At 64.1% G+C, this 113401-nt stretch carries 112 protein-coding genes, 2 tRNA genes and 1 pseudogene (1 of these 115 only partly in view); 44 read left to right on the forward strand and 71 right to left on the reverse strand.

Annotated elements, in window-relative coordinates:
• Window positions 1-53, reverse strand: partial view of an NAD(P)/FAD-dependent oxidoreductase gene (locus DT069_RS01155; protein WP_119458428.1) — the beginning only. The gene continues 1126 nt to the left of window position 1, outside the view; only the first 53 of its 1179 coding nucleotides appear in the window; its start codon is at window positions 51-53; its stop codon lies off the left edge, out of view.
• Between the two features lie 168 nt (window positions 54-221).
• Here DT069_RS01155 and DT069_RS01160 point away from each other — a divergent pair, with 168 nt between their 5' ends.
• The 3 genes from DT069_RS01160 to DT069_RS01170 all read left to right on the forward strand — a co-directional run bounded on the left by DT069_RS01160 (window position 222) and on the right by DT069_RS01170 (window position 4631).
• On the forward strand, window positions 222-740 hold the full coding sequence (locus DT069_RS01160; protein WP_119458429.1) for a GreA/GreB family elongation factor: 519 nt from the start codon (window positions 222-224) through the stop codon (window positions 738-740).
• A 77-nt stretch (window positions 741-817) separates the two neighbouring features.
• Window positions 818-3169: a trimethylamine N-oxide demethylase gene (locus tag DT069_RS01165; RefSeq protein ID WP_119458430.1), complete on the forward strand. Its 2352-nt coding sequence runs from the start codon at window positions 818-820 to the stop codon at window positions 3167-3169.
• A gap of 94 nt (window positions 3170-3263) precedes the next feature.
• Window positions 3264-4631, forward strand: a complete 1368-nt coding sequence (locus DT069_RS01170) for an NAD(P)-binding domain-containing protein (protein WP_119458431.1) — start codon at window positions 3264-3266, stop codon at window positions 4629-4631.
• Between the two features lie 167 nt (window positions 4632-4798).
• On the opposite strand, the gene DT069_RS01175 is transcribed toward DT069_RS01170, so the two are convergent.
• The 4 genes from DT069_RS01175 to DT069_RS01190 all read right to left on the reverse strand — a co-directional run bounded on the left by DT069_RS01175 (window position 4799) and on the right by DT069_RS01190 (window position 8808).
• The gene (locus tag DT069_RS01175; protein ID WP_162912903.1) at window positions 4799-5968 is read right to left on the reverse strand and encodes a M10 family metallopeptidase; all 1170 of its coding nucleotides are present in this window, start codon (window positions 5966-5968) and stop codon (window positions 4799-4801) included.
• Between the two features lie 183 nt (window positions 5969-6151).
• On the reverse strand, window positions 6152-7555 hold the full coding sequence (locus DT069_RS01180; RefSeq protein ID WP_119458433.1) for an acyl-CoA dehydrogenase family protein: 1404 nt from the start codon (window positions 7553-7555) through the stop codon (window positions 6152-6154).
• Window positions 7556-7708: 153 nt separating this feature from the next.
• On the reverse strand, window positions 7709-8185 hold the full coding sequence (locus DT069_RS01185) for a flavin reductase family protein (protein WP_119458434.1): 477 nt from the start codon (window positions 8183-8185) through the stop codon (window positions 7709-7711).
• Between the two features lie 302 nt (window positions 8186-8487).
• Window positions 8488-8808: a cold-shock protein gene (locus DT069_RS01190; protein ID WP_119458435.1), complete on the reverse strand. Its 321-nt coding sequence runs from the start codon at window positions 8806-8808 to the stop codon at window positions 8488-8490.
• Between the two features lie 457 nt (window positions 8809-9265).
• Between DT069_RS01190 and DT069_RS01195 the strand changes: the two genes are divergently transcribed.
• The gene (locus tag DT069_RS01195; RefSeq protein WP_119458436.1) at window positions 9266-10705 is read left to right on the forward strand and encodes an aromatic amino acid lyase; all 1440 of its coding nucleotides are present in this window, start codon (window positions 9266-9268) and stop codon (window positions 10703-10705) included.
• Here DT069_RS01195 and DT069_RS01200 read toward each other — a convergent pair.
• The 3 genes from DT069_RS01200 to DT069_RS01210 all read right to left on the reverse strand — a co-directional run bounded on the left by DT069_RS01200 (window position 10678) and on the right by DT069_RS01210 (window position 13764).
• Window positions 10678-11610, reverse strand: coding sequence for a fatty acid desaturase family protein (locus tag DT069_RS01200; RefSeq protein ID WP_119458437.1), 933 nt, complete (start codon window positions 11608-11610; stop codon window positions 10678-10680). The two genes, DT069_RS01195 and DT069_RS01200, sit on opposite strands and share 28 nt — an antisense overlap.
• A gap of 44 nt (window positions 11611-11654) precedes the next feature.
• The gene (gene fghA, locus DT069_RS01205; RefSeq protein WP_119458862.1) at window positions 11655-12500 is read right to left on the reverse strand and encodes an S-formylglutathione hydrolase; all 846 of its coding nucleotides are present in this window, start codon (window positions 12498-12500) and stop codon (window positions 11655-11657) included.
• Window positions 12501-12654: 154 nt separating this feature from the next.
• A complete protein-coding gene (locus DT069_RS01210; RefSeq protein WP_119458438.1) occupies window positions 12655-13764 on the reverse strand; it encodes an S-(hydroxymethyl)glutathione dehydrogenase/class III alcohol dehydrogenase in 1110 nt (369 codons plus the stop codon).
• A 110-nt stretch (window positions 13765-13874) separates the two neighbouring features.
• Here DT069_RS01210 and DT069_RS01215 point away from each other — a divergent pair, with 110 nt between their 5' ends.
• Genes DT069_RS01215 through DT069_RS01225 form a run of 3 tightly spaced genes read left to right on the forward strand, consistent with a single transcriptional unit; the run spans window position 13875 to window position 16084 of the window.
• On the forward strand, window positions 13875-14588 hold the full coding sequence (locus tag DT069_RS01215; protein ID WP_119458439.1) for a GntR family transcriptional regulator: 714 nt from the start codon (window positions 13875-13877) through the stop codon (window positions 14586-14588).
• Window positions 14589-14611: 23 nt separating this feature from the next.
• Window positions 14612-15304, forward strand: coding sequence for a haloacid dehalogenase type II (locus DT069_RS01220; RefSeq protein WP_119458440.1), 693 nt, complete (start codon window positions 14612-14614; stop codon window positions 15302-15304).
• Window positions 15305-15337: 33 nt separating this feature from the next.
• Complete coding sequence (locus DT069_RS01225) at window positions 15338-16084, forward strand: aldolase (protein ID WP_425449971.1); 747 nt, start codon at window positions 15338-15340, stop codon at window positions 16082-16084.
• Here the strand turns inward: DT069_RS01225 and DT069_RS01230 are convergent.
• Window positions 16081-16803 carry a metallophosphoesterase family protein gene (locus DT069_RS01230; protein ID WP_119458442.1) on the reverse strand — a complete coding sequence of 241 codons (723 nt, stop codon included), beginning with the start codon at window positions 16801-16803 and terminating at the stop codon, window positions 16081-16083. The two genes, DT069_RS01225 and DT069_RS01230, sit on opposite strands and share 4 nt — an antisense overlap.
• Window positions 16787-17563, reverse strand: a complete 777-nt coding sequence (locus tag DT069_RS01235; protein ID WP_119458443.1) for a nucleotidyltransferase family protein — start codon at window positions 17561-17563, stop codon at window positions 16787-16789. The genes DT069_RS01230 and DT069_RS01235 overlap by 17 nt, the downstream gene beginning before the upstream one ends.
• Window positions 17564-18063: 500 nt before the next feature.
• Here DT069_RS01235 and DT069_RS01240 point away from each other — a divergent pair, with 500 nt between their 5' ends.
• A complete protein-coding gene (locus DT069_RS01240; RefSeq protein ID WP_119458444.1) occupies window positions 18064-19320 on the forward strand; it encodes a DEAD/DEAH box helicase in 1257 nt (418 codons plus the stop codon).
• 78 nt (window positions 19321-19398) lie between these two features.
• Window positions 19399-20202, forward strand: a complete 804-nt coding sequence (locus DT069_RS01245; protein WP_119458445.1) for an alpha/beta hydrolase — start codon at window positions 19399-19401, stop codon at window positions 20200-20202.
• 12 nt (window positions 20203-20214) lie between these two features.
• On the opposite strand, the gene DT069_RS01250 is transcribed toward DT069_RS01245, so the two are convergent.
• From DT069_RS01250 to DT069_RS01310, 13 genes are all read right to left on the reverse strand, one after another.
• On the reverse strand, window positions 20215-21858 hold the full coding sequence (locus tag DT069_RS01250) for an NTP transferase domain-containing protein (protein ID WP_119458446.1): 1644 nt from the start codon (window positions 21856-21858) through the stop codon (window positions 20215-20217).
• Window positions 21855-22574 (reverse strand): XdhC family protein, encoded by a 720-nt coding sequence (locus DT069_RS01255; protein WP_119458447.1) that lies wholly within the window; start codon window positions 22572-22574, stop codon window positions 21855-21857. Before DT069_RS01255 ends, DT069_RS01250 begins: the two co-directional genes overlap by 4 nt.
• Window positions 22571-22894, reverse strand: coding sequence for an XdhC family protein (locus DT069_RS01260; protein WP_425449916.1), 324 nt, complete (start codon window positions 22892-22894; stop codon window positions 22571-22573). The genes DT069_RS01255 and DT069_RS01260 overlap by 4 nt, the downstream gene beginning before the upstream one ends.
• Complete coding sequence (locus tag DT069_RS01265) at window positions 22891-24138, reverse strand: vWA domain-containing protein (protein WP_119458449.1); 1248 nt, start codon at window positions 24136-24138, stop codon at window positions 22891-22893. Before DT069_RS01265 ends, DT069_RS01260 begins: the two co-directional genes overlap by 4 nt.
• Window positions 24139-24142: 4 nt before the next feature.
• Window positions 24143-25069 (reverse strand): AAA family ATPase, encoded by a 927-nt coding sequence (locus DT069_RS01270; RefSeq protein WP_119458450.1) that lies wholly within the window; start codon window positions 25067-25069, stop codon window positions 24143-24145.
• A 7-nt stretch (window positions 25070-25076) separates the two neighbouring features.
• Window positions 25077-25457 carry a YdbL family probable chaperone protein gene (locus DT069_RS01275; RefSeq protein WP_425449917.1) on the reverse strand — a complete coding sequence of 127 codons (381 nt, stop codon included), beginning with the start codon at window positions 25455-25457 and terminating at the stop codon, window positions 25077-25079.
• Window positions 25454-25678 (reverse strand): YnbE family lipoprotein, encoded by a 225-nt coding sequence (locus DT069_RS01280; RefSeq protein WP_425449918.1) that lies wholly within the window; start codon window positions 25676-25678, stop codon window positions 25454-25456. The genes DT069_RS01275 and DT069_RS01280 overlap by 4 nt, the downstream gene beginning before the upstream one ends.
• 37 nt (window positions 25679-25715) lie before the next feature.
• On the reverse strand, window positions 25716-28331 hold the full coding sequence (locus DT069_RS01285; RefSeq protein WP_162912904.1) for an intermembrane phospholipid transport YdbH family protein: 2616 nt from the start codon (window positions 28329-28331) through the stop codon (window positions 25716-25718).
• A 151-nt stretch (window positions 28332-28482) separates the two neighbouring features.
• Window positions 28483-29277 (reverse strand): FAD binding domain-containing protein, encoded by a 795-nt coding sequence (locus DT069_RS01290; protein ID WP_119458453.1) that lies wholly within the window; start codon window positions 29275-29277, stop codon window positions 28483-28485.
• A 12-nt stretch (window positions 29278-29289) separates the two neighbouring features.
• On the reverse strand, window positions 29290-31662 hold the full coding sequence (locus tag DT069_RS01295; protein WP_119458454.1) for a xanthine dehydrogenase family protein molybdopterin-binding subunit: 2373 nt from the start codon (window positions 31660-31662) through the stop codon (window positions 29290-29292).
• Window positions 31663-31666: 4 nt separating this feature from the next.
• Window positions 31667-32131, reverse strand: coding sequence for a (2Fe-2S)-binding protein (locus DT069_RS01300; RefSeq protein ID WP_119458455.1), 465 nt, complete (start codon window positions 32129-32131; stop codon window positions 31667-31669).
• A 186-nt stretch (window positions 32132-32317) separates the two neighbouring features.
• Window positions 32318-33496: a sensor histidine kinase gene (locus tag DT069_RS01305; RefSeq protein WP_162912905.1), complete on the reverse strand. Its 1179-nt coding sequence runs from the start codon at window positions 33494-33496 to the stop codon at window positions 32318-32320.
• Between the two features lie 156 nt (window positions 33497-33652).
• Window positions 33653-34276 carry an SRPBCC family protein gene (locus tag DT069_RS01310; RefSeq protein WP_119458457.1) on the reverse strand — a complete coding sequence of 208 codons (624 nt, stop codon included), beginning with the start codon at window positions 34274-34276 and terminating at the stop codon, window positions 33653-33655.
• 589 nt (window positions 34277-34865) lie between these two features.
• Here DT069_RS01310 and DT069_RS01315 point away from each other — a divergent pair.
• The 3 genes from DT069_RS01315 to DT069_RS01325 are packed head-to-tail and all read left to right on the forward strand — an operon-like array spanning window position 34866 to window position 38362.
• Window positions 34866-35843 (forward strand): TAXI family TRAP transporter solute-binding subunit, encoded by a 978-nt coding sequence (locus tag DT069_RS01315; RefSeq protein ID WP_119458458.1) that lies wholly within the window; start codon window positions 34866-34868, stop codon window positions 35841-35843.
• 6 nt (window positions 35844-35849) lie between these two features.
• On the forward strand, window positions 35850-36362 hold the full coding sequence (locus DT069_RS01320; RefSeq protein WP_119458459.1) for a hypothetical protein: 513 nt from the start codon (window positions 35850-35852) through the stop codon (window positions 36360-36362).
• A complete protein-coding gene (locus tag DT069_RS01325) occupies window positions 36359-38362 on the forward strand; it encodes a TRAP transporter permease (protein ID WP_119458460.1) in 2004 nt (667 codons plus the stop codon). The genes DT069_RS01320 and DT069_RS01325 overlap by 4 nt, the downstream gene beginning before the upstream one ends.
• Before the next feature lie 351 nt (window positions 38363-38713).
• Here the strand turns inward: DT069_RS01325 and DT069_RS01330 are convergent, their stop codons facing one another.
• Genes DT069_RS01330 through DT069_RS01375 form a run of 10 tightly spaced genes read right to left on the reverse strand, consistent with a single transcriptional unit; the run spans window position 38714 to window position 46054 of the window.
• Complete coding sequence (locus DT069_RS01330; RefSeq protein WP_425449919.1) at window positions 38714-40423, reverse strand: Na(+)/H(+) antiporter subunit D; 1710 nt, start codon at window positions 40421-40423, stop codon at window positions 38714-38716.
• The gene (locus DT069_RS01335) at window positions 40404-40655 is read right to left on the reverse strand and encodes a hypothetical protein (protein WP_119458461.1); all 252 of its coding nucleotides are present in this window, start codon (window positions 40653-40655) and stop codon (window positions 40404-40406) included. Before DT069_RS01335 ends, DT069_RS01330 begins: the two co-directional genes overlap by 20 nt.
• Window positions 40652-42136 carry a monovalent cation/H+ antiporter subunit D family protein gene (locus DT069_RS01340; RefSeq protein WP_119458462.1) on the reverse strand — a complete coding sequence of 495 codons (1485 nt, stop codon included), beginning with the start codon at window positions 42134-42136 and terminating at the stop codon, window positions 40652-40654. Before DT069_RS01340 ends, DT069_RS01335 begins: the two co-directional genes overlap by 4 nt.
• A complete protein-coding gene (locus DT069_RS01345; protein WP_425449920.1) occupies window positions 42133-43647 on the reverse strand; it encodes a monovalent cation/H+ antiporter subunit D family protein in 1515 nt (504 codons plus the stop codon). The genes DT069_RS01340 and DT069_RS01345 overlap by 4 nt, the downstream gene beginning before the upstream one ends.
• Window positions 43644-43997, reverse strand: coding sequence for a cation:proton antiporter subunit C (locus tag DT069_RS01350; protein ID WP_119458463.1), 354 nt, complete (start codon window positions 43995-43997; stop codon window positions 43644-43646). The genes DT069_RS01345 and DT069_RS01350 overlap by 4 nt, the downstream gene beginning before the upstream one ends.
• 3 nt (window positions 43998-44000) lie before the next feature.
• Complete coding sequence (locus DT069_RS01355) at window positions 44001-44417, reverse strand: Na(+)/H(+) antiporter subunit B (protein WP_119458464.1); 417 nt, start codon at window positions 44415-44417, stop codon at window positions 44001-44003.
• A complete protein-coding gene (locus tag DT069_RS01360) occupies window positions 44414-44944 on the reverse strand; it encodes a DUF4040 domain-containing protein (RefSeq protein WP_425449921.1) in 531 nt (176 codons plus the stop codon). Before DT069_RS01360 ends, DT069_RS01355 begins: the two co-directional genes overlap by 4 nt.
• Window positions 44945-44970: 26 nt before the next feature.
• Window positions 44971-45297, reverse strand: a complete 327-nt coding sequence (gene mnhG, locus DT069_RS01365) for a monovalent cation/H(+) antiporter subunit G (RefSeq protein WP_119458466.1) — start codon at window positions 45295-45297, stop codon at window positions 44971-44973.
• The gene (locus tag DT069_RS01370) at window positions 45297-45581 is read right to left on the reverse strand and encodes an MrpF/PhaF family protein (protein ID WP_425449922.1); all 285 of its coding nucleotides are present in this window, start codon (window positions 45579-45581) and stop codon (window positions 45297-45299) included. Before DT069_RS01370 ends, mnhG begins: the two co-directional genes overlap by 1 nt.
• Complete coding sequence (locus tag DT069_RS01375) at window positions 45578-46054, reverse strand: Na+/H+ antiporter subunit E (RefSeq protein WP_119458467.1); 477 nt, start codon at window positions 46052-46054, stop codon at window positions 45578-45580. The genes DT069_RS01370 and DT069_RS01375 overlap by 4 nt, the downstream gene beginning before the upstream one ends.
• A 192-nt stretch (window positions 46055-46246) precedes the next feature.
• Between DT069_RS01375 and DT069_RS01380 the strand changes: the two genes are divergently transcribed.
• On the forward strand, window positions 46247-47356 hold the full coding sequence (locus DT069_RS01380; RefSeq protein ID WP_119458468.1) for an acetoin utilization protein AcuC: 1110 nt from the start codon (window positions 46247-46249) through the stop codon (window positions 47354-47356).
• Window positions 47357-47420: 64 nt separating this feature from the next.
• The gene (locus DT069_RS01385) at window positions 47421-47897 is read left to right on the forward strand and encodes a DUF192 domain-containing protein (RefSeq protein WP_425449923.1); all 477 of its coding nucleotides are present in this window, start codon (window positions 47421-47423) and stop codon (window positions 47895-47897) included.
• 15 nt (window positions 47898-47912) lie between these two features.
• Here the strand turns inward: DT069_RS01385 and DT069_RS01390 are convergent, their stop codons facing one another.
• The 3 genes from DT069_RS01390 to DT069_RS01400 all read right to left on the reverse strand — a co-directional run bounded on the left by DT069_RS01390 (window position 47913) and on the right by DT069_RS01400 (window position 49470).
• Window positions 47913-48209 carry a hypothetical protein gene (locus tag DT069_RS01390; RefSeq protein ID WP_119458470.1) on the reverse strand — a complete coding sequence of 99 codons (297 nt, stop codon included), beginning with the start codon at window positions 48207-48209 and terminating at the stop codon, window positions 47913-47915.
• Window positions 48210-48340: 131 nt separating this feature from the next.
• Window positions 48341-49006, reverse strand: a complete 666-nt coding sequence (locus DT069_RS01395) for a class I SAM-dependent methyltransferase (RefSeq protein WP_119458471.1) — start codon at window positions 49004-49006, stop codon at window positions 48341-48343.
• Between the two features lie 233 nt (window positions 49007-49239).
• Entirely contained in the window at window positions 49240-49470 is a 231-nt protein-coding gene (locus tag DT069_RS01400; protein ID WP_119458472.1) for a hypothetical protein, read from the reverse strand.
• Window positions 49471-49741: 271 nt separating this feature from the next.
• Between DT069_RS01400 and DT069_RS01405 the strand changes: the two genes are divergently transcribed.
• From DT069_RS01405 to DT069_RS01445, 9 genes are all read left to right on the forward strand, one after another.
• Window positions 49742-49818, forward strand: a tRNA-Pro gene (locus tag DT069_RS01405).
• A 55-nt stretch (window positions 49819-49873) separates the two neighbouring features.
• Window positions 49874-50179: an ETC complex I subunit gene (locus DT069_RS01410; protein ID WP_119458473.1), complete on the forward strand. Its 306-nt coding sequence runs from the start codon at window positions 49874-49876 to the stop codon at window positions 50177-50179.
• 33 nt (window positions 50180-50212) lie between these two features.
• Window positions 50213-50289, forward strand: a tRNA-Arg gene (locus DT069_RS01415).
• A 57-nt stretch (window positions 50290-50346) separates the two neighbouring features.
• Window positions 50347-51201 (forward strand): fumarylacetoacetate hydrolase family protein, encoded by an 855-nt coding sequence (locus tag DT069_RS01420; RefSeq protein ID WP_119458474.1) that lies wholly within the window; start codon window positions 50347-50349, stop codon window positions 51199-51201.
• A 102-nt stretch (window positions 51202-51303) separates the two neighbouring features.
• On the forward strand, window positions 51304-52410 hold the full coding sequence (gene hppD, locus DT069_RS01425) for a 4-hydroxyphenylpyruvate dioxygenase (RefSeq protein ID WP_119458475.1): 1107 nt from the start codon (window positions 51304-51306) through the stop codon (window positions 52408-52410).
• 13 nt (window positions 52411-52423) lie between these two features.
• Window positions 52424-53317, forward strand: coding sequence for a phenylalanine 4-monooxygenase (gene phhA, locus DT069_RS01430; RefSeq protein WP_119458476.1), 894 nt, complete (start codon window positions 52424-52426; stop codon window positions 53315-53317).
• Window positions 53286-54455 (forward strand): homogentisate 1,2-dioxygenase, encoded by a 1170-nt coding sequence (locus DT069_RS01435; protein WP_119458477.1) that lies wholly within the window; start codon window positions 53286-53288, stop codon window positions 54453-54455. The genes phhA and DT069_RS01435 overlap by 32 nt, the downstream gene beginning before the upstream one ends.
• An 11-nt stretch (window positions 54456-54466) precedes the next feature.
• Window positions 54467-55465 carry a fumarylacetoacetate hydrolase family protein gene (locus DT069_RS01440; RefSeq protein WP_119458478.1) on the forward strand — a complete coding sequence of 333 codons (999 nt, stop codon included), beginning with the start codon at window positions 54467-54469 and terminating at the stop codon, window positions 55463-55465.
• 179 nt (window positions 55466-55644) lie between these two features.
• On the forward strand, window positions 55645-56880 hold the full coding sequence (locus DT069_RS01445; RefSeq protein ID WP_119458479.1) for a TIGR04063 family PEP-CTERM/XrtA system glycosyltransferase: 1236 nt from the start codon (window positions 55645-55647) through the stop codon (window positions 56878-56880).
• Window positions 56881-56917: 37 nt separating this feature from the next.
• Here DT069_RS01445 and DT069_RS01450 read toward each other — a convergent pair whose 3' ends face one another.
• From DT069_RS01450 to metC, 9 genes are all read right to left on the reverse strand, one after another.
• A complete protein-coding gene (locus tag DT069_RS01450) occupies window positions 56918-57523 on the reverse strand; it encodes a TadE/TadG family type IV pilus assembly protein (RefSeq protein WP_119458480.1) in 606 nt (201 codons plus the stop codon).
• A 95-nt stretch (window positions 57524-57618) separates the two neighbouring features.
• A complete protein-coding gene (locus DT069_RS01455; protein WP_162912906.1) occupies window positions 57619-58161 on the reverse strand; it encodes an A24 family peptidase in 543 nt (180 codons plus the stop codon).
• Between the two features lie 310 nt (window positions 58162-58471).
• Complete coding sequence (gene modC, locus DT069_RS01460; protein WP_119458482.1) at window positions 58472-59590, reverse strand: molybdenum ABC transporter ATP-binding protein; 1119 nt, start codon at window positions 59588-59590, stop codon at window positions 58472-58474.
• A 3-nt stretch (window positions 59591-59593) separates the two neighbouring features.
• A complete protein-coding gene (gene modB, locus DT069_RS01465) occupies window positions 59594-60286 on the reverse strand; it encodes a molybdate ABC transporter permease subunit (RefSeq protein ID WP_119458867.1) in 693 nt (230 codons plus the stop codon).
• Window positions 60287-60319: 33 nt separating this feature from the next.
• Window positions 60320-61201 carry a xanthine dehydrogenase gene (locus tag DT069_RS01470; protein ID WP_425449924.1) on the reverse strand — a complete coding sequence of 294 codons (882 nt, stop codon included), beginning with the start codon at window positions 61199-61201 and terminating at the stop codon, window positions 60320-60322.
• Complete coding sequence (modA, locus tag DT069_RS01475) at window positions 61185-61988, reverse strand: molybdate ABC transporter substrate-binding protein (RefSeq protein ID WP_119458483.1); 804 nt, start codon at window positions 61986-61988, stop codon at window positions 61185-61187. Before modA ends, DT069_RS01470 begins: the two co-directional genes overlap by 17 nt.
• 91 nt (window positions 61989-62079) lie before the next feature.
• Window positions 62080-62442, reverse strand: coding sequence for a winged helix-turn-helix domain-containing protein (locus tag DT069_RS01480; protein WP_119458484.1), 363 nt, complete (start codon window positions 62440-62442; stop codon window positions 62080-62082).
• 19 nt (window positions 62443-62461) lie between these two features.
• Complete coding sequence (gene hisI / locus DT069_RS01485; protein ID WP_119458485.1) at window positions 62462-62866, reverse strand: phosphoribosyl-AMP cyclohydrolase; 405 nt, start codon at window positions 62864-62866, stop codon at window positions 62462-62464.
• Between the two features lie 16 nt (window positions 62867-62882).
• Window positions 62883-64061: a cystathionine beta-lyase gene (gene metC, locus DT069_RS01490; RefSeq protein ID WP_119458486.1), complete on the reverse strand. Its 1179-nt coding sequence runs from the start codon at window positions 64059-64061 to the stop codon at window positions 62883-62885.
• A 195-nt stretch (window positions 64062-64256) separates the two neighbouring features.
• On the opposite strand from metC, the gene DT069_RS01495 reads away from it, so the two are divergent.
• From DT069_RS01495 to DT069_RS01510, 4 genes are all read left to right on the forward strand, one after another.
• A complete protein-coding gene (locus tag DT069_RS01495) occupies window positions 64257-65279 on the forward strand; it encodes an amino acid ABC transporter substrate-binding protein (RefSeq protein WP_119458487.1) in 1023 nt (340 codons plus the stop codon).
• Between the two features lie 125 nt (window positions 65280-65404).
• Complete coding sequence (locus tag DT069_RS01500) at window positions 65405-66571, forward strand: amino acid ABC transporter permease (RefSeq protein ID WP_119458488.1); 1167 nt, start codon at window positions 65405-65407, stop codon at window positions 66569-66571.
• Between the two features lie 3 nt (window positions 66572-66574).
• Window positions 66575-67690, forward strand: a complete 1116-nt coding sequence (locus DT069_RS01505) for an amino acid ABC transporter permease (RefSeq protein ID WP_425449925.1) — start codon at window positions 66575-66577, stop codon at window positions 67688-67690.
• Between the two features lie 66 nt (window positions 67691-67756).
• Complete coding sequence (locus DT069_RS01510; RefSeq protein ID WP_162912956.1) at window positions 67757-68482, forward strand: amino acid ABC transporter ATP-binding protein; 726 nt, start codon at window positions 67757-67759, stop codon at window positions 68480-68482.
• A gap of 60 nt (window positions 68483-68542) precedes the next feature.
• Here DT069_RS01510 and DT069_RS24855 read toward each other — a convergent pair whose 3' ends face one another.
• The 8 genes and pseudogenes from DT069_RS24855 to DT069_RS01555 form a co-directional block, all read right to left on the reverse strand.
• The gene (locus tag DT069_RS24855; RefSeq protein ID WP_425449926.1) at window positions 68543-69541 is read right to left on the reverse strand and encodes a GNAT family acetyltransferase; all 999 of its coding nucleotides are present in this window, start codon (window positions 69539-69541) and stop codon (window positions 68543-68545) included.
• A gap of 10 nt (window positions 69542-69551) precedes the next feature.
• Window positions 69552-70403, reverse strand: a complete 852-nt coding sequence (sseA, locus tag DT069_RS01525) for a 3-mercaptopyruvate sulfurtransferase (protein ID WP_119458489.1) — start codon at window positions 70401-70403, stop codon at window positions 69552-69554.
• A gap of 177 nt (window positions 70404-70580) precedes the next feature.
• Complete coding sequence (locus DT069_RS01530; RefSeq protein WP_162912957.1) at window positions 70581-71297, reverse strand: alanyl-tRNA editing protein; 717 nt, start codon at window positions 71295-71297, stop codon at window positions 70581-70583.
• Between the two features lie 12 nt (window positions 71298-71309).
• Window positions 71310-72311, reverse strand: a complete 1002-nt coding sequence (locus DT069_RS01535; RefSeq protein WP_119458491.1) for a cysteine synthase A — start codon at window positions 72309-72311, stop codon at window positions 71310-71312.
• 203 nt (window positions 72312-72514) lie between these two features.
• Window positions 72515-73579: a S1C family serine protease gene (locus DT069_RS01540; protein ID WP_119458492.1), complete on the reverse strand. Its 1065-nt coding sequence runs from the start codon at window positions 73577-73579 to the stop codon at window positions 72515-72517.
• Window positions 73580-73668: 89 nt separating this feature from the next.
• The gene (locus DT069_RS01545) at window positions 73669-73836 is read right to left on the reverse strand and encodes an MlrC C-terminal domain-containing protein (RefSeq protein WP_425449927.1); all 168 of its coding nucleotides are present in this window, start codon (window positions 73834-73836) and stop codon (window positions 73669-73671) included.
• A gap of 107 nt (window positions 73837-73943) precedes the next feature.
• Window positions 73944-74108 (reverse strand): annotated as a pseudogene (locus tag DT069_RS01550) (hypothetical protein); the annotation flags it as partial.
• Window positions 74056-74676 (reverse strand): NUDIX domain-containing protein, encoded by a 621-nt coding sequence (locus DT069_RS01555; RefSeq protein ID WP_119458494.1) that lies wholly within the window; start codon window positions 74674-74676, stop codon window positions 74056-74058. The gene DT069_RS01555 and the pseudogene DT069_RS01550, both read right to left, overlap by 53 nt.
• Window positions 74677-75119: 443 nt before the next feature.
• Here DT069_RS01555 and DT069_RS01560 point away from each other — a divergent pair, with 443 nt between their 5' ends.
• The 4 genes from DT069_RS01560 (at window position 75120) to DT069_RS01575 (ending at window position 80776) form a co-directional block, all read left to right on the forward strand.
• Complete coding sequence (locus DT069_RS01560) at window positions 75120-76766, forward strand: ABC transporter substrate-binding protein (RefSeq protein ID WP_119458495.1); 1647 nt, start codon at window positions 75120-75122, stop codon at window positions 76764-76766.
• A gap of 90 nt (window positions 76767-76856) precedes the next feature.
• Window positions 76857-77798 carry an ABC transporter permease gene (locus DT069_RS01565; protein ID WP_119458496.1) on the forward strand — a complete coding sequence of 314 codons (942 nt, stop codon included), beginning with the start codon at window positions 76857-76859 and terminating at the stop codon, window positions 77796-77798.
• An 11-nt stretch (window positions 77799-77809) separates the two neighbouring features.
• Entirely contained in the window at window positions 77810-78694 is an 885-nt protein-coding gene (locus DT069_RS01570; protein WP_119458497.1) for an ABC transporter permease, read from the forward strand.
• 9 nt (window positions 78695-78703) lie between these two features.
• Window positions 78704-80776 (forward strand): dipeptide ABC transporter ATP-binding protein, encoded by a 2073-nt coding sequence (locus DT069_RS01575; protein WP_119458498.1) that lies wholly within the window; start codon window positions 78704-78706, stop codon window positions 80774-80776.
• Between the two features lie 53 nt (window positions 80777-80829).
• Here DT069_RS01575 and DT069_RS01580 read toward each other — a convergent pair whose 3' ends face one another.
• Window positions 80830-81966 carry an aromatic ring-hydroxylating oxygenase subunit alpha gene (locus DT069_RS01580; RefSeq protein ID WP_119458499.1) on the reverse strand — a complete coding sequence of 379 codons (1137 nt, stop codon included), beginning with the start codon at window positions 81964-81966 and terminating at the stop codon, window positions 80830-80832.
• Window positions 81967-82140: 174 nt separating this feature from the next.
• On the opposite strand from DT069_RS01580, the gene DT069_RS01585 reads away from it, so the two are divergent.
• Entirely contained in the window at window positions 82141-84195 is a 2055-nt protein-coding gene (locus DT069_RS01585) for an oxidoreductase (protein WP_119458500.1), read from the forward strand.
• An 8-nt stretch (window positions 84196-84203) separates the two neighbouring features.
• Here the strand turns inward: DT069_RS01585 and DT069_RS01590 are convergent, their stop codons facing one another.
• The 5 genes from DT069_RS01590 to DT069_RS01610 all read right to left on the reverse strand — a co-directional run bounded on the left by DT069_RS01590 (window position 84204) and on the right by DT069_RS01610 (window position 89956).
• Entirely contained in the window at window positions 84204-85478 is a 1275-nt protein-coding gene (locus tag DT069_RS01590) for an NAD(P)/FAD-dependent oxidoreductase (protein WP_119458501.1), read from the reverse strand.
• Between the two features lie 139 nt (window positions 85479-85617).
• Window positions 85618-86793, reverse strand: coding sequence for an acyl-CoA dehydrogenase family protein (locus tag DT069_RS01595; RefSeq protein WP_119458502.1), 1176 nt, complete (start codon window positions 86791-86793; stop codon window positions 85618-85620).
• Window positions 86794-86797: 4 nt separating this feature from the next.
• The gene (locus DT069_RS01600; protein ID WP_119458503.1) at window positions 86798-88000 is read right to left on the reverse strand and encodes an aromatic ring-hydroxylating oxygenase subunit alpha; all 1203 of its coding nucleotides are present in this window, start codon (window positions 87998-88000) and stop codon (window positions 86798-86800) included.
• A gap of 28 nt (window positions 88001-88028) precedes the next feature.
• Window positions 88029-88661, reverse strand: a complete 633-nt coding sequence (gene betI / locus DT069_RS01605) for a transcriptional regulator BetI (RefSeq protein WP_119458504.1) — start codon at window positions 88659-88661, stop codon at window positions 88029-88031.
• 182 nt (window positions 88662-88843) lie between these two features.
• Window positions 88844-89956 carry an ABC transporter substrate-binding protein gene (locus tag DT069_RS01610; RefSeq protein WP_162912907.1) on the reverse strand — a complete coding sequence of 371 codons (1113 nt, stop codon included), beginning with the start codon at window positions 89954-89956 and terminating at the stop codon, window positions 88844-88846.
• A gap of 422 nt (window positions 89957-90378) precedes the next feature.
• Here DT069_RS01610 and DT069_RS01615 point away from each other — a divergent pair, with 422 nt between their 5' ends.
• From DT069_RS01615 to DT069_RS01645, 7 genes are all read left to right on the forward strand, one after another.
• The gene (locus DT069_RS01615) at window positions 90379-91152 is read left to right on the forward strand and encodes an enoyl-CoA hydratase/isomerase family protein (RefSeq protein ID WP_425449928.1); all 774 of its coding nucleotides are present in this window, start codon (window positions 90379-90381) and stop codon (window positions 91150-91152) included.
• 2 nt (window positions 91153-91154) lie between these two features.
• Window positions 91155-92333 (forward strand): acyl-CoA dehydrogenase family protein, encoded by a 1179-nt coding sequence (locus DT069_RS01620; protein ID WP_425449929.1) that lies wholly within the window; start codon window positions 91155-91157, stop codon window positions 92331-92333.
• A gap of 49 nt (window positions 92334-92382) precedes the next feature.
• Window positions 92383-93225 (forward strand): SDR family oxidoreductase, encoded by an 843-nt coding sequence (locus DT069_RS01625; RefSeq protein WP_119458507.1) that lies wholly within the window; start codon window positions 92383-92385, stop codon window positions 93223-93225.
• A gap of 251 nt (window positions 93226-93476) precedes the next feature.
• Window positions 93477-94022, forward strand: a complete 546-nt coding sequence (locus DT069_RS01630) for a hypothetical protein (protein WP_119458508.1) — start codon at window positions 93477-93479, stop codon at window positions 94020-94022.
• On the forward strand, window positions 94012-94770 hold the full coding sequence (locus DT069_RS01635; protein ID WP_119458509.1) for a response regulator transcription factor: 759 nt from the start codon (window positions 94012-94014) through the stop codon (window positions 94768-94770). Before DT069_RS01630 ends, DT069_RS01635 begins: the two co-directional genes overlap by 11 nt.
• Window positions 94757-96295, forward strand: coding sequence for a sensor histidine kinase (locus DT069_RS01640; protein ID WP_162912908.1), 1539 nt, complete (start codon window positions 94757-94759; stop codon window positions 96293-96295). The genes DT069_RS01635 and DT069_RS01640 overlap by 14 nt, the downstream gene beginning before the upstream one ends.
• A 401-nt stretch (window positions 96296-96696) precedes the next feature.
• Entirely contained in the window at window positions 96697-96963 is a 267-nt protein-coding gene (locus DT069_RS01645; RefSeq protein WP_119458511.1) for a hypothetical protein, read from the forward strand.
• Between the two features lie 119 nt (window positions 96964-97082).
• On the opposite strand, the gene DT069_RS01650 is transcribed toward DT069_RS01645, so the two are convergent.
• Complete coding sequence (locus tag DT069_RS01650; RefSeq protein ID WP_425449930.1) at window positions 97083-98300, reverse strand: MFS transporter; 1218 nt, start codon at window positions 98298-98300, stop codon at window positions 97083-97085.
• Between the two features lie 153 nt (window positions 98301-98453).
• Here DT069_RS01650 and DT069_RS01655 point away from each other — a divergent pair, with 153 nt between their 5' ends.
• Window positions 98454-98987, forward strand: coding sequence for a TetR/AcrR family transcriptional regulator (locus DT069_RS01655; RefSeq protein WP_425449972.1), 534 nt, complete (start codon window positions 98454-98456; stop codon window positions 98985-98987).
• A gap of 262 nt (window positions 98988-99249) precedes the next feature.
• Here DT069_RS01655 and DT069_RS01660 read toward each other — a convergent pair whose 3' ends face one another.
• The 7 genes from DT069_RS01660 to coxB form a co-directional block, all read right to left on the reverse strand.
• Window positions 99250-99690, reverse strand: a complete 441-nt coding sequence (locus tag DT069_RS01660) for a hypothetical protein (RefSeq protein WP_162912909.1) — start codon at window positions 99688-99690, stop codon at window positions 99250-99252.
• Window positions 99691-99951: 261 nt separating this feature from the next.
• Entirely contained in the window at window positions 99952-100770 is an 819-nt protein-coding gene (locus DT069_RS01665) for a THxN family PEP-CTERM protein (protein WP_119458514.1), read from the reverse strand.
• A 429-nt stretch (window positions 100771-101199) separates the two neighbouring features.
• Window positions 101200-101994 carry a class II aldolase/adducin family protein gene (locus DT069_RS01670; protein ID WP_119458515.1) on the reverse strand — a complete coding sequence of 265 codons (795 nt, stop codon included), beginning with the start codon at window positions 101992-101994 and terminating at the stop codon, window positions 101200-101202.
• Between the two features lie 240 nt (window positions 101995-102234).
• Window positions 102235-102753 carry a PRC-barrel domain-containing protein gene (locus DT069_RS01675; protein ID WP_162912910.1) on the reverse strand — a complete coding sequence of 173 codons (519 nt, stop codon included), beginning with the start codon at window positions 102751-102753 and terminating at the stop codon, window positions 102235-102237.
• Between the two features lie 161 nt (window positions 102754-102914).
• On the reverse strand, window positions 102915-103775 hold the full coding sequence (locus tag DT069_RS01680) for an SDR family oxidoreductase (protein ID WP_119458517.1): 861 nt from the start codon (window positions 103773-103775) through the stop codon (window positions 102915-102917).
• 114 nt (window positions 103776-103889) lie between these two features.
• Window positions 103890-105485, reverse strand: a complete 1596-nt coding sequence (gene ctaD / locus DT069_RS01685) for a cytochrome c oxidase subunit I (protein ID WP_119458518.1) — start codon at window positions 105483-105485, stop codon at window positions 103890-103892.
• Complete coding sequence (gene coxB / locus DT069_RS01690; RefSeq protein ID WP_425449931.1) at window positions 105482-106324, reverse strand: cytochrome c oxidase subunit II; 843 nt, start codon at window positions 106322-106324, stop codon at window positions 105482-105484. The genes ctaD and coxB overlap by 4 nt, the downstream gene beginning before the upstream one ends.
• A 595-nt stretch (window positions 106325-106919) precedes the next feature.
• Between coxB and DT069_RS01695 the strand changes: the two genes are divergently transcribed.
• A complete protein-coding gene (locus tag DT069_RS01695; protein WP_119458520.1) occupies window positions 106920-107186 on the forward strand; it encodes a ComEA family DNA-binding protein in 267 nt (88 codons plus the stop codon).
• A gap of 3 nt (window positions 107187-107189) precedes the next feature.
• Here the strand turns inward: DT069_RS01695 and DT069_RS01700 are convergent, their stop codons facing one another.
• Window positions 107190-108368, reverse strand: coding sequence for a sensor histidine kinase (locus tag DT069_RS01700; protein WP_119458521.1), 1179 nt, complete (start codon window positions 108366-108368; stop codon window positions 107190-107192).
• A 291-nt stretch (window positions 108369-108659) separates the two neighbouring features.
• Here DT069_RS01700 and DT069_RS01705 point away from each other — a divergent pair, with 291 nt between their 5' ends.
• Together DT069_RS01705 and DT069_RS01710 are read left to right on the forward strand one after the other, a co-directional pair.
• The gene (locus DT069_RS01705; RefSeq protein ID WP_162912911.1) at window positions 108660-109043 is read left to right on the forward strand and encodes a response regulator; all 384 of its coding nucleotides are present in this window, start codon (window positions 108660-108662) and stop codon (window positions 109041-109043) included.
• A gap of 173 nt (window positions 109044-109216) precedes the next feature.
• A complete protein-coding gene (locus tag DT069_RS01710; RefSeq protein ID WP_119458523.1) occupies window positions 109217-109873 on the forward strand; it encodes an SH3 domain-containing protein in 657 nt (218 codons plus the stop codon).
• Window positions 109874-110056: 183 nt separating this feature from the next.
• Here the strand turns inward: DT069_RS01710 and DT069_RS24480 are convergent, their stop codons facing one another.
• The gene (locus DT069_RS24480) at window positions 110057-110386 is read right to left on the reverse strand and encodes a hypothetical protein (protein WP_162912912.1); all 330 of its coding nucleotides are present in this window, start codon (window positions 110384-110386) and stop codon (window positions 110057-110059) included.
• Between the two features lie 239 nt (window positions 110387-110625).
• On the reverse strand, window positions 110626-111552 hold the full coding sequence (gene gcvA / locus DT069_RS01715; RefSeq protein WP_119458524.1) for a transcriptional regulator GcvA: 927 nt from the start codon (window positions 111550-111552) through the stop codon (window positions 110626-110628).
• 133 nt (window positions 111553-111685) lie between these two features.
• Here gcvA and DT069_RS01720 point away from each other — a divergent pair, with 133 nt between their 5' ends.
• Entirely contained in the window at window positions 111686-112351 is a 666-nt protein-coding gene (locus tag DT069_RS01720; RefSeq protein WP_119458525.1) for an FMN-dependent NADH-azoreductase, read from the forward strand.
• A 3-nt stretch (window positions 112352-112354) separates the two neighbouring features.
• On the opposite strand, the gene DT069_RS01725 is transcribed toward DT069_RS01720, so the two are convergent.
• Complete coding sequence (locus tag DT069_RS01725; RefSeq protein WP_162912913.1) at window positions 112355-113245, reverse strand: helix-turn-helix domain-containing protein; 891 nt, start codon at window positions 113243-113245, stop codon at window positions 112355-112357.
• Between the last annotated feature and the right edge of the window lie 156 nt (window positions 113246-113401).

Genomic DNA, 113401 nt, shown 5'->3' on the forward strand with positions numbered 1-113401 from the left:
GCGCTGCCCACAACGCCACCGCCGATGATGACGGCATCATAGGATTGCAACATGCTTGACCCGGTCAGTCGGCAAAGCCTGATTCGAGGAGGCCGCGAATGCGACCGATCTTGTTCGGGAAGATCTAACCCGATCCTGCGGTCGCCAACAACGGTCTATCATCGACCGCCGGTCTCGTCTTATGCTGATCGGACCCGCGGCAAGAACGGGAGACCGAAGAGATGAGTCGTGCATTCGTGAAAGAGACGGACGGCGATCAAATCGGCGATGAGTTGCCGGAACGGCCGCAGAGTCGGTATCCGAACTACGTCACGCCGAACGGGCTCGCGGGCCTGCAGGCCCAACTGCATGAGTTGCAGGAACAACGGCGGAGGCTCGCCGAGCATTCGGACGAGTTGTTGAACAAGGAGACGCTGAAGCATGTCGAGCGCGACCTGCGCTATGTGCAGGAACGCGTCGACAGGGCGATTCTGATCGACCCGGCGGGCCAGCCGGCCGACGAGGTCAGCTTCGGCGCGACCGTGAAGACGGTCGACGAGAACGACAACGAGCGGGACTTCACCATCGTCGGCGAGGACGAGGCCGATGTCCCCGCGGGCAAAATCAGCTGGGTTTCGCCCCTGGCGCGCGCGATGATGGGCGCGGCGGTTGGCGACACTGTGGTCTGGAAACGGCCCGCCGGCGACATGGAATTGGAAATTTTGTCGATTCGGTATGCGGATCCAGCGCATAAGGTTTAGTCCTCGGGATTCAGCCCTTTGGGTTTGATCCCAACCCTCACCCCGATCTGCCACGTCCTAGCCAGAGAGGCGATCCGATGAGTGCCAATCCCAACCTCGCCGCGGTTCGCCCGCGCCTGCTGGAGCCGGGCCTGCCGGTCTTCAAGCCGGGGGTCGAGCGCTATCCTGTCCGCGGCGCCGGCGCCATCGTGGTTCAGCTCTGGCCGGGCGACGAGATCACGATCATTGACCGCGAGGGGCGGCAGCGCTGCGAGGTTGCGGCATTCGCGCCTGACGGCCGGGAGGATCTGGCGGCGCTGAACCTGCGGGCGAGCGCCGGCTCGCCGGGCATCAACCGGCTGCTCTCCAGCGGTGGTGAGGATGCGCGGACCGTCGGTGCGGCACTGCGGGCGCGCGGCCTGCCGGCCGAGATCGCCAAGGCGGCGCATCTCTTCACCGGCGACTCCCTGCCGGGCGAGGCGGTCAAGGCCCAGGCCGAGCGTGAGGTCATCTGCATCGTCCATGCGCCGGGCGGCCCGATGCTCGTCGATGCCCAGAACCCGCCGACCGACCTGACGGTGATGATCCGCCGGGCGCGGGTCACGCCGCTGATCGAGCCGCCACTGCCGGCGCCGCTCGCCGACCTGCGCGACGAACTGCGGATCGGCAACTCTTCCGCGCGCGCCTATGAGGTCAAAGCCGGCGAGTATATCCAGATTCTCGACGTCGCCGGGCGGCAATGCTCGGACTTCCTCGCCTTCAACGCGCGCCAGCTCGAGCGCGGGGTCGAGCGCGGGCTCGACAATCTGACGACGCGCACGCTGATGGCAAGCGCCTATCCGGCGCCCGGCCTGTTCTCGAAATTCTTCGACGCGGACATGCAGCCGCTGGTCGAGGTGGTGCGCGACACGGTTGGCCGCCATGACAGCTTCGCGCTCGCCTGCACGGCGAAATATTACGACGACATGGGCTATCCGGGCCATGTCAACTGCACGGAAAATTTCAACCGTCAGCTAGAGGGCTATGGCGTTGCCGAGCGCAAGGGCTGGCCGGCGATCAATTTTTTCTACAACACCGGTATAGACGCGCATAACGTCCTCTTTCTCGACGAGCCGTGGTCGCGGCCGGGCGATTACGTGCTGCTGCGGGCGCTGACCGATCTGGTCTGCGCCTCGTCGGCCTGCCCCGACGACATCGATGCGGCAAATGGCTGGAATCCGACCGATATTCATGTTCGTATTTATCCGGCCGACAACACCTTCTCGAAAGCGGTGGCCTATAGAATGAGCCCGGATGCTGATCCCCAGCTGACCCGTGAGACGGCGTTCCACCCGCGGACGTCGGCCCTCACGCGCAATTTCGTCGAGTATCGCGGCTTCTGGCTGCCGACCAAGTTCAACAATTACGGCGCGATCGAGGAGTATCACGCCTGCCGCGAGGCGGCGGTGGTGATGGACCTCAGCCCCTTGCGCAAGTTCGAGGTGCTGGGCCCCGACGCGGAGAACCTGATGCAACTCGCCTGCACGCGCAATATCCGGCGGCTGTCGGTCGGGCAGGTGGTCTATACGGCGATGTGCTACGAGCATGGCGGCATGCTCGATGACGGCACGGTCTTCCGCCTCGGGCCTGACAATTTCCGCTGGATCGGCGGCGACGAATATGGCGGCAAATGGCTGCGCGAGTTGGCCGAGACGCACGGCCTCAGGGCTTGGGTGAAGTCGTCCACGGATCAGCTCCACAACATCGCCGTGCAGGGGCCGAAGAGTCGCGAGATCCTGAAGCAGGTGATCTGGACCCCGCCGGCCCAGCCGGCGCTCGACGAGGTGGCGTGGTTCCACTTCACGATCGGCCGCATCGGCGACTTCAACGGCGCGCCGGTGCTGGTGTCGCGCACCGGCTACACCGGCGAGCTCGGCTATGAGGTGTTCTGCCATCCGAAAGACGCGCTCTCCGTCTGGGACGCGGTGTGGGAGGCGGGCAAGCCGCACGGGCTGGCGCCGCTCGGGCTCGAGGCGCTCGACATGCTGCGGATCGAGTCGGGCCTGATCTTCGCTAACTACGAGTTCGACGACCAGACCGACCCGTTCGAGGCCGGCATCGGCTTCGCCGTGGCGTTGAAGGGCAACGAGGAGTTCGTCGGCCGCGAGGCGCTGGTCCGGCGCAAGGAGCATCCGCAGAAGAAGCTGGTTGGGCTGGAGCTCGAAGGGAACGAGCCGGCGGCGCATGGCGACTGCGTCCATATCGGCCGGGCGCAGGTTGGTGTGGTGACCAGCGGCACCCGCTCACCGATCCTGAAGAAGAACATCGCGCTCTGCCGTATGGACCTGGCCCATGCCGAGATCGGCACAGAGGTCGAGGTCGGCAAGATCGACGGTCATCAGAAACGCATCCCGGCGACCGTTGTGCGCTTCCCCTTCTACGACCCGGAGAAGCTGAAGCCACGGTCGTGAGTGCGGTCACAGTTTGGAGTTATTCCGTCACGTCAGGAGAATATCGTCGTCCGTCATATTTCTTTCGCCACAAAAAAATCTTGGAGGAACACAGATGAAGAAGCGCGTTGCTGTTATCGGAGCCGGACCGTCCGGCCTTGCCCAGCTCAGGGCCTTTCAATCGGCCGCTGACAAGGGTGCGGAAATCCCCGAGATCGTCTGCTTCGAAAAACAGTCCGACTGGGGCGGCCTATGGAACTACACCTGGCGCACGGGCATCGACGAACATGGCGATCCGGTCCATGGCAGCATGTACCGATATCTCTGGTCGAACGGCCCAAAGGAGTGCCTTGAATTCGCCGACTATACGTTCGAGGAGCATTTCGGCCGGCCGATCGGCTCCTACCCGCCGCGCGCGGTTCTCTGGGATTACATCAAAGGCCGTGTCGAGAAGTGCGGCGTGCGCAAATGGGTAAGGTTCAACAGCCCGGTGCGCATGGTGACCTATTCCGATGAGAGCGGCAAATTCACGGTCACGGCGCATGACCGAACCAACGATGCCACCTATTCCGAGGAGTTCGATCATGTCGTCGTCGCCTCGGGTCATTTCTCGACGCCCAACACGCCTTATTTCGAGGGTTTCTCGACGTTCAACGGCCGCATCCTTCACTCGCACGATTTTCGCGATGCGCTGGAATTCAAAGGCAAGGACATTTTGATCATAGGGCGCAGCTACTCGGCCGAAGATATCGGTTCGCAGTGCTACAAATATGGCGCCAAATCGATCACCACCAGCTACCGCAGCAAGCCGATGGGCTTCAAGTGGCCGGAGAACTGGAAGGAAGTCCCGCTGCTGACGCGCGTCGAAGGCAACACCTGTCATTTCAAGGACGGCTCGACGAAGGATGTCGACGCCATCATCCTCTGCACGGGCTATCTGCACCACTTCCCGTTCCTGACCGATGATCTGCGGCTGAAGACGGAAAACCGCCTGTGGCCGCTGGGGCTCTATCAGGGCGTCGTGTGGGAGGCCAACCCGAAGCTCTTCTATATCGGCATGCAGGACCAGTTCTATACCTTCAACATGTTCGACGCGCAGGCGTGGTACGCGCGCGACGTCATGATGGGGCGGATCACGCTGCCCTCGGCCGAGGAGATGGCGGCCCACAGCCAGAAATGGCGCGACCGCGAGGAGACGCTGGAAGACGCCGAGCAGATGATCTGGTTCCAGGGCGACTACACCAAGGAATTGATCGACCAGACCGATTATCCGAACTTCGATATCGAGAAGGTCAACGAGACCTTCATGGAATGGGAGCACCACAAGATGGAAAACATCATGGGCTTCCGCGACAATGCCTATCGCTCGCTGATGACCGGCACCATGGCGCCGAAGCACCACACGACGTGGCTCGAAGCGCTTGATGACTCTCTGGAGTCCTACCTGCAGACTCCTGTATCGGACCAACGTCGCGCCGGCTGAGCTGGAGTCTGATCCGATCACATCGAGCCGATGTGATCGGTGAATCAGCCTCTAGTCATTGGAGTTAGAGAACGATTTACCGATCAGGTTGGATCAACCTGATCGGCTCGTGCTCTAAGGACTAAGGCCGGGCGGGAGCCCGGCCTTATCCTCGTCCTGCGAGCCCGTCAGGCCAGGAGAATATCGTCGCCCTTTATCTCGGACGATTGAACGCCGAGCAGGACGATGCTGTCGCTCGACTCGTCGACGGTGATTTGGCTGTCGCCCGTGCCGTTCGCGTCGGTCAAGGTGACGTCGGACGCGCTAAGACCGAGACCGCGAAAATCCAGTGTTTCGTCGCTCGTCACGCCCGGCTGAAAGTCCTCGATCACGTCATTGCCGAAATCAAGGCTGTCAAAGATGAAGCTGTCGGTACCGCCGCCGCCGATCAAAACGTCGTCGCCGGCGTTGCCGGAGAGCCGGTTGGCCGCATCGTTTCCAATGATCCGGTCGTCACCAGTACCGCCGAACGCGTTCTCGATCGTGACGCCATAGGCAATCGCCAGATTGTCGATGGCGGGTTGGCCGTCGCTCCTTACCCCGATGGAACTGAAGTGGCCGGCCTCAAGGTCGACGGATACGGCGAGTCTCTGGTTCGACGCGTCGATCCCGTCGGTACCGCCGGCGTCCCATATCGTGTGGACCTGCTCTCGCGACGCGCTCAAACGATAAACGTCGTCGCCCGCATGAAACGACCTGTTCGGGCCATAAAGATATTGAGCCGCCGCAATGTCGTAGAGCATCGGCCCCGACGCTTCGGTCGTCGCCGTTGGATGCGGGTCATGGGACATGATCGTGAATTGTCGGCTGTCTTCTTCGGGTGGGAGGATCGTCCCGTTCTCGAACGGATGCTTAAGGCCGATCGCGTGGCCGATTTCATGCACCAGCGTAAAAAAACCGAAATCGCCTGGCGCTGTATTTTCATTCGACGGAGCGGAGACGTTCAGCCAGATGTCGCCGGCTTCGGGATGGGGGCCGGGCGCATAGGCATGAGCCGGCGCCGATTCGAATTCGGTCATCGCGGCGCGAATATCGCCGACCGATGTCTGCGAGTCCGCGGTCTCGGCGAAGTCGATATCGGCGACGTCGGCCCAGGACTGCAGAGCGTCCTTGAAGGCGGAGCGCTGGCTGTCCGACAGAGCGTAGCCGGCATTCGGCTCGCCGCCATAATAGAGCGGATCCCAAGCGCTGACCCGGTCCGGGAAGCTGTAGGTGATAGTGGTGGCATCGCCCAGGGTATCGCCTGGGGTGTCATAGCCCCACTTGGTGCCTTCCAGAAGCGCGTCGGTATGCATCATCCCCGTATTCGAGACTGAACTCCAGGGTCCACTGCTTGTGGGTGTCGGCATGTCTGCTGACCTCATAGTGAGGGGTGCCGAAGGCCTGATGGCTTGTCCTTGCATTCATTGCCCATACTCGAGGGGCAATGAGCATCTTTTAACAAAGTCGCCGTGACAGTGGGGTGGCAATGAACGCCGACTCTACTCCGCAGCCTTGCCCGAAGCCTCGGCCACCAGCCTCTCGGCAAGCTGGCGCTTGGCGGCGGGGTCCAGCTTCTTGATCTCGTTGGTGAGCACCCGCTCGTTCACCGCCTGGTTCCAATAGTCGAGCGAGGCGAACCCCAAAAGCGCAGACTTGCCGACGAACTGACGCAGCACCTCGTTGGTCGGGCCCATCACCCAGCCAGCCTTGCCGTCACGCAGAAGCCGCTCGATACCCAGTCCCGGCTTGTAGCCGGTGCCGCCGCAGGCATGCAGCATCTTGTCCGAGACTTGCGTCACGGTCTTGGCCGCCTTGAACTTCACCTGCCACATCCAATGCAGCACTTGCGCGCGCGGCAGCTTGCTCACGTCCTCGTGGATCGACCAGTCGCAGTCGTTGGTGAGCTGGTCCATCGCCTTGGCCATCTGGAAGACCAGGGCGCGGCTCGCATTCGTATCGATGATCGCTTCGCCGACATAGTCCTGGATGGTCGGGTAGTCGCAGACCCGCATGCCGACGTCGACATGCTTCTTCTTGGTGGTGTGGCCCTTGGCGATGTCGATCATGCCGAGCGAGATGCCGTTCCAGCAGGAAGAGGAGCAGAGCAGGAAGAACGGGTCCACCGCCTCGTCGTTCGAGCTGGCGCCGTCGCCCTTTGGGCCGACCATGCGGTCGGCGGAGAGCACGACATCGTCGACCTCGAGTGTGCCCGACTGATTGCCGCGCAGGCCGAGGCCGTCCCACTTCGAGGGTTCCGCCTTGACCTCGTCCTTCGTCACCAGCCAGCAGGTGAGGTCGGAATAATTGCCGCCGAAATCGGGGCTCGTCGTCTGGATCACGTACCAGTCGGCGAAGCCGCCGGAGGTGGTCCAGGATGCCTTCTTGCGCACCTTGTAGCCGCCGTCCACCTTCTCGGCGCCGGAGGAGATCGGATACCAAAAATGCGAGCCGGTTTCCGGGTCGGAGTAGGAGAGGGTGCCGATCAGCACGTCCCTGTCGACCCGACGCAGGATATCCTTGAGCGTGTCGTTGCCGTGGTGGCGCAACAGCGCGGCAGCGACGGCGCCTGTATGCATCGTGTAGCACATCGCCGTCGAAGGGCAGCCGTAGCGGGCGATCGTCTCGACGACCATCGCGGCGCAGACATGGTTCTGGCCGAGGCCGCCGAGCTCCTTCGGCACGAGAAGGCCGAGCAGTCCGAGCTTCGACAGCGCCTCGAAGTTCTTGCGGGGGAACAGGAGCTTCTTGTCCGACTGGATCGCGTTGTCGCGCAGCGTGGTGCGCGCCAACTCGATCAGCTTCGCCTGCAGTTCCTTCTGTTCGTCGGTCAGGAGCCACTGGGGATCAAACTCGAAGCCGAGACCCCAGAACTCCTCCGCACCCCATTTCTTGACTTGATTCATCTGGGCCTCGCTGCGGTTTGGATCTCGTTCGGAGACGGAAAGCTTGCATGCGCGGCAGGTGCGAGCGAGAGGTCTGCTCTTTTGCGTGGAAGCGTACAGGATAGCTTGAAAACGGCGCAAGCTGATCCGGACAGGGCCGCCCGCGGTTGCACGTCAGCCGATGTGGTGGTAGGTGCCCCGGAAGTAGAGGAGCGGCTGGCCTTCGTCCTGTGACCGGTGCCGCAGCACCCGCCCGACGAAGATCAAGTGATCACCGCCGTCGTGAATGGAATGGGTCCTGCAATCGAAACTCGCGAGGGCGTCCGTCAGAATCGGGCAGCCGGTCTCCCAGATCTCATATGCGATGCCGTCCCACTTGTCCGCCAGCGCCTGGGCGAAGGTCGAAGACAGAGATATCTGGTCGTCGCGCAGGATATTGATGGCGAAGCAACCGCTCTCCTCGAACGCCTTCAGGCTGTAGGCGCTGCGGTCCATGCTGAACAGCACCAAAGGCGGGTTCAGGGACACGGAGTTGAAGGAGTTCGCGGTGATGCCGTGCAGCTCGCCCTTCGGGGTTGTCGAGGTGGCAACCGTCACGCCGGTGGCGAAACAGCCGAGGGCGTCGCGGAAGGCTCGCCTGTCAACAGTCATTGTCTCTCCGACCGTGCTGGCAATTCACTCGGAGCGTCAAGGGATACGCCCAAGAGACACGCCTAAGGGTTGGCAGTTATCACGATTGGCGAGCGTCAGGCAATGGCCGGGGCGGGAAGCATCGGGGCGGCCGAGCAGGAAGAAGCGCGAGGCCCTGAGGGCACACGGAGTGGTCGAGACGATAAGCCCGGCCACGGAAAGCGGGCATCTCTCGATGCCCGCCGCCCGATCCGCGATCGTCGAAGCCGAACTCAGCCGCAAAAGCCGGCCGGATCAATCCGGCCGGGGTCGAGGCTGATCAATCAGCGGTCATACTCGCGCGGCTGGAAGGACCGGCGTGGCTTCGCCGCACGCGGGGTCGCCGTGCTCGTATCGAGCTCGATCACGCGCAGCACCTGGATGCCTTTTCGACCTTGGCCGACCTCACAATGAATCGACGAGCCTTCAGGAGCATCCTGAAGCCCCGCCTCCTTCAGAGCGGAGATGTGAAGAAACACATCGGGCGAGCCGTCCGATGGCGAAACAAACCCAAACCCCTTCTCGGGATTGAACCACTTCACCGTTCCCCGAAGCTCCGAGGACGGACCACCACCGGGTCCTCCGGAATTCTGTCGTTCGTACATTACGCTCACTCTACTGGGCTAGAGACGTCCCCCCTGCGGCGTACCTCTCGACCGCGTCTCGACGGACTGCAAGCTTCTCCGGCTATGAGGTCCATCCCGAGTGCATCCGCTGTGGACAACAATTTCATACATTGAGCGGCCTTCCAAAGAAATGCAAGCTTCGCATTCGGTGCCGGTAGCGAAGCGGTGGGTCATAGCAAAGTATTCCTTAACCATATCGGCGCGAAATCTGGACTAGCGGACGTCTCCCGGAATGAAGATGCAAGGTCTTGCCATCAAAAGGCGAGGCCGCGATTCGGTGGAGCCCGCCATCGGCCCGCTGGTCTTAATAAATCGGTGCTGCGTCAAGTCTTCGGCGGCTAGCCAGCCCTAACCCGATCGGAAGCCGAGCTGTGCCGACGGCCACCCGGGGCGTCCTCCGTTGACCGCCGCGCCGGTGTTGCGCTAAGCGTTTGCGATGCCGCTGTCGCTCGCCTCCCGCGCCGATTTCACCCTAGAGAATTTTCACCGCGTCGCTTGGCGTGATGGGCGCGTCCGCTTCAGTTCCGAGGCGTTGGCCCGGATGGCGGCCAGCCGCGCCGCGTTCCTGCGCCTGATCGATACCGATCCGGCGCCGGTGATCTATGGCGTGACGACGGGCTACGGCCAGCAGGCGAGCCGCCGCCTCGATCCCGAAGCGCGCCGGCAACACGCCGCGCGGCCGCCGGTGGCCACGATCGTCGCCTTCGGCCCGCCTTTGCCGCGACGCGTGACGCGCGGGATCGTCTTCGCGCGGCTGGCGAACTATGTCGAGGGTCACGCCGCTATATCGCCGCCACTGGCCGAGGCGGTCGCCGGCCTGCTGGACGAGGCGGCGCTACCCGCCGTCTCGATGGCCGGGCAGGGCGGGGCGGGCGAGATCCTCAGCCTGGGCCCGTTGTTCGCCGGTCTCGCGGCGCGGTTCGATCTCGGCGAGAAGGAAAGCCTGGCGCTGATCAACGGCTCGCCCTCGGCCAGTGCGCTGATCGCAGACGCGGCCCTGGCCATGCGGCACCGGCTGGACCTCGTCGAGCAGGTCCTCGCCTTGTCGGCGGAGGCGATTCGGGCGCCGCTGGAAGCCTATGCCGCGGAGTTCGAAACGCTTTGGGAAGACCCGCACGAGACGGCCGCGCTTCGCAGCCTGCGCGGATGGATGGCGGGCGGCAGCGCGGAGCGGCGCCCCTATCAGGCTCCGGTCAGCTATCGCATTCTGCCGCGTGTGCTGGGGCAGGCCCGGCGGGCGCTCGCCGCCGCGACCGAGGTGGCGGCGATCTCGCTGAAGTCGGTGACGGACAATCCGGTGTTCCTTCCACCCGACGCCGATCATCCGAACGGCCGGGTCTACAGCAACGGCGGCTATCATAACGGCAAGGCCTATCCGGCGCTCGACGATCTGGCGGCAGTCGCGGCCGACCTCTGCCTGATCGCCGATCGTCATGCGGCCAAGCTGCTCGACGGACGGTACTCGCTGCTCCCCGACCAGCTTCTGGCCGGCGACGGCTATCTCGGCTGTCTGGCGATGGCCCAGGTCGGCTATGCCGAGGAGGCGCGCCGGGCGGCGCAGCGGACCTTCCTGCCGGGCAGCGAAGGCGGCGGCTTCGGTCAGAACGACGTTGCGCCGCCGACCTTTCTCGCCTGGCGCGGTCAGGAGCGGGCGGGATGGTGCCTCGATGCATCGCTTGCAACCTTGGGCGCCATCGCATCCCAGGCGCTGTTCGCGACCGACCGTCCGGCGCCCCCGGCGCTGCGCGACCTTCTGACCGAGATCCGCGATCATTTCCCGCCGGTCGCCGCGGCGCGGCCCCTGGCGCCCGATGCGGAGCGTCTCGCCGCCGCCTTTCGGGCGCGAGTCTATGAGGGTGTGGCGTCGGCCGAATAGGCGCTGGCGCCGATCGCCCGCAGGATCTCCCGATTCACCGCGAGATAGCCGGGAGCGATCACCTTGAGATCGAGCCGGACCTCGCGGTGCGCGGCGGGGAGGGCATGAAACGGCAGCGCCGGGAAGGCGTGGTGCTCGGCGTGGAACGGCATGTTCCAGGTGAAAAATCGGACGATGCCCGTGGTCAGGGTCGTTCGGGTATTGGCGAGCATGTCGGCCGAGAGCGGGCAGCCGGTATGCTCGGCGAGCAGGAACAGCCGTAGGAAAGGCTGCCCGACCAGCGCCGGAACGATCCAGTAAATGAGGGGAGCGGTTGAACCGGAAACCGCCGCGACGGTCGCGATGCCGGCATAGATCGCGAGCAGCAGGCGCGCCTCGCGAACCACGCGGGCGGCGGCGCGCGGCGGCAGGAACGGCTCCGGCGTTCGCCCGAGCGCGCGGCGGATCAGCCCGCCGACCTGCGCCCGCCAGAAGGGCAGCCCGGAGACATGCAGCAGCCAGCCGCCAAAGGTTGCCGGCTTCGGCGAGGCCAGTTCCGGGTCGCGCGCCGGATCCTGCGTGTGGCGGTGGTGGGCGAAGTGGAAATAGCGGAAATAGTCCGGCGGCAGCACCAGTAAGGCGCCGCAGACCCAGGCGACGGCATCGTTCAGCCATCGGCTGCCGAAGGCGGTCCGGTGAACCGCCTCATGCAGCGGCGCGAAGAGGAAGGTCAGCACGATGCCATGCAGGACGATCGCCGGAACCACCCACCAACTGCCGAGAGCGTAGCCGAGCAGGCAAGCGGTGCCAGCGAGCGCGGCGCCGTGCCCCGCGAGCTGCAGCAGGCCGCGCCGGTCGGAGCGGACGGCGAGCGCCCGCAGCTTCGCGCGATCGATCCGCGCCTGATGGTAGACGACTTCGTCCATGCCTCCAGTCTACGCCTTTTTCCAGGTCCGCAAAGGCGGACGAATCACCCGGCGAGCTGCGCCGCGTGGTGGCGCAGATGGTCCTCCATGAAGGTCGAGATGAAGTAGTAGCCGTGGTCGTAGCCGGGCTGGTGGCGCAGCGTAAGCTCCTGGCCGGCCTCGCGGCAGGCCGTCTCGAAGACTTCGGGATAGAGCTGCGCGGCGAGGAACTGGTCGGCGGTCCCCTGGTCGATCAGGACCGGCCGGCCGAAGGGACGCTGCCGCACCAGCTCGCTCGCGTCCCAGGCGCGCCATTGCTCGCGGTCGGGGCCGAGATAGTTGCCGAAGGCCTTCTCGCCCCAGGGCGCGCGCATCGGAGCGGCGATCGGCGCGAAGGCGGACAGCGAGCGGTAGCGGTCCGGGTTCTTCAGCGCGCAGACGAGCGCCCCGTGGCCGCCCATCGAGTGGCCGAAAATCCCTTGCCGATCGGCCTGCGCCGGAAAGCGGTCGGCGACGAGCTTCGGCAGCTCGTCGGTCACATAGCTGTACATCCGGTAATGCCGCGACCAGGGCTCTGCGGTCGCATCGAGATAGAAGCCGGCTCCGGTGCCGAAATCCCAATCCTCGTCCTCGCCCGGAAGGCCCGCGCCACGCGGGCTGGTGTCCGGCGCGACCAGCATCAGGCCGAGCTCTGCCGCCAGCCGCTGCGCCCCGGCCTTGATCACGAAGGTTTCCTCGGTGCAGGTCAGTCCGGCGAGGTAGGTGAGCACCGGGACCTTGCCGTGCTTGGCCTGCGGCGGCTGATAGACGGCGAAACGCATTTCGCCGTTCACGGCGGAGGAGCGGTGGCTGTAGAAGCCCTGCACGCCGTCGAAGCATTTATGTTCGGAGATGACTTTCAGATCGCTCATTGGAGCCCCGCAATTCTTATTGCCATCGCCGGGCTCGACCCGGCGATCCAGGGCCGCGGCCGTTCCGGCGGTCGAGATGGATGCCCGGGTCAAGCCCGGGCATGACACCAGAATAGGGCGGCAGCGGGTTCGCGCCGCCCCCGTTCGTCAGTCGCTAATACACCACCACGCTGCGGATCGACTCGCCCTTATGCATCAGGTCAAAGCCCTTGTTGATGTCCTCGAGCGGCATGGTGTGGGTGATCAGATCGTCGATGTTGATCTTTCCGTCCATGTACCAGTCGACGATCTGCGGCACATCGGTGCGACCGCGGGCGCCGCCGAAGGCCGAACCCTTCCAGACCCGGCCGGTGACGAGCTGGAAGGGGCGCGTCGAGATTTCCTGGCCTGCGCCGGCGACGCCGATGATTACGCTGACGCCCCAGCCCTTATGGCAGCATTCCAGCGCCTGCCGCATGACGTTCACATTGCCGATGCATTCGAAGCTGTAATCGGCGCCGCCCTTCGTCAGCTCGACCAGATAGGGCACGAGATCGCCCTCGATCTCCTTCGGATTGACGAAATGGGTCATGCCGAACTTCTCGGCCAAGGCGCGCCGATCCGGGTTGAGATCGACGCCGACGATCATGTTGGCGCCGACCATGCGGGCGCCCTGGACGACGTTGAGGCCGATGCCGCCGAGGCCGAACACCACCACGTTCGAGCCGGGCTCGACCTTGGCGGTGTTGATCACCGCGCCAATACCGGTGGTGACGCCGCAGCCAATATAGCAGACCTTGTCGAACGGCGCGTCCTCACGGATCTTGGCGAGAGCGATCTCCGGCAGGACAGTGTAGTTCGCGAAGGTCGAGGTGCCCATGTAATGGTGGATCTTCTCGCCGCCGATCGAGAAGCGGCTGGTGCCGTCCGGCATCAGGCCCTGGCCCTGGGTCACGCGGATCTTCTGGCAGAGGTTGGTCTTCTGGCTGAGGCAGTACTCGCATTGCCGGCATTCCGGCGTGTAGAGCGGGATCACGTGATCGCCCTTCTTCAGGCTGGTGACGCCCGGCCCGACATCGACGACGATGCCGGCGCCCTCATGGCCGAGGATCGCCGGGAACAGCCCTTCCGGGTCATCGCCCGAACGGGTGAACTCGTCGGTGTGGCAGATGCCGGTAGCCTTGACCTCGACCAGTACCTCGCCGGCTCTCGGCCCTTCGAGCTGTACCGTCTCGATGCTGAGGGGGGCGCCGGCCTTGTGGGCCACGGCTGCGCGAACGTCCATCCTGCCTGTCCTCCGTCGAATTTCTTAACTTTTGCGGGCGCGCATCCTTCCATCGTCGGCGCGGAATGGCAAGTGCGGCATGACCATGAAATGTATAGCGGCGGCTATAATTGACGATTGTCGACAATCGTCAATTCTGCTATTCTATCTTCATGATCGCGATCATCAAACGCAGCTTTGATGTCCAGGCGGCCGACGTGCTTCGACAGCAGATCTTGTCCGCAGCAATTCCGGCCGGCTCCCGCCTTACGGAGGTCCGGCTGGCGGGCGAACTCGGCCTGTCCCGAGCGACCGTCCGCACCGCCCTGCATCAGCTCGTCAATGAAGGGCTTGTCGTGCAGGTCCCCTACACCGGATGGGAGGTTGCGACGCTTACCGCACATGACGCGTGGGAACTTTTCACGCTTCGAAGCAGCCTCGAGGCGCTTGCCGCAGGCTTGGCGGCGCAGCGGGCGGGTACATTGGACCTCGACGCTCTCGACCGCGCCTTTGAGGATCTGCAGACGGTTTGTCGCCGGCGCAACCGCGCCGCCATTGCCGATGCGGACTTCGCGTTGCACGAGGCGATCGTCAAACTTGCCGGTCATGGCCGGCTGCGAGCGCAGTACCGTATCGTCGAGCAGCAGATTCGCATGTGCATCGCATCATCGAATGCCCTCATCGGGGGCGGTCAGAGCATCATCGACGAGCATCGACCGATGGTGGAGGCGATCCGAGCCGGTGATGCCGAAAGCGCCGCCCGGTTTGCCCGAGATCACAACGCCGAGGCGAGCGACCTGCTGGTGACTCATCTCAAGCGCCTGGAAGAACAAACCGCCGACTGAATCCCGGCCTGTTGAGGAGATGCATGATGTGGTCGCTCAATCCAATGCCCAAGTTCATCACTTTCGACTGTTACGGCACGCTCATCCAGTGGGACCAGGGCCTGCAGAAGGCGGTGAAGGAGATCCTTGCCCGTTACGGTCGATCCGATCTGCCGGCGAAGCAGTTCATCGAGGTCTATGACGACGCCGAGCACCGCATCGAGCAGGAGCCGCCGCACCGGCCCTTCAAGGTCGTCGCAGGCGAGGGACTCAAGGAAGCCATGGGGAAGCTCGGACTTCCCTTCGCTGCGGAAGACGCCTCGATCCTGATCGAGAGCATCTCAAGGATGGGGCCGTTTCCCGAAGTGCCTGACGTGCTGCGGCGATTGAGAGAGCGCTACAAGCTCGCAATCATTTCGAACACCGACGACGATCTCATTGCCGGCAACGTCCGCAATATTGGCGTGCCGATCGATCATGTGATCACGGCGCAGCAGGCGGGGGCTTACAAGCCTTCCCGCAAGATCTTCGAGCACGCGCACCGGGTGCTTGGCGTGACGGTGGAGGAGGTCGTTCACGTCGCCGCCAGCATGCGGCTCGATATCCAGGCCTGCAAGGAGCTCGGGATCCGCTGCATCTGGATCAATCGCCGCGGCGAGGCGGGGCGACCCGACTATAAACCTTATGAAGAACTCAATGATTTGAGCGGCGTGCCGGACTATTTGCTTCCGGCTTGAGTCCGGCCTTGGGCTGAGTGTAGTGCGATAAAGATACGGGAGAACGATAAAGTGATGAACAGTACGCGCCAGGCGCGGATCGATCTTGCGGCTGCTCTTCGGCTGGCTGTCCGCTTCGGGATGCATGAGGGAATCTGCAACCATTTCAGCGTCATGCTGCCGGGTGCGCAAGACTGCTTCCTTCTGAACCCCTACGGCCTGCACTGGTCGGAGATCACCGCGAGCAATCTTCTCGTCGTCGACGGCGAGGGGCGGGTTCTAGAGGGCGAGGGCGAGGCGGAGCGGACGGCGTTCCATATCCACGCCCGGATTCATCGCGCCAGCCCGCGCGCCACCTGTGTGCTTCACACGCACATGCCTTATGCCACCGCCTTGACCCTGGTCGAGGACACGCGCCTCGAGCCGATCAGCCAGAACGCGCTGCGCTATATCGACGATGTCGCCTATGATGATCAGTATAACGGGCTGGTCCATGACAATTCGGAGGGCGACCGTCTGGCCGGTGTGCTGGGCGACAAGCGCGTCCTCTTCCTCGCCAACCACGGGGTAATCGTCGTCGGCGGCAGCGTTGCCGAGGCGTTCGACGATCTCTACTATCTCGAGCGCAGCTGCGAGGCACAGGTTCTGGCAATGTCCACGGGCAAGCCGCTGCGCCGCGTGCCCGATGAAGTGGCCCGGACGACCTTCGGCAACAATGCCGGCATGGCCCGATCCGCGCGGTTGCATTTCGACGCGCTGAAGCGCCTGCTCGACCGGGACGAGCCGGACTATGCATGCTAAACCTTGATTAGCGCATAGGGCTTGCCGCTTTCCTTCGGCACATGCTGCGCGCAGTTGTAGACCGGAATGCCCTTCGTCGTCTTTCCGGCATAGGTCCCGTGGTGCGCATGGCCGTGGAGGACTGCACTGACATCGAAGCGGTCGATGGTTTCGGCGAGGCGCGACGAGCCGAGAAATGGGAAGATGTCCTTCGGTTCCCCTTCAAGGGTGGCGGTGATCGGCGCGTAGTGCAGGACGATGACGGTCCGCTCGGTGGTGAGGGAATGCAGCGCGTTTTCCAGCCGCATGGCTTCGTTCACGGCCTCGCCGACGAAATGCTTGATTGCTTCCTCGCCGAACGCGCCCAGCATGTGGCTGCCGAAGCCGCCGGCAAAGCCTTTGACCCCGGCGAAGCCGACGCCCTCGATCTCATAGACCTGCGTCTCGAGAAAGCGGACGCCGGCCTGCTGCAGGATTTCCAATACTCTCTCCGATTCCCCGCATTCGAGATCGTGATTGCCGAGGACGCCGACGACGGGAATTTTGCAGGCATGCAGATCCTCCGCGAGGATCTCGGCCTCCTTGACCTTGCCGAGATTCGTCAGATCGCCGCAGAGCGCGAGAACGTCGGCCTCGCCCGATACCTCGGCGAACAGCTCCCGGAACGGATGGGCCGTGCTTTCGGCAACGTGGAGATCGCCGAGCCCGGCAACGGTGATCGTGCTATTTCCGTTTTGCATAGTCGTTCTCGCCCTCGCCCAGAATATCGGCGAAGCGCCATTCGGTGATGTCTACGAGATAGTCGCTTCGCGACAGGAGGCGCCCGCGGCAGACCTTGATCTTCGGAACGGGAAGATCCGCGCGCTCCTTGAGTCGGGTGACGAGTTCGTCGAACAGCCAGCGCGGGACGCAGTCACGCTCGGTGGGGTAGATGAACCGGAAATTCAGGATGTGGATCAGGAGCACCTCCCAATATTGCTCCATGTAGGAGAGGAGGCGCTTCCAGTCGATGTTCCCGGACTGCTTCAGAATGACGTGGGCGACGTCGGCCCCGTCATACCGGTCCCGACCCTGTACGAAGACCTTGGACCAGATCAGTTCCGTCGGGGGGACGATCTGCACCGGGGCCCCATAGACCCGCGCCTTGTGCGATTCGGCGAACCATTGGTCGGTGATCGGCGCGACGGCGGCGGTCGAGTTGAAGATCACGTCGAAGAAATATCGGCCTTGCCGAACCTTCGCGATCCATCGCTCATCCTCGATCTCCGTCACATATCCAAGTTTCTGGAAGTAGGTCAGAATGCGCGGGTAGTCGCCGGCCTTGCAGAACAGGTCGAGGTCCTTCGTCGGCCGGGTTATGCCGGTGTATGCGCTGACCGCGAAGGTCCCGGCGACCAAAAAGGGGATGTGCGACTTCTTCAGCAGCCTGAGGCTCTCAGCATAGAACGCCTCTGCCTGAGGCGGCGCCGTTGCGGCGGATTTCTTCAAAGGAGTTGCCATGGATCTCCCATATCGATTCGCGGCAAGCCTTAGATGAACGAGCGAGCGGCCGAGACGTTCCACTGTGCTTGCTCCATAGTCTTTGTCATAACAATTTGAGTTAACGGGCCTATTCTTGAATGACGCTGATAGAAATTTTCCTCCGATCGTCTTCAAATGCTTGACTTACGCCTCGCCAAAGCGCATCTAACCGGGCAGAGACAATATCGTCTCCCTTCTCGCGATCGCGCAAAGCGCGTTGCCGGCCCTGAAAGGGCCCGACGGCTCCGTCCCGAGACCGAACGACAAAATGGGCCTCCCTGGCTGCGCGCGGGGCCGCCTAACATAAGAAAGACTCAGGACGGCCGCTCTGCGTTCGCCGCTCCCGCGCCAGATCCCAGATATCCGTTCTCCATCGCGATGACCTGATCTTTCGTGCCGAAGGGCTGCGCGTTCGCCGCGCCGTCCCGGCCCGTGCGCGGGGTTCGATCGCCGGGGACGCCAAGAGAAAGACGATAGACGTGACCAAATTTTCCGATCTTCCGCTCATCGAGCCGATTCAGCGCGCGGTGCGCGCCGAGAACTACGAGACGCCCACGCCGATCCAGGCACAGGCCATTCCGCATCTTCTCGCCGGCCGCGACCTCCTGGGCTGCGCCCAGACCGGTACGGGCAAGACGGCGGCATTCGCACTGCCGATCCTCAATCGCCTCGCCACCGACCGCCGCCGCGCCGGACCGCAGGCGGCGCGCGTGCTGGTCCTCACGCCGACCCGCGAGCTGGCGACGCAGATCGGCGATAGCTTCCGTACCTATGGCCGTCATCTCGGCCAGTCACTGGCAGTAATTTTCGGTGGCGTGGGCCAGCAGCCACAAGTCCAGGCCTTGACGCGCGGCGTCGATATCCTGGTCGCCACGCCGGGCCGCCTGCTCGACCTGATCGGGCAGGGGCATCTGCGGCTCGACCGGCTGGAGGTCTTCGTGCTCGACGAGGCCGACCGGATGCTGGACATGGGATTCATTCACGACGTGCGGAAAATCCTGCGTCTCTTGCCGAAGCAGAGGCAGACGCTGCTCTTCTCGGCGACCATGCCGACCGACATCGCGCGCCTCGCGGACAACATCCTCACCGACCCGGTGCGGGTCGAGGTGACGCCGGTCTCCTCCACCGCCGAGCGGATCAACCAATCGGTGCTGTTCGTCAACACCGCGAACAAGCGCGCGCTGTTGAGCGAGGTGCTGAAGAATTCCGAGATCCGCCGCGCCCTGGTCTTCACCCGAACCAAGCATGGCGCCAATCGCGTCGCAAAGCAGCTCGGCGACATCCAGGTGCCGGCCGACGCGATCCACGGCAACAAGTCGCAGACTGCGCGGCAGCGGGCGCTGGAGGATTTCCGCTCCGGTCGTATCCGGGTCCTGGTGGCGACGGACATCGCGGCCCGCGGGATCGATATCGACGGCATCACCCACGTCATCAACTATGATCTGCCGAACGTTCCCGAGAGCTATGTCCACCGTATCGGCCGAACGGCCCGCGCCGGCACGGACGGGATCGCGATCTCGTTCTGCGATGCCGAAGAGCGGGCCTATCTGCGTGATATCGAGAAGCTGATTCGGCAGCAGGTTCCGGTGATCGAAAACCACCCCTTCGTGGCGCAAGGCGTGGCGTTGGCGGCAGCTCCGGCTGCCGCGCCAAAGAGCAGGGACGGGGGCGGAGAGAGGGTCGAGAACGGCGCGGCGCGGTCGCGCGGCCGGCCGAGGCGAAACCGGCGCCGGTAAGGCCGGCGTGCCGACGCCGCTTGCGGCCGAGCGTTGGTTCGCTACACTGCCCTTGGCTTAAGTCGGATCGCAGGACGGATGGGCAGTATTCTCGCCGTCGCCGCTGGCGCCTACATGCTGGTCCTGGGCCTGATGTTCGGGTTCCAGCGGCAACTCCTCTATCTACCGAGCCGGGAGGCGCCCGACCTGGCGGAGAGCGGCGTCGACCGGTTGATGGAGCCCGTGCGGGTGACGACCGCCGACGGACTCGAGATCCTGCTCTGGTATTGCCCGCCATCGACGCCCAACGCGCCGGTCCTGGCACTTTTCCATGGCAATGGCGGGCATATCGGCCATCGCGCGCCGAAGATGAAGCCCTATATCGAGGCCGGCTACGGCGTTCTGCTGGCGGGATATCGCGGCTATGGCGGGAATCCGGGCCGGCCGACCGAGGAGGGGCTCTATAGCGATGCCCGCGCCGCACTCGATTTTTTCGCGCGGCAGGGACTCGGCGCCGAACGGCTGGTGCTCTACGGCGAATCCCTCGGCTCCGCCGTGGCGGTACAGATGGCGACAGAGCGATCCGTCGCCGCGCTGATCCTGGAGGCGCCCATGACCTCGGTCGCCGCAGTCGCGCAGGCCCGCTACCCGATCTTTCCGGTGCGCTGGCTGGTCCTCGACCGTTTCGATTCATTGGCGAAAATCGGCTCCGTCCGAGCTCCGCTGCTGCTGATGCATGGCGAGCGCGACACGGTGGTTCCCATCCGCTTCGGTCGGGTGTTGTTCGAGGCGGCCAACGAACCGAAAGAAGCCCGTTACTTCACCGATGCCGGCCACAACGATCTGCAGGCGTTCGGTGCGCCGGACGCGGTTCTGGATTTTCTGGAGCGTCTGAACCGGTAGGGGCGGGTCGGCTCAGGCCGGCCGCTTCATCGCGGCCAAGGCTTCAGGCGTGTCGACATCGAGCAGCACGGCGTCGTCGGTCATGGCGACCTCGCGGACGAGATCGCCATGTTCGCCGATCAGGTGCCGAGCGCCGACATCGCCGGCCAGCGCACTCATCTCCGGAAAGAACCGGCGCGACCAGAGCACGGGGTTGCCGCGCTTGCCGCTCCACACCGGTACGCAGATCGCGCGGCCTTCGGCCGGCTCGAAGGCCGCGATCAGCCGATCCATCACTGTCGCCGTCACCCGCGGCATGTCGGCGAGACAGATCAGCGCTCCGTCCGCCTCCGGTCCGAGCGCGGCTAGCCCGCGCCGCAGGGACGTGCTGATCCCGGCGGCATAATCGGAGTTGTGGACGATCGTCACCGGACGGCCCTCGGCCGCATTCCCGATCGCCGTTCTCACCCGCTGGGAGTCGTGGCCCGTGACGACGACGACCGGATCGGCCTGCGACGCGAGTGCCGCCTCGACGGCGCGGGCCACCATCGCGGTGCCGTCGATTTCGGTCAGCAGCTTATTCGCCGCGCCCATCCGGCTCGATCGGCCGGCGGCAAGGAGAATGGCGGCGACGCGCGGTGAGCGTAGTGCCTCCGCCCGGCCCCTCTCTGTGCCGGCGCGTGGCTGCGGCCGGGTCGGGATTTCCTTCAGGAGGCCGCCGACACCCATGCGCATGATGTCCTGCCCCGTTACGGGGATATCCGCCAGGAGGCGGCGCAGCACCCAGTCGACGCCGCTCAGCTTCGGCGAGCGGGTGGAGCCCGGCACGCCCAGGACGTCCATTGTGCCGATACGGGCCAGCAGCAGCAGGTTGCCGGGATCGACTGGCATCCCGAAATGCTCGACCGTGCCGCCGGCGCGCTCGATCGCCGCCGGGATCACGTCGCGGCGATCGGTGATCGCCGAGGCGCCGAGCAGCAGCAGCAGCGCGGTCCCACCGCTGCGCAGCGAATCGATCTCGGCGGCGAGCGCCATGACCTCGTGATCGCAGCGCCGTTCCGCCGCCAGCGCACCGCAGCCGAGCGCCGCGAGGCGCGCGTTCATGGTGCCGACGGTCTTGTCGAGAACGCTTTCCTTGACGCCGGGCAGGCGGGTCTGAACCAGGCCCACAGGGCGTGGGCGAAACGCCGCGACCCGGATCAGGGGACCGCTCTCCTGGGCGATCGCCTCGCAACGGGCGAGGACGGAGTCAGCGACGGCGAAGGGAATGATCTTGACAGTGGCTGCCATCTGCCGTGGCTCGACCAAGTCGTAGGGCGGCAGGGTTGCGATCGTCACCGCCTCGTCGAGCAGATTGATCCGGTCGAGGCGCTCGCGATCGACGATGAGAAGGCCGGTCGCCTCCGCCAGCAGGTTGCAGCGTCCGGTGAAGGCGACGGCACGGTCGAGATGCGGTCCCTGGGCAGCCGCGGCGACGCGGGTGGCGGCATCGTTCTCGCCGATATCGCCCGGTTCTAGACGGGCGACGATGACGGTGGTCCGGCCGGCCTCGATCAGCGTCGTGACGTCGTCTGCCGACAGTCGGCGGCCCTTCTTGAAGCTTGCGGTGGGAAGCCTGATGCTGTGCGCGAGGAGCGCGCCTTCGGTCTCGCTGACCGGAATCTCGGCGAAGATCATGCCGCGTGGCCCTGCGTCGACCCTGCCCGGTGCAGCACGGTGGTTATTTGCGCGAGGACCGAGAGGGCGATCTCGGCCGGCGAGCGCCCGCCCAGCGGCAAGCCGACCGGACCGCCATGGATGCGGGCGAGATCGGTATCGCCGACGCCGGCCGCGCGCAGCCGCTCCAGCCGCGCTGCATGGGTCTTCCTGCTGCCGAGTGCGCCGATATAGAAGGCGGGCGACCGCAGCGCGGCTTGCAGGGCCGGGTCGTCGAGCTTCGGGTCGTGGGTCAGGGTGACGACCGCCGTCCGACCGTCGAGCGCGAGCCGCTCCATCGCCTCGTCTGGCCAGTCGGTCAGCAAGGCCATGTCCGGGAACCGGGCTTCGGTGGCGAAGGACCGGCGCGGATCGATGACGGTCACCGCATAGCCGGCGAGCCGCGCCATCGGCGCCAGCGCCTGCGCGATATGGACGGCGCCGACAAGGATCAGGCGCAGGGCCGGGTTGTGGACCTGGAGGAAGATGCGCCGGCCGGCCGCCTCGACGATTGCGGAGCGATCGTCTCGCAGGGCCTGTCGCGCGGTTGCGAGGATGTCCGAGTCGAGAACGAAATCGCCGTGGGTATCGCCCTCATAGATCAGGGACTGAAGGCCCGACTCGAGATCGGTCGCGAGCGCCACCGGCCGGTCGGCGGCGCGATCGGCGACGAGCCGATCGAGGATCGCCCGCTTCATTCCACCGCCTCGACATAGACCTGGACCTTGCCGCCGCAGGCGAGCCCGACCTCCCAGGCCTGTTCGTCGGTAACGCCGAACTCGAGCAGACGCGGCTTTCCGTCCTTGATCGCTTCGATCGCCTCCAGCACCACGGCGCCCTCGATGCAGCCGCCGGAGACTGAGCCGATCATCGCGCCGCTGTCGTCGACGGCGAGCTGGCTGCCCGCCGGGCGGGGCGAGGAACCCCAGGTCCCGATTACGGTCGCGAGCGCGACACCCTTGCCGGCAGCGCGCCAATCGGCGGCCTGTTCCAGAATGGCTTCCGCGGTTGCCGTCACTGCAACACCTCCTCTTCCCAATTCTCGCGCCATTGTCGCAGCCCGTCCAGCCGCCGGACGCCCGGGCGGCTCAGCACGCGCGTCAGGTCGGCGAGGCTCTCAAGATTATGCACCGGGCGGAACTCGTCGACATGCGGCAGAATTGCGCGCGCGCCCTGAGATTTCGGTTCATAGGCGGCATAGCGCAAGAGCGGGTTGAGCCAGATCAGGCGCCGGCAGGATTTGTGCAGCCGCTCCATCTCGCCGTCCAGCCCCTCCGCTGCGTCGCGGTCGAGCCCGTCGCTGATGAACAGCACCAGGGCGCCCTGGCCCAACACCCGCCGCGACCAGCGGCCGTTGAACTCGGCTAGGCACTTGCCGATGCGGGTGCCGCCCGACCAGTCCTCGACCGTGCCGGCGACCCTCTCCAAGGCAACGTCCACGTCCTTGTGGCGGAGCAGCCGGGTGATGTTGGTGAGCCGGGTCCCGAACAGGAAGGTCGCCACCCGGTCGCGGTCATTGGTGACGGCATGCATGAAATGCAGCACGAGGCGCGAATAGCGGCTCATCGAGCCGGAGATATCGCAGAGAATCACGAGCGGCGGATGCCGGCGGCGCGGCGTCCGCCGGCGCAGGGGGATACTGCCGCCGGCGCGCAAGGACGCGCGCAGCGTCGCCCGCATATCGACGCGGTGACCGGCGGGATCGGGCTGGAAGCGGCGCGTCGGCAGCTCCATGATCGGCAATCGCATTTCGGCGATCGCGCGTTTCGCGGCGGCGATCTCGGCCGTCGACATCTTCTCGAAGTCCATGCTCTGCAGGACCTCGCGGTCAGACCAAGTCATGACCGCGTCGATCTCAAGCTTCTCTTCCGTCGGCTCGCGACTGTCCGCTGTGCCGCTACGATCGGGCTTGAGCGCTTCGGCCAGCCGGCGGCTCATCTCCTCGCCGCGCTCCGGCTCGCCGGCGCCGTGCAGCGCGGGCAGCATGGCGGCGATCATTCGCTCCAGAAGCTGCGGATTGCGCCAGAAGACATGGAAGGCCTGATCGAACAGGGTCTGGTGCTCGCGCCGGTTCACGAAGACGGCATTCAGCGCCCAGTAGAAATCCTCGCGTTTGCCGAGCCCGACCGTCTCGACCGCCCGGATCGCCTCCGTCAGCTTGCCTGTGCCCACCGGCAACCCCGCCGCCCGCAAGGTGCGGCCGAACAGCATCAGGTTCTCGACGAGGCGGCCGTGACCCTCATGCGGAGCTTGTCGAAGCATGCCGCTACCGGCCTGCCGTCGCCAACTCGGCCTTGACCTGATCGAGGAGCAGGGCGGCTTCGCTGCCGCGGATCTTGGCGATGTCGTCCTGGTATTTCAGGAGAACGCCCAGCGTATCGTCGATGGCGGCCGGATCGAGCGAGACCTTGTCGAGCTGGACCAGGGCATCGGCCCAGTCGATCGTCTCGGCAATGCCCGGCAGCTTGAACAGGTCCTTGCTCCGCAATTTCTGCACGAAGGCGACGATCTGGCGGCTGAACGCCGCATCGGCCTGCGGCGCCTTGAGCCGCAGGATCGCCAGCTCGCGCTCCGCGTCGGGATAATCGACCCAGTGATAGAAGCAGCGCCGCTTCAGCGCGTCGTGGATCTCGCGGGTGCGGTTCGAGGTAATCACGACGATCGGCGGTTCGACCGCCCTGATGGTGCCGATCTCTGGAATCGTGATCTGAAAGTCGGACAGCACCTCGAGGAGATAGGCTTCGAACGGCTCGTCGGTGCGGTCGAGCTCGTCAATCAGCAGAACCGGTGCACCGGCCTCGTCGGAGTCGAGCGCCTGCAGAAGCGGTCGCTTGATCAGGAAGCGCGGCGCGTAGATGTCGGACTCGACGGCGCTGCGGTCGGTATTGCCGGCCGCCTCCGCGAGCCGGATTTCGATCATCTGGCGGGAGTAGTTCCACTCATAGACCGCCGACGCGACATCCAGCCCTTCATAGCATTGCAGGCGCAGCAGCCGCCGACCGAGGCCGGCGGCGAGCACCTTCGCGATCTCGGTCTTGCCGACGCCGGCCTCGCCTTCCAGGAACAGTGGGCGACGGAGCTTCAGCGCCAGGAAGACCGCGGTCGCGAGGCTCCGGTCACCGACATAGTTGCCGGCGGAGAAGAGGCCGAGCGTGTCGTCGACCGAAGCCGGGACGGGGGCGGACGAGGGCATCAGTCGGCTACTTTCGGGTCCACTGACCGCTCTTGCTCATCAGATATTCGCCGGGCTGCGCCCTTTGATACAGCTTCTCGGCCGTCAGCACGCCGACTGCATCGACAGAGGTTCCGTTCCTGGCGGCGATGTCGGCATAGGCGGCGCGGCGCTGCGCATTGATCTCCTCGACCAGTTGGGCCACTTCCAGCGGGACCGTCGAGGGCACGACCCCGACAAAGCCGTCCGGCCGCTCGCCGACGAGGCCCGCGGCCTTGGCATCGTCGAGCGCACCGGCCGCTGCGACACCGGACATCAGCGAGAGGCCGACGATCAAGGCGAAACCCAGTAAGAACTGTTTCAAGGCAAATTTTGTCAGATACGGCATTCTTTTCACCCGATGCTTCAAAACAGGTCGGACTCGGACTCGATCAGATCCTCGACGTCGCGCTCAACCTTCACTCTGACCTCCTGCTCGATCTTGACGTTGAGATTGATGACGATCGGATCCTTCGGTGCTTCGACCCGTACGGTCGGCTGACAGGCCGACAGTGCGAGTGCGGCATGAAGACACCCTATGCATAGGGCAAGGCCGGGGCCGCGTGTTCCCCGCTCCAACGAAAATGGCAATTCTCCCCCTCCTGATCCAGGCCCCGCGATCCGTTGATTACTTCGGAAACTCCGACAGCCTCTCGCGAATCGCGTCCGGAATCCGATAGCCAACCAAGCTCCGTTGCAAGACCTGGTCCAGCTTCCCGCTGATGTTGAAATTGAGCTCAACTGGATAACCGTCGTAAAAGGCGGGATTCTTGCCCGCGACATGAACGGAGACAAGCATCTCGCCGCCGGCTTCGCGATCGACGGTCAGCCGCAGATCGTGATACTCGAAATTGGTCAGGGCCGACAGCAGGAGGCTAATGGTTTCGCCCTGCGCTTGCAACGCGGCGGGCGGGCTCACGGGATCGTAGCTCAGCCGGCCCGGTGCGTCGGCGGCCAGCGTGCCGTTTTCAATGATCACGTCCTCCTCGATATGCACCGGGATTCGGCCGTCGAGCCGGCCGGTCGCCGAAAGTCCGTCGATGTCGGCAAGCGCGAGAAGTTCGCTCAGTGCCGCATCCGTCACGAGGAGCTCGATCCGGTTCTCCGGTGCGTCCAGATCGATCACCGCCGGTTCCACGGTGATCTCGCCGCCGGCGAGCCGCAGTCGTCCGTCACTCACGACCAGCTCTCCGGATCGCCGGAGCTGAAAGGTCGCGATACCATCGGTCAGCGGCAGGACGGCATCGATCAGCCCGATCGCCAGCTTCTGGCCGGGCGGGGTAGAGAGGGGTAGTAGGCTGTCGAACCGGACAACGGAGTTCAATCGAACGACCTCCGCCAGGGGGGTGGTGAAGGATAGGTCCCGCAGCAGCATCCGAAGGTTCGAGGCGCTTCCCTCGGCGTCCCATGATAGGGTGCCGGCGAGGGCGACGGTCCCGGTCGTCTGCTCGATCCGGCCCTTCAGAATCGGCGCAAGATCCTCCGGTTCCAGCCCGTCCGGCGCGAACGCCACAGGCGGCAGGTCGACCTCCGCGCCGCCGACGCCCGACTGCAGGTCGTGTTGTCCGTTGACGGTCAGGGCGGCCCGTTCGGCGGCGGCGTTCGCCTGGAGCGTGAAGGTCAGGCGGTTGCCGCTCAGTGTGGCCTCGGCGCGCGCGGGCATCGGAGCGAAAAGGGCGGGCTCGGCGCGGTGCGTGACCTTGGCGACCCGGAGATGCGCTTCGCTGGGCACGTCCGGTCCGCCGATGAGAAGATCGGCTTCGGCCCCGGTCGCGGCGATCTGGCGGTCCGGCAGCAGGACCTCCCCACCGGCGAGGGCGACGGTTCCGCGATAGCCGGTTGTCGGACTCCAGGAGCCCGGCGCCGAAAGCGCCTGCAACTCGAGGTCGACCGGTAGCGGGACTGCGGAGTCAGGCCATAGCCGCGCCCTCAAATGGACCGGACCGGCCTTCAGGGCGTGGGCGAGATGGAACCCATCGGCCGCGGCGAAATCCAGAGTGAGCGCCGGCTCCTCGGCGGCCTGAAGCGGAAGGCGCACAGGCTCGGTCGTCGCCAGAATGCCGGGGACGACCAAGCGCCGTGCCCTCACTTGAGCATCGCCGCGATTGTGTAGCGTGAGCGTGCCATTGGCGAAGGCGAAAGCCGTATCCGCGCCGAACGCGATCTCTGTCGCGTGAACGGTCGGCATCTCGATTTCGGGTGCGGCAAGCGCGACGTGCGCCGTGCCGCTGAACGCGTCGGGCGCTCCCGTGAAGGTGGCGTTAGTCAAGGTGGCATCGAGGGTTGCTTCGTCGGCGGCAACGCTGATCTCCATGCTGCCGGCGAAGGCGGGATGGTCTGTCGCGGGGGAGAGCCGGCCGGAGATGCTGCCCGACAAGCTAGCGCGGCGCTCGATCGGCGGCGGCAGGCCGATGAGCGGCCAGAGGAGCGAAGCGGCAGTTGCGCTCGCCTCCACTTCAGCGGACAGGTCGGGCATTCCGTAGAGCTCGTCGATGATCGCCTCAACCTCGAGATCGAGCGCGTCTCCGCCTTCGACGACGGTCAGATGCGCCGATCCGCTGCCGTCGTCCAGATCGACCGCAAGGGTGACGGCTTCGACGGCCGCGTTCGCGAGGACCACGCCGGCGAGATCGAACCGCCCCGTGACGCGGGATATCCGCTCTGGCGTCGCGGCAAAGCGAATGCCGCCGGCAAGCTCGCGGGCGGCGACATCCGGCAGGCCCACTGCACCGGCCGGGATGGTGAACTGCCCCGTCATCACGCCGTCAGGCGCGGTGGTGATTGCGCCTTCCAGTGGGATGACCACTTCGCCGAGCCTGGTCGTGATCGCGACACGGCCATCATCGAGGATGACGTCCGGCATAGCGGGGGCCGTACCATTCTCCGTCCCACCGCCGAGCGCCGCCAGCGGCGCATCCAGGCTGCCGAAAGGCAAGCCCTCGCCGTCCAGTCGGACGGCGACCCGAAGGCCGCTCAGCCGGATCTGATTGACCTGCAGCCGCAGGAGACCGACGGGAGAATAGGTCACCACGAGTTCGTCGATGCTGGCCTCGCCGTCGCCGAGACGGAGATCGGCTAAAGTCGCCTGCCGCCAGCCGATGTCGGTCACGCGGAGACTGGGACTCGGAAAAGCGGCCCGTTCGAGGCCGGCGATCAGGAGGGCCTCGACAATGCGGGGAAGGAAGAGAAACAGCACACCCAGACCGAGGATCAGGACGGTGGCGGCGAGCCAGATGCGTCGCACGCGCCGGGTTCCAGAAATCATCGGCTTGTGCGCCGTCGGGTCTCGCCCTTCGCTAGGCTCAGGGTGAGGTCTTCATGCTGAGCCTGTCGAAGCATGCGCATCGGGGCACGGCGCCGTAAAGTGCTCGCCCCGATGTCGATCGCTTCTGTTCCTACGCGCAGTCGGTCACCGCCCGGCGGGCCATCACCGAGACGAGATGGGCGCGGTAGGCGGCGCTGCCATGGATGTCGCTGTTCAGTCCGTCGGCGGAGATCTCGATGCCCTTGATCGCGTCGGGCGAGAAGTTGCCGGACAGCGCCTGTTCCATTTCAGGCAGGCGGAACACGCAGGGGCCGGCGCCCGTGACTGCCACGCGGACCGCGCCGCCGGCCCTGGCGACCATCACGCCGACCATCGCGTAGCGCGAGGCCGGGTTCGGGAATTTCGCGTAGCAGGCCTTCTCCGGCTTCGGGAAGCTGACGGCGGTGACGATCTCGTCCTCCTCCAGGGCGGTCTCGAACAGGCCCTTGAAGAAGTCGTCGGCCTTGATCCGGCGCCGGTCGGTCTGGACGGTGGCGTCGAGCCCGACGAGCGCGGCGGGGTAGTCGGCGGCCGGGTCGCTGTTGGCGATGGAGCCGCCGATGGTACCGCGATTGCGAACCTGCGGGTCGCCGATCCCTTCGGCCAGATCCGCGAGCGCCGGGATCACCCGCCGGACAACCTCGGACTCGGCGACCATGGCATGCGGCGTCGCCGCGCCGATCGTGATCATGCCGCCCTCGTCCTTGATGCCCTTGAGCTCGGCGATCGCGCCGAGGTCGATCAGGTCGGACGGTGCGGCCAGCCGCTGCTTCAGCGTCGGGATCAGCGTCATGCCGCCGGCCAGGATCTTGCCGTCTTCCGCGCCTTTCAAGGATTGGACGGCGTCCGCCACCGAGGTCGGGCGGTGATACTCGAAATTGTGCATCTCCTATACTCCCTATTCGGCGGCCGCGGCAGGCCGGGTCTGCCGGATCGCTTGCCACACCTTCTCGGGCGTCGCTGGCATTTCCATATGCATGATGCCGATGGCGTCGGTGATCGCGTTGATCAGCGCCGGCGGCGCGGCGATCGCGCCGGCCTCGCCGCAGCCCTTGGCGCCGATGGGGTTATGGGTGCAAGGGGTCTCCGTCATGCCGACCTTGAAGCTGGGCAGATCGTCCGCGCGCGGCATGCAGTAATCCATGTAGGAGCCGGTGACGAGCTGGCCGCTCTCCTTGTCATAGACGCAGTTCTCCAGCAGCGCCTGGCCGATTCCCTGGGCGATGCCGCCATGGACCTGGCCCTCGACGACCATCGGATTTATCACCTTTCCGAAATCGTCGACGGCGACCCAGTTGACGATATCAACCAGGCCCGTATCCGGATCGACCTCGACCTCGGCGATGTGGACGCCGGCCGGATAGGTGAAGTTGGCCGGGTCGTAGAACGCGGTCTCGTCGAGGCCAGGTTCGAGGTCCGCCGGGTAATTGTGCGGCACGTAGGCGGCGAAGGCGACCTCGGCCATGGACTTGGTCCGGTCGGTGCCGGCGACCCGGAAGGTGCCCTTCGAATATTCGATGTCGCCGACCGACGCCTCCATGAGATGCGCGGCGATCTTCTTGCCCTTCTCGATGATCTTGTCCGCCGCCCGCATCAGCGCCGAGCCGCCGACCGCGAGGCTGCGCGAGCCGTAGGTCCCCATGCCGAAGGGGATGCGGTCGGTGTCGCCATGGACGACATCGATCTTCTCCATCGGCACGCCCAGGGCGTCGGAGATGAGCTGGGCGAAGGTCGTCTCATGGCTCTGGCCGTGGCTGTGCGAGCCGGTGAAGATGCTGACCGTGCCGGTCGGGCTGAAGCGGATCTGGCCGGACTCCCACAGGCCGACGCCGGCGCCGAGCGAACCCACCACCGCCGACGGCGCGATGCCGCAGGCCTCGATATAGGCGGAGAGTCCGATGCCGCGCAGCTTGCCATGCTTGGTGGACTCGGCCTTGCGGGCTGCGAAACCGGCATAGTCCGCCATCTTCAGCGCCTCGTCCAACGCCGCCTCGTAATCGCCGGTGTCATAGACCAGCGCGACGGGGGTCTGATAGGGGAACTGGTCCGGCCGGATGAAGTTGCGGCGGCGGAGCTCCGCCGGATCGATCCTCAGCTCGCGGGCGGCGCATTCAACGATGCGCTCGATCAAATAGGTCGCTTCCGGCCGTCCGGCGCCGCGATAGGCGTCGACCGGCGCGGTGTTTGTGAAGACCGCCTTCACGTTCGCATGGATCGCCGGCGTCGCGTACTGCCCGGCCAGGAGCGTGGCGTGGAGATAGGTCGGCACGCAGGTCGCGAAGGTCGAGAGATAGGCGCCCATGCCGGCGATCGTATCGACCTTGAGGGCGAGGAACTTGCCGCTCTCGTCCATCGCCAGCTCGGCATGGGTGACGTGGTCGCGGCCATGGGCGTCGGACAGAAAAGATTCGCCGCGCTCCGCCGTCCATTTGACCGGCCGCTTGACCTTCTTCGCCGCCCAGGTGCAGACGACTTCTTCGGCGTAGCAGAAGATCTTCGAGCCGAACCCGCCGCCGACATCCGGCGCCACCACCCGCATCTTGTGCTCGGGCACGCCGAGGACGAAGGCGCAGAGGATCAGCCGCAGAAGATGCGGGTTCTGGCTTGTGCTGTAGCAGGTATAGCTGTCGGCCCCGCCGTCATATTCGCCGATCGCCGCGCGCGGCTCCATCGCGTTGGGGATCAGCCGGTTGTTGACGAGGTCGAGCCTGGTGACGTGGTGCGCCTTGGCGAAGGCGGCATCCACGGCTGCCTTGTCACCGAGCTCCCAGTCGAAGCAGAGATTGCCGGGAGCATCGGCGTGGAGCTGCGGCGTGTCGGGGTCGAGCGCCTTCGCCGTGTCGACCACGGCAGGCAGCATCTCGTAATCGACCTCGATCAACTCGGCGGCATCCCGCGCTTGGGCCACGCTCTCGGCGATCACCACGGCGACATGGTCGCCGACATAGCGCACGGTGTCCTGCGCCAGAGGCGGGTGCGGCGGCGCCTTGTGGGGCTGCCCGTGCCGATCGGTGACGACCCAGCCGCAGATCAACCCGCCGACCTTGTCGGCGGCGATGTCGGCGCCGGTGAAGACGGCGACGACGCCGGGCGCGCTCTGCGCCGCGGCGGTGTCGATGCTGCGGATCTTCGCATGGGCGTGGGGCGAGCGGAGGAAGTAGGCGTGAACCTGATTTGGCCGGTTGATGTCGTCGAGATAATGGCCCTGGCCGGTCAGGAAGCGGAAATCTTCGGTGCGCCGGATCGAGGCGCCGATCATGTCTTCGGCCATGGTCCTATCCTTTCATCGCTTGCGCGCCGGCCTGGATGGCCTTGACGATGTTGTGATAGCCGGTGCAGCGGCAAATGTTGCCCTCGAGCCATTCGCGAATGTCGCTCTCGCTCGGGGTCGCGTTGTGCCGCACGAGGTCGATCGCACTCATCACCATGCCGGGCGTGCAGAAGCCGCATTGCAGGCCGTGATGCTCGCGGAAGGCGGCCTGCATCGGATGCAGCTCGCCATTGGCGAGTCCCTCGATCGTCGTCACCTCGGCGCCGTTCGCCTGAACCGCCAGCATCGTGCAGCTCTTGACGGACTTGCCGTCGACATGGACGACGCAGGCGCCGCACTGGCTGGTGTCGCAACCGACATGGGTGCCGGTCAAGCCTAGCGTCTCGCGCAGGAAGTGAACCAGCAATGTGCGGGGTTCGGCGTCGCCCGAAGCCGCCTTGCCGTTCACCGTCATAGATACGGTGGGCATCTCATCCTCCCTGTCACAGCGCGCCATGAGGATTCGCGCAGTGCCGCTCTTCCATGGCGACAGTGTTGGGTGCCGTCCGAAGCGGACCGCGCCATTATTTCAGTCTTGATTGGCGCGCTTCACAGGTCAAGAGCGAACGCGGTGTCGGTTGGCGCCAGCCATGATCGCCGCAGGCTCATTGCGCGCTCATAGAGGCACGGAGAGCGTGAACCGCGCGCCTCGGCCGTTTCGCGCGTTGCGGCCGATATCTAGCTGGCCATTCAATTGGCTCGTCAGCGCCACCACCAGCTTCATGCCGAGACCGTCGCTTGTGGCAGGATCGAACCCGTTGGGCAGGCCGACCCCGTTGTCCGCGACCTCGACTTCCAAGAGGTCCTTGCCGGTGCGCCGGGAGACGACCTCGACCACGCCGCCATCGGTGCCAGAGCGGGCGTACTTGATCGCGTTGGTAACCAGTTCATTGACGATCAGAGCCAGCGAAACAGCCTTCTCGGTCGCGATCTCGATTTCGGCCGTTTCGATCTCGAGCGACGGGCGCGTGTCCTCGTCGCCGAGCGTCCCGAGCAGTTCATGGCACAGCTCTTGGAGATATCCCCCGAACTCGACGGTATCGGCTTTGCTGCTTTGGTAGAGACGCTCATGCATACGGGCGATCATGAGGACGCGTGCACTGGTTTCGACAAGATAGCCGCGGGTCTTGGGCTCCTCGATGTCGCGGCTCTGCAGGTTGATGAGACTCGAGACCAGGCTCAGGCTGTTCTTAATGCGGTGATGAGCCTCCCGCATCAACATGTCCTTGTCCCGGACCGCCGTCTCCAGCGTGGCTTCCACCCGGCAGCGTTCGAGGGCCGCGCCCAGCACGTTTGCCATCGCCTGAAGAAAATTGATGTCGTGTTCCGTGAACTTCCCCTCGATCTGGCTGTCCACCTCCAGCACGCCGAAGGGCCTACTATCGCCGCTCGGGATGATGACGTTGATGGCCCGCTTGACGCCATGCTCGGCAAGCAGGCTTGGAGTCCGGAACCGGCTTTCCTTCGTCAGGTGGTTTGAGATGACGGGGCGCCCGGTCTTGAGCGCATAGCCGCCGGGAGACTTCGAATCGACACTGATTCTGGCTGCACCGACCGTTCCCTCGGCCCAACCGATGCCAGCGCGCACGAGAAGCTGGTCCTCCTCCGGGAGAAACTCGAGCACCTTCGAAAACTTGGTTCGAAGTCCTTCGGCGGTAAGGCGTGTCGCCTCTTGGAGCAAGGCGTCGAAATCCGGATTCCGGAGGGCGTACAACCCCAGTTCGGAGATCAGAACCTGCTGTCGCAGCCGGTACTCCAACTCGCGGCGGAGATTGTCATGCGTGTCGTTCGGCACCAGCCTAGCCCTCTCGTAACTACAAGACTGCAGCATATCACGCGCGGAATATGGGCGCGAACTCGCCCCCCAGCGCAGCCGTCGCTTCAGTTCGCACGGCCTCTAGATAGGGGCCGGGGTTTTACTTTGCGACCACCCGAAATTGCATCTCCTTCGTCAGTTGTTGACACCGAAGACGATCAGCAGGAGAACGACCGCGGCAATGAGCGCGCTGACCCAGATCAGCGGGCGGATGCCTGCCGTTGGCGCGGCCGGCGGCTGTTCATCGGGCCGCGGCGGCGCCACGGCCGGCTCGGGCGTGATCGCCGGCTCGGACGCGGCGGCCGGTTCAGCAGCTGCGGGTGCGCCGACCCGTTCGGCGAAGCAGCCGAAGAACTCGTCGGCCATCTTCCGCGCGGTACCGTCGATGAGACGGGACCCGATCTGCGCCAGCTTCCCGCCCACGGTAGCCCGCACCACGTAGCGCAGGACAGTCTCGCGGCCGTCTTCCTCCAGATGGACATCGGCCCCGCCCTTGGCGAAACCCGCCGCGCCGCCGGAACCCTCGCCGGTGATCTTATAGCCGTTCGGCGGATCAAGGTCGCTCAGTGTCACCTTGCCGGCGAAGCGCGCCTTCACCGGGCCGACTTTCGCCGTTACCTTGGCGGCGAACTCGGTGTCGGATCGCTTCTCGATCTCATCGCAGCCGGGGATGCACTGCTTCAGCACGTCGGGATCGTTGAGCGCTTCCCAGACCGTTTGGCGCGGCGCGGCAATGCGGTATTCCCCGGTCATGTCCATGATCGACGTCTCCCAATCTCCGCCCCGACATGGCAATCGACGGCCAGCCTAATCGCCGTTGGGGCTGATCACAAGCCGGCGTCGCCCAGGACAGCCGGTGACGTCCGTGTTGTCTGGCCAAGGCGCCAATCCGGGATAGGTAGGTAGCCAAAAGTGCTGCAACATTGGTCTGAGTCAGAAGTGATCGTATGCGATGCCAGACTTCCGGCGCGCCTGGGCGGGCATCAGGTTGAGCACCCAGTGGGCTGCTCGATCGGCCAAGTCGTCGATCGATGCGGCCTGCCGGTTCGCGCCCATACCGCCTGCCGACCGGTCGGAGACAGTGCCGTTCGCCCATTCGGGCTCCTCGGCCCGAATGGGCGACCATGTGCGGCCAGAACGCCTATTATCGCGATTTCAGAAGAGAAGGGCTGCGCGGAAACCGCCCCGAAGCTTGACATAGGCGTCCCGCGAAAGGACAAGAAACCTGCTGGGGACCCCCGGCCACAGGGAGAGGGCATATCGGAACAATGGACGGCTTCTCGGAAAGCCGGCATGTGGCCCATCAGGGGTAGCCGATACCCATGCTCAAAGAGAGGAGACAAGAAACATGACCACCACTTCCCGCAACGGCTGGCGTGGCAGGATCGGCGCCGCGATCGGGGGCCTCCTGCTGCCTGCCCTCATTCTCGGCGCGTCCAGCCCGGCAAACGCCCAGACCAATCTGTCGATCGCGACCGGCGGCACGGGCGGCGTCTATTATCCGCTTGGCGGCGGCATCGCGACGGAGATCCGCGAGAATGTTGATGGCTACGACGCCACGGTCCAGGAGACGAATGCTTCGGTGGACAACATGCTCCTCCTCACGACCGGCGCAGCCGCTCTGGCCCTCGGCGTAGGCGACACCGTGGCGGCTGCGGCCGCGGGCGAGGCGCCTTTCGAAGAGGCCCTGGAGATCTGTGGCATCGGCATCCTCTACAACAACTTCATGCAGGTGGTCACGACTCAGGACAGCGGGATCGAGAGCCTTGCGGACATGGAAGGCATGAGCCTCTCCGTGGGTGCGCCGGGTTCGGCAACCGAGGTGGGCGCGCTGCGCGTGCTCGAAGCTGCGGGGCTCGACCCCGAGGCGGACATTGACCGCCGGCAGCTCGGCGTCGCCGAGACGGTCGCGGCGCTGCGTGACGGCACGATCGACGCCGGCTTCTGGTCCGGCGGCCTGCCGACCGGCGCGCTGGTCGACCTCGCCAGCACCGGCGAAATGAAGATCATCCCGATCGGCGAACATGCCGCGGCTCTCGCCGAGCAGTATGGCGGCTACTACATGAAGATGCCGATTCCGGCGGACACCTATGAAGGCCAGACGGAGCCCGTGTCGACGATCGCCTCGCCGAACGTGCTGGTGGCGCGTACCGACATGGAGGAGTCGCTGCAGCAGGCGATTACTGCCGCGATCTTCGACAACAAGGAAGACCTGGTGCAGGTCCATCCGGCGGCCAAGGAGCTCGACCCGGCGACGGCCGGCGAGATTCCCTTCATCGAGACCTGCCCGGGCGCGCAGGCCTATTACGACCAGGTCGGGGGCTGACGGCTTTTGCCGAAGCCGGCCGTCGCCATCGTGGCGCTTGCGTGCCTTGCGAGCCCGGGCGCTTCGGCGACCGGGCTCGGTGACGGTGAGAACGAGGCCGCGCAGGCCATCGTCATTCGCGGCCAGGATGGCGACGTGCTGGCAAGCGTGCCCTTTCACGGCGAGCATTTCGCGGTGAGTTACCGAAATTCGATCTACGGCACGCTGGCCGAGGAACGATACGCGGTGCTACCCGACGGACGCTACCGGCTGGTGGAGATCGCGGCCGATCAACTGGCCGTGTTGGAAGAGTATTATGCAGTTCCCGGCGCGCCCAGGCGCGCCGCGGAGTCGGACCGTCGCGAATGGGTGGTGTCGCCGGATCCGGAAAGGCCGACGGTGCTTCGGATACTGTCCATAGCCGCGACCGATCTCGGGGAACGCACGGTGCACGTTCCCGGAGAACCGCCGCTCGAACTGTGGTGGCTGGTCGGGGATCGAGACCCGTTCGTCGTTCTGGACATCGAGGAGAAGCCATGACCGAGGGACCAGGCGGCAGCCGCGGCCTTGACGAGGACCAGACAATCGACGAGGAGGCGCTGCTCGCCGAATATGAGTCCGAGAAGCCGGCCCGCCGGCTGAGCGGGTTCCCGCTTCTCGCGGTCCAGACCATCGGAGTGGCTCTGGCGCTCTTCGCGCTCTATTGGGTGTTCCGCCCGATGGCGACGCAGTTCTACCTGCCGGCCTTCCTGATGATCAGCCTGCCGATGACCTTCCTGGCCTATCGCGGCTGGAACCGCTCGGAGGCTTCGCTCGCCTCGGAACGGCCGGATAATCCCCACATGCTCGACTGGCTGCTGGCGGCGATCACGGTTGTGCCATTCGCCTATATCATCTGGGATTGGGATTCCTTCTTCCGCCGGGCGATCATCCCGACGCCGGTGGACATCGCGATGGGCACCATCGCGATCCTCGCCACCCTGGAGGCGGCGCGGCGGACGGTCGGCCTGCTGGTGCCGCTGGTCGTCGTCGCGTTCTTCGCCTACGCCTTCTGGGGAGACGTGTTCCCGTCGCCCTTCGGCACCGCGACCTTCGCATGGCCCCGGCTGGTCGGCCACAACGTCATGGGCACGCAGGGCCTGTTCGGCGTGCCGACGGGTGTGGCGGCGACCTATATCATCCTCTTTACTATCTATGGCGCCGTGCTGAGCGGCTCCGGCGCCACCCGCTTCTTCATCGACCTTTCTTTCTCCGCCTTCGGGCAGACAAAGTCGGGGCCAGGCCGGACCGTGACCATGGCCGGTTTCCTGCTCGGCACCGTCTCCGGCTCGGGCGTCGCCACCACGGTGACGCTGGGCGGCATCTCCTGGCCGCTGCTGCGCAAGGCCGGATACCCGCAGGAACATGGCGGCGCGGTGCTCGCTGCAGCCGGCATCGGCGCCATCATGTCGCCGCCGACGCTGGGCGCGGCCGCCTTCATCATCGCCGCGCTGCTCGGCGTCTCCTATCTGCAGGTGTTGATCTGGGCGACGATCCCAACGCTCCTCTATTATCTCGGCATCATCCTCGCGATCGAGATGGACGCAAGGCGCTTCCGCACCCATCCGGTCGAGATCGACGTACAGCCCGTCGGCTGGCTGCTGATGCGCTTCGGCTATCACTTCAGCTCGCTCATCGCGATCGTCGTCTTCATGGCGATGGGGATGACGCCGTTCCGCGCCGTCGTCTACGCGACCGCGCTCGCCTTCGTGCTGAGCTTCCTCGAACGCGAATCCTGGATGACGCCGCGGCGCATCTGGGACGCGTTCGCCGCGGGGGCGACCGGCGCGCTCTCGGTCGTGCCGGTCATGGCCGCCGCAGGCCTGATCGTCGGCGTGATGACGCTCACCGGGCTCGGGCTGAAGCTCGCGAACATCATCGTCATGCTCGCCGGCGGCAATCTGATCCTTACCGCCCTCTTATCTGCCGTCTCGGTCGTCCTCCTTGGCCTCGCCGTTCCGGTCACCGCAAGCTTCATCATCTCTTGGGTGATCATCGGGCCAGCCCTGCAGGATGTCGGCGTCCCGGCCTATGCCGCGGCGATGTTCATCTTCTACTATTCGGTGCTGAGCGAAGTCTCTCCACCGACGGCGCTCTCGCCTTTCGCCGCCTCCGCCATCACCGGCGGCAAGCCGGTCAAGACCATGTGGCTGACCTGGCGCTACACGCTCTCGGCCTTCCTGGTCCCGTTCATCTTCGTCCTGTCCGATCCCGGCATAGGCCTCTTGCTCCAGGGCGGCTGGCAGCCTGTGTTGCTCGCCTCCGTCACCTCCGTGGCGGCGGTCTCCGCCCTCGCCGTGGCGACCGGCGCGTGGCTCTTCGGACCCGCCGGATGGCCGGAACGAATCCTGTTCGGCATCGGTGCCATCGCGCTTCTGGTGATGGAGCCAATCTTCATGGCCGCCGGCGCGGCCGCGATTGCAGGCGGGTTGGCGGTGCACCTTATCGGGCGCCGCAGGCGTTGCGGACAGGAGCCGCCGGCGGCCGAGATGGACGCTTAGTGTAGCCAGTCGAACCGCCACCGCGGCGCTCGACCGCGCGAACGTCCGCAGAAGGTGGAATGCAGTCATTCACGGGTGACGTGGTGAAGGGCAGCGGCGCTGGCATGGACCCGCCAGCCGGCGCGGTGCTGCGGGGCGGCTGGTGACTCTACCGGCCGGAGATCCCGCCGCTGGAAACGCTCCGCCTGACGCGATCCACCGTCGTCGAGGATTACCGCTTCTGCACCGACGGTCGCTGCCGGCCGCTTTCGGCGATCCTGCCGATCGAGGCGGGCGGCGTTTCGGAACTCTGGTCCTGCGAGAGTGCGATCCGATCGCATCGGTTCGATGTGATCGGATCAGGCTCTAAGATCAGAGGTAGTAGAACACTAGGCAAGCCGCCAGGATAACGGACACCCAAAGCACGGTGCTGCCGGTCGGCCAGGTTCGCGCCAGGACGCCCTGCGGCCCATGATGACGGTAGAGGCCGCGGATGAATGCGTCGAGGCGCCGCTGGGTGACGCCGGCGAGCCGCTCGCGACTCGCGCTTCCCTTCACCTGGAACTCCCGCCCCAATGCCGCGCCGAACCGGCGATAAAACCAATCAAAATCGAGGGTGATCGTCAACGTCCGCTTCAGATAGGGCAGGGCCACGAAGAAGGCGAGGCCGGAGAACAGCAGGAGTTGCAGGATCGCCAAGACGTGGGGCGCGGTGTAAGGAGCATAGTCGACAGGGTAGGGAAGCAGGGCGTAGAGCGGCCCCGGCAGAACGCCGATGCCAATGCACAGCGCGGAGAACAGATACATGGCCAGCCGCATGTTGAGCGGTGCCTCCGGCGGCCGAAGTCCGGAATCCTTCTGGAAGAAGACGAACCACGGGAACTTGATGCCGGCATGCAGGAACACGCCGGCCGTCGCCGCCGTCAGAAGGAACCAGGCCAGCGTCAGATGCTCGTCCGCCGCCGCCTGATTGATCATGGACTTGCTGATGAAGCCGGAGGTCAGCGGAAAGGCCGAAATCGAGAGCGCGCCGATGATGCCGCAGATCGCGGTGATCGGCATGGTCTTGTAGAGCCCGCCGAGATCGGTGCATTTGCGTTTGCCGGTCTGGTAGAGCACGGCGCCCGCCGACATCAGCAGCAAGGCCTTGTAGATGATGTGAGCGAAGGCATGGGCCGCCGCGCCGTTGAGCGCCATCTCCGTGCCGATGCCGATGCCGGTCACCATGAACCCGACCTGGTTGATGATGCTGTAGGCGAGGATGCGCCGCATGTCGTTCTCCAGCAGCGCGTAGATGATGCCGTAGAACACCATGTAGAGCCCGACGAAGATCAGGATCTCCTCGCCGGGAAAGCCCCGCAGCAGCACATAGACGGCGGTCTTCGTCGTAAAGGCGGAGAGGAAGACGGTGCCGCTCGGCGACGCTTCGGGATAGGCGTCCGGCAACCAGGCGGAGAAGGGTGGCGCGCCGGCATTGATCAGGAATCCAGCCAGAATAAACCAGGTCCCGAGTCCGTCCAGCGTCATCGCGGTGAAGGCGACCGTTCCGCTTTCCGCGATCTGCGCCGCGATGCCGACCATCAGCAGCACGCCGCCGAACAGATGAACCAGCACATAGCGCATGCCGGCGCGGTAGGAACTCCGGGTCGACGCCGACCACAGCACCAGCGTCGAAGCCAGCGCCATCGACTCCCAGAAGACGAACAGCGTGATCAGGTCGCCGGCGAAGGCGACGCCCATGGCGCCGCCTGCATAGACGAGGGCGGCCGACAGCTCGACGGTGCGGCCCTGGTTGAGCGCGAACAGCGCCCCGGCGAAGCTCATGATCCCGAAGATCGTTCCGAACAGCCGGCTGAGAGTGCTGCCCTCGACTGGCGTCAGCTGATAGTCGAGGAAGGGCAGGGTGAGGACCGGGCCGTTGGGCACCTGCCAGACCAGAAAGAGTGCCAGGAGCGGGAAAGCCAATACCAGGACGCGGCGCAGCTGGCCGGTGACGAGCGGCAGCAGCAGGCCGCCGAGGATCAGGACGAGGCCGGGCGGCACCGCTCCAAGCGTAAAGGCGCTACTCGTCATCGTCGCCATAATAGGTGTCCTTGCGCTTCAGAAAGATGCCGAGCGCCTTCGCCACCGCGATCATTGCGATGCAGGTCGTAAATCCGTACCAGGCATTGAACCCGAACGTATCGTCGAGGCCGAAATGGCCATGGACGGGGATGAAGATCTGGGCGATGACGGTCAGGGCGAGGATGGCGATGAAGACGATCCATAGCCGGCGGATCGTCTTCGGCTGCTCCAGCCAATGCCTTTTTTTCATTGGGATCTCCCGGCGAGCTGCAGCGCCAGATCGAGCGGTAGATCAGCGAAGAAGAACAGGAGCACGGTACCCGCGGCGGTGACGCCCAGGGCGAGCAGGATCGGCAGCGGCGCCTCTCCATGCTCATGCCCGTGCTCATGATCATCCTTGTCCACCGGAGCCGGCTTGTTCAGGAACGCCGTATAGACGATCGGCAGGAAATAGGCCGCGTTGAGCAGCGTGCTGATCAGGATGATGGCGATGGCGAAGAGTTGGTCCGCCTCGATCGCGCCGCGCAGCATATACCATTTGCTGACGAATCCGGCGGTCGGCGGGAGGCCGATCATCGAGATGGTGCCGATTGTGAAGGCGGTCATGGTCCAGGGCATCCGCCGGCCGATGCCGGCGAGCTGACTGACCTCCGTCTTGTGGGCCGCCGTATAGATCGAGCCGGCGGCGAAGAACAGAGTGATCTTGCCGAAGGCATGGGCGGCGATATGCAGCGCCGCGCCGGCGACGGAGAGCGGCGTCAGGATGGCCGCGGCCAGGATGACGTAGGAAAGCTGGCTGACGGTCGAGTAGGCGAGTCGCCGCTTCAAATTGTCCTGGCGCAGGGCGATCAGCGATGCGATCACGATCGTCGCCCCGGCGACATAGATCAGCCACCCGGCATCGGCGACCCGGCTCAAGCTGTCGATACCGAAGATGTAGACGATCACCTTGGTTACGGTGAACACACCGGCCTTGACGACCGCCACCGCATGCAGAAGCGCGCTGACCGGAGTCGGCGCGACCATCGCCGCGGGCAGCCAGCGATGCATCGGCATCAGCGCCGCCTTGCCGATTCCGAACATGTAGAGCGCCAGCAGCACCGCCATGGCGCCGTCGCTAACTCGCCCGGCGAGAATCCCGCCCTCGCTGAAGGCCAGCGTTCCCGCCGCCCACCAGGTCCAGAGAATCGCCAGGAGCAGCAGGCCGATCGAGGTCGATAGCAGGATGCCGAGATAGGTCCGGCCGGCGCGGATCGCTTCCGGCTTGCCGGAATGGGTGACCAGCGGATAGGTCGAGAGCGTCAGCACCTCGTAGAAGATGAACAGCGTCAGCATGTTGCCGGCGAAGGCAACGCCGACGGTGCTGGCGAGCGCAACCGCGAAGCAGACATAGAAGCGCGTCTGGTGTCCCTCGAGGTTCGCCCGCATGTAGCCGATCGAATAGACCGAGTTGACGATCCAGAGGAACGAGGCAACGCCCGCGAAGAGCATGCCGAGCGGCTCGACGCGGAAATAGAGGGAAAGGCCGGGCAGGATCTCGCCAAGGAGCAGCTCGGGGCGCGCGCCTGCCCGCACCTCCGGAATCAAGGAGGCGACGCCGACGAACAGGATTGCCGCCGTGGCCAGCGTTATCGCCTCGCGCTGGTTCGGCCGACGGTTCGACAGCGCGATAAGGAGGGCGCCGATGAGCGGCGTGGCTAGACAGAACAGGATAACGGCGCTGCTGCTCATGATCCGATCTCCGCCAGGTCGAGACCCAGCAGGGACGACGCCGCCGCGCGGGCGACGCCGACGCTGAACGATGTGTCGAGCCCGAAATAAATGCTGGCGCCGATTAGGACCCAGGCCGGCAGCAGCATCGAGAGCGGCGCCTCGCCAAGCGTGGCTTTGTCTTTGGCGGCAGCCTTGTCGTCAGGAACGGGTTGGAAATAAGCTACCTCGACGACGCGCCAGACATAGATGACGGCGAGCAGCGAACTCGCGAGCACCAGCACCGCCAGCGGCCATACTCCGGCCTCAAGCGCCGCGACGACCAGGTACCACTTGCTGATGAAGCCGGCGGTCAGTGGCACGCCGATCAGGCCCAGCCCGCCCACGACGAAGGCCGCCATGGTGTAGGGCATGCGCCGGCCCAGCCCCCGCATGTCGTGAAGCTGCACCGAGCCGATCCGGAAGAAGATACAGCCCAGCGCCAGGAACATGCCGCCCTTGATGATCGCGTGGTTGAAAAGATGGACGATGCCGGCAGTGAGGCCGTCGACAGAGACGAGGCTGATGCCGAGGACGATATAGCCGATCTGGGCGATGCTGGAATAAGCCAGCATCCGCTTCACGTCCTCCTGGAAGATCGCGACCAGCGAACCGACGAACATCGCCAGAACGGCGAGCGTCGACAGGATGACCCCGAGCTGCATAGCCTCGAATGAGAATTCAACGCCGAAGATGGTGAAGAGGAAGCGGAGCAGCAGATAGGCCGAGACCTTGGTCGCCGTCGCCGCGAGAAACGCACTGACAACCGAGGGTGCGTAGGCGTAGGCGTTCGGCAGCCAGAGATGCAGCGGAAAGAGGGCAAGCTTGAGGCAGATTCCGACGGTGAGGAAGGCGAGGGAAACCTGCACCGTCCGGTTCCCCGATACAGCCGGCAGGCGCTCCGCCAGATCGGCCATGTTCAGGGTGCCGGTCACCATATAGGCCAGCCCGATGCCGATCAGGATGAAGGTTGCGCCGATCGTACCGAGGATCAGGTACTGATACGCCGCCATGAGCGCGCGGCGATCCCGGCCCAAGCTGATCAGGGCATAGGAGGACAGCGACGAGATCTCGAGGAAAACGAAGACGTTGAAGGCGTCGCCGGTCGCGGTGATGCCCAGCAGGCCGGTGAGGCAGAGCAGATAGGCAGTGTAGAAGAGATAGACCCGTTCGGACTCGATCTCCCGCTCGACGCTTGCCCGGGCGAAAGGGAGAACAATGGCGCTGATCCCGGAGACGATGAAGAGCACCAAGGCATTGAGCGCGTCGATGCGATACTCGATACCCCAAGGCGGTGCCCAGCCGCCGAGCTCGTAGGAGAGAGGCCCGCCATCCATGACCTGGCCGAGAAGAAGGACGGAGACGGCGAAGGAGACCCAGCTCACCGCGACCGTCAAAAGCCAGGCCAGCCTGCCACTATGCAGCAAGACGCAGATCGGCGCGGCCAGGAGCGGGATGACGACCTGGAGAATAGGGAGATGGGGCGCGATCACGTCCGTTCGTCTTCCGCTTGAATTTCATCCTCCTCGATCGTGCCGTAGGCCTCGTGGATGCGAACGACCAGCGCCAGCCCGAGCGCCGTTGTCGCAACGCCGACGACGATCGCGGTCAGGATCAGCACGTGGGGGAGGGGATTCGCGTAGTGTTCGATGCCCGGCGCGAGAATGGGTGCAGTGCCTCCGGCGACGGCCCCCATGCTGATATAGAGGACGAACACCGAGACCTGGAAGATGTTCAGGCCGATGATCTTCTTCACCAGGTTCCCGCGGGAGATCACGGTGTAGAAGCCGATCATCATCAGCACGACGACGATCCAGTAGTTGAAGAGACCGGGGATTTCCATCGTTCAGCGCGACCGCCCGGCAAAGGTGAAGAAGATCGCGATCATGACCGACGCGACGGTGATCCCGACGCCCAGCTCGACGAGCAGGATGCCGTAATGCTGTCCATGCAGGGGATCGTGCGCCAGCACGGAATAATCTAGAAAGGTGCCGCCGAGCAGCAGGCTGGCGACGCCGACCCCGGCATAGAGCAGTACACCCAGGGCGACGCCGGCGCGGATGATCGTGGGCGGCACGACCAGCCGCGCACTCTCCAGCCCGAAGATGATGGCGTAGAGGATGAAGGCGGCGGCGAAGATCACGCCGGCCTGGAATCCGCCACCGGGACCGTAGTCGCCATGGAACTGGACATAGAGTGCGAACAGCAAGATCAGCGGGATCAAAAGCTTGGCGACGACACGAAGGACGATGTGGTGCCTCATGGCTTTTCGCCTTCCTCGCGATCGTCCTTGGACTTGCCCTTGGTGCGTCGCGTCGTGCCGAGCAGCAGCAGGACGCTGATGCCGGCCGTGAAGATCACCGTCACCTCGCCGAGCGTGTCGTAGCCGCGGTAGCTCGCCAGCACCGAGGTGACGACGTTCGGCAAACCAATCTCCCCGTACGACTCGTTCAGGTAGCGCGGCGCCACATGCTGGTGGATTGGTGCGGCGGGGTCGCCGTACAGCGGCATGTCGAGTGTGCCGTAGATCAGGGCGGCGCCGGTCAAGACCGTAACAACCAGCGGCAGAGTCGGCGAATAGGCGGGCGTCTTCTCCGATTTGCCCGTCAGGGACAATGTCCCGAGCATGAGGACGGTCACGATGCCGGCGCCGACCGACGCCTCGGTGAACGCAACATCAACCGCGTCCCAGACCACGAAAAGTCCTGCTGACAACAGGCTGAAAATCCCCGTCAGCATCACAGTGGCGAACAGGTCGCGCATCCGCACGATGGCGATCGCAATCACCACGAGAAAGGACAGCAGAACGATATCGATCAGGTCTTGGATGGCTTCTCTCCCCCCTTCAACTCGGGTTCAAGGCCGCTTCCCCGAGCCGCCTTGGCGAGCGCGTGGCTGGCGACCGGACTGGTGAAGAGGATGAAGACGAGAATCAGGATCAGCTTGACCGTAATCAGGCCAAGCCCGGCCTGAAGCATGAGACCGATCAGGATCAAGCCAGCACCCATCGTATCTGTGACGCTGGCCCCGTGCATGCGGGTGTAGAGGTCGGGCAGGCGCAGCATGCCGATGCCGCCAATCACGGCGAAAGCGGAGCCGGCGAGGAGAAGCGCCCAGCTTATGAGCTCCAGCACCAGCGCCATCAGATCTCGCTCTCCTTACCGCTCGCCTTGCCGAGGTCGCCATATCGAAGAAACTTCAGGACGGCGATCGTACCGATGAAGTTGATGAGAGCGTAAACCAGTGCAATATCGAGGAATTCAGGGCGACCGGTGAAAAACCCTAGAACGGCAATCAGCAGCACGGTCTTGGTACCGAACATGTTCACCGCAAGGATGCGGTCGTAGACCGTCGGGCCCAGAAGCGCCCGCACCAGCGCCAAGCCCATTGTCACGAGAATCGCGAGCAAGGCTGCCGCAAAGATCATGCCGCGCCCTCCAGGGCCGCCACACGGCGATTCATCTCGCCGCCTCGAAGCGATTCGGCGCCTTCGGCGGTGAGGGCATGGACCTCGATCGTGCCATCCGTCAGTTGAATGGATACTGTTCCCGGCGTCAGGGTTATGGAGTTCGCGTAGATCACCCGCCCCAACTCGGTTCTCTGGCTGGCCTTCACGCGGATCAGGGTCGGGCTGATCGGTAGCGACGGATCGAGAATGCGGCGCGCTACGTCGACGTTCGACTTGGCGATCTCCAGAAGAAGCCAGAGCCAATAGGTCACGATACCGAAACCGAAGTCGATCGGATGGCCCTCTCGATCGATCACGTCCATCCGGTGCGCGATCACCACGACCAGAATGCAGGAGGAAATGCCGAGCCCGATGAGGAGTGGGTCATAGTGCCCGGACAGCAACAGCCAGAGGCCGAAAAGGACTCCACCGAGGCTGATTGCACGGATCATTCGCTCCCCGTCGTATTATTCTTTTCCATCCCAAACCGTTGCCGGCCGCAGCATCGCCGCCAACGAAGACGCGACCCTAATATGATTGAACGCCGATTTCCAGTGTCTGGTATACCAAGAAATGAAATTTTGTCGGCGCGTTTCCGAAGGTTGGCATAAGAACCTGTGATAGAAGAATTTTCCTACTCGTTTATGCGCCCGCTGCTGATCGGCGGGGAGATCTATCGCAGCTCTTCCTATGGGCGCGGACACCCGCTTGCGATTCCGCGGGTTTCCGCCGCACTCGACCTGATTCGGGCGATGGGCTGGCTTGCGGAAGAGGCCTATATCGACAGTCCCCAGGCGACTCCGGAAGAACTCGCCGGCTTTCATCATCCCGATTACATCGCTGCGGTGATGGAGGCGGAGAGGGATCGGCAGGTCTCGGCGGAGCGACGGCGGCGCTTCAACATCGGCTGCAACGGCAATCCCGTTTTCCCCGAGATCTTCCGCCGCCCGGCGACCGCCTGCGGCGGGACCCTGAAGGCAGTCGAGCTGCTGGCCGAGGGCGGTATCGTCTACAGCCCGGCCGGCGGCACACATCACGGGCGCCCGGACCGGGCCAGCGGCTTCTGCTATTTCAACGATCCGGTTCTCGGGATCCTCGCTTTCCTCGATCGGGGCTTGAAGCGGATCTATTACGTCGACGTCGATGCGCATCATGGCGACGGCGTGCAGGACGCCTTCGCCGACGACCCGCGGGTCCTGACGCTGTCGATTCATGAGGCCGGCCGCTGGCCCTACAGCGGCGCTCTCGATGATCGGGCGGGCGGCATGGCGCGGAACCTGCCGGTGCCGAGCGGGCTCAACGATAGCGAGATGGGCTGGCTGGTCGAGACGGTCGTGCTGCCGCTTGGGTGGGACTTCGCCCCGGACGCCGTGGTGCTGCAATGCGGCGCCGACGCGCTGGCCGACGACCCGCTGAGCGGACTCGCGCTCTCGAACCATGCCCTGTGGGATGTCGTCGACCGGCTGATCGGGTTGGCGCCCCGGCTGCTGGTGCTGGGCGGCGGCGGTTACAATCCCTGGGCCGTGGCGCGGTGCTGGGCCGGTGTCTGGGCGACGCTCAACCGCCTCGATCCGACCGTGGCACCTTCCGCTGCGGCGCAGGCGGTGCTGCGCGGCCTCACCTGGTCGCGCAGCCAGGGCCGCAACCCGCCGGCCCATTGGATGACGACGATTGCCGATTCGCCGCGGCCCGGCCCTATCCGGGACGAGATTCGCACCATCGCCGCGGCTGTGCTCGAGCGAGGAGCAGCATGAGATCGGCGGGATTTACGGGACAGCTCGGCTCCGCTACCTTCGCCGCATGAAACGCGATCCTGCCTTGTCATTTCCTGCCCTGTCATTTCTCTGGGGCGCCATCCTGCTCGGGGCGGCGGTCCTGTCGGCCGGCCCCGGCGAAGCACAAAGCCCGGCGATGGAGCGGGACGAACTGGTGATCGAAACGGCGACGGACGCGCACCGCTTCACGATCGAGCTCGCCCGCACGGCGGAGCAGAGGGCGCTCGGCCTGATGTTCCGGGACCAGCTGCCGTCCGATACGGGCATGCTGTTCATCTATGACCGGGAGCGGCCGGTGGGAATGTGGATGAAGAACACGCTGATCCCGCTGGACATGCTGTTCATCGGCAGCGATGGCCGCATCTTCCAGATCGTCGAGCGGACGGTTCCCCATTCGACCGAGGTGATCGAGGCGGAGCGGCCAGCGCGGGCCGTCCTCGAGCTCAATGGCGGCACCGCCCACAGGCTGGGCATCGAGCCCGGCGACCGGGTGCGGCACGAGGTCTTCACGACGGAGTAGAGAAGGGCGGCGCGATCAGATCGCCGGTTCGTCGATAGCGAGCTTCGCCAGGTTTTGCCAGTCCTCGCCGGCGGCAACGAGACAGCTGATCCCGTTCGGCATGGTCACGATGATGGTCCAGGTCGAGCCGTTGCCGTTGGTCAGCACCTCCAGCAGGCCGCCATTGCTGGCGAGCCCGAGCGCGGCCGGGGCCTCCTTGAACTTCTTCGCGAGATGGGCGACGACCTCGGTCCGCTTGCTGCAGGCCGTCGGCTCCGCGACGGCGGAAGCCGGCAGAGCGAGGAGGACGATCAACAGGGCAAGTCTGCGCATGCTCGATCCCCTTCTTGGCGTCCCGGCTGGACATCCCGGTTGGGTGGGCCTTGCGGCCGAGCGTCCGGTAACTATGCCCGAGAGCCGGTAAAGATCGGCTTAACTGCCCGTCGATTCCGCGAGATCGGCCGTCAGGCGCGCCGACGGGCGAGGGTGAGACCGTCGCCGATCGGCACGAGGCTCAGCGTCACCCGGGAATCGTCCTTCAGCTTGGCGTTGAGCGCCCGGATCGCCTCCGTGTCCTCGTCATCCGCTGCCCGATCCGCGACCGCGCCGTGCCACAACACATTGTCGACGGCGATCAGGCCGCCCGGTCGGACCAGCTTCAGGGCACGCTCGTAATAGCCATCATAATTCTTCTTGTCGGCGTCGATGAAGGCGAAGTCGAAGCTGCCCGAATCCCCTTCGCGAATCAGCGAGTCGAGCGTGTCGAGCGCCGGGGCGAGCCGGAGGTCGATGCGGTCGGCGACGCCCGCCTTCTCCCAGTAGCGACGGGCGACGGCGGTATAGGTTTCGCTGACGTCGCAGGCGACGAGGCGCCCCTCGGGCGGCATCGCCAGGGTGACGCAGAGCGCGCTGTAGCCCGTGAAGGTACCCACTTCCAGGGCGCGGCGCGCGCCGGTCAGCTCCACCAGGAACCCCATGAACTGCCCCTGGTCCGGCGCGATCTGCATGCCCCCATAGGGCATTCCCGCCGTTTCCTCGCGAAGCGCGCGAAGCAGGTCGGGTTCGCGCAGCGAATTGTCGAGCAGATACTCGTAGAGCAGGTCGGTCATGCTGATGGTGTGGTTCGACATCGGTCCCCGGGGCTCGGTGATGACAGGGCTCCACCCTAATGTGATGCTTCCGAAGTCCGGCACATAATGTGCCGGACTTCGGAAGCTGAGTCGCACTAGTATTAACAAGCTGGTGTGCCGATTCACGCGAAATTCGAATGATCGAATTTCGCGATCGGGACACTAACGACGACGGTCGGAAGGCTCAAGAGAGAGCGGGCGCGCCGGACGGGTCGGGTCGGCTCGACGATCGCCTAGCGGCCACTCACCAGGGTATAATGCAAACCGCGTTCGAGAATGGCCTGGGCCACGGTCTTCTGCATGGTGGGGTCGTCGACCCGGAGCATCGCGGCGTAAGGCATGCCGTCAGTTCCCTTAAAAAGGGATATGACCTCCCAGACGACCAGCGGCGCATCGCGCTTCTGGTAGCGTTGCCCCACAGAGACCTTGCTCTGCCTCTTCCGTTTCGTAAGAGCCGAAAACATCCTGCCGACATCCAATGAAAGCGAACGGCGGCTGACTGCCGCGGATTGCTTCTCTTATCACCGCGCGGGCCGCGATGCGAGCAGATCCGCATGGTTCCGGTACCAAATTTGCATCGGCCGGGGATGCTCTCGCGGCCGCATGGGCTCCGACACCTGTCTTGCCGTCACCAGCCCAAAGAGCGGCGCCAATTTCGGCGGTCCGAAGCGGACGCGGACGGCACCTCTTCGCGCGGGTTGCGGAACGGCCCGAAACCCCATATTTTCCGCCGCACGGGGTGTAGCTCAGTCTGGTAGAGTGCCTGCTTTGGGAGCAGGATGTCGCTGGTTCGAATCCAGTCGCCCCGACCACGCCGTCCCTTCGTGGGGGCGGCGGAGCCGTTTGTCAGGAGGAGAAGACCGTTCGATGCAAGCGCGGATCTATCGGCCGGCCAAGAACCCGATGCAATCGGGCCGGGCCAACAGCCGGAAATGGGTTCTCGAATATGAATCGGCCGCGCGGCGCGAGCCGGACCCGCTGATGGGGTGGATCAGCTCCAGCGACACGCGCCGGCAGGTCCGGGTCAAGTTCGACACGAAGGAGGAGGCGATCGCCTTCGCTCGGAAGCGCGGGCTGGCCTATTATCTGGACGAGCCGCAGGAGCGGCAGATCCGGCCGAAGAACTATTCGGACAATTTCCGGTACGATCGGGTCATTCGCTGGACCCACTGACCGATCGCGGCTTTCCCGGCGATCGCCCTCTACGGCCCCGTAGCTCAGCCGGATAGAGCACCAGCCTTCTAAGCTGATGGTCGCAGGTTCGAATCCTGCCGGGGTCGCCATCATCTCCCTATCGGATCGGCGGCTGAGGCCGGACTGCGAAGGAAGGACACCCAGGAATGAAACTCGTGCGCTACGGCTCGGTGGGGCAGGAGAAACCGGGGCTGATCGATTCCGCGGGCACGCTCCGCGACCTCAGCGGCACGCTCCCTGATATCGACGGCGCGGCCCTGGCGCCGGAGCGGCTGGCGGCGCTGAAGGCGATCGACCCGGCGACGCTGCCGGCGGTGTCGGGCAGTCCGCGCCTGGGGCCGCCGCTGACCGGTATCGGCAAGATCGTCGCCGTCGGGCTCAACTATTCCGACCATGCCGCCGAGGCGGGCCTGCCGGTGCCGAGCGAGCCGATCCTGTTTATGAAGGCGACGACGGCGATCAGCGGCCCGCATGACCCGGTGATCATCCCGAAGGACTCGGTCAAGACGGACTGGGAGGTGGAACTGGCGATCGTGATCGGCAGCGTCGCGCGCCATGTGGAAGAGCGCGACGCGTTGCGCTACGTCGCCGGCTATATGATCTGCAACGACGTCTCCGAGCGCGCCTATCAGATCGAGCGCCAGGGCCAATGGGTGAAGGGCAAGAGCTGCGACAGCTTCGCGCCGCTCGGCCCCTGGCTCGTGACCGCCGACGAGGTTCCCTACCCGCAGAGCCTGTCGATGTGGCTCGACGTCAATGGCGAGCGGATGCAGACGGGCTCGACCGCGACGATGATCTTCGGCGTCGCCCATCTCGTCAGCTATATCAGCCGATTCATGACGCTGATGCCGGGCGACATCATCCCGACCGGCACGCCGCCGGGCGTGGGGCTGGGCTTCAAGCCGCCGCGCTTCCTGAAGCCGGGCGACGTGATGCGGCTCGGCATCGAGGGACTCGGCGAGCAGCGCCAGGAATGCGTCGCCTGGTCGGAGACGGCATAATCCGGAGCGTTAACCCTTCCAAAGGATCTTTTCGACCTAAATTATAGGGAAGAGGCAGTCGTCCGACCGGTCGGAGGCGCGGTTCGCGCCGGGAGGAGGAGAATGGCGGTTGCCGCCGAACGCCCTGGGGAGCGCCGGATCGACGCGGTGGACCATTGGGAGAACCCCATGGGCACCCGCGGGTTCGAGTTCGTTGAATATACGGCCGAGGATACCGATGCGCTCGGCCGGCTGTTCGAGCGCCTGGGCTTCACGGCGGTCGATCGGCACCGCTCGAAGCGCGTCACGCATTATCGCCAGAACGATATCCATTTCATCGTCAATGCCGAGCCCGAAGGCTTCGCGCAGTCCTTCGCGCGCATTCACGGGCCGTCCGTCTGCGCCGTGGCCTTCCGGGTCGACAATGCCGCGGCGGCCTATGATCGCGCGCTGAAGCTGGGCGCACGGCCGCAGCCGGGCCGGGTTGGCCCGATGGAGATCAACATCCCCGCGATCCAGGGGGTGGGCGGCAGCCTGATCTATCTCGTCGACCGGTTCGGCGAGCACAGCATCTATGACGTGGATTTCCGGCCGCTGGCGGAGGTGGAGGGCGCCCCCTACGGTGTCGGGCTCACCCGGATCGACCACCTGACCCACAATGTCTATCGCGGCCGGATGAATCTGTGGGCCGGGTTCTACGAGCGGCTCTTCAATTTCCGGGAGACCCGCTATTTCGACATCGAGGGAAAGCTGACGGGTCTGCACAGCCGGGCGATGACCAGCTCCTGCGGCAAGATCCGCATCCCGATCAACGAATCGGCGGACGACAAGTCGCAGATCGAGGAATATCTCACCGCCTACAAAGGCGAGGGTATCCAGCATATCGCGCTCGCCACCGACGACATCCATGCGACGGTCGAGGCGCTGAAGGCGCGCGGCGTCGAGTTCATGGACCCGCCGCCGGACAGCTATTACGCCGCGGTCGATGCGCGGCTGCCGGGCCACGGCGAGGATCTGGACCGGCTTCGGCGGAACGCGATCCTGATCGACGGCGCGCCTACCCCGGACGGCGGCACGTTGCTGCAGATCTTCACCCGAACCGTGATCGGCCCGATCTTCTTCGAGATCATCCAGCGCAAGGGTGACGAGGGGTTTGGCGAAGGCAATTTCAAGGCGCTGTTCGAGGCGATGGAGCAGGACCAGATTCGCAGGGGCACCCTCGAAAGCTGAAGGGAGCGCAACCATGGTGGAGCATCCGGAAGCGTCAGAGGATTACGTCATCGACCAGGGCTGGGCCGATTACCGGGCGGAGGACCATGCGATCTGGCGCACCCTCTTCGAGCGCCAGTCGCGGCTGCTCCCCGGCCGGGCCTGCCGGGAATATGTCGCCGGGCTGCAGGGGCTGGGCGTCGCCGCCGAGGGCATTCCCGATTTCGAGCGGCTGTCAGACATTGTGGAGCGGGCGACCGGCTGGCGTATCGTTGCCGTGCCGGGCCTCGTGCCGGACGATGTCTTCTTCCGGCATCTCGCCGCGCGGCGCTTTCCAGCGACCAACTGGATCCGCCGGCCGGAACAGATGGACTATCTGCAGGAGCCGGACGTCTTCCACGATATCTTCGGCCATGTGCCGGTGCTGATGCATCCGGTGTTCGCGGACTACATGCAGGCCTATGGCCGCGGCGGTCTGAAGGCGCTCCATCTCGGGGCGCTGCCCTATCTGGCGCGCCTCTATTGGTACACGGTGGAGTTCGGACTGATCCGGACCGGGGAGGGGCTTCGGATCTACGGCTCGGGCATCGTCTCGTCGCGCGCGGAGTCGATCTACTGTCTCGAGAGCGAGAAGCCCAAGCGCATCGCCTTCGACCTGATGCGGGTGATGCGGACGCAGTATCGGATCGACGACCTTCAGGAGAGCTATTTCGTCATCGACAGCTTCGACCAGCTCTTCGCGGCAACCCGGCCGGACTTCACGCCCTATTATCAGGAGCTGAAGCGGCGGCCCGACATCGCGCCGGGCGTGGTCCTGACTTCGGATCGGCTGGTGTCGGCCGGGGTCGCCCATGGGGGCGACCGGCCGCGGCAGCGTGGCGCCAGAGGGAGAACCGATGAAGCATTGGATCGCATTGCCGCGGATTGAGGGTGTCGCCTCGCGCCAAGCCCATGCGGACCTGCCCGAGGGCACCTTCGAGCGCGAGCTGGGCAAGGAAGGCTTCTTCGGACCGGCGACCCATATGTACCACACGCATCCGCCGACCGGCTGGATCGCCTGGGACGGCCCGCTGCGGCCGCGCGCCTTCGATCTGAACAAGCTCCCCAACAAGCTCTCTGGGACGGCCGAGGGGCCGTGGAAGGCGGCGGAGATCCTTCACAACCAAGCCCTCCGCTATCGCTTCTGGCGGACCGAGGGCGCGATGCCGGCGCTCGCCCGCAATGCCGACGGCGACGAGCTGCTTTTCCTGCATGAGGGGCAGGGCGCGCTTTATTGCGATTACGGTCATTTGGCGATCCGCGACGGCGACTATATTGTCCTGCCGCGCGGGACGATGTGGCGGACGGAGTTCGACGGCCCGGCGGCGGCGCTGCTGATCGAGGCGACCAACGACAGCTATCGCCTGCCTGACAAGGGGCTGGTCGGCCCGCACGCGATCTTCGACCCTGCCATGCTCGACGCGCCGGCGATCGACGACGCCTTCCGCGCACAGCAGACGCCGCAAGGGAAAGTGGAGGAATGGCGGGTCGAGATCAAGCGGCGCAACCTGGTTTCGACCGTGACCTACCCCTTCAATCCGCTGGATGCGGTCGGCTGGCACGGCAATCTGGCGCCGGTCAGGGTCAATATCCGCGATATCCGGCCGTTGATGAGCCATCGCTATCACCTGCCGCCTTCGGCCCATACGACCTTCCTGGCCGGCCGGTTCGTCGTCTGCAGCTTCGTGCCGCGGCCGTTCGAGACCGATCCCGGCGCGCTCAAGGTGCCGTTCTTCCACAACAACGACGATTTCGACGAGGTGATCTTCTATCACCGCGGCGATTTCTTCAGCCGCGACAATATCGATCGCGGCATGGTGACGTTCCACCCGGCCGGCTTCACCCACGGGCCGCACCCCAAGGCGCTGCAGGGCATGCTGAAGCCGCGCAAGGCTGAGACGGACGAATATGCGGTGATGGTCGACGCCCGCGACGCGCTCGAGGTGGGAGACCGCGCCGCCGAAACGGAGAACGCCGCCTATGTCGACTCCTGGCGCGGGTCCGAGAGCCCGAAGGCCGCGGAGTAGGGGATGGCGGCGTGAAACTCGCCTCGCTCAGGGACGGCGGCCGCGACGGCACGCTGGTCGTCGTCAATTCTGGGCTCACGCATTGCGTCCGGGTACCGGATATCGCAGGCACGCTACAGGCCGCAATCGAAGATTGGAGCCTGGCGGCGCCGGCGCTCGAACAGATCTATCAGGCCCTCGACACCGGCAATGCGGCCCGCGCCGAGTCGTTCGATCCGAAAGGCTGTGCCTCGCCCCTGCCGCGTGCCTATCAGTTCGCGGATGGGTCGGCCTATGTGAACCATGTCGAACTGGTCCGGAAGGCGCGAGGAGCGGAGATGCCGCCGAGCTTCTGGACCGACCCCTTGATGTATCAGGGCCTCTCCGATGCCTTTCTCGGACCCAGCGATGACATTGCGGTGGCGGACGAATCCTGGGGCATCGATTTCGAGGCGGAAGTCGCCGTCATCGTCGACGACGTGCCGATGGGCGTGTCCCCCGACGCGGCGGGCGGTCATATAAAGCTGCTGATGCTGGTCAACGATGTCAGCCTACGCAACCTCATCCCGCCGGAGCTGGCCAAGGGATTCGGCTTCTTCCACGGCAAGCCGGCCAGCGCCTTCTCCCCCGTCGCGGTGGCGCCCGAGACGCTGGGCGCGGCCTGGGACGGGGCGAGGCTCCACGGCCCGCTGCTCAGCAGCGTGAACGGCGCGATCGTCGGGCGGCCGGACGCCGGCACCGACATGACCTTCGACTTTCCGGCGCTCATCGCCCATGCAGCGAAGACGCGGCGGCTGTCGGCCGGAACGATCATCGGCTCCGGCACGGTGTCCAACCGCGACCGCGCGGCGGGGGCGTCCTGTCTGGCCGAGCTGCGTGTTCTAGAGACGCTGGACACCGGGGAGGCGCGGACGCCCTTCCTCAAGTTCGGCGACACGGTCCGGATCGAGATGCAGGATGCTGCCGGCCGCTCCATCTTCGGCGCCATCGACCAGACGGTGGTCCGTTACGATATCGGAGAAGTTAAGTAAAACTGCACCACTTCTTGGAATACTTCCCTGATCTGCTACAGACAGTAATTATCCGTTCCTAATACTGGAACCGCCTCCAGCCCAGAAGCGTTGACGTTGACGGCGCTGGCGGCGGGGATCAAAGTGCGCCCCCGAACGAGCCGGCGCGATTGAAGCGGCGGAGGCAAGAGGCTGATTGTATGCGCGTTCTTCATGTCCTGGACCATTCCATCCCGACGCGGACCGGCTATACCATTCGGACCCTGCAGATCCTGCGGAACCAGCGGGAGCTCGGCTGGGAAACATTCCATGTCACCGGGCCGAAGCATCCTGCGACACCCCTGGCGGCGGAGACGGTCGACGGATGGTCCTTCTTTCGCACCGACACGTCGACGCCGGTCTACGCGGCGCTTCCAGGCTTGTCGGAGCTGGTGCTGATGAAGCGCTTCGCCGGCCGGATCGGCGAGGTTGTCCGTGAGGTGCAGCCGGACATCATTCACGCGCACTCTCCGGTGCTCAACGCTCTGCCGGCCTTACGGGTGGCGGCGCGGTATAAGATTCCCCTGGTCTATGAGGTTCGCGCGCTCTGGGAGGACGCCGCGGTCAGCAAGGGCAAATGCACAGAGACGAGCGCGCGCTACTATCTGTCGAAGGCCATGGAGACTTATGCCCTGAGACGCGCCGACGCCGTCGTCGCGATCTGTGAGGGGCTGCGGAAGGAGATCATCGGGCGGGGCGTGCCGGCAGATCGCGTGACCGTCGTGCCGAACGGCATTGCGCTCGGCGGCGCCCGCGAGGGCGTGCCGGACCAGGCTCTCGCGGACAAGCTCGGCGTCTCGGGCCGGCCGGTGATCGGGTTCATCGGCTCGTTCGAGCCTTATGAGGGGCTGTCGGTCCTGCTCGCGGCGGTCGCCGATCTGGTGGCGGCGCTTCCGGACTTGCGCGTCATCCTGATCGGCGGAGGGGTCGAGGAGACCGCCCTGCGCGAAGAGGCAAAGCGACTGGGCGTGACCGATCACGTCATCTTCGCCGGCCATGTTCCGCACGGGGAGATCCAGTCCTATTACGACCTGATCGACGTCTGCGTCTATCCGCGGCTTTCGATGCGGCTGACGGAAATGGTGACGCCGCTGAAGCCGGTCGAGGCGATGGCTCAGGGAAAGATCGTGGTGGCCACGAACATCGGCGGGCACCGCGAGATGATCCAGGACGGAGTGACCGGCCATCTGTTCACGCCCGGCGATCCCCAGGCGCTGGCGCGAGCGGTCCGCGATGCCTTCGAGCGGCGGAACGACTGGCCGGCGGAGCGGGCCGCGTCGCGCCGCTATGTCGACGAGCATCGAAACTGGCGTCGCAATGTCGAGCGTTACAAGAAAATCTATGACAGCGTGACCGCCGCGTCCCCGTATCAGCCCGCGATGGCTTCGATCCGGTGAAGTTTTATACGGGAACCGTTTTTGGTCTGCGCGGCCGTCAACAGTTCCCGGTCAGAACCCAGCATTCATTGCGCAAGACGATGCTCGCGCTCATCGGCAGACGTCCGTTGCTGCCCAGGACCAGCGAGACGACCGGCGTGAAGAGCTCCCACTCGTAATCGATGCGATACAGAACCGCATCGCCGACATTGCCGATCCCCTCGATCCCCCGATCCTCTTCCCAACGACCGCTTCCGTTCAGGTCGTCGAAGGGCTCGCCAGGGTCATAGACTCCGTTCAGAGGCTCGATGTCGGTGAAGGGTTCCGGTTGGCCAACATCACTGAAACTGGAATAGGAATTCCGGGTGATGACGACTTGCGACCTGTCGATCATCCCGAATGTGTAGTCGCCGAGAATATCGAGAATCCGCTGCTGACGCCCCACCTCGCCGTTGACCTGCTGACCGGTGATGCCGAACCGGAAGGCCTCCTTGAGGGCGCTCTCGGCCGCGCTCGAAATGAACATGATCAAGGCGACCTCGATCACCCCGAAGACAAGCAAGAACAGGATCGGGGCGGCAAGGGCGAACTGGAGCACCGAAATGCCGCGGCTGCACGTCCAGCAGGATCGCAAATCACGTCGGATGCGGTCGAACGCTTCCATGGCACGTTACCTTGACTTCCATCTGCGAACCCAAAGTCGGTTCGCGGGTGAACGAGTCGGTAAAGACCAGAATGAGGCCTTGGACGGTCATGACATCACCCTTTGCTGAACAGCATGAGGGCGGTCATCAACCCGCCGGCGGCAATCGCAGCACCGTAGGGCAGGCTGTGTGACGGGCGAAGCTTGGCAGGATCGGAGCCCGTGCTTTCGCCGCCACCCTTCATCACCATGCCGTCGGCCGATGCCAGGATCGGCCGCCCTGCGAGCCGGCGGTGCATGAGCATGGCTAGGGCGACGACCGAGCCTGTAAGGGTGGTGACTAGGAGAAGCGTCGTGAAGAGCGGAAGGCCGGCCCACAGCGCGGTGGCGCTAAACAGCTTCACGTCGCCTCCGCCGATCCAGCCGCGCGCGAAGATCACGAGGCCGACCGCCAGGGATGCCCCCGCGGCGGTAAGGGCGCCGGTCCAATCGACGGGGACCGAACTCGACAGCACATGCGCGGGATAGATCATCGCGACGGCCAGACTCAGCCGGTTCGGGATGATCGACCTGCGGATGTCGTGCGCCGCCGCGGCCAACAGCAAGGCACCGAAGATCGCCAGCACGACGGAGTAGGTGAAGGGGTGCGCCAGAATCAAACGAGCCTGCCTTGTTGCCGAGATCACCGCGCCCAGGAAAGAACGACAATGGGAGCGTCCCATGAACTAGAAAACCACAAGCCACGTTAAGGGTTGGTTAAATGGATAAATTCCATCAAAAAATAAATGCAAAATAAAGCTGATAACAATCGGAATTACTGTGCGCAATAAGAGCGTATCCAACCGCAAGCGGGAGATGTGCGCCGCTTGCATTTGGAATTCCCGCCGGTGAATAGGGGCGTGCTGTGCTGAGACTTCAGGGAGAGTGAGACGACTTGGTGAGACAGCGGCCCGCGAGACGGCGCCCTCCTTATCGGCCGTACCGCCCCAGGCTGTGGCGGTCGATGGCGACAGTCTTGATCAGGGCATAGGCGTCGCGACCCGCACGCAGGTCGAGAGTGCGGGCCGATCGGGCGGTCACGCGCGCCCAGATCGCCGCGGCGCCTGACGCATCGAGGGCAAGCTTCACGTCGACATAGGGGCCTTCGTCTTTGCCGACCTCCACGATCCTGCCGGCGAGCACGTTCAGAATGCTGGTATCCGTCGGCGGCGTCAGCGCCAGGGCGACGTCACGGGCGCGAATCCGCAGCCGCAGCCGCGTCCCGGGTGGCAGGTCGAGATGCGCGACCCATAGCGAGCCGCCGGGAAGGACGAGTCGCGTGAGGCCGCTGGCCCTGTCATGCCCAGCATCATGCTCAGCGACCTCCGCCTGCAGGATGGCGCCAGCTTCGTAGCGTCCGGTCAGCGGCCGCAGGTCGAGCCGCCCGAAGACCTCGTCAACGGGGCCGACCGCCGCCACGCGTCCCTCGGACATCAATACCAGCGTGTCCGCAAGCCGGACGATCTCGCTCATATCATGACTGACATAGACGATCGGCAGGCGAAGCTCGTCGCGGAGCTGCTCGATGAAAGGCAGGATCTCTTCCTTCCGGGAGGCGTCGAGCGAGGCGAGGGGCTCGTCCATCAGCAGCAGGCGCGGATTGGCGAGCAGAGCCCGGCCGATCGCGACGCGCTGCTTCTCGCCCCCCGACAGCCCCGCCGGTCGGCGATCGAGGAGCGGCGCGATGCCGAGGAGCTCCACGACCTTGTCGAGCTGGATGAGCCGCTCGTCCGCCGGAGCGCGCCGGAAGCCGTAGAGCAGGTTGCCACGGACGGTGAGGTGCGGAAACAGCCGGCCTTCCTGAAAGACATAGCCGAGGCGGCGGCGTTCCGGCGGCAGGTCGACGCCCGCGGCGCTGTCGAACAGCACCATACCGTCGAGGGTAATGCGACCCTGCGTCGGCTTCAGCAGGCCGGCCAGCATGGAAACCAGCGAAGTCTTGCCCGCCCCGGACTTGCCGAACAGCGCGACGATGCCGCCGGTCGGCGCTTCGAACGCGACGTCGAGGCGGAAATTGCCCAAGAGTCGCGCCGCGTGAACCTGCAACATCGGTTAGCCGTGGATCTTCGTTCGGACTCGCCGCGCGAGCAGCTCGGAGGCGACCAGGGCGATCAGGGCGAGCAGGACGGAGATGACGGCGAGCCGGAAGGCCGCCGCGTCGCCGCCGGGCGTCTGGGTGAGGGTGTAGATCGCAACCGGTAGCGTCCGCGTCTCTCCTGGGATGTTGGAAACGAAGGTGATCGTCGCGCCGAACTCGCCGAGGCTGCGGGCGAAGGCAAGCACCGCTCCCGCCAGGATTCCCGGCGCCATCAGCGGCAGGGTGACGGTGCAGAACACCTCTATTGGCGTCGCGCCGAGGGTTCGCGCCGCCGCCTCGAGCTTGCCGTCGACCGCCTCGAGCGAGAGCCGCATCGCCCGCACCATCAACGGAAATGCCATCACCGCCGCGGCGAGGGCCGCACCTTCCCAGGTGAAGATGATCGAAATGCCGAAGGTTTCGTAGAGCCACCCGCCGATTGGTCCGCGACGGCCGAACAGCAGCAGCAGGCCATAGCCGACCACGACCGGCGGCACGACGAGGGGGAGATGCACCACGCCGTCGAGAATGATCTTGCCCGGGAAGTTGCGCCGCGCCAGAAGCCATGCCGCGAGCAGGCCGAACGGCAGGCTGCCCGTGACGCTCCAGAAGGCGACACGCAGGCTGAGGCGAACCGCCTCGCTCTCAAGCTCGGTAAGGGCAAGCACGCTTGTTCGTCCGGCCCTCATGCTTCGACAGGCTCAGCATGAGGCCTTCTCCTCACCCCGAGCTTGTCGAGGGGCGGGCCGCGGCTCTGAATAGACGTCGTCGAGTTCCACCACCCGAAGGACGGCCTCGGCGATCCGTTGCGGCCGTTCTCCGAGGCCGTGGACGACCGCCGCCGCGCCGCGCGGATCGATCTCGATGACCTTGGTTCCCTCGGAAACCGGCACGCCGGCGCGGACCAGGCCCCGGATCTTCCCGTCGAGCGGCGCGCACAGGGGCGTGTCGCCGATCGCCGCGAGCGCATCGCCTTTGCGGACGATCGCGCCGATCGCCTGATCCGTCTCGAACCGCCCCGCGCCGGGCGCGTAGACGCAGCGTTCCCGTCCGATGCCGTCGATCGGTCGAGGCTCGCCGCTCAGCGGCAGCGCCGAGCCGCGGCGGATCACATCGCCCAGATGCGGCCCCCAGCTCGTCTCGATGACGAGGTCCGTCGTCTTGCCGGCAGTGAAATTGGGGCCGAGTCCGATCGTCAGGGGAGCGAGGCCGCGCTGAATCTCGGGCGTCGTTCGCTTGCGCATCCGGGCGTCGATCAGAACCGCCGGCGCGACCGCTTCCAGAAGGTCCGGCACAGGCCAGGTGACGACCGGGATCGCTGTCCTATCGCCGATCAGGCGATCCAGCCGCTCGAGGTCGTCGGCCCGACAGCCCGTAACGCCTTCGAGAACCGCGCTCCCGTCGAAGGCGGCATCCGCCAGCGCCATGCCGCGCCGCAAGGCCGTCGGTTGCGGCGAATCCTGCAGGACGACCGACCAGCCCTCCCGGAACAGCAGCCATGCGACCGCCGAGCCGACGTCGCCGAGACCGCGAACGACGACAGGCGGCCTATCAGTTCGAGGGAACTCAATTTGAAGGGACACCGACCCTCCGCTGGGTGAAGCCGTAGCGCTCGAACACCGCCCGCGCCTCCGGCCCGCCGAGGAACCTATAGAGCGCACGGACATCCGGTTCGTCATGGCCGGCAACGATCGCCACCGGATAGACGATCTCGGGGTGGCTCGTGGCGGGAAAGACGTCGACGACGCGCACCGCGTCGCTGGCCGCAGCATCGGTGGCGTAGACGATGCCGGCCGCGGCTTCGCCGCGTTCGACGAGCGCGAGCGCGGCACGGACATCCTTGGCACGCGCCAGCTTCGGTTCGATCGTGCTCCAGACATTCAGTGACTGGAGCGCCGCCTTGCCGTAGCGGCCGGCTGGCACATGGTCCGGATCGCCCATCGCCAGCCGGCTGTCGCCGAGTATTTCGACCAATGGCGCGCCGGCGGCGAGGTCGATCGTCCAGTCGGTATCCCGCGGCGCGATCAGGACGAGGCTGTTGCCGAGCAGGTTGAACCGGCTGTCTGCGACAATCAGGTCGCGCTCGGCAAGGTAATCCATCCATCGCCTGTCGGCTGAGATATAGAGGTCGGCCGGCGCGCCGTTCTCGATCTGCTTGGCGAGGGTTGAGCTGGATGCGAAGGAGGCGATGACTTGGCCATGCCCCTCGGCGCCATGCCCTTCTGCGGCGAACCGCTCGCTGATCTCATCGATGGAGTCCTTCGTGCTCGCCGCCGCGAACACCAGAATCTCGGCCGCCCGGGCGGACACTGCCATAAGGGTGAGGGCGAGCAGGAGGCAGGGGAACGCCCATCGATTTAGGCAACGCATGGCACCGGCCCTTTAACAGATCGAACGGCCGTTATGTTTCTACAGATATAACGCTTGCGGCAAGGTGTTTTTGCGTGCCGGTCCCGATCATTCAGTCTGAATCGCGGGTCAGATCTTCCGGTCGGAGTAGACCTTGGAAGCTCGCCATCTCGTCCGCCAGGCTGGCGGCGGCCTTCGCTTCCATCTGACGATAGCGATCGAGCACCTCGCGCCCGAGCGGCGTGAGCGCCGCGCCGCCGCCACGGCGCCCGCCTGGCGCGGCTGCGACGAGATCGTCGCGGAAGCAGCGGTTCATGGTGTCGGTCAGCAGCCAGGCGCGGCGATAGGACATATCCATCGCCCGAGCCGCGGCGGAGATTGAGCCGCAGCGGTCGATCGCCTCCAGCAGGTCGGCCTTGCCGGGTCCGATCGCGATGGCGGAACCCAGCAGGATGCGCAGTCGTGGCGCCGGCATATGTGATGCCGTGGCGGGGTCAGGCGCCGTAGAGGGTCGCGGGATCGACCGCGACCTCGGCGATCGTCTCCAGACGGCCGTCGCGCCAGGCGCGGAAGAAGCAGGACCGGCGGCCGGTATGGCAGGCGACGCCTGTCTGATCGACCTTCAGCAGCAGGGTATCGCCGTCGCAGTCGACCAGAAGCTCCAGAAGCTGCTGGGTCTGGCCCGACGTCTCGCCCTTGCGCCACAGCCGGCGGCGCGACCGGGACCAGTAGCAGACCCGGCCGGTACGCAGCGTTTCGGCGATCGCCTCGGCGTTCATCCAGGCCAGCATCAGGATCTCGCCGCTGTCATGCTGTTGGGCGATGGCCGGGACGAGTCCGTTGCCATCGAACGTGATGCTGTCGAGCAGCGTGGGAAGACCATCGGTCTCTTGCGCCATGGCCGAGCTCCGGCCTTCAGCTGGCCGCGCGGAGGCGGTCGAAGCCGCGCTCGAGGTCGGTGATCAGGTCCTGCGGGTCCTCTAGTCCGGCATGCAGGCGCAGAGTCGGTCCCGGCGCGCTCCAGGAGGTTGCGGTGCGGACCGCTTCCGGCTTCACCGGCAGGATCAGGCTCTCGAAGCCGCCCCAGCTGAAGCCCATGCCGAACAGTGTCATGCCGTCTAGCATGGCCGCCAGGGCGGCCTTGGAGACCGGGTTCAGCACGATGCTGAACAGGCCGGTGGCTCCGGAAAAGTCGCGGCGCCAAAGCGCGTGCCCGGGGTCGTCCGGCAGGCCCGGATGAAGGACCTGCGCGACCTCCGGGCGCTGCCGCAGCCAGCGGGCGAGGGCGAGCCCGGTTTCCTGATGCCGCTGCAGCCGCACTGAAAGCGTGCGCAGGCCGCGCAGCGCCAGATAACAGTCGTCCGGGGCGGCGCAATAGCCCATGGCCTGGGCGGACGCTTTGATCGTCCGGTAATGCGGGTCCTTGGTCACCACCAGCCCGAGCATCGCGTCCGAATGGCCGACGATGTATTTCGTCGCGGCATGGATCGAGATATCGACCCCGTGCCGGAACGGCTTGAAGAAGAGCGGGGTGGCCCAGGTGTTGTCCATTGCCACGAGTGCCCCGGCGGCATGCGCCGCGGCGGCGATTGCGGGGATGTCTTGAACCTCGAAAGTCAGCGAACCCGGCGATTCGAGATAGACCAGGCGGGTTTCCGGCCTGATCAGATCGGCGACCCCGGCGCCGATGAGCGGGTCGTAATAGGTCGTGGTCACGCCGAACCGTGCCAGTGTCCGATTGCACAGTGTTCGCACCGGCTCATAGACGCTGTCGACCATCAGCAAATGGTCGCCGGCCTTCAACAGGGCCGTCAGGGTGGCCGCGATCGCCGCTAGGCCGGAAGGCAGGGCGATCGCCCGGTCGCCCTGCTCGAGGGCGGCGACCGCCTCCTCCAGCGCGAAGGTCGTCGGCGTGCCGTAGCGGCCGTAGTAAACCCGGTCGAACCTGTCGCGAACAGCCTCCTCCAGGGCCGCGACCGAGGGGAACAGCACGGTGGATGCGTGATAGACCGGCGGGTTGATGATGCCGTGGTTGTCCTGCGGACGGCAACCGGCATGGCCGATCAGCGTGTCGTCCAGCGAATCATCGGTCATCCTTTGTCCTCCCCATCGCGCCGCATACCGGAGGTTGCGAACCGACAGGTTCCTAAGCTGGCTTTCCAGAACGAAAGCTTGTAGCATCGATGCTGCCTGGGTAAAAGGCTGGGCATCGTCAAGCCCTTGGTTACGTTCTAAGAGTTAACCCGGACTGGCGATAAGAAAAGGTCATAAACAGGGAAGGTTGGTTCGATGGTACAGTTGAAAATGCTGACCGCCGGTATCGCGGGGGTTGTTTTTTCCGTCGTCGGCGCGGCGGGCGCCGCGACGCTCGACGAAGTCAAATCGCGAGGCTATCTCCAATGTGGCGTCAACACGGGACTTCCCGGGTTCTCCGCGCCTGATGACCAGGGCAATTGGAGGGGGCTGGACGTCGATGTATGCCGCGCCGTCGCGGCCGCCGTGTTCGGCGATTCGGAGGCAGTCCGGTACACGCCCACGAACGCGAAGGAGCGGTTCACGGCGCTGCAATCGGGCGCCGTGGATGTGTTGTCGCGCAATACGACCTGGACCCTGTCGCGCGATTCGGACCTGAATTTCGAGTTCGTCGGCGTCAATTACTATGACGGCCAGGGATTCATGGTTCCGAAGGATCTCGGCGTGAGCAGCGCACTGGAGCTTGACGGCGCCGCCGTCTGTGTCCAGTCGGGCACCACGACCGAGAAGAACCTCGGCGATTATTTCCGCGCCAACGGTATGGAACTGCGCTCCGTCGTCTATGAGACGAGCGAGCAGGCCGTGCAGGCCTATATCGAAGGACGCTGCGACGCCTTCACAACGGATGCATCCGGGCTTGCAGCGGAACGGAGCGCGCTCGCCGAACCCGACGCTCATATCATTCTCCCTGAGATCATCTCGAAGGAGCCGCTGGGTCCGCTTGTCCGCCAGGGCGACAATGAATGGGCCGACATCGTCCGTTGGTCGCTGAATGCGATGATTGCCGCCGAAGAATATGGCGTAAGCTCGCAGAACGTCGACGAGGTGAAGGCCGGCACCGACAATCCGGAGGTCCGGCGGCTGCTCGGCGTCGAGGACAAGATGGGCGAGATGCTCGGCCTCAGCAACGACTGGGCCTACAATATCATCAAGCAGGTCGGCAATTACGGCGAAAGCTTCGAGCGGAATGTCGGATTGAAGACGCCGCTGGCCTTGGCGCGTGGCCTGAACGAGCAGTGGACCAAGGGCGGAATCCTGTACGCGCCGCCTGTACGCTGACGGGCATGCTCTGAAGATGGCGGGCCGTGTGCCCGGGCCGATCACGGTACCGGGCACGCGGGCGCTTTCCCGCATCTCGGGTTGACCGGGAGGAGGCTTCGGTGACTGCCAGTGCAGAAACCCAAATGACATCCCGCAGACGCTCCCTGCTGCAGGACGAGCGAATTCGCGGCCTAATCCTGCAGATTCTCGTTGCTGCGGGCGTGATCGCCTTTGCGGCCTTCATCGTCCATAACACGGCGACCAACCTGGCGCGCCAAGGGATTGCCACGGGATTTGGCTTCCTTGGCAACACCGCCGGCTTCGATATTTCCCAGCATCTGGTCGAATACAAGCTGACCTCGAGCTATGGTCGGGCGTTTCTGGTCGGGCTGCTGAACACGCTGGTCGTCTCGGCCTGCGGCATCGTGCTGGCGACGATTCTCGGCTTCCTTATCGGCGTGGCGCGGCTCTCCAAGAACTGGCTCGTCGCGAAGCTCGCGACCGTCTATGTCGAGGGGATCCGCAACATCCCGCTATTGCTGCAGATCCTGTTCTGGTACTTCGGTGTGCTGGCGACGCTGCCGTCCGTCCGGAACAGCCTGTCGCTCGGCGATGTGGTGTTCCTCAACAATCGCGGCCTCTACGCGTCGTGGCCGATCTTTGAGCCGGGCTCGGGGCTGGTCGCTGCGGCGTTCGTCTTGGGTCTGATCGGGGCCATCGCGCTTCGGCGGTGGGCAAAGCGGCGCCAGGATCGGACCGGTCAGCCGTTTCCGATCTTCAGGGCAGGGATCGGCCTGCTCCTGGGGCCGCCGCTGCTCGTGGCGCTCCTGGCCGGGCTGCCCTTCTCCTGGGAGCATCCGGAACTGCGCGGCTTTAACTTCTCGGGCGGGCTGCGGGTCCTGCCGGAGTTTGCGGCGTTGCTGTTGGCGCTGACACTCTATACGGCGGCCTTCATCGCCGAGATCGTCCGCTCCGGCATCCAGGCCGTGAGCTATGGCCAGACGGAGGCTGCCTATTCCCTCGGCTTACGACCGCGTGTGACGACGCGGTTGGTAATCGTCCCGCAGGCGCTCCGCGTCATCATCCCACCGCTGACGAGCCAGTATCTCAACCTGACCAAGAACTCGTCGCTGGCAGTCGCAATCGGCTATCCCGATCTGGTCAGTGTCTTCACCGGGACCGTCTTGAATCAAACGGGACAGGCGGTCGAGGTGATCGTGATCACCATGCTGGTCTATCTGACGATCAGCCTGGCCATCTCGATCTTCATGAATTGGTACAACCGGCGAATTGCATTGGTGGAGCGGTGAGGAATGGCTGAGGCGATGCAGCACTACAAGCCAGGCGAGCACCCGGACCTGCCGCCGCCGCGGGAGTCCGTCGGGCCGATTGCCTGGGTGCGGCAGAATCTGCTCTCCTCGCCGCTGAACGCGGCTCTCACCATCGGCTCGCTTTACCTGCTGTATCTCGTGCTTCCACCATTCCTCGACTGGGCAATCTTCTCGGCCAATTGGCAGGAAGGGACGTCGCGCGCCGACTGCGTGAAGGACGGCGCCTGCTGGACGATGGTGCGGGCGCGGTTTGGCCAATTCATCTACGGCTTTTACCCGCAAGACGAGCGCTGGCGCGTCAACGTCGCGTTCCTGCTTTTTTTCGTGCCGGTGGCGGCGTTGCTCATCGAGCGGGTGCCGGGCAAGAGATACTTCGCGATCTTCCTCTTCGCCATTTATCCTGTTATCGCCTATATCCTGTTCTACGGCGGGCTGGGCCTTCAGGAGGTGCCGACGGCCCGATGGGGCGGCCTGATGCTGACCCTGATTCTGGGCGCCGTGGGAATTGTCGTCTCGCTGCCGATCGGTATCGTCCTTGCGCTCGGCCGGCGCTCGGCGCTTCCCGTCATCAGCCTGATCTGCACCGGCTTCATCGAGTTCGTGCGCGCGGTGCCGCTGATCACGGTGCTGTTCATGGCATCGGTGATGCTGCCCTTGTTCCTTCCCGTGGGCGTCACCTTCGACAAGCTGTTGCGGGCGATGGTCGGTATCGCGCTCTTCGGCGCCGCCTATATGGCGGAGGTGGTGCGAGGCGGGCTGCAGGCCATTCCGCGGGGACAATATGAAGGAGCAATGGCGCTCGGCCTCAACTACTGGAAGATGACCGGCCTGATTATTCTGCCGCAGGCGCTGCGCATCGTGATTCCCGGCATCGTCAACACCTTCATCGGCCTGTTCAAGGACACGACTCTGGTGCTGATCATCGGTCTCTTCGAGTTGCTGGGGATCGTTCAGGCGGCGGCGCGTGACGCCAACTGGATCGGCTTGTCGCGGGAAGGGTTTGTCTTCGCCGCGCTCGTTTTCTTCATCTTCTGCTTCGGGATGTCCCGATACAGTCAATATCTCGAGCGCCGGCTGCATACCGGCCACAAACGCTGACAGGAGGGCTCAATGGCGAACGCGACAGCCGCCGCCCGCTCCGACATGGATGTTTCCGACGAGGTCATGATCCAGATGCAGGGCGTGCACAAGTGGTTCGGACAGTTCCATGTTCTCAAGAACATCGATCTGACCGTTCACAAGGGCGAGCGGATCGTGCTGTGCGGGCCGTCGGGCTCGGGCAAATCGACGCTGATCCGCTGCATCAACCGGCTCGAGGAGCATCAGCGCGGTCGCATCATCGTCGATAATGTCGAACTGACGCACGACCTCAAGAACATCGAGCAGGTGCGGCGCGAAGTCGGCATGGTGTTCCAGCACTTCAACCTGTTTCCTCACCTGACCGTCCTCGAGAATCTGACTCTTGCTCCGATCTGGGTGCGCAAGATGCCGCGCGCCGAGGCGGAGAAGCTCGCCCGGCAGTATCTGGAGCGGGTCCGGATCCCCGAGCAGGCGGACAAATATCCCGGCCAGCTCTCCGGCGGCCAGCAGCAGCGCGTCGCCATCGCCCGTTCGCTCTGTATGAACCCAAAGGTCATGCTGTTCGATGAGCCGACCTCGGCCCTCGATCCGGAGATGATCAAGGAGGTGCTCGACGTGATGATCGAACTGGCCCGGTCGGGCATGACGATGATCTGCGTCACGCACGAGATGGGCTTCGCCCGCACCGTGGCGAACCGCGTCATCTTCATGGACGGTGGCGAGATCATCGAGGCCAATGACCCGGAGCGGTTCTTCAACAACCCGCAGTCCGATCGGACCAAGCTGTTCCTCAGCCAGATTCTGCATTAGGCCGTACCCCGCGGCCGGTTATTCTAGGGGCGGGTTTCAAACTCGCCCCATGGCGCCGATCTAGGAACCTGGCAGCGGCAGCCGAGGCTCCAAATGGGGTGGGATCAGCCCGGACAGTCGCGGATCGTCGATCGTCTTCGCCACCTGCCGGACGGGCACGAACCCGAAGCGCTGATATAGGGCAAGCGCTTTCGGATGGTCGAGCGTGCAGGTATCGACCGTCAGTTGGCGCGGCTCATAAGACCAAGCCTTGCGAACGCCCCAATCCAGGAGATAGGGGCCGAGACGGCGACCGATGAAGGCGGGCATCAGCCCGAAATAGGCGATTGCGATATCGGGCGCCGGCCGGCGGTCGAGCTCGATGAAACCGGCCGGAGTGCCGCCATCATAGAGGACATAGATCTCCACCTGCGGGTCCTGAATCTCGGTTGCGAGCGCATTGTCGTCGAGCAGCCGCCGGTCGATCCAGAACCAGGGCTCGCCGACCGTGTCGTAGAGAAAGCGGTAGAACGCCACCGGCGGCGCCTCCGCCCGCAATAGTGCCCGCTTGCCGGGCGGCGCCGGTACCGGAGGCCGCGCCGGCGGCTCCGTCATTTCCAGATAGGTGACGACGACGTCCAGGGTCCGTTTCTCCGGCCGCTCGCCCTCCGCGCCGAGCCACTTTCCCATGACGGTCCGCGGCGTCTCCGCATAGCCCAGCGTCGCGTAGAAATCGCGGACGGCCGTATTGGTCTCGCGGATCATCAGGTTCACTTTCGGCAGCCCGCAGGCTGCCAGCCAGTCCTCGGCCTCGCGGACGAGCGCGCGGCCGAAGCCCTGTCCGCGCTGATCCGGCGCGACGGCGAGCTTGTAGAGCCAGCCGCGATGGCCGTCATGGCCGGCCATGATACTGCCGATCAGCCGGCCGTCCCGGTGGCCGAGGAGGAGGATCGCGTTCGGCGCGTGCTGCATGAAGGGAATGTCGCGGGCCGGATCGTTCTGAGGAGTGCTGATGCCGCAGGCGTCCCACAGCGCGACGAGTGCCGCGAACTCGGACTCGCGATAGGGCGTGACCTTCATGGGCCGACCGTCACGGTTCCACGGGCGTATCGCCCGGCCGACCCCAGTCGGCCCAAGAGCCGTCATAGACCGCCACATCCTTATGGCCGAGCAGGTGCAGCCCGAAGGCCAGCACCGCCGCCGTGATCCCGGAGCCGCAAGTCGTGACCACGGGCTTTCGCATATCGACGCCCGCCGCGCGGAACCGCTCCGCGAGCTGGTCGGCCGGCAGAAAGGTCTTTTCCTCCGGATCGAGAAGCGAGGTGAAAGGCAGATTGAGGCTGCCCGGAATATGGCCGCTGCGGCGGCCCGGCCAGATCTCCGGTGCGGTTCCGTCGAAGCGTCCCGCGTCGCGGGCGTCGAGCACCTGCTCGCGGCGGCTTTCCAGATTGCTCCGCATCTGTTCGCGGTCGCGCACCATCAGATGGTTGAGCCGCGCCGTGAAGTGACGCTCGCGCGGGAAGGGCGGCGTCTCCTCGACCGGGCGGCCTTCGCGCAGCCACTTCGGCAGTCCGCCGTCGAGGATCGCCACATCGGTATGGCCGAAGACACGGAACGTCCACCAGACACGCGCCGCGCTCATCATGCCGTGCGCGTCATAGACGACGACGCGGTTCCCGTCGCCGAGACCGAGCTTGCGCACGCGGGCGGAGAACTTCTCCGGGCTGGGCAGCATATGCGGCAGCTCGCTGCCGGTGTCGGCGATTTCATCGATGTCGAAGAAGACCGCACCGGGAATATGGCGAGCATCGTATTCCGCCCGCGCGTTCTTGTTCTGCATCGGCAGATAATAGGTCGCGTCGACGACACGCAGATCAGGCGCGTCGAGGCGTGCGGCCAGCCAGTCGGTGCTGACCAGGCTTTCAGGATGGGCGTAGGGCATCGGGCGATTCGACCAGGATAGGTTCGAGGGTTGTCCGGCCACTCTTGTCATGCCCAGGCTTGATCCGGGCGTCCAGGACAATTTCTCCGGCGGCGGCCGGCCTGGATTGCCGGGGCGAGCCCGGCAAAGACAATGGAGATGACGCGAACAAGGAGGTGTTCATGTGACGGTGCTCGATCAAGAGAGGAACGCCAGATTGATCCGTCGGTTCTGTTTGCCCTTGTTCTCGATCTTGGTGACCTCGACCGGTCCGATCTCGCCGGTCCGCGATACATGCGTGCCGCCGCAGGGCTGCAGATCGACGCCATCGATGTCGAGGAGGCGAACGCGGCCCTGGCCTGTCGGCGGCTTGACCGACATGGTGCGGACAAGCTCGGGCTGCGCCGCCAACTCATCGTCGGCGATCCAGCGCGGCCGCACCGCATGATCTTCCTGGATCAGCCGGTTGAGCTCTGCGGTGATTGCTTCCTTGTCGAGCTGCGTGTCCGGCAGGTTGAAATCCAGCCGGCCCTTGCCGTCGCCAACCTGACCACCGGTCACGTCGCCGATCACCACGGCGCAGAGCAGGTGCAGGCAGGTATGCATGCGCATCAGCCGATGCCGCCGCGCCCAATCGATCTCGGCGGTGACGGCCATGCCGACCGCGGGCAGCGCCGATCCCTCCGTTGGAACGTGAAGCACGTCGTCGGGCCCGTCGCCCTTCACCGTATCGACGATGGCGATGACGCGGCCATCGTCGAGGTGCAACGAACCGATGTCGCCCGGTTGACCGCCGCCGGTCGGGTAGAACACGGTGCGGTCAAGGCGAATGCCGCGGTCGTCGGTGCCGATCACGCGCGCCGTGCAGTTCCTGGCATAGGCATCGTTGCGGAAGGCGAGTTCGGTGGCCGGCATCGCATCCATCGGCTATGCCATCCATTCTGGCACCGGCAGGTCCTTCGAGCGAAGGAACTCCGGGTTGAACATCTTGCTCTGATAGCGAGTGCCGGAATCGGCGAGAATGGTCACGATGGTGTGGCCGGGGCCGAGATCGCGCGCCAAGCGGATCGCGCCTGCGAGGTTGATGCCGCTCGACCCGCCGAGGACGAGCCCTTCCTGCCGGATCAGATCGAAAATCAGCGGCAGGGCCTCCTCATCCGGGATCTGGTAGGCCTCGTCGATCGGCGCGTCCTCGAGGTTCTGCGTGATTCGGCCCTGGCCGATGCCCTCGGTGATCGAGCTGCCCGTCGATTTCAATTCGCCATGTTTGTAATAGTTGAACAGCGCGGCGCCCATCGGATCGGCAAGGCCGATGCGGATATTCGAATTGCGCTCCTTCAGGGCCATGCCGGTGCCCGCCAGCGTGCCGCCGGTGCCGACGGCGCAGATGAAGCCGTCGACCTTGCCCTCCGTCTGCTCCCAGATCTCGGGCCCGGTCGTGCGATAATGTCCGTCCCGGTTGGCGGTATTGTCGAACTGGTTGGCCCAGATCGCCCCGTTCGGCTCGCTCGCCGCCAGTTCCTCCGCCAGCCGGCCCGAAACTTTCACATAGTTGTTGGGGTCCTTGTACGGCACTGCCGGCACTTCGCGCAGGTCGGCGCCGCAAAGCCGCAGCATGTCCTTCTTCTCCTGCGACTGCGTCTCGGGGATGACGATCAGCGTGCGATAGCCGCGCGCATTGCCGACCAGCGCCAGGCCGATGCCGGTGTTGCCGGCCGTCCCTTCGACGATCACACCGCCCGGCTGCAGCAGGCCGTTGGCCTCGGCGTCCTGTATGATCGCAAGCGCCGCGCGGTCCTTCACCGAGCCGCCGGGGTTGAGAAACTCAGCCTTGCCGAGAATGGTACAGCCGGTCGCCTCGGAGGCGGCCCGCAGGCGGATGAGAGGCGTATTGCCGATCGTATCGATGAAACCGTCGCGAACGTTCATGGAGTCCACTTGTATTGCAACTTGCCGCCGAACGGCGCCATTGAGTCAGACGAAAGCCTGATCCGATCACATCGAACCGATGTGATCGGTGAATCCGCCTCTAGCTGTATGAATTCAGAGGACGATTCACCGATCAGGTTGGTCCAACCTGATCGGATCGTACTCTAGCCGCGCAGGGGGATGACAATCAAGCGGACGTGGCCTTATTTGCAGGTGATGAACACCGTGTAGGCTTTGGCGGCATCGCCGATATCGGCCGCTCCCATGACCCTGCCAGGGCCGGCCAGCCGGTACTCGATGTCGAGTCCTTCCAGGAATGTGCGCGCGACCTCGGCCTTGATGGCGAAGTTGACGTTCTCGGAAAGGCTGCCGGTCACCTGAAGCATCCGAAGGGCGTTCAAGCTGGAGACGATGACACCGACGACGTTCCCGCTCGAATCGATGAGCGGGCCGCCGCTGTTGCCAGGCTGAACCGGCACCGTGATCTGCAGCCGGCGGGCATCGTTGTGCAGCCCCGCCAGAGCGCTCACCACGCCGGAGGTGACGTTGATCTGCTCCGCCAGGACATGCTGCAGCGGGAACCCGACGGCGACCACCCCCTCGCCGGCACGCACACGCTCGCCATCCCGGAAGGTCGCGACCGCGGTGGTGCCCTCGGCCATCTTCAGCACCGCGAGGTCATTCACAGGATCAACCTTGATGACGGTGAGGGGCGACCGGTCGTGGCCCACTTGCCCATTGAAGGTCGTGCATCCCTCGACGACGTGGGCATTGGTCAGGAGATATCCGTCGGAATTGACGATGAAGCCGGATCCCGACTTTCCCCCCGAGTCGGCCGTTCCCGCCGTCGTTGGGTTCACTTTGATCGCCAATCCCCGGCATTCGGCCTCGGTCCAGCAATTGCTCGACAAGGACAGGCCATAACCCCTCACCCGACACTGCAGATCGACAATGCCGTCCGCGCCCACGGCATAGGCCTCTCGCCGCAACAGCAGCAGCGCCTCCCTTTCACTCGCGCTGGCGCCATATTGCCTTGTCTGGCATGAATGGCCGGTGACCTCGGAGATTACGTCGTAGTTCTCCGGTGCGATTTTCCCCCGGGAAAAGACCCTGACCAAGTTGTCGTCGGGGTCGTCCTGACTTTCATTATAAGGAACCGGATGAAACTCGCCCGGCTCGACGCAGCCGAGGAGCGTGAAAGCCGATAAGGCGGCAATAAAAACTGTCCGCCAAATGCCGGCATAGCGGCTCGATCTTCCGTTTTGCATGCTTCCCCCGTGCCGGATGCTTTCCGGTTATCCCGCTATAGTTTTCCCGATCGTTTTGCCCTCAGCAAGACATTCGGCTATTCTGGCGACTATTCTGGAAAATTGAGCGGGTAAAGCTCCTGAGGAGCCTGCCGAAATCCGTATCGCCGCAGGTCAGGTGAGGCGGGACCCGGCGCGTCGATCTCAATGATCGCGCGGCAGAGCGGGGCAAAGGCTGCGCGGAAATGGTTCTTGACCTTGATGCAGAGCAGCCGCACCGCCGCCAGATCGATCCCGTCAAGCGCGAAGTAAGCCGGGTCGTTCGCGACTGGCAGCTTTCGGTGACGATTACCTGAATTCCGTCGACTGCGAGCAACACCGTCCTTCCGAGCGCAACGGAAAGGTTGGTCTGCATCGGGTCGGTATTGCGGAAGCGGCCATCGGTCAGGCGCAGGATCTTGGCTTCGATCGCGACCGGCGGGCGACGGCGAGGCGGTTCATCGGTGACTTGTGTCAGCTGGAGCCCATCGGCGACGCAGATCGTCGTGATGGAGCAGCAGCCATTGAAGGGCGATGATCGTCACCGCATTGCCGACCTTCTCCTGCTCGAGACGGCTGGCGATGGCCTCGAATGGAACCACCTCGACGCGGATGTCCTCATGCTCGTGGGCAAGGCCGTGGATGCCGCCGACGCCGCGGCTGTCGACCCGACCACAATAGACGGCAACGGACTCGGTCGCGCCGCCGGGGCTGACCAGATAGCGGCAGATCGGCGCCAGATCGAGGATCGCGCACCCGGCCTCCTCTTGCGTCTCGCGCACGGCGACCGCCTCGACCGTCTCGCCCGCCTCAATGATGCCGGCGACAATTTCGGTCTGCCAGGGCGGGAACTCGGCCAGATAGGCGCCGATCCGGAACTGCTCGAGCAGGACGACCGCATCGCGGTCGGGATCATAGGGAAGGACCGCGGCGACATGGCCGCGCTCGAAGACTTCCCGATCCATCGGACGACTCCATCCACCGGCATGCAGCCGGTGTCGCAATCGATATGAGTCGATTCTGAAATATCCGCTGTAAGCGTTTCTTTTCTCGATAATTTCGACGTCGGTTCTATCCATCTTGAGCTCGGAGTCTGGATGCGGAATGTCGGGTTGATGTCCGCCGGCCGGTGACGGCGGTAGCGAAGGACGCTATCCCAGGTCGCCCTTCGGCGCCAAGCTACCGTTCCATTGCGCGGCGTGATATCCGGAGGGGAGGGGGCGCTGATCGGTCGCGCGTCGCAAGCGACACATAAAAGGTCGTTGGTCAAACAGACGGTGGGGGGCAGCGGCAGCTTCGATTGCAGGGACGGGGGCCGCCTGGCTGCTGTCCCGACGACGCTCCACTCATCCGTCGGGCACGGCTCGGTGAGGAAATCCTTGAACCACCTCCGCAAAGAATGGTTTGCTAGGACTCGGGATAAATCGGTGCGACCGGCGACATGCGGGGAAACGCACTTTGGCTCACGCATCGACGTTAACATTCTGATAAGTCAGACGCTGAACCTGACGGGGAGACAATAATGTCTGAAGACCTGAAGAAAATTCATTCCTACCTGCCGAAGCTGGTCGATCAGCTTCAGGAGGGCAGGGTCGACCGGCGCGAGTTCCTGCGGACCTCGACGCTGCTCGGCCTGTCGGCCACGGCGGCCTATGGCTTCGCCGGAATTACCCAGAAGGGCTTGGTCGCCCCGGCGCGGGCGCAGTCGAACGCCACGGTGCGGATCTCGATGCGAGTGGGTACGCTGGAGAATCCGGCAACCTATTCATGGGTGTATGATTCGAACGTAGCGCGGCAGGTCTGCGATTATCTAACCCGGACCGACTCGGAGAACATCACGCATCCCATCCTGCTCGAGAACTGGGAGGCGAGCGACGACCTGAAGACCTGGACGCTGAACCTGAAGCAAGGGGTCAAATGGTCCAACGGCGACGAATTCGTGGCCGATCACGCGATCTGGAACCTGAAGCGCTGGGCCGATCCCGCGGTGGGCTCCTCGGTCCTCGGCCTCATCAAGGGCTATCTGATGAACGATGAGGGTACGGAACTGTGGGATCCCAAGGCCATCGAGCAGGTCGATGACTATACGATCCGCCTGAACTGCCGGTCTGCACAGCTCGCCGTTCCGGAGCATCTGTTCCACTATCCCGCACTGATCCTGCATCCGAGCGAGAACGGCGTCTTCGGCGTCGGGTCGATCGGCACCGGCGCCTACAGCATGACCGAGTATGAAGTGGGCAGAAAGGTCGTGCTGAAGCGGCGTGAGGGCTATTGGGGCAAGCCGGCGGCGATCGAGACCATCGAGTTCATCGATAATGGCGACGACGCGGCGACCGAGGTGGCAGCGCTCTCTTCCGGCCAGGTGCACGGCCTGTATGAAGGCTCGACGCAGCAATATGCCGCCTTGCAGAAGATGGAGCATGTTCAGATCCATCAGGTGGGCACCGCCCAGACGGGTGTGGCCCGCATGCAGCCCCAGCACAAGCCGTGGGGCGATGCCCGGGTTCGCAAGGCGATGCGGCTGGCGCTCGATACCGAAAAGCTGCTGCAGGTGGCCCATCTCGGCCTGGGTCTGCCGGGCGAGCACCATCATGTCTGCGAGGTCCATCCCGAATATGCCGATGTCGGCTTCATGAAGCAGGACATTGAGGGTGCGAAGGCGCTGCTCGCAGAGGCCGGCCATCCGGACGGGTTCGACACCGAGATCTTCTGCAAGGGAGATCCCGAGTGGGAGCCAATCGCGGTGCAGGCGATGGCGCAGATGTGGCAGCAGATCGGCGTACGGGTGAAGATCAGCGTGCTGCCCTCGACACAGTATTGGGAGATCTGGAACAAGCCGACCGCGCCCTTCGCCTTTACGACCTGGACGCACCGGCCGCTGGGTGTCATGGCCCTGGGTCTGGCCTACCGCACGGGCGTGCCGTGGAACGAGAGCTTCTATTCGAATCCGGAGTTCGACGCGCTACTGACCAAGGCCGAGGGTATCCTCGATGTCGACGAGCGCCGCAAGGTGATGGTCGAACTTGAGAATGTCATGCTGGAAGACGGCCCTGCCTGTATCCCGCTGTGGCGCGCCTGGTTCACGGCCATGGACAAGCGGCTGAAAGGCTATGAGGCCCATCCGACCTCCTACTTCTTTTGCGAGAACTGGTCGTTTGAGGAGGCATGAGGCGGCTCGGGGACGGTGCGCTGACCGCGCCCGTCCCTTCCTCCTCGCGTCGACGCGCCGGAGTTTGAGGCTGGGGGGGGACGACCCGGCATGACCGCTTTCTTCGCCAAAAGAGCAGGTTATCTGCTGCTGACCATGGTCGTGGTTTCATTCGCGATCTTCACGATCATGGAATTCACGCCCGGTCAGGTGGCCCGCAAGGTTCTCGGCCCCTTCGCCACCCAGCTTCAGGTCGACATGCTGACCGAGGAGATGGGGCTGAACCGGCCCGTCGTCGTGCGCTATCTCGAATGGGCCGGGAACGTCCTGCAGGGGGATCTCGGCCGTTCGACGCTCTACAAGCAGCCGGTGGCCAACGTCCTCTGGGACCGCCTGGGAAACACGGCGATCCTTGCGGCCATTGCGTTCGCCATCATCGTCCCGGCCTCGATCATCCTCGGCGTCGCCGCCGGCATGCGGGAGGCGTCGCTGCTCGACCGAACTATATCGATCGGCGGCATCGTCACGACCTCCATTCCGGAGTTCGCCTCCGGCGTTTTCCTGGTCAGCATCTTCGTGATCTGGCTGGGGTGGCTGCCTGGGACTTCGACGCTCAACACGGGCGGCGGCTGGCCACTGGCCTCGCAACTCGTGCTGCCGGTCGCGGTGATGGTGCTCTATGACCTCGGCTATGTGGTCCGCATGGTTCGCGCCTCGATGGTCGAGGTGATGACGCGACCCTATATCCGAACGGCGATTCTGAAGGGTCTCTCCTTCCGCGACGTGATTCTGAAGCACGCGTTGCGAAACGCCATGATCGCGCCCTTCACGGTGATTCTCCTGCAGATCAACTATCTCGTGACTGGCGTTGTCGTGGTCGAGGCCGTGTTCGCCTATCCGGGCTTCGGCCGCCTGATCCTAGAGGCGGGGCTGTCGCAGGACGTTGCGGTGATCGAGGCCGCGACCCTGGTCGCTGTCTTCATCACCGTGATGGCGCAGATCATCGGGGATTTCGGCTATATGCTGCTCAACCCCCGCATCCGGTTCAGCTGAGGGGGGCGCCGATGGCCGTCGAGACTTCACCCGGACCGACACGTCGAAGCCTGCTGGCGCCGGTGACCGGCCGGCTACGCCAGATTGCGCTGCTTCGCGAGTCGCCGGTTGGCATGGTCGGCGCTGCCCTGGTGTTGTTCTGGGCTTTGGTCGCGCTGTTCGCGCCGTTCCTGGCGCCTTATGACCCAAACGCCAACGACTATCTGGCGCTCGCCGATCCGACGCCCTCCGCCGAGCACTGGCTGGGCACCGACAATCAGGGACGCGACATGCTGTCGCGCGTCATCTGGGGCTCCCGGACGGTGCTGACGGTGGCGCCGATCGCCGTTATCTGCGCCTATGTGATCGGCTGCCTGTTCGGGCTTCTGGCCGGCTATTACCGCGGCTGGATGGATACCGTGATGATGCGGATCGCCGACATCATCCTGTCCTTTCCGGTGATCATCCTCTACATCATCATCATCGCGACCTATGGCCCATCGGCGGCCAATATCGTCATTGCAGTCACCTTCACGGCAGCGCCGCAGATCATACGGATCGTGCGTGGCCTGACGCTCGAGATCCGCGAGCGGGATTACGTCGCCGCAGCGAAGATGCGGGGCGAGTCCACCTGGTACATCATGCTCGTTGAGATCCTACCGAACGCGCGCGGACCGTTGATCGTCGATGCCTGCCTTCGGATGGGCTACACGATCATCGCGATCGGCGTCCTCGGCTTCCTCGGCCTCGGCCTGCCGCCGCCGGACCCGGACTGGGGCGGCATGGTCAAGGACACTTACGGCTTCATGTCGATCTGGCCGCATATGGCGCTGATTCCCTGCGCCGCCATTTCATCCCTCGTTGTCGGCTTCAACTTGCTGGCAGACGGTTTGCGTGAAATCAGCCTCCGCGATTGAGAGGACGACGTGACACAGCAAACTCCCGTTCTCGAACTTCAGAATGCCAGCATCTCGTACTTCACCCGGGCCGGCGAGATAAATGTCGTTCCGGACCTCAGCTTCAAGCTGGAGCAGGGGGAAGCGCTGGGTCTGGTCGGCGAATCGGGCTGCGGTAAATCGACCGTCGCTTTCGCCGTGATGTCCTATCTTGGCGGCGCCGGCCGTCTGACCAGCGGCCGGATCCTGTTCGAGGGCCGCGACATGAGCAGCATGTCGGCGGCGGAGCTGCGGCAGATCCGTGGCGGCAAGATGGCCATGGTCTATCAGGACCCGATGAGCAGTCTGAATCCGGTCATGCGGATCGGGCAGCAGCTCATAGAAGTGCCGATCATCCATCAGGGCGCGAGCAAGAAGGAAGCGCGCATCCGTGCCCTTCATATGCTGAAGGAAGTCAACCTCCCCGATCCCGAAAGCGTTTTCGAACGCTATCCGCATCAGCTCTCCGGCGGGCAGCAGCAGCGGGTGGTCATCGCCATGGCGCTGATGGCCGAACCGTCGCTGCTGGTCATGGACGAACCGACGACAGGGCTCGATGTGACGGTCGAGGCGGCGGTGCTCGATCTCGTCCGCAGGCTTCGGCAGGTTCACAATTCGGCGATCGTCTTCATCAGCCACAATCTCGGCACCGTGGTGCGGATCTGCGACCGGATCGGCGTCATGTATGCCGGCGAGCTGGTCGAGGAGGGGCCGATCAGCGAGGTGTTCCGCCGGCCCAGCCATCCCTACACGCGCGGCCTGCTGAACTGCATCCCGGCGCTCGGCAGCGACAAGCATTCCACGCCGCTCGTGCCGATCCCGGGCCAGGTGCCGCCGGCGCTGCACCGGCCGAAAGGCTGCATTTTTTCGTCGCGCTGCGCCTATGTGGTGCAGGGGCGCTGCACCGACCATCGAATCCCCATGGAGCATGTGCGCGACAGCGGTCGTCACCGCGTGCAATGTGTACGCTATGACGAGCTCGATCCCTATCGGAGGCCGACGACCGCCACCTCTGCCGCCGCTGTCGCGGCGGAAGAACGCGAGGCTGACTCGGTGCTGGAGATCGAGCATCTGCGGAAGATCTATCACCAGGCGGCGAGCATCTTCGGCGGCGAGGGTGGATATGACGTCAAGGCGCTGAACGATATCAGCCTGTCCGCAAAGCGCGGGACGACGCTCGCCATCGTCGGCGAGTCAGGCTGTGGCAAGTCGACCTTGGCGAAGGTCCTGACCGGGCTGGAGGAGGCGACTAGCGGGACCGTCCGTCTCGAGGAAACGGATATCGGCAAGCTGTCCGTGGAGAAGCGCGGGACCGAGATCAAGCGGAAGCTGCAGATGGTCTTCCAGAACCCCGACAGCACGCTGAATCCCAGTCACTCGGTCGGCTACGCCATTTCACGCTCGCTGCGGCGGCTGAAAAGGATCGGCGGCCGGCAGGCGCGTCAGGAGGCGCGCCAACTGATGGAGACCGTGAAGCTGCCGGCCGACTTCGTGATGCGCAAGCCGCGCCAGCTCTCCGGTGGCCAGAAGCAGCGGGTCGCGATCGCCCGCGCGCTTGCCGGCGATCCCGATCTGGTGGTGGCGGACGAGCCGGTGTCGGCGCTCGACGTCTCGGTCCAAGCGGCGATCATCAATCTGCTGATGGAGATCCAGAGCGGACGGGACGCGACGCTGCTCTTCATCTCGCACGACCTGTCGGTCGTCCGCTACCTGGCCGACCGGGTGGCGGTGATGTATCTCGGCAAGGTGGTCGAGTTCGGCTCGGTCGAGGACGTCTTCAACCCGCCCTACCATCCCTATACGGAGGCGCTGCTGTCCGCGGTGCCGATCCCGGACCCGGACCTGCAGCAGAAGCGCATCATCCTGGAAGGCTCGATCCCGAGCGTGACCGATATTCCGAAGGGCTGCCCCTTCGCCACGCGCTGCCCGCGCAAGATCGGCGAGATCTGCGACACCACGCCGCCGCCGGAGCATCGCACCGCATCCGGCCATCGCATCCTCTGCCATATTCCGCTCGATGAGCTGAAGCATTTCGAGCCGGTGATCTCGACCGCGGCGGAGTAGGGCGGCCACGCAGGGCCGCCCCTACGGATTTCCGATTTGATGTAGGGGCGACCCTATGTGGTCGCCCCATCCAATGCTGTCGCCACGAGCTGGTGGAAGTGATGCACCGCATGTTCGCTGATCTGGGTGCGCTCACGGTCGACGATGAAGCGGCCTTGCGTGTAGCCGCGTGAGTGCAGGCCGCGCTGCACCGACTCGCAGAGGGTGTTGTCTTCGATCGTCAGGATGTCGTTGGCGTAGTCGATCCGCGCCTGCTGCTGTTCGTTGAGCTCCTTGCTCATGAAGTAATAGTCGGTGATCTCCAGGGTCCGGTTCGGACCCAACGGCTTCAGATAGAACATCGCCATGTTGCTGGCGCCGGGCGAGACGTTGATCGTCGTGGTCGGCCATAGCCACCAGAACGCACCGACCTGCGAGTCGTCCTTCGGGTCGAACTTGAAGGCCTTGTTGTCGGGCCGTCCGCTGCGGCTGACATGGGTCGAGTAGATCCCATGCGTCTGCGACCGGTAGCTGTCCATGTCGACGAGCTGCGCGAAGGCGGGATGCGCAGGCTCGCAGTGATAGCATTCGAGAAAGTTGTCGACGATCACCTTCCAGTTCGCCTCGACGACCCAGCTCGCTGTCGCCGCCTTGGTCAGCCGGTCGAGATCGGGGATGTGGTGGCGCAGCTCCGCCATGAGATCGCCGGACTGTTCGGCGAGCGGTACCGCGTCCGGGTCGAGATTGACGAAGATTAGCGGCCCGAACGTCTCCAGCCGGACCTCCTTCAGGCAGAACTCGCCCTTGTTGAAGCCGTCGACGTTCTCGCTGCCACGCGCGGTCCGCAACGCGCCATCGAGGTGATAGGACCAGGCATGATAGGGACAGGTAATCACCCTGGCCTTGCCGGCACCGCGCAGCAGCTCGTGCGCGCGGTGGGAGCAGACATTGTAGAATGCGCGGAGCTTCTCGTCCTTCCCGCGGGTCACGAAAAGATTCTGGTCGAGTACGTTGCAGGTGAGATAGCTGCCCACCTCCGGCAGGTCCTCGACATGGCCGACATACTGCCACGAGTGGAAGAACACCAGCTCCCGCTCCTGCTCGAAGATCTCCGCCGACGTATAGTATCGCGCGGGCAGGGTATAGGAGCGTGCCGGATCGGCATGAAGCTTCTTCTCCCAGGCGGGACGGGCGATGGTCGCGTTCGACATGGCGGCACCTCGATCTCTGGAACCATTGCGTTATATAGCAAATTTGCCCGATTTCGACTGTCGCAAATCCGACTCTCTCGATCTCTCCGGAAGCGAATGCAGGCCGTGGACAGGGCCTGCCGGAGACTCCTACAGTGCGGACGACATCGAATCGGAGCTTCCATAGGGGGCGATATGACGCGCGATCCGCGATACGACATTCTATTCGAGCCGGTGAAGATCGGCCCGGTGACGGCCAAGAACCGCTTCTACCAGGTGCCGCATTGCAACGGCATGGGCCATCCGATGCCGCGCGCAGTCGCGGCGATGCGAGGCATGAAGGCGGAGGGCGGCTGGGCGGTGATCTGCACCGAGGAATGCGAGATCCATCCCAGCGGTGACGTCGCGCCCTATGCCGAGGCGCGGCTGTGGGACGATGACGACATCCCCGGGCTCGCGTTGATGGCGGAAGCCGTGCATCGGCATGACGCGTTGGCCGGGGTCGAACTGGTCCATAACGGCCCGTCCTGCGGCAATCTCTACAGCCGGGAGGTGCCAATCGGCCCGTCGCATCAGCCGGTCAACGGCTATGCGCCGGTGCAGGCCCGCGCGATGGACAAGGCCGATATCCGTGCTTATCGGCAATGGCATCGCGATGCCGCCAAGCGCGCCCGCAAGGCCGGGTTCGACGTTATCTATGTTTATGCCGGCCATGATCTGTCGCTGCCGATGCATTTCCTGCAGCGCCGCCGCAACGACCGCATCGACGAATATGGCGGCAGCCTCGAGAACCGGGTCCGGCTGTTCCGCGAGGTCATCGAGGACACGAAGGAGGCGGTCGGCGATCGCTGCGCCGTCGTGGTCCGCATGGCCGTGGAGGAGCTGCTGGGCGAGGACGGCCTCACCAGCGAGGCCGAGGGGCGCGACGTCATCGAGATGCTGGCCGAGCTGCCGGACCTGTGGGACGTGAATGTCAGTTCCTGGTTCAACGATTCCACCACCTCGCGCTTTCATCCCGAAGGCTCGCAGGAGCGCCATATCGCCTTCGTGAAGAAAGTCACGAGCAAACCCGTCGTCGGAGTCGGCCGCTTCACCTCACCGGACACCATGGTGTCGATGATCCGCCGCGGCGTGCTCGACATGATCGGGGCCGCCCGCCCGTCGATCGCCGATCCGTTTCTGCCCAAGAAGATCGAGGAGGGCAGGCCGGACGACATCCGCGAATGCATCGGCTGCAACATCTGTGTCAGCGGGGATTTCACCATCACCCCGATCCGCTGCACGCAGAACCCGACCATGGGCGAGGAGTGGCGCAAGGGGTGGCATCCGGAAGTCATCCCGGCGAAGACATCGGACGAGTCCGTGCTGGTGGTCGGCGCCGGGCCGGCCGGGCTGGAGTGCACGCGAGCACTGGGACAGCGCGGCTATGCGGTCCATCTCGCCGAGGCGACAACGGACTTGGGCGGCCGCGTCTCCGCCGAATCGCGCCTGCCAGGCCTCGCCGAGTGGGCGCGGGTGCGTGACTATCGCGTCTACCAGCTTGGCAAGTTGCCGAATGTCGAGATCTACCGTGACAGCCGCCTGACGGCCGAGCATGTCCGCGAGTTCGGCTTTCCGCATGTCGTCGTCGCGACCGGCGCGCGCTGGCGGCGCGACGGCGTCGGCCGTGACCGTATTCGACCGGTGCCGGGTTTCGACGGAGCGGGTGTCTACACGCCGGACGATATCATGGCGGGCGCCATGCCCGCCGGTCCCGTGGTGGTCTTCGACGACGATCATTTCTATATGGGCGGCGTGCTGGCGGAGAAGCTGCGCCGGGAGGGGCTGGAGGTCACGCTGGTGACACCGGCGGAGGCTGCGTCCGTCTGGACCGCCAACACGCTCGAAGTGAAGCACATCCAGAAGCGGCTGCTGGAACTCGGTGTGGAGATCGTTCCCAACCGGACGGTGACCGGCTTTGACGGCGAGGCGGTCGAACTGGCCTGCGTCTTCACTGGACGCCCTGCGCGCCAGCCTTGCGCCTCGGTGGTGACCGTAACGGCACGCTGGCCGGAGGAGGGGCTCTACCGGGAGCTTCGCACAGATCCGGACGCGCTCGCCGCGGCGGGTATCCGGTCGGTGACGGCGATCGGCGACTGCCTCGCGCCAGGCACCATCGCAATGGCCGTCTATGCCGGCCACCGCTACGCCCGCGAGTTCGGCGAACCGCCGGCGCCGCCCGTGCCGTTCAAGCGCGAGCTGGCGGTCTAAACCTCGGTCTAACCTTTAAGCCAGTCGCGGAACTGGTAGGACCAGTAGACCATCTGCACGGCGGCGAGCCCGGCCGGTCCGCCCGTCCAGTTCAGGCCGAAGGGGGCGAACAGCCTGTAGCGATCGTCGCCTTCGGCGATGGCGCCGGCGATCAGCTCGCCGGCCATGGTCGTGGTCGCCATGCCGTGGCCGCCGAAGCCCATGCAGTACCAAGCGCCCGGCGAAACCTCGCCGAGCTGCGGCATGGCGTGCGTGGGATAACCCATCAGCCCGGCCCAGGCCGCCTCGACCTTGACGCCGTCGAGCTGCGGATAGACCTTCATGAGCTTGCCGAGCATGATCCGCGCCAGGCGCCGCGGCTCCGTCCGGCGGATCGTAATGCCGCCGCCCCAGAGGATCCGCGTGTCGGCGAGCGGCCGGTAATAGTCGAAGTCGAAGCGGGAATCGATGATCGCGTAGGGTGAGCGAATCGCCGTCCGCAACCGGTCGCCCAGCGGCTCCGTCACCATGACATAGGTCGCGATCGGTTGAACCGCCGCCGAGAGGCGTGGATGCAGCCCGTCGATATAGCCGCCGCAGGCGATCACAACAGTCTTCGCGCGAACCCAGCCATCGGCAGTGCTGATGGTCTTGGTTGGCGCGTCGAGCTCCATCCCGGTCACGGCGGAGTCCTCGTAGATGGCGCCGTCCTGCGCCTCCACGGCGGCGGCGATACCGATCGCATAGTTCAGTGGGTGGAAGTGGAAGGCGTTCGGATCGTAGAGGGCGTCGTGATAGCGCCGGGTGACCAGCTCGCCGCGCAGACGCTCGCGCGGCCAGAATTCGAGTTCGACGCCGAAGGTCTCGGCCATATAGGCCTGCTCGCGCTTGGCCGCCTCGGGATCGTCCGTCCACCAGGCTTTCAATGCGCCGAAATTGACCGGCCGACAGGGAATCGCATGGTCGTCGATGCGGCGTCGCACCAGCCGCACCGCATCCCGCGTCAGAGCGTGCAGCTCGCGCGCGTGGTCGCGTCCGACCCGCTTCACCACCGCCTCGGGGCCGCTCGCAAAGCCCGCCGACACGAAACCGCCGTTGCGCCCGGAGGCACCCCAGGCGACCCGTCGCGCCTCGAGAACGACAACCCGCTTGCCGCGCTCGGCAAGCCCCAGCGCGGTCGACAACCCCGCCAGACCACCGCCGATGATGCAGATGTCTGTTTCGATATCGCCACTGAGCGGCGGCCGTGGTGGTATCGGCGTGGCTGTGCGGGCGTAATAGCTGTCGATGTGGCTGCTGGTCATTGATTGCCCTGTTCGCGGAGCGCGCCTCGTCCTTCGACAAGCTCAGGACGACGTCCGAACTATGATCTCCTAGTGCTGAGCCTATCGAAGCATGAGAGCCTGGCACGATAGCATGGCCGCGTCACGACGTCCTTGCCCGTCACTCCACCAGCGCCGCCTGGCCGCGCTTGTAGAGGCCGTTGGCGACGATCATGCGCTGGATCTCGGAGGTGCCTTCCCAAATACGGTCGACCCGTAGCTCGCGGAAGAAGCGTTCGGCGACGTTCTCGCGCATATAGCCGCGGCCGCCGAAGATCTGCACCGCCCGGTCGGCGACCCGGTTTGCCATCTCGGAGGCGTAGAGCTTGGCCATCGAGGATTGGGCGTGCAGGATCTTCACATCCTCGCCGGCATCAATCGCCTCGGCGACCCGGTAGGTCATCAGCCGCGCCGCCCACAGTTCGGTCAGGCTGTCGGCCAACATGAACTGGATCGCCTGATGCTCCGTCAAGGACTTGCCGAAGGATGTTCGATCGCGTGCGAAGGCGGTCGCCTCGTCGATCAGCCGGCCGGCGGCACCACAGCAGCGCGCCGCGATCATCAGCCGCTCATAGCGGAACCAGTCATAGGTGAAGGCCATGCCGTCGCCCTCATCGCCGATACGGTTCTCGACCGGCACGCGCACATCCTCGAACCGGTAAATCGGATGATGCGCGGCGTAGCTGTGGCCATAGGCCGGCGTCCGCACGAGCCGCACGCCGGGCGTATCCATGTCGACAAAGAACAGCGCGTGGGTACCGGCATGGGGGCCGCACACGATCTTCGCCTGAAAGATGAAATGATCCGCGTGGTTGGCGCTGGTCACATGCCACTTCTCGCCATTGAGGACGTAGCTGTCGTCTTCGCTGCGCGCCGTCGCCTCGATCGCGTCGACATCCGAGCCGGCGCCGGCCTCGGTGATCGCGTAGCATTCGTGCCGTTGGCCGGCGATATTGGGCTTCACCCAGGTTTCGATCTGGTAGGGTGAGCAGGCCCTAGCCATCCAGCGGTTCGGGCTCGGGAAGCACCAGCCGAGCGCATTGGTCACGCGGCCGATCTGCTCGGAGACCACGGTTTGCTCCAGCATCGTCAGGTTGCCGCCGCCAAGCTCTTTCGGCATGTCCATGCCGTAGAGGCCCATTTCCCTGGCGAGCCGGCGATGACGGTCGCGCACCTCCGCCGGCAGCTCGCCCTGGTTCATCTCGGCCTCGACCTCCCAGGGGATCAGCTCCTCGTCGACGAACCTGCGCAGCTTCTCTTGCCAGACACGCGCGCCGGCAGGCAGTGGATAGGACATCGGTTCAGACCTTGCGGAGACTGTCGTTCAGCGTCTTCATCATACCCGGTGCGGGCGGCCGGGGGAGGCGGGCGACAGGGAGCGCCGTCCGGATCATGTCGTGGAGTTGGCGCAGGCAGATCTCTTTCTCGGACAGCAGTCCAGAGACGTAACTCTCGGAGGCAAGGCCGCCCTGAACGGACCGGATCAACGCGTCGTCCTCGCGCTGCACCTGGACGTTGATGCGGTGGTTGAGGAACTGGGCCGCGCGCAGCCGCCTGTCGGCGCCGGGCAGCCGGTAGGAGCGGCCGACCATGACAGACTTGCCCGGCGCAGTCGGCAGGAGCCGGAAGAAGTCCATCTGGTCCGGATAGACGTCGAAGGCGATATTGGGCAGCATCACGTAATAGCTCCAGGCCCGCCGCCGCTCAGCAGGCAGATGCTCAATCTCCGGCAGCAGCATCTGATAGTGCCGCTCACTCCAGTTGTTCGACGGCTTGTCACGGAGCCAGTGGATGGCGCGGGATACGTTGCCGGGCCGGGTTTCGACATCATAGCGGGTGCCGAACAGCCGGTAGAGACCCGGATGGCCGACTGGGACGTGATAACCTTCAAGGTAATTGTCCATCACATTCTTCCAGTCGACTCCGGGTTCGATCCGGAAGGGTGGTCCAACGGGTTCCATTTCCTCGAACCGGTAGGGCGCAAGCTCGGCATGAAAGGGCGCCATCCGCTCCGCCACGCTCGGACCGCCGCTGCGGAATCGGATGAAGACGAAGCCCAGAAAGACTTCGAGATCCAGCGAGTGGAGCCCGAACCGCGCCTTGTCGAGGTCCGGGAAGCTGGCCTCGCCTGGCACCGCCTTCAACCGACCGTCGAGCGCGTAGGTCCAGCCATGATAGGGGCAGCGGATGGCGCCGTCGCAATGGCCGTTCGCCCCGTCGACCACGGCAGCGGCACGATGTCGGCAGACATTGTAGAAGGCGCGCAGCGTCCCCTCCGCATCGCGGATCACGAACGCCCGCTCGCCTGTCACCTCGATCGTGGCGAACTCGCCAGGCTCTCTCACCTCGCTTACATGGCAGACGATCTGCCAGTTGCGCAGGAACAGGTTTTCCCGCTCCAGTGCAAAGAATTCGGTGTTCTGATAGGTCCAGCCAGGTAGCGTCTCGGCGGTGAACGCCGTTGCCGCCGGCTCGCTCTTCAGCAGTTCGACGCTCGCGCTCATCAGAAATCTCCGTTCGGCAGAGAAGGGATCAGGCGGCGCTAGCGGCACCGGTGCGGGCGGCGAACTCGGCGGGGAAGAAGCCGGCCAGGAACGCCCGGCAGGTCCGCTTCGCCTCTGCCCGGTCGACTGCGTCGGGGTTGATCAGAATGTCCAGCCAGAGGCCGTCGATCATCGCATTGAGGCCACGGGTGACCGTCGCCGCATCGACGTGCTCGTAGCCGCCGGCATCGATGATCTGCTGGAACAGCGCCAGTGTCTGTTCGAAATAGCGGTCCGACAGCCGCCGGCAGAGCCGAAGGTAGTCAGGTCGCCACCGGGCCTCACCCCAGAATGCGTACCACACGGTCACCTTCTTCCGGCTGGCGATCGCCGGGTCGAAATCGGCGTCGATCATCGCCTCGATCTGACCGGTGGGCGAGGGGTCGGCGCGCGCCACGGCCGCCAGCCAGAACGCCTCATATTCCTGCGCCATGTGACGCAGGGTCTCGACCAGCAGGGCCTCCTTGCTCTTGAAGTAGAAATTGACGATTCCGCGCGACAGCTTGGCCCCGTCGGCGACATGGGCCAGTGTCGTCTCGGCGAAGCCGCGTTTGGCGATCGAGTCGATCGTCGCCTCGATCAACTGAACGCGGCGCACCTCCTTGATTTCCATTCGGCCCATGACAATTCCTTCCTATAGCGTATCACTATATCTTGGATAGACAGTTAAGTCAATGATATAAAGCGGAAAATCATATTTTACTGAATGAGCGATCAATCAATAAAGCGTTTTGGGATTGGTATTTGGTTCAAAAAATCGCCCCCGCCAAGTGGCGGGGGCGTCCAGGAATTGACAGGCGCCGGTTACAGGCCGGCTTTGATCTTCTCGAAGATGCTGTTCATAGTCTCGCGCTGCTTGGCCGACATCTCGTCGAAGAAGACGCTATTGGCCAATGCTTCCTTCGCGTTCGCGATGCCCAGCTCCTCGAGCCGTTGCTGTTCAACCAGATCAAGGCTGTTCTGGTTGGAATGGCCATAACCGAACTCCTCGATCAGCGCCTTGCCGGTCTCCGGTGCCAGCATGGCGTTCATATAGTCGTAGGCGAGATCCTCCGATCCCGGCCCGTCCTTGACGAGCGCGAGACCGCAGACCCAGGTCAGAATGCCTTCCTTTGGAGCCATGTAGCTCACCTCGAGTCCCTGCGCCTTCAGCGTAGTGATCGACTCGTTCCAGGCGGTGGAGGCGACGAGTTCCCCGGAGGCCAGCGCCTGCTCGACCTGGGTCGTGTCGGTCCAGTAGAACCGGAGGTTCTCGTGGATCCGCCGCATTATCTCGGCAGTCCTGTCGATCTCCTCCTCCGTCAGGTTGAAAGGATCCTCGACGCCGGCGAGCAGGCCTGCGATGGCCGTCATCGTCTCGGCCGAATCGAACATCGACATGCGCCCCTTGTAGCGCTCGTCCAGCAGGATCGAATAGGATTCCTCCTCGAGTTCCACGAGATCGGTCCGATAGAGGATCGAGGTGTTCCCCCAGTCCCAGGGCATGTGATAGGCCTCGCCGTCGATCATCACGCCCTTGATGTCCTTGAAGCTCGGAAAGATGTTGCCCCACTCGTCGAGTCGCGAGGTGTCGATGGGCCGGAGCACCCCGGCGTCTTTCCAGCGCTGAACATTGCTGGTGCAGGGGTGCGAGACGTCCGGGGTGAAGCCGGACCTCAGCTTCTGCAACGCCTCCTCCTCTTCGCCGAAGAAGCTGAACTCGGGCGACGTTCCATGCTTCTCGACATAGGCCTCATGGAAGATCGGGTTGTCGTATTCCGCCCAGGTGAAGACCGTCAGGTCACCCTGGGCCCTTGCCGGGCGGGTGATCAGTGGAAGGGTTGTCGCGACGAGGCCGGCGGACGCCAGGCCGTTGAGAAGTTGTCGGCGGTTGATCCGACCTTCTACAAACTCCTTGATAGGCGGGGTCTTTCTCATTTTTCTGTCCTCCCTGATTGATGGCTTTACGCATCGATGGCGCCTTTTGCAGGCGAGGGAGAGTCCGTGAGGTCGCGTATTCGGCGATTCTACCGAAAATCGCCTCGTTTCATTATAGGCGCCGCGTTTCTTTGGTTTCTTCGCGACCTGTCGCATCCCTCTGGTACTATTGAGAAGAATATCAAAGGCATTTCGGTAAGTCGATGCAACAAGTCGGAAAACATCGTCTCATTGAATGAGCGATCAACCAACGTGTGGACTCTGTCGATCGCAATTCGCGCTTGCCGCAAATGGCGGGCGGCAGATCGGATGTTGCCGCCGCCGTCGACGAACCGCCGAACGGTTCCGGTTGATCGGAGGGGCGGTTTTGCTATGCTCCGCCACCGCTGGCTGCCGGGACAATGTTTCAGGATAATGTTGACGTGATTCGGATCTCCGATGACGGAGCTGTACGCACGATAATCCTCGACCGTCCCGAGGTTCGTAACGCGCTGAATCTCGAGATGCTGCGGGCTTTGCGCGCTGCGCTGCGGGCCGCCGATACGGCCGCCGTGCGCTGCCTCGTCCTGACCGGTAGCGGCAAGGCCTTCTGCGCCGGCGCGGATATTGCCGAGTGGGCCGATGCGGAGGCCCGCGGCGAACTCGCGACCTATCCCTGGACGGACGAGATGCACGCGCTGATCGCCGAGCTCGCGGCCTTTCCGAAGCCGAGCCTCGTGCTGTTGAACGGCGCCGCTGCCGGCGCCGGGCTCGATCTGGCGCTGGCCTGCGATTTTCGCTTTGCGGCCGAGACGGCGCGCTTCGTCTGCGCCTATACGCGGATGGGCTATAACCCGGATGCTGGCGGAACCTGGTTCCTGCCGCGCCTCATCGGACTCGAAGCGGCGAAACGCTTTGCCTTCACGGGCGAGTTCTGGTCGGCGTCCGAGGCGCTGGCGCGGGGGTTGGTGACCGAGGTCCATGCAGCCGAGGCGCTGGAGCCTGCGGGGCGGAGCTTCGCGGCGCAGTTGGCGGCGGGCCCGACGGTCGCGCTGATGCAGACGAAGCGTTTGATGGCGGAGGCCGGGAACCGCGGCCTGCCCGACCAGCTTGCGGAGGAGCGCCGCGCTGCCGATATCTGTGGGGCAAGCGCGGATGCGAAAGAGGCCCTCGCCGCCGCCGTCGAGCGGCGCGAGCCGAACTTTAAAGGACACTGACCATGGCGATCGATTTTTCGCCGACGGACGAGCAGCGCATGCTGGTCGAGACCGTCCGGCAGTTCGTCGAAAAGGAGATCTTCCCGTATGAGGCGGAGGTCGATCGGGCCGGCGACGTGCCGGAGGCGCTGGGCAAGCAGATCCGCGACCGTGCGATGGCCCAGGGCCTCTATGCCGCGAACATGCCGGAATCGGTGGGCGGGGGTGGGCTCGACGCGGTCAGCATGACGCTGTTCGACCGGGAGCTCGGCAAGGCGACCTGGGGCCTGGCAGGCTATGTCGGTCGGCCTTCCGAGATCCTGATGGCCTGCGCGGGCGACCAGATCGACCGCTATCTGACGCCCTGCGTCCGCGGCGAGCGCAAGGATTGCTTCGCCCTGTCCGAGCCCGACGCGGGCTCGGACGCGATGGCGATCACGACCCGCGCGGAGCGCCGGGGCGGTGATTGGGTGTTGAACGGAACCAAGCATTTCATCAGCGGCGTCGGCACGCCCGACTTCGCCATCGTCTTTGCCGTGACCGGTGTCGAGGAGAGCGGCGGGAAGGGCGGGGGGCGGCCGCGCAAGCGCATCACCGCCTTCCTGGTCGACCGGGATACGCCCGGCTTCGAAATGCGGCGCGGCCCCCGCTGCGTCAGCTACCGGACCTACAATAATTACGAGCTGTCCTTCACCGACTGCCGGATCGGGGCGGATCAGGTGCTGGGGGAGGAGGGCGCCGGTTTCGATCTCGCCAATCGATGGCTGTCCGGAACCCGTATCCTGGTTGCCGCCACCTGCTGCGGCAAGGCGGAGCGCGCGCTGACGATGGCAACGGAGTGGGCCGCGACGCGTAAGCAGTTCGGCCAGACGATCGGCCGGTTCCAGGGTACGTCTTTCAAGCTCGCCGACATGGCGACCGAGCTGCGCGCCGCCGACCTCCTGACGCTGAACGCGGCCTGGAAGTACGATCACGGGACAATGACGTCAGGCGATGCGGCGATGGCCAAGCTGTTCGCGTCGGAGATGCTGGGGCGGGTCACCGACAACGCGCTGCAGATCTTCGGCGGCATGGGACTGATGGAGGAGCTGCCGGTCGAGCGCTTCTGGCGCGACGCGCGGATCGAGCGGATCTGGGAGGGTACCTCCGAGATCCAGCGCCACATCATCTCCCGCGAGTTGCTGCGGCCGCTCGAATCCTGATCCCGGCTGCATTCAAACCCCGGCTGCATTCAAATCTAAGGGGACACGCATGTTTAAAGAAGAGCTGCTGAAGGGCAGGCGCATCCTCGTGACCGGCGGAGGGACGGGCCTCGGGCTGAGCATGGGGCGCCGCTTCCTCGAACTGGGCGCTGAGCTCGTGATCTGCGGCCGGCGCGAGGAGGTGCTGGCCGAGGCCGCGAAGACGCTGAGCGCCGAAACCGGCGGCAAGGTCGAGACGCATGGCTGCGACGTCCGGGATGCCGAAGCGGTCGAGGCGATGATCGAAGCGATCTGGGCCAATGGTCCGCTCGATGCCCTCGTCAACAATGCCGCGGGAAACTTCATCTCTCGGACCGAGGATCTGTCGCCGCGCGCGGTCGACGCGGTCCTCAACATCGTGCTGCATGGCAGCGCCTATACGACGCTGGCCTGCGGCAAGCGATGGCTGAAGGACGAGCGGAAGGCGGCGGTGCTCAACATCGTCACGACCTACGCCTGGACGGGCTCCGCCTATGTCGTGCCGTCGGCGATGGCAAAGGGCGGCGTTCTGGCGATGACCCGCAGCCTCGCCGTCGAATGGGGCGGGCGCGGCATCCGCGTCAACGCCGTCGCTCCCGGCCCGTTTCCAACGTCGGGGGCGTGGGAACGGCTCGTTCCGCGGCCGGACCTCGCAAGGATCTTCGAAACGCAGAATCCGCTGGGCCGGGTCGGTGACCATCGGGAGCTGGCCGATCTCGCCTGCTTCCTGCTCTCTGACGGGGCCAGCTATATCAACGGCGAGGTGGTGACGATCGACGGCGGCGAATGGCTGCAAGGCGCCGGGCAGTTCAACTTCCTGCGGCGCATGACCGGCGAAGACTGGGATTCGTTGAAACCGAAGCGAAAGAAGTGATTCGGCGGGTCGGCCGTAGAAGGAAAATCTGAGCATCTCGTGCTAGAGGGCACGGGAAAGCTGGAAAATGCCCTCGATCCCGCGTAAGAATTAACGATTATTCTGGGAAAATCGAGTGCGGACTTCTGATCACGAGACAAGGGGGGAATCGGGGGATAACGGGTTTGACGGAACGGTGAGCTTTGACAGTTGATCGGCGGCGAGGATCGTCAGCAAGGAACGGGTGGCGGCGACGCACGGCATCGAAAGGGATGCCGCGCGCGACCGCAGCGGTCCTTCTGTTGTCAGCGGTTCTCGTGGGATGCGGCACCCAGAATCGTGGCTTTGATACGGCCCCCGACGAGGCGGTCGAACCGATTCCTCCCGTCCAGTTGGGACTGGAGAATACGGATCCTCGGGACGATTTCTCGGAGCCGCTGCCGATTCCGGCGAGGAAGCCGTCAAGCGAGACCTTGCTGGCCAGCCGGCCCGATCTCAACCCGGAACGGCTGATCGGATTGAGCCTTGTCGAAGCCGAGGCCCTGCTCGGGGAACCTGCGTTGCAGGATGAGAAGCCGCCGGCAAAAGTCTGGACCTATAATGCCCAATCCTGCGTGCTCAGCATCTTCTTCTATGCCGATATCAGCACACGCGATTTTCGTGCCCTGACCTACGAGATCCGGAAAGAAAAAGAAGCAACACACGAGGAGGCGGCGATCGCCGAAACTCAGACTGCATCGAACAAGGGGGGGGAGGGAAGGTCCGAGATAGCGGATCGACAATGTCTTGCGGAGTTGATTAAAGAGCATGCAACTTAACAGAGTCACGCCGTTAGAAGCGGCAAGGCGGGTCATCATCGTTGATGATGACGCGCTGTTTCGAGAGTCTCTGGGCCTGAACCTCGCCGAGAACGGCTATGAAGTCGTTGACTTTTCCGATGGCGAATCGGTGCTCGAGCATATGGCCGCCGGTGGCAATGCCGATGTGGTGCTGCTCGACTGGCGCATGCCTGGGCTCGACGGGCTCGCGGTACTGCGGCACATGCGCGACAGCGGCGTGCAGGCACCGGTAATCTTCCTCACTGTCCTCAGTGACGAGATCTATGAGGAAGCGGCGCTGCGCTGGGGGGCGGTGGACTTCATCGAGAAGTCTCGAAGTCTCTCGATCATCCTGCAGCGCCTGCGGCTGATCACCGAGGGCTCGAAGCGACTGGCCGGCCAGGACGAGGCCGCCGAAACGCCGCCTGTGATCGAACGCGGCAAGCTGCAGCTTCGGACGGATATCAGCCGTGCCTACTATGACGGGCAGCGTGTCGATCTGACATTGACCGAGTTCAACATCGTCTGTGCCTTGGCAACCTCCGCCGACACCGATGTTTCCTATCGGCAGATTTACGACCTGGTCCGCGGGAAGGATTTCGTCGCCGGCTATGGGGATGAAGGCTTTCGCGTGAACGTCCGATCCTTCATCAAGCGTATTCGTCAGAAGTTCCGGGATGTCGATGACGATTTCGCCTGTATCGCCAACTATCCAGGCTTCGGGTACCGCTGGATTGATCCAGAGTGATCGGTACGAAGAGGCCGCCAAGGAGGCGAGGCGAAGACCGCGTTCGCTCGTCAGCAAGCTCGTTCTCCTCGTCATCGTCTTCGTGGCGGTGCCGGTTGCTCTCTATCACACCTTTCTTCAGGCCGAACTCGAACGTCGCGCGCTACTGATCGGGAACGTCCAGGAGCAGGGCCGGCTGGTCGCGCTGGGCCTGGAGCCATTCCTGATGCAGGAGGAGCCATCGCCGCTTCTTACCCTCAGCAACGAGCTTGACCGGTTCGCCAGCAGCAACACGCGGATCCGGGTCCTCTTTCGCCCGGCGGATCAGAGTGGGGTCGCCAACTTCTTCTATGTTGCCGCGGTGCCGACGGTGCCAACCGCGATCCTCGAATATGAGCGCGAGGAACTGATGCGCCAGGGCATCCTGGACAGCGTCGCCGTCACCTGCACGGGGGATCTGCCGCTCGCCAACCGCTATCGCGATCCAGACGGCCGGGAAGAGGTGCTGACGTCGATCACGCCGGTCCTGTCGGATCGTGGCTGCTGGGCCATCATCGTCTCCCATCCGATCGAGAGTTTTCTCGGCACTTCGCTCGGTCAGCCCTACTGGATGCGCTTCGAGGTGCGGATGGCGGCCGGCATCTACCTGATCATGGCGGCGCTGACGCTGATCGTCTTCCTCAGTATACGCCGCAGCGTGCTGCGCTTTCGCAGGCTTGCCCGCGATCTTCGCACCGGGGCCGTCGCCGGCAAGTCCTTCGCCTCGCACAATGAGGTCGCCGAACTGGCCGGCGCCGCCGAGGAGTTCGACCGGTTGATCAAATCGCTCCGCTCTTCCGCGGAGAACATCCGACAGGCTGCCGAGGACAACGCCCACGCGTATAAGACGCCGATCGCGATCATGCGGCAGTCGCTGGAACCGCTGAAGCGCATCGTATCGTCGAACGACAGCCGCAGCCGGCGCGCCGTCGAGGTCCTGGAAACCTCGATCGAGCGCCTCGATCAGCTCGTCTCGACTTCGCGCCGGATGGACGAGACGATGGCCGAGCTCGTCGATCCGCCGCGCCAGAAGGTGAACCTCTCGCGCCTTCTCCAGCGTATGGCGATCGCCTACGGAAACCTGATGACGGGACGCGGCCTGCGGCTGGTCACGACGGTGGACGACGATGTGACCGTTCGGGCCAGCGAGGACCTGCTGGAAACCGTGGTCGAGAACATTCTCGACAACTCCGTCAGCTTGTCGCCGCCGGGCAGTCAGATCACCGTGACGCTGCGAAGGGGCGGCCGCGTCGCCGATCTGCGGATCCAGGATCAGGGACCGGGCGTACCGCCCGAGGATCTCGAGAGAATCTTTGAACGGCGCTTTACCAGCCGCCCGGTTCCGAAGGCACCCGACGGCGGGCTATCCGGAAAGCTGTCGCTGCATGCCGGCATCGGGCTGTGGATCGTGCGGCGCAATGTCGAAGCTGTCGGCGGCCTAGTCCGCGCCGAGAATGCGCCCGGGGGCGGGTTGATCCTGCGATTGAGCCTGCCGCTCGCGACGTGAGTCCAGCTGTTTGACGTCCGCCGCCCGACGACGGACAGTCACGCTTATTCATCTCGGCAAGTCTTGCTCTTCGGAATAACACAAGTTTGTCGCAGGCCGGGCGGCTTATGTCTTGCTAATATTTAGCGAGTAAAGGTTCATACAATTTGTTGCAAAATAAAAGAGAATTCATGCTGTACGATGACACGAGCACACTATCTTGCAACTTGCCCGGTTTGCCGGGAGGCGGCCGTCGCGCGACGCCGGCGAATCGCCCGGCCGGCGCGAATTCCTTCCCGAGCCAGCTCGAGAGCACTCTCCGCCGTCTCCGGGCCAGCCGTCTTCGTTTTTCCGTGATGCGCCTGCGGTTGTCGCGCACCTCCGTGGGCAACCCAACAGCGGCGGAAAAACTGGCTGCGCATATGGCGGACCCGCATGTCCTGGTCGGGCTTTGGCCGGATTGCAGCGTCGTCGGCGCCTTCTTCGGCCCGCGGGCGGTCGGCAGCGCCGGAGACCAAGTCCAAGTGCGGCAGATCGTCGAGCGCTGTCGCCGGGCGATGATCGAGACCGGGAAGGCCGACCTCATGTCGCAGTCCTACTTGTTGATTGCCCACCGATGGACGGATGAAGTGTTCGATCTGCCAGCATTGATCAATGCGCTCGATCTTGCCGAAGAGATCGCCGCGTAGCGCCAAGGTCATCCAGCATTACTTCGGCAGTCTGCCACGTTTAGCGGCAACCACGAAAAGGCGGAGATGGTGCAACTCGATTCGCTGTTCTCGCACCAACTCCGCAGATCTCATGCCTCTCAAATCCTGGCGCTTCTCGGCGCCAGTGTTCCGAGACCAATGATGGCGAGGCCAGCTCCGATCCAGAGAGGCGAAACCGTTCCGAACCCGGCGCTGATGGAAAGGCCGCCGAGCCAGGAACCGACCAACACGCCAAGAGAGATAATGGCACCATGGACCGAGTTCACCAGAGGACGCGGATTGGCCGTACGCATGATGCGCGCGGCCATGGCGGGGTTCATCGTCACGCCAACGAGCCCCAAGACAATCGTGGCAACGACCGTGAAAACCTCACTGCGAGCTAGAAGCCCAAAAGCGACGAGACTGATCGCCAGTGTGGAAAGGCCGAATACCAGAATAGGCATGGTGTATCTGTCGGCATAGCGGCCGATGACGATGTTCCCGATAACGGTCGCAGCGCCGTAAAGGACATAGAGGGTCGGAACCGCTTCCGGGGAGAAGCCGCTGACTTCGGTAAAGATTGGCGAAAAATAGCTGAATGCGGCAAAGGTCGCCGCGATGATGAGCCCACTTGTGGCATATGCCGCCCAGAGCTTTCCGCTCTTCAAGGCTGCGAGTTCAAAGGGCAGGTCTATCTTCTCAGGACGCGCAGACGCAGGCGTCAGGGCCGCCACAATCCCGGTGCAAACGAGCACCAGAACCGCCACCACCCAGAAGCTGGTGCGCCAATCGAAATGTTGGTCGATCAATGTTGCCATTGGCAGACCGAAGACAGTCGCCAACATCAGGCCGGCGAGGACGATGGACGAGGCCCGACCCCGTGCTTGCGATCCCGCCATCTCGGCCGCCGCTGAAAGTGAAACGGCGAAGAAGGCGGCAGAGGCGACCCCCGTGATCGCTCGCGCTAGCGCCATTACGGCATAGCCCGTCGCCATCGCTCCTAACGCCTGCCCGAGAATGAAAACGGCCAACAGCAAAAGAAGTGCTGTCTTGCGACTGAAACGGAGCAGCCCGACCGTCAGTAAGGGGCCGCCGATCACCATCCCAGCTGCATAGATGGAGATGAGGTAGCCGATCTCTGGGATCGACACACTGAAGGCCGCCGACAGGGATGGCATCATCCCAGCAACCATGAACTCCGACGTTGTCATCGAAAAGATGCCCGCGCCGAAGGCATAGACCGCCAGCGGAATAGCGGCTTCAGCATGCGGTCGGCCCAATCCGTCCGATCTATTGCTCAATGTGGGATTTTCCTGAGCTGTGCAGTTGTCTGTCATGACCCTATTTTCGTAATTGTAACTACAGAAATAGGTGTCAGCCTTGAATCCACAGGTCAAGTGAATTATATAAATCTGACTACAGAAAGGATCGGAATGGCACCTCGGGGACGGCCGCGCAGCTTCGACCGCGATCTCGCGCTCAGTCGCGCAATGGAGGTGTTTTGGGCCAAGGGCTATGAGGGCGCTCAACTCGCCGACCTTACGGAGGCGATGGGGATCAATCCACCAAGCTTCTATGCTGCCTTCGGATCGAAGGAGGCCGCCTTCCGCGAGGCAGTCGACCTTTACATCGCGACGGTAGGCTCCGCACCGATGAGGGCGCTTGATAGTGCAACGACGCTTAAGGCCGGTATCCGCGCCATGCTCAAAGGCAGCATTGACGTCGCCCTGTCTTCCCAACCCGGCGGATGTCTCCTGGTCCTCGGTGTCGTCAATTGCCTGACCGAGAATGAAGCCGCGCGTGAGTGCCTGAAGAAGGCTCGCCGCACCACTCTCGATCTTATCCGCGAGCGGCTGGAACGCGGCGTCAGGGACGGCGAACTTCCTGCGGACACGGATGCCGAAGTTCTGGCGGCGTTCTACAACGGGATTCTGCAAGCCATATCGTTTCAGGCCCGCGACGGCGCATCGCGGCACGATCTCGAGAGTTTGATCGCTCCGGCAATGGCAGCGGTCCCCTCATAATGATTGCATGCGCGTGATTTGAGCGGGGGAACGTCGCCGATTTTGCCGTGGTCCTGCGGGTGCTCGACAACGCCGTACCGAGCACCCGGTCAGCAGGTGCTGACTGTACGCTCGTGCCATCTCCATCCTCCTTTCTACGACGAAGGACTCGCACTCGCTCACAGCTTGGGAATTCCTATCGGTATCCGAGAATCCCAAACGCGCTCACATCTAGAAAGCCACCGGGGTGGCGCACCGATAAGTTATTTTCCAAGACAGGGGATCAGTCTCGGCGAACGCCCTCGAGCGGCAGCTCGCCCGTTTCGATGGCTGATCGCAACGCGGTGAAACCGCGCTCGACCTCCTCATACCATTCACGAGCCCGCCGCAGCTGTGCCACGTCTGCTTCCGTCAGCGGCGGACGGTCGGCATGGCCAAGGTCCAGAACCTGCGCCAGATAGCGGCCGCGCATCTTGGCGACGGCGCGCGCGACCCGTTCGACCTCCGACGGAGTGACGGCGATGACGGCGTTCACCGTCTCGGTGCGCGTCAGGGCCCGAAGGTCGCTTTGCACATAGCAGAGGAACTGCCTCACATTCGGTGACGGGCTGTTCGCAATGGTGGGCAGCGAATCCTCGGACCCATGGTGACGGGGCGAGGTAGTGCCCGCGTTGCGCCTCCGGACGGCAATTACATTGTCGGATGTCGACCTGTCAAAGAACATGGACTCTCTCCAAATGGTGGCTGCGAGGGTGCTCTGGGGGAATCCATAGCAAATCCCAGGCCACCTCATTGTTCTTGCCTATCAATAGCCTATAGAGGGGTGCGAACGAGATGCGCGGGTGAAGTTGCCTCGTTGCCGGGCAGTTCTTGCCGACCGCGAGGCGATCGATGCCGGTGGCCGGTTAACGTTCGTTTTCTTAGGGGCAAACAGAAAGAGCGGCGGCCCCATAGGGCCGCCGCTCTCAGGAAGACGAAAGTCCGGCTACGCGGCCTTCCGACGTCGAATCACGCTAAGCGCGACAAGGCCGGTGCCGAGCAAGGCCAACATGCCTGGCTCAGGCACGGGGGTGCCGGGCGTGTCTGCCCGCGGTCCCCTGACGCTGAGGAACGTGTTGAATCGCGTCTCGCCCCTCTCCATGGTTTTGAAGCCGACGCAGTCCGCACCGAGGCCGAACAGGCCACACTCGCTTGCGCCGAGCGGCGCCAGCTCCTCCGATCCGAAGATCAGCGTGTAAGTCTCGCCCAGGAAATCGAACTCCTGCGCGGTTTCACCGGTGGCGGCCAGCAGGAAGATATCGTCACAGACGCTGCCCGAGTCGAAACCGCAGGAGGCCTGGTTTTCGGTTTCCCGGAACAGGAAATCGAAGAACGTGTCGATCGGACCGATCGACCCGCCTGCCGATGGTTCCGACGGCGTGAGAGTCGCCTGGATGCTCAGCTTACCGCTGGTCAGATATTCCTCCTGCAAGTCGGTCGGGATCGGATTATTGAAGTGCGCCAATTGGGGACCGGCCACTGACGATCCGTTCGTGAGCAGGTTGTCGCCCGTCACCACGCTGTCGACTTCCAGCGCGCTTCGCGGGCCGTCGAAGCTCTGCGGCCATTCGAGTCGAGTCACGCCGCCCAGAACCGGGTTGGGATTCGACCCGACGGTCCCATCCGGCGTCCATTCGGTGAACGCATTGTTGAGCTCGAAGCTCCAGGTCGAAATAACCGGGGCCGCAGTGGCCGGATCTGCCGCGCCGGAAAGCAGTGCAATTGCCAGGGCACCGCCTCCGGCGAGCTTTTGCCAATTTGTCATCAACTGTGTACTCCGTGTTCACAAACTCAGCCCCCGACCGGCTTTGGCAAGTTTCGTCGGTTCCGGCCGGAGACCCGGGGCGGTTTGGAGCAAGTGCCATGCCAAGCGCGCCTTCGCCCCAGTTCTCTGCGGGTTTTGATAGCTGCTGAGTAAATGAGTCCGTCGATGGCGTGGAAGAATCTTAAGAATCGTTAAAATTTGTGACGCTGATTCGGCGATCGGTCGACGCTCATCAGCGCTCCGGCTACAGCCGTCTCGCTCATTCGTTAAAAAATATGGTTAACATCAGGGCCTTACAGAATCGCACGCGTTCGATGAGGAGTGTAAATTTCATCGACATGCGCGCGCGCTCCGGCCCGTTGAGGCGGCTCCGCTATAGACGGCTGCTGGCCTCGTTCGCAACGAGAGTTGAGGGCAGCAGGGAGGGCGTCATTCCTTATAGGACGGATCCTCGCGGTCGAGCATGCGGAGGAGGGCGGACCAGGTAAGTGCCCATCCTTCCTCGTCGCCGGGATCGTCCACGCCGCTGCTGTTATATTGCCGCTCGGTCCGGGCGCAAACTTCGGGCGACGGCAGGATCAGCTCCGTCCCCGTCGACTGCGCGGCGATTTGAACTTCGCAGGATCGCTCGAGATAGAACATCAGAACGAACGCCTCCGGAATGCTGCGTCCGACGGTCAGAAGCCCGTGATTGCGCAGGATCATCACCTGCTTGTCGCCGAGATCCGCGACGAGGCGGGCGCGCTCGTCGAGATCGAGCGCGATCCCCTCATAATCGTGATAGGCAATGCGATTGTAGAATTGCAGGGCGAACTGGTTGAGCGGCAGCAGTCCGCACCTCAGCGTCGAAACCGCGACCCCGGCGCGGGTGTGGGTATGCAGTACGCACTGCGCATCCTCCCGAGCGCCGTGGATCGCGCTATGGATGACGAAACCCGCGGGATTCACGCTATGACCGTTCGCGCTGAGCATCTGCCCCTCGAGATCCACGACGACCAGATTCGAAGCGGTGATCTCCTCGAACATCAGGCCATAGGGGTTCAGCAGGAAGCGGTGTTCCGGTCCAGGCAGGCGTGCCGAGATATGCGTAAAGATCAGGTCAGTCATCCGGAACCGGGCGACCAACCGGTAGCAAGCGGCCAACTGCACCCGGAGCGCCCATTCCTCCGGCGTGATTGCCGGCGTTTCGGTCGAGCGGATCAGGGCAGGGCCGGTCGATGACATTCCAGTTTCCTCCTGTAAGGGACGTCCTACGTCCGATGTGGCGGGGGTCGTAGGGAACGCCACATCGGATGGGTCGAATGCTGACCCGGAGCCCGGAAAAAGAAAAGGGGATTTGTTCGTCGGCGAGCTCTCCGGTGTGAAAGAAAGGCCGCTCTCCGGCGGGAGAGCGGCCTTTCCCAGTAGCGGGGCGTGACTCCTTCCTCGGTCGTCACATCCTGTCGATTCTTGACGGCCGATATATTAATGGGGGGTGCCGCCGGCTTCTGTGCCTGGCTGTTCGTTGCCAAGCTCGGTGTCCTCGCCGGTAATCACTCCCGGCTGGGATTCGGCGACACCGTGGACGTTGGCGTCCTTCGCCTCGCGCCAGTCTCCCGTCATCTGATGCTCGGGTGCGGATTCGAGCTGCTCCTGGGTCATATCGACCATCATCATCTCGTCTTCCGGAACGACGGTAACGGCATACCAATCCACCACGACCGGACGCGTGTCGACGCCGAGATACCCGCCGGCATCGACGACGATGCCCGCGATCTGGTCGTTTTCGTCAAAAACGATCCCCTCGACCTCGCCGATCTCCTCACCGTCTGCCGTCACCAGCGGCTTTCCGAGGAGCGTGTCGGAGCCCCAGTTGGATTCTGTCATGGCACTGTCGAGGAACGGGTAGCTTGATTTGCCGACCTCGCTGCTGTCACTCGATTGTGCCCAGGCCGGGCCTGCAAGAGCTAAGATGATCGCAGTCGTCGATAGAAGTTTTACCATAACGAACCTCCTAATTCTGACCATGCCCGTTCAACAGTGGGGATCAGTTAAGGTTCCGATGAAATTGACCTAAGGGTTTACCGCTGCGCAGGTCCGGCAATCTCGAGAACGAATTCTTCGGTAGCAGTTCACGGTTGCCGTTTGGCGGCGATCAATGCCTGTTAACTCTCGACCGGTTCTCCGCCGTTCGGATGAAGAACCTGGCCGGTCATGAACGCCGCCTGCTCGGATGCAAGAAAGATGTAGGAGGGCGCAATCTCGTCGGGGTGGGCAGGGCGGTGCTCGATGGAGTCCGATCCGAATTTCGGAATGTGGTCGGCCTCGAAGGTCGAGGGAATGAGGGGGGTCCAGACCGGCCCGGGGGCAACGGCATTCACCCGGATCTTCTTCTCCTTGAGCGCCGCCGCGAGCGAGCGGGTGAAGGACACGATTGCGCCCTTCGTCGAAGAATAGTCGAGCAGCATCGGATTGCCGCGATAGGCCGTTACCGAGGTCGTGTTGATGATGGCGTCGTGCTCCTTCAAATGCGGAAGCACGGCCTTGGTCAGATGGAACATCGCGAAGATGTTGGTCCGGAAGGTTCGTTCGAGCTGCTCGGCGTCGATGTCCTCCAAGCTCTTCTGCGGGTGCTGCTCGCCGGCGTTGTTCACCAGGATGTCAATGCGGCCGAACGTCGACATCACCTTTTCGGTGACCTCGCGGCAGAAGGCCTCGTCCCCGAGATCGCCGGCGAGGGACAGGCAGCGGCGTCCTTCCTGTTCGATCAGCTTTTTCGTTTCGGCCGCATCCTCGTGCTCGTCGTAATAGACGACAGCCACATCGGCGCCTTCCTTGGCAAAGCCGATGGCGGTCGCGCGGCCGATACCGCTGTCGCCGCCCGTGACGACGGCGACCTTGCCTTGCAGCCAGCCGGCCGACCGATAGTCGGCCATCTCGGCCTTCGGCTTCGGCTGCATCTCATCTCGAACACCAGGCTGCCTCTCCTGATGCTGCTTCGGATATCCCGTCTGTTGTTGGGTCATCAATCATCCCTCGGCGTCTGGGGTTCCGTCGACCGACCCGGCGCCTTGGTCACGGTCGACCTTGTCGCTCGTTCGACGGAAGAACACGGCAGCCGAGGGCTGGTTCCGGCCGGATCACTTGATAACCGGGAGTTCCTCATATTGATGGAACGGTGGTGGCGAACTTAGCGTCCATTCCAGCGTGGTCGCTCCGTCGCCCCAGTAGTTCGCGGCGACCCGCCTGCCAGCGAACAAGGTATAGAAGACGGTGAACATGAACACCGCATGCCCGGCGAAGGCGACGTAGGCGCCGATGGAACTCACCATGTTCCAGCCGGCGAAGGCATCCGGATAGTCCGGGATGCGGCGCGGCATGCCGGCTGTTCCGAGAAAGTGCATCGGGAAGAACGCCAGGTTCGCACCCACGAAGCTTAGCCAGAAGTGAATCTGCCCCATGATCTCCGGGTATTGCCGTCCGGACATCTTGCCGATCCAGTAATACCAGCCGGCATAAATCGCGAACACCGCGCCCAGCGACAGCACATAGTGGAAGTGGGCTACCACGTAATAGGTGTCATGCACCGTGATATCGACTGGCGTGTTGGCGAGCACGACGCCGCTGACTCCGCCGACTGTGAACAAAAAGATGAAGCCGAGGGCAAACAGCATCGGGGTCTTCAACTCAATCGAGCCGCCCCACATCGTCGCGATCCAGGAGAAGATCTTGATGCCGGTCGGCACCGCGATCACCATCGTCGCCGCGGCGAAGTAGGCATTGGTGTCGACATCGAGTCCGACGGTGAACATATGGTGCGCCCAGACGACGAAGCCGATCACGCCGATCGCGATCATCGCATAGACCATGCCGAGATAGCCGAAGATCGGCTTCTTTGAGAATGTCGAGACGATCTGGCTGATCATGCCGAAGCCCGGCAGGATCATGATGTACACCTCGGGATGGCCGAAGAACCAGAACAGGTGCTGGAACAGGATCGGATCGCCGCCACCGGCCGGATCGAAGAAGGTCGTGCCAAAGTTGCGGTCGGTCAGCAGCATCGTGATCGCGCCGGCCAGGACCGGCAGGGCCAGGAGCAGCAGGAACGCGGTCACCAGAATCGACCAGACGAACAGCGGCATCTTGTGCAGCGTCATGCCCGGCGCGCGCATGTTGAAGATCGTGGTGATGAAGTTGATCGCGCCTAGAAGCGACGAGGCACCCGCCAGATGAAGTGAGAGAATCGCGAAATCGACGGAAGCGTCGGGGTGGCCGAGGGCGCTCGATAGCGGCGGGTAGATGACCCAACCAGTGCCCGCGCCTTGGCCGACGAAGGCGGACAACAGCAGCAGTACGAAGGCCGGCACGAGCAGCCAGAAGCTGATGTTGTTCATCCGCGGGAAGGCCATGTCCGGCGCGCCGATCATCAGCGGCACGAACCAGTTGCCGAACCCGCCGATCATCGCCGGCATCACGACGAAGAAGATCATGATCAGGCCGTGCGCCGTGATCAGCACGTTCCACATGTGGCCGTCGGCGATGACATCGAGGCCGGGGTTCTGCAACTCGACACGCATCAGCACCGAGGCCAAGGCACCGACGATGGCTGTGATCAGCGAGAACACGAGATAGAGCGTGCCGATGTCCTTATGATTGGTCGAAAAGAGCCACCGCTGAAAGAAGGGCGGCTTATGGTCCTGATGGACATCTGCTGCCGCCGCCGTCTCAGGATTCATTGATCAGCCCTTTCGATTTCGGGGACTTGACTCGTCGTAAGCTGAAGGGAGGGTTGCTCCGGGGGGAAGGCGCTCGCGAACTCGGCGCGCGCCTGCTCGACCCATTCGGCGAACCGCGCCTTCGAGACCACTTGAACGGTGATCGGCATATAGCCGTGACCGGTGCCGCAGAGCTCGGAACACTGGCCGTAGAACACGCCTTCGCGGTCGAAGCGGGCCCAACTCTCGTTCAGCCGGCCGGGGTAAGCATCTCGCTTGACACCAGAGGCTGGCAATGACCAAGCATGTTGAACATCACCGGCGGTGAACTGAAAACGGATGACCGTATCGACCGGCAGCACGACGGGATTGTCGACGGTGAGAAGCCGCGGCTGGCCAGGTTGAAGCTCCTCCTCGGGAACGAGGAGGCTCGCGAAGGTGAAGTTGCCGTGGTCGGGATATTGATACTCCCAATACCATTGACGACCGACCACCTTCAGCGTCATTTCAGCGTCCGGGACTACTTCGGAATAATAGAGCAGCTTGAAGGACGGGATCGCGATCGCCACCAGAATCAGCACGGGGACAATCGTCCAAACGACTTCAACCACTGTGTTGTGGGTGGTGCGCGACGGTCTTGGGTTGCGTTTGGCGTTGTACCGGAACAGGACGTAGGCCATCAGGGCGACGACCAGGGTGCAGATGCCGACCATGATCCAGAAAAGAAAGAGGTGGAAGGCATCGATGCGTTCCATCACCGATGTGGCGGGCGTTTGATGCCACACCTGCCAAGGCTCTGGTTCTCCCTCGGCCGCGAGTGTAAAGCTCGGGAACGCTCCCCCGAGTGCCAGGAGCAGCATCCATAGAAGTCTCATTGGAGCCCCTATCGGTTTGCTGGTTCCGTTATCAGCGGCTGAGCATCGGGCCTTCGGCAGCTTCGCCTCGAATCGACCAACGTACGTCGTCCGCCTCCGCCGAGTTGAACAGTTTTGTTTCCATATGGTTCCATAGACCAAACCGGCGAGCGTTCGCTCGCGCACGTGGCCCAATCGCGGCAGCATCAGAACGGGAACCGTTGGATGCCACCGGCGTTGGCTTAAATCCAAATTTGTTGACCGTGTTCCGCCCCGGGCCCATGGTCGGCGAATTCGACCTCTGGAACACTCGATTGGAACGACATGAGATACACAGTGCCTCTCTTCCTCCTGGCCTTGGCGGCTTGTTCAACCGACCGGGCCGTCTGCTACAAACCGCAGGAGATGCAGTATGGGCAGATCATGAAGGCTGTCCCCTGTCCGGAGCAGGAGACGGATGCGGCTGACCAATGACTACGGAACCTCAATCGCCATAGTCCGTTCATCGGATGCGTGATCGACAAGACAGGAGGTCTGAGGACGCCATTCGATGCCTTGTCGGTTGCGAAAATGACGGACGGAACGCGTGGAGGATAGGAACATGCCTCAAACTAGCTCACAGAACGATTCCCAGGCCGGCAGGCACGGTGATCGAATCGACGAGACGGTGATCGGGCAGCCCGTCAACATCAATACGGCCAGCCGCGAAGAACTCCGGATGGTCCAGGGGCTGGGTGATGCTCGTGCGGACGAGATCGTTGCCTGGCGCGAGAGGAACGGCCGCTTCGAGAGCGTCGGCGATCTGCAGCACCTCCCGCTGATCGGTCCGGATGCGCTTGAGCGGATCCGCGGCCACTTGACGGTTTAAGCGCTACCGCCGGAACGCCACTCTGGCCTCGGTACCCCGATCCAGGCGCCATTCGAGTGTGCCGTCGATTTGATCGGCCAGTCGCTGCATCAAGCGAAGGCCCAGGCCCGAACCCTTCTTCAAGTCGCCTGACCGGGGCTGGCCAATGCCATCATCGGCCAGCACGAGTTCTCCTGCCTGATCACCGGCGCTCTTCAGCGTCACGATGATCGTTCCCCGCCGATCCGTAAAGGCGTGCTTCAGGCTATTCGCGATGAACTCGTTGACGATCAGGCCGAGCGGCAGCCCTGTGTCGACGGCGATGATCATCCTATCGAGCCGCATGTCGAGCTTGATGTGTTCGGCATTGTCGCCGGCCGTTCGAAGCAGATTTTCGCAGAGTTCCCGGAGATAGGCATCCAGCTCGATCGTGTTCGTCCGATGGAGGGCGTAGAGCTGGCTGTGCAACAAGCTCATGGCTCTCAGCCTATTGGCGACCGTTTCCAGGCTCGCCCGCACCTCGGGGCTATCGGCCAACGCCTGCTGAAGATGCACGACCGAGGTGACGGTTTGCAGGTTGTTCTTGACCCGGTGCTGCAGCTCGCGCAGAAGCAGCGCCTTTTCCGCCGTCGCGGCCTGGAGCTCTTCCGCTGCCGCCTTGAGCGCTCCGATGGACCGCAGCCGCTCGATGGCTGCGGCCAGAAGATTGGCATAGCCTCGGAGGACGTCGACATCATTGTCGGTAAAATTTCGCGTCTCATTGCTGTCGACTTCAAGCACGCCGAAAGGGGTGTCGCGGCCGCCGATGATCACGTTGGCCGCGCTTTTGATGCCATGCCCGTCAAGCAGCGCCGGAATCTCGAACCGCGCCTCGCGGCTCAGACATTCGGAGATCACCGGTTGGCCGCTCTGCAGGGCGAAGCCGGCCGGAGATTTGAGGCCGACGCCGATGATCGCTTTGCCGACGACCTCCGGCTCCCAGCCGCAGCCGGCGCGAACCAGGAGGCCCTGATGATCCGGTAGAAGCTCCAGGATTTCGGCTTTCTCGGTTCGCAGGCAGCGCGCGGCCAGGACGGCCGCCTCCTGCAGCAGTGACTGTAGATCCTCCGTCCGAAGTGCGTGGTCGCCGAAGCTGGCAATCGTCGCCTGCTCTTGCGGAACAATATCGGGCCCGGAGGATGTGTTGCGATCGGCATCGGTCATGACATTCAGCTCGAAGGGTCAAAGCTTTCCGGCACTGGCGTCGCAAGCCGGTGAAAACTGTTATCTCAACCACAACCATTCGTCGCTTGCGACACATCAGAAGAGAAACTTATTTCCGCGCCCGGTGTTCCCATTCGAACGCCTGACATGACAACGAGTAGGGGTTCGGTCTATCGCCGTTGGCGGCGATGTGCGACGTCAGCCCTGAGACGGGTTTGCCTTGCTCGAGCGACAAATGGTTCGGCTCAGGCAAACCTGCAGACTCTCGACCTGCGTAGGGGCAGGGTGGGAATGATCCGGATCCTGATCGTCGAAGATGATGCCCTTCAGGCGCTCGCACTCGAGCACCATTTGGAAGGCCGCGGCTACGAGGTAGTGGGAACGGCGAGATCGGCACGGCAGGCGATACAGCTGGCGAAATGTCTGCACCCCGATCTGGTGCTCATGGATATCAATCTCCGCAGGGCCGGCGACGGTATCGAGGCCGCGGTCGAGCTCAAATCTACATTGGGTATTCCGCATGTCTTCATCAGCGCCTACTCGGACCGAAAGCTCATCGAGCGGGCGCAGTCCACTGACCCGCTCGGTTACATCACCAAGCCCTACACTCCCGAGGAAGTTGAGTGCGCGCTGGCGCGACTCGTTCCGCAACTTCAGGCGCGGAGACATCGCTAGCCGTCAGGGCCAAAGTGCCCCGCCGTTCGCGGGCTGCAACTCTAGAGCCTTTTGATTCTTCGTAAAAATCCTAGATCGAACGACAGGACTCGGTGGGTCGGCGGGCAGGCTGATGACCGGATCTGCGGAGAGCATCTCTGCCACGCCGGTGAGTCGAAGAAACGGAGGACGGCATGAAAGGATCGATGCAGTTTCGTTTCGGATATGGATGCTTTCTGGGTATCGCCCTCGCCGCGACCACTGCGGTCACCGCCTGGGCCGCGCCCGGCGATGTCCATCGGGTGACGGCCGAGCGGGTCAATCTGCGCGCCGGCCCCTCGGACGCATCAACCGTCCGATCAACGGTCGAGCAGGGCGAAGAGCTGATTGAACTGCAGAGCGAAGGAGGCTGGCTCGGTGTCCGCGTGACCAGCACCGGAGAGGAAGGCTGGATCTTCAGCGACCTTGTCGAGCAGGTATCCCGGAGCCAACTCGGCGATGCCGGGATGGAGGCCGGATTCCAGGCCTTGTCCGAGGATTTCGATCAATTGTTTGGGGATTTGGGCCAGCAGCTCGGCTATCGCCTCGTCGAGACCGTCGAGCAGGCTGAAAACAACACGCTTCGGATCACCCCCGCGCCGGAATTCCTGCTCTATGGCGGCCGGGATGCCCACATGGCGACGACGCTGGCGATCTATCAGATGTGGAAGAACCACCAGAATGGGCAGCCGGTTGCCGTCGCTTTGCTGAATGGTGAGAACGAGGACTATATCTCGATCAGCGACGAACCCTCCGGCCCCCAGCTCACGCTCCGGACGCCAGTACCGGTAACCGCCTCGGCAGTGGAATAAGCGTAGCAAGAAGGGGCCAGGCCGTTCTGACCTGACCCCTTCTTCGAACTTTCCCTAGGGAATTGTCCGCGGGGAACTAGCCCCAAGTAATCAACGGCTAACGATCATTATGACCGCCGAAAGCCTTCAATCTATACTGGCACTCACCGATGCCGTCGCGTTCAGCCGCGACATCAGTGAGGGTCAGGCGGCAAGAGCCTGTCGAGTCAGCGCCTTTCGAACGGCGTCTTCCGGGGTGGAGCCACGGGCGGTGGCGCGACCAGTGCGGTCGGATAGCTGAACGGCGCTCCAACAATCACCAAGATCTCTCACCGAGTACTCGCCGTGCGGCGTGATGGCGCGGTAAGAAAAAATGCCCGTATCCGGCGTGATGGAGCCAATAAGGGTTACTAGATCTTTCAAATCGTCCTCCTCTTCGTTGTTGACACTCGCTCGCGAGCCAACAATCTGTTGGCCCGTGGGGTATGAATGAGCGATATGGCGCCGGACTGACAAATCGGTCCATTCGCGCATTCTTCGAAGATTGCCCCGATCTATGCGCCCGCCTCGGTGAGGGTAGGAATGGCGGCGGGCCCGGGGCGACCAGCGGACGACATCATCGAAAAGAGTGCCGCCCACCGAAATCGTGACGAAAACCGTTCAGGCAGTATATGCGTTATGGATAAAATAATCAACCGGGCCTCGGCGCTGTATTGAGGACGACCGCGCCCCAAGGATGTTGGTTAACGATATTGAAGGTTTAAAGGCCGGTTTTACTGTGGTTTGACCACGGTTTCGGGGGCGACCGGTGCAACCCGAAGCGGCCGCATCTCGGCGAGGAGCCAGGATCGCGCGGCCGCAATCGGCCCGGTCACGACTCGCTCGCCACTTTGGACGAGATGATAGGTGAGCCCCTCGAGCTCAGGCCCGAAGGGCGCGACGAGCGTGCCTGTCGCCAGTTCCTCGGAAACAAGCGTCAAGCTGACCAGTGCGACACCGAGGCCGGCGACTGCAGCCTGGATCGCGTGGCTTTCGTCGCTGAAGCGCAGGCCGGCCTGGCCGTCCACTTCCCGCATCTCAGCTTCCGCCAGCCATCGTGGCCAAGTTGGGTTCTTCGGGTCGCTGTGACGCCAGTCGAAGTGGAGGAGGGTGACCGACTTTAGGTCGGCCGGAGTCGTCAGTTCCAAGCGAGGGCTCGCCACGGGCGCGAACCGGTCGACGACGAGCGGTTCGGTAACCAGACCCGGATAGGGGCCGCGTCCGTAGCGTATCGCAAGGTCGGCGACGCCCGCATTGAGGTCCATGACGTCGTCGGAGGCGAGGAGTCTCAGGTCGATTTCGGGCTGAGCGGCACGGAAGGCGGCGACTCGCGGTACCAGCCACTTCGCAGTGAACGCAGTCGTAGCTGAAACCGTCACCGCCGCGCGGCGGCGTTTCCGCGTCAGGCCATCGATCACCCGTGCGAAGGCGTCAAAGCCGTCGCGCAAGACGGGGAAGAGAACCTGCGCCTCGGGAGTCATCACGACTTGGCGAACCCTCCGCTCGAAGAGCCGCATCCCGATCGTGTCCTCTAGAAAGCGTACCTGATGGCTGATCGCCGTCGGCGTGACGTGAAGCTCCTCGGCTGCGCGCTTAAAGCTCAGATGCCGGGCCGCCGCTTCGAAGGCGCGAAGGGCGGCAAGCGAGGGCAAGTGGCGCATGAACGACCTCAATGGATGAATTCAGATCAACTGTGTCGTGAGCTATTCGATTTTGTCAACACGCAGGAGCAGAGGCATTGTGGGCCAAGGGCGCAGCAAGTGATGTCGCCCAAGGCCTGAGAGGAGATCATGTATGCTCACGCTTCTGCATATCGATGCCAGCGCCCGCCAAGGCGGATCCGATACAAGTTCCTACGGTTCACATAGCCGCCGCCTCACAGCCCGGTTCATGAGCCGCTGGCGGGCCGTCCGCCCCTCGGACGCGGTGATCTATCGTGATGTCGGACAGAACCCGCCGGCGCCGGTGACCGGCCGGTGGATCCATGCGGCGTTCACGAAGCCTGAGCTGCGCGAGCGGTGGATGGTCGAGGTGCTGGCGGAAAGCGACGCTATGATCGACGAGCTGATCGCGGCGGATCTGATCATCGCCGGCGTGCCGATGTACAACTTCAATGTTCCCGCGCCGTTCAAGGCCTATATCGACAACATCGTCCGTGTCGGCCGCACATTCGGCTTCGATCGGTCGCGACCGGGCGAACCCTATTGGCCACTTCTCGGTGGGCACGGAAAGCGCTTGGTTCTAGTGAGCTCGCGCGGCGACTACGGCTATGGCGAGGGCGAGCGGATCGGGCATATGAACCATGTCGAACCCAGCATCCGCACGGCATTCGGCTATATCGGCATCACCGATCTTGAATCGCTGGCGGTCGAGTATGACGAGTTCGCGGACGATCGCCTGAAGAGATCGATCGCCCGGGCGGAGGCCGAGGTCGATGCGCTGGTGGACCGCCTGCTTTAACCCTCAGTGCCGCCCTTTTCGATATTGCGACGGCGTCATCCCAACCTGCCGATGAAACAGCCGGGAAAAGTGGCTCGGGCTCAGGAAACCTACTCTCATGGCGACTTGCAGTACGGAGAGATCGCGGGAAGCGAGCAACTGCATCGCGCGCTGGATGCGCAGGCGCTGGATATATGCCAGTGGCGTCTCGCCCGTGGCTTCCTTGAATGCGCGATGGAAGAAACCGGTAGACAGCCCGACGCATTGCGCCACGTCATCGAGACGCAGCTCCTGATTGCCCAGGTTTGCATTCACATATTCCGCGATACGGCGGAGCCGCCATCCCGGTAGAGCCCTTCCGGTCTTTTGGCGGTCGTGCCCGCCGGGACCATAGCGGCGCATGATGTATTGCGCGGCCGAAACCGCCATGGCTTCACAGTAGAGCTCATCGAATTGCCCGTCGCTCTTCTGCAGCCTCTGGAGTTCGACCAGCATCGCATGAAGAAACGAATCGCGCTGGTTCGTGAAGGTGCTCACGTCTTGAACATGTGAGGCGTTGCGTTCGTCGCTCACGGAGAAGAAATCGGGCCGGATGGAGAGAGAGGCCCATTCCGAGTGCACATCTCTCATCTTGATATGTCGACTGCACGCCGGCGGGATAAAGGATACGGATCCTGCGAAGTCCGTGCCCCTATATTCGTGACCGCATTCGGACGCCACCTCGATGCTTCGGCATCCGCCTTGGATGATGGTGATAATGGTCGGGTGATAGAGGCTGATTTTACCTTCCGCGTTTCGTGTCTGTGGGCGAAATGCGGTGTCAAAGCTTCCGCCGGACCACAAGAAGCGGCGCCACCCCTGAGCGAGCGGCTCGAAATTTCGTGAATTTTCTTCACTTCGAGCGGATGTTTTCATCGTGATGCACGTCGCGCTATGCCGAACATCGCCACGATACACCGGCCGGAGCGACATCCGGAAGGCCGTGATTTCACCTGTCGAAGAGTCAGGATTGAGCAGGACCGGTCAGGAACGCAAGCGCAGCGCGTAAGCCTGTGTCTTACCTCTCCGGCG

The sequence above is a fragment of the Virgifigura deserti genome (assembly GCA_003576685.1).
Lineage (GTDB): Bacteria > Pseudomonadota > Alphaproteobacteria > Dongiales > Dongiaceae > Virgifigura > Virgifigura deserti.

Coding starts and splice junctions, on each gene's coding strand:
- DT069_RS01160 (WP_119458429.1), top strand. CDS start 222: ATGAGTCGTGCATTCGTGAAAGAGACGGACGGCGATCAAATCGGCGAT.
- DT069_RS01165 (WP_119458430.1), top strand. CDS start 818: ATGAGTGCCAATCCCAACCTCGCCGCGGTTCGCCCGCGCCTGCTGGAG.
- DT069_RS01170 (WP_119458431.1), top strand. CDS start 3,264: ATGAAGAAGCGCGTTGCTGTTATCGGAGCCGGACCGTCCGGCCTTGCC.
- DT069_RS01175 (WP_162912903.1), bottom strand. CDS start 5,968: ATGATGCATACCGACGCGCTTCTGGAAGGCACCAAGTGGGGCTATGAC.
- DT069_RS01180 (WP_119458433.1), bottom strand. CDS start 7,555: ATGAATCAAGTCAAGAAATGGGGTGCGGAGGAGTTCTGGGGTCTCGGC.
- DT069_RS01185 (WP_119458434.1), bottom strand. CDS start 8,185: ATGACTGTTGACAGGCGAGCCTTCCGCGACGCCCTCGGCTGTTTCGCC.
- DT069_RS01190 (WP_119458435.1), bottom strand. CDS start 8,808: ATGTACGAACGACAGAATTCCGGAGGACCCGGTGGTGGTCCGTCCTCG.
- DT069_RS01195 (WP_119458436.1), top strand. CDS start 9,266: ATGCCGCTGTCGCTCGCCTCCCGCGCCGATTTCACCCTAGAGAATTTT.
- DT069_RS01200 (WP_119458437.1), bottom strand. CDS start 11,610: ATGGACGAAGTCGTCTACCATCAGGCGCGGATCGATCGCGCGAAGCTG.
- fghA (WP_119458862.1), bottom strand. CDS start 12,500: ATGAGCGATCTGAAAGTCATCTCCGAACATAAATGCTTCGACGGCGTG.
- DT069_RS01210 (WP_119458438.1), bottom strand. CDS start 13,764: ATGGACGTTCGCGCAGCCGTGGCCCACAAGGCCGGCGCCCCCCTCAGC.
- DT069_RS01220 (WP_119458440.1), top strand. CDS start 14,612: ATGATGTGGTCGCTCAATCCAATGCCCAAGTTCATCACTTTCGACTGT.
- DT069_RS01230 (WP_119458442.1), bottom strand. CDS start 16,803: ATGCAAAACGGAAATAGCACGATCACCGTTGCCGGGCTCGGCGATCTC.
- DT069_RS01235 (WP_119458443.1), bottom strand. CDS start 17,563: ATGGCAACTCCTTTGAAGAAATCCGCCGCAACGGCGCCGCCTCAGGCA.
- DT069_RS01245 (WP_119458445.1), top strand. CDS start 19,399: ATGGGCAGTATTCTCGCCGTCGCCGCTGGCGCCTACATGCTGGTCCTG.
- DT069_RS01250 (WP_119458446.1), bottom strand. CDS start 21,858: ATGATCTTCGCCGAGATTCCGGTCAGCGAGACCGAAGGCGCGCTCCTC.
- DT069_RS01255 (WP_119458447.1), bottom strand. CDS start 22,574: ATGAAGCGGGCGATCCTCGATCGGCTCGTCGCCGATCGCGCCGCCGAC.
- DT069_RS01265 (WP_119458449.1), bottom strand. CDS start 24,138: ATGCTTCGACAAGCTCCGCATGAGGGTCACGGCCGCCTCGTCGAGAAC.
- DT069_RS01270 (WP_119458450.1), bottom strand. CDS start 25,069: ATGCCCTCGTCCGCCCCCGTCCCGGCTTCGGTCGACGACACGCTCGGC.
- DT069_RS01290 (WP_119458453.1), bottom strand. CDS start 29,277: ATGCACAATTTCGAGTATCACCGCCCGACCTCGGTGGCGGACGCCGTC.
- DT069_RS01295 (WP_119458454.1), bottom strand. CDS start 31,662: ATGGCCGAAGACATGATCGGCGCCTCGATCCGGCGCACCGAAGATTTC.
- DT069_RS01300 (WP_119458455.1), bottom strand. CDS start 32,131: ATGCCCACCGTATCTATGACGGTGAACGGCAAGGCGGCTTCGGGCGAC.
- DT069_RS01310 (WP_119458457.1), bottom strand. CDS start 34,276: ATGGACATGACCGGGGAATACCGCATTGCCGCGCCGCGCCAAACGGTC.
- DT069_RS01315 (WP_119458458.1), top strand. CDS start 34,866: ATGACCACCACTTCCCGCAACGGCTGGCGTGGCAGGATCGGCGCCGCG.
- DT069_RS01325 (WP_119458460.1), top strand. CDS start 36,359: ATGACCGAGGGACCAGGCGGCAGCCGCGGCCTTGACGAGGACCAGACA.
- DT069_RS01330 (WP_425449919.1), bottom strand. CDS start 40,423: ATGGCGACGATGACGAGTAGCGCCTTTACGCTTGGAGCGGTGCCGCCC.
- DT069_RS01335 (WP_119458461.1), bottom strand. CDS start 40,655: ATGAAAAAAAGGCATTGGCTGGAGCAGCCGAAGACGATCCGCCGGCTA.
- DT069_RS01340 (WP_119458462.1), bottom strand. CDS start 42,136: ATGAGCAGCAGCGCCGTTATCCTGTTCTGTCTAGCCACGCCGCTCATC.
- DT069_RS01350 (WP_119458463.1), bottom strand. CDS start 43,997: ATGGAAATCCCCGGTCTCTTCAACTACTGGATCGTCGTCGTGCTGATG.
- DT069_RS01355 (WP_119458464.1), bottom strand. CDS start 44,417: ATGAGGCACCACATCGTCCTTCGTGTCGTCGCCAAGCTTTTGATCCCG.
- mnhG (WP_119458466.1), bottom strand. CDS start 45,297: ATGGCGCTGGTGCTGGAGCTCATAAGCTGGGCGCTTCTCCTCGCCGGC.
- DT069_RS01370 (WP_425449922.1), bottom strand. CDS start 45,581: ATGATCTTTGCGGCAGCCTTGCTCGCGATTCTCGTGACAATGGGCTTG.
- DT069_RS01375 (WP_119458467.1), bottom strand. CDS start 46,054: ATGATCCGTGCAATCAGCCTCGGTGGAGTCCTTTTCGGCCTCTGGCTG.
- DT069_RS01380 (WP_119458468.1), top strand. CDS start 46,247: ATGCGCCCGCTGCTGATCGGCGGGGAGATCTATCGCAGCTCTTCCTAT.
- DT069_RS01390 (WP_119458470.1), bottom strand. CDS start 48,209: ATGCGCAGACTTGCCCTGTTGATCGTCCTCCTCGCTCTGCCGGCTTCC.
- DT069_RS01395 (WP_119458471.1), bottom strand. CDS start 49,006: ATGTCGAACCACACCATCAGCATGACCGACCTGCTCTACGAGTATCTG.
- DT069_RS01400 (WP_119458472.1), bottom strand. CDS start 49,470: ATGTTTTCGGCTCTTACGAAACGGAAGAGGCAGAGCAAGGTCTCTGTG.
- DT069_RS01410 (WP_119458473.1), top strand. CDS start 49,874: ATGCAAGCGCGGATCTATCGGCCGGCCAAGAACCCGATGCAATCGGGC.
- DT069_RS01420 (WP_119458474.1), top strand. CDS start 50,347: ATGAAACTCGTGCGCTACGGCTCGGTGGGGCAGGAGAAACCGGGGCTG.
- hppD (WP_119458475.1), top strand. CDS start 51,304: ATGGCGGTTGCCGCCGAACGCCCTGGGGAGCGCCGGATCGACGCGGTG.
- phhA (WP_119458476.1), top strand. CDS start 52,424: ATGGTGGAGCATCCGGAAGCGTCAGAGGATTACGTCATCGACCAGGGC.
- DT069_RS01435 (WP_119458477.1), top strand. CDS start 53,286: ATGAAGCATTGGATCGCATTGCCGCGGATTGAGGGTGTCGCCTCGCGC.
- DT069_RS01445 (WP_119458479.1), top strand. CDS start 55,645: ATGCGCGTTCTTCATGTCCTGGACCATTCCATCCCGACGCGGACCGGC.
- DT069_RS01450 (WP_119458480.1), bottom strand. CDS start 57,523: ATGGAAGCGTTCGACCGCATCCGACGTGATTTGCGATCCTGCTGGACG.
- modC (WP_119458482.1), bottom strand. CDS start 59,590: ATGTTGCAGGTTCACGCGGCGCGACTCTTGGGCAATTTCCGCCTCGAC.
- modA (WP_119458483.1), bottom strand. CDS start 61,988: ATGCGTTGCCTAAATCGATGGGCGTTCCCCTGCCTCCTGCTCGCCCTC.
- DT069_RS01480 (WP_119458484.1), bottom strand. CDS start 62,442: ATGCCGGCGCCACGACTGCGCATCCTGCTGGGTTCCGCCATCGCGATC.
- hisI (WP_119458485.1), bottom strand. CDS start 62,866: ATGGCGCAAGAGACCGATGGTCTTCCCACGCTGCTCGACAGCATCACG.
- metC (WP_119458486.1), bottom strand. CDS start 64,061: ATGACCGATGATTCGCTGGACGACACGCTGATCGGCCATGCCGGTTGC.
- DT069_RS01495 (WP_119458487.1), top strand. CDS start 64,257: ATGGTACAGTTGAAAATGCTGACCGCCGGTATCGCGGGGGTTGTTTTT.
- DT069_RS01500 (WP_119458488.1), top strand. CDS start 65,405: ATGACATCCCGCAGACGCTCCCTGCTGCAGGACGAGCGAATTCGCGGC.
- DT069_RS01505 (WP_425449925.1), top strand. CDS start 66,575: ATGGCTGAGGCGATGCAGCACTACAAGCCAGGCGAGCACCCGGACCTG.
- DT069_RS01510 (WP_162912956.1), top strand. CDS start 67,757: ATGATCCAGATGCAGGGCGTGCACAAGTGGTTCGGACAGTTCCATGTT.
- DT069_RS24855 (WP_425449926.1), bottom strand. CDS start 69,541: ATGAAGGTCACGCCCTATCGCGAGTCCGAGTTCGCGGCACTCGTCGCG.
- sseA (WP_119458489.1), bottom strand. CDS start 70,403: ATGCCCTACGCCCATCCTGAAAGCCTGGTCAGCACCGACTGGCTGGCC.
- DT069_RS01530 (WP_162912957.1), bottom strand. CDS start 71,297: ATGCCGGCCACCGAACTCGCCTTCCGCAACGATGCCTATGCCAGGAAC.
- DT069_RS01535 (WP_119458491.1), bottom strand. CDS start 72,311: ATGAACGTTCGCGACGGTTTCATCGATACGATCGGCAATACGCCTCTC.
- DT069_RS01540 (WP_119458492.1), bottom strand. CDS start 73,579: ATGCAAAACGGAAGATCGAGCCGCTATGCCGGCATTTGGCGGACAGTT.
- DT069_RS01555 (WP_119458494.1), bottom strand. CDS start 74,676: ATGGATAGAACCGACGTCGAAATTATCGAGAAAAGAAACGCTTACAGC.
- DT069_RS01560 (WP_119458495.1), top strand. CDS start 75,120: ATGTCTGAAGACCTGAAGAAAATTCATTCCTACCTGCCGAAGCTGGTC.
- DT069_RS01565 (WP_119458496.1), top strand. CDS start 76,857: ATGACCGCTTTCTTCGCCAAAAGAGCAGGTTATCTGCTGCTGACCATG.
- DT069_RS01570 (WP_119458497.1), top strand. CDS start 77,810: ATGGCCGTCGAGACTTCACCCGGACCGACACGTCGAAGCCTGCTGGCG.
- DT069_RS01580 (WP_119458499.1), bottom strand. CDS start 81,966: ATGTCGAACGCGACCATCGCCCGTCCCGCCTGGGAGAAGAAGCTTCAT.
- DT069_RS01585 (WP_119458500.1), top strand. CDS start 82,141: ATGACGCGCGATCCGCGATACGACATTCTATTCGAGCCGGTGAAGATC.
- DT069_RS01590 (WP_119458501.1), bottom strand. CDS start 85,478: ATGACCAGCAGCCACATCGACAGCTATTACGCCCGCACAGCCACGCCG.
- DT069_RS01595 (WP_119458502.1), bottom strand. CDS start 86,793: ATGTCCTATCCACTGCCTGCCGGCGCGCGTGTCTGGCAAGAGAAGCTG.
- DT069_RS01600 (WP_119458503.1), bottom strand. CDS start 88,000: ATGAGCGCGAGCGTCGAACTGCTGAAGAGCGAGCCGGCGGCAACGGCG.
- betI (WP_119458504.1), bottom strand. CDS start 88,661: ATGGGCCGAATGGAAATCAAGGAGGTGCGCCGCGTTCAGTTGATCGAG.
- DT069_RS01610 (WP_162912907.1), bottom strand. CDS start 89,956: ATGAGAAAGACCCCGCCTATCAAGGAGTTTGTAGAAGGTCGGATCAAC.
- DT069_RS01620 (WP_425449929.1), top strand. CDS start 91,155: ATGGCGATCGATTTTTCGCCGACGGACGAGCAGCGCATGCTGGTCGAG.
- DT069_RS01625 (WP_119458507.1), top strand. CDS start 92,383: ATGTTTAAAGAAGAGCTGCTGAAGGGCAGGCGCATCCTCGTGACCGGC.
- DT069_RS01630 (WP_119458508.1), top strand. CDS start 93,477: ATGCCGCGCGCGACCGCAGCGGTCCTTCTGTTGTCAGCGGTTCTCGTG.
- DT069_RS01635 (WP_119458509.1), top strand. CDS start 94,012: ATGCAACTTAACAGAGTCACGCCGTTAGAAGCGGCAAGGCGGGTCATC.
- DT069_RS01645 (WP_119458511.1), top strand. CDS start 96,697: ATGGCGGACCCGCATGTCCTGGTCGGGCTTTGGCCGGATTGCAGCGTC.
- DT069_RS01650 (WP_425449930.1), bottom strand. CDS start 98,300: ATGACAGACAACTGCACAGCTCAGGAAAATCCCACATTGAGCAATAGA.
- DT069_RS01655 (WP_425449972.1), top strand. CDS start 98,454: ATGGAGGTGTTTTGGGCCAAGGGCTATGAGGGCGCTCAACTCGCCGAC.
- DT069_RS01660 (WP_162912909.1), bottom strand. CDS start 99,690: ATGTTCTTTGACAGGTCGACATCCGACAATGTAATTGCCGTCCGGAGG.
- DT069_RS01665 (WP_119458514.1), bottom strand. CDS start 100,770: ATGACAAATTGGCAAAAGCTCGCCGGAGGCGGTGCCCTGGCAATTGCA.
- DT069_RS01670 (WP_119458515.1), bottom strand. CDS start 101,994: ATGTCATCGACCGGCCCTGCCCTGATCCGCTCGACCGAAACGCCGGCA.
- DT069_RS01675 (WP_162912910.1), bottom strand. CDS start 102,753: ATGGTAAAACTTCTATCGACGACTGCGATCATCTTAGCTCTTGCAGGC.
- DT069_RS01680 (WP_119458517.1), bottom strand. CDS start 103,775: ATGACCCAACAACAGACGGGATATCCGAAGCAGCATCAGGAGAGGCAG.
- ctaD (WP_119458518.1), bottom strand. CDS start 105,485: ATGAATCCTGAGACGGCGGCGGCAGCAGATGTCCATCAGGACCATAAG.
- coxB (WP_425449931.1), bottom strand. CDS start 106,324: ATGCTGCTCCTGGCACTCGGGGGAGCGTTCCCGAGCTTTACACTCGCG.
- DT069_RS01695 (WP_119458520.1), top strand. CDS start 106,920: ATGCCTCAAACTAGCTCACAGAACGATTCCCAGGCCGGCAGGCACGGT.
- DT069_RS01700 (WP_119458521.1), bottom strand. CDS start 108,368: ATGACCGATGCCGATCGCAACACATCCTCCGGGCCCGATATTGTTCCG.
- DT069_RS01705 (WP_162912911.1), top strand. CDS start 108,660: ATGATCCGGATCCTGATCGTCGAAGATGATGCCCTTCAGGCGCTCGCA.
- DT069_RS01710 (WP_119458523.1), top strand. CDS start 109,217: ATGAAAGGATCGATGCAGTTTCGTTTCGGATATGGATGCTTTCTGGGT.
- DT069_RS24480 (WP_162912912.1), bottom strand. CDS start 110,386: ATGCGCGAATGGACCGATTTGTCAGTCCGGCGCCATATCGCTCATTCA.
- gcvA (WP_119458524.1), bottom strand. CDS start 111,552: ATGCGCCACTTGCCCTCGCTTGCCGCCCTTCGCGCCTTCGAAGCGGCG.
- DT069_RS01720 (WP_119458525.1), top strand. CDS start 111,686: ATGCTCACGCTTCTGCATATCGATGCCAGCGCCCGCCAAGGCGGATCC.
- DT069_RS01725 (WP_162912913.1), bottom strand. CDS start 113,245: ATGAAAACATCCGCTCGAAGTGAAGAAAATTCACGAAATTTCGAGCCG.